This is a genomic window from Micrococcus endophyticus (assembly GCF_014205115.1).
Lineage (GTDB): Bacteria > Actinomycetota > Actinomycetes > Actinomycetales > Micrococcaceae > Micrococcus > Micrococcus endophyticus.
The window spans coordinates 1,876,578-1,990,384 of sequence record NZ_JACHMW010000001.1; the positions used below are offsets into that span (position 1 = coordinate 1,876,578).

The 113,807-nt window shown below is 73.2% G+C and carries 98 protein-coding genes and 3 pseudogenes (2 of these 101 cut by a window edge); 40 read left to right on the forward strand and 61 right to left on the reverse strand.

Annotation, left to right across the window (positions count from 1 at the left end; all coding sequences use genetic code 11):
• Positions 1–933, reverse strand: the 5' portion of a protein-coding gene (locus HDA33_RS08550) for an ABC transporter ATP-binding protein (RefSeq protein WP_184172520.1). The gene continues 75 nt to the left of window position 1, outside the view; only the first 933 of its 1,008 coding nucleotides appear in the window; the start codon lies at positions 931–933; its stop codon lies off the left edge, out of view.
• A gap of 222 nt (positions 934–1,155) precedes the next feature.
• Between HDA33_RS08550 and HDA33_RS08555 the strand changes: the two genes are divergently transcribed.
• Entirely contained in the window at positions 1,156–2,442 is a 1,287-nt protein-coding gene (locus tag HDA33_RS08555; protein WP_184172522.1) for an aspartate kinase, read from the forward strand.
• A 235-nt stretch (positions 2,443–2,677) separates the two neighbouring features.
• On the opposite strand, the gene HDA33_RS08560 is transcribed toward HDA33_RS08555, so the two are convergent.
• Positions 2,678–6,256, reverse strand: a complete 3,579-nt coding sequence (locus HDA33_RS08560; protein ID WP_338104309.1) for a S8 family serine peptidase — start codon at positions 6,254–6,256, stop codon at positions 2,678–2,680.
• Between the two features lie 245 nt (positions 6,257–6,501).
• Here HDA33_RS08560 and HDA33_RS08565 point away from each other — a divergent pair, with 245 nt between their 5' ends.
• Both HDA33_RS08565 and HDA33_RS08570 read left to right on the forward strand, forming a co-directional pair.
• Positions 6,502–7,560 (forward strand): 3-methyladenine DNA glycosylase, encoded by a 1,059-nt coding sequence (locus tag HDA33_RS08565; protein ID WP_221432985.1) that lies wholly within the window; start codon positions 6,502–6,504, stop codon positions 7,558–7,560.
• Between the two features lie 213 nt (positions 7,561–7,773).
• A complete protein-coding gene (locus tag HDA33_RS08570) occupies positions 7,774–9,654 on the forward strand; it encodes an alpha/beta fold hydrolase (protein ID WP_184172526.1) in 1,881 nt (626 codons plus the stop codon).
• An 83-nt stretch (positions 9,655–9,737) separates the two neighbouring features.
• Here HDA33_RS08570 and HDA33_RS08575 read toward each other — a convergent pair whose 3' ends face one another.
• From HDA33_RS08575 to HDA33_RS08585, 3 genes are read right to left on the reverse strand one after another with little or no spacing between them, the layout of a single operon-like run.
• Complete coding sequence (locus tag HDA33_RS08575; RefSeq protein ID WP_184172528.1) at positions 9,738–10,724, reverse strand: phosphatidate cytidylyltransferase; 987 nt, start codon at positions 10,722–10,724, stop codon at positions 9,738–9,740.
• 19 nt (positions 10,725–10,743) lie between these two features.
• Entirely contained in the window at positions 10,744–11,538 is a 795-nt protein-coding gene (locus HDA33_RS08580) for a 1-acyl-sn-glycerol-3-phosphate acyltransferase (RefSeq protein WP_184172530.1), read from the reverse strand.
• Positions 11,535–12,305 carry a CDP-alcohol phosphatidyltransferase family protein gene (locus HDA33_RS08585; RefSeq protein ID WP_184172532.1) on the reverse strand — a complete coding sequence of 257 codons (771 nt, stop codon included), beginning with the start codon at positions 12,303–12,305 and terminating at the stop codon, positions 11,535–11,537. Before HDA33_RS08585 ends, HDA33_RS08580 begins: the two co-directional genes overlap by 4 nt.
• 79 nt (positions 12,306–12,384) lie before the next feature.
• On the opposite strand from HDA33_RS08585, the gene HDA33_RS08590 reads away from it, so the two are divergent.
• Together HDA33_RS08590 and HDA33_RS08595 are read left to right on the forward strand one after the other, a co-directional pair.
• On the forward strand, positions 12,385–12,996 hold the full coding sequence (locus tag HDA33_RS08590; protein WP_184172534.1) for a hypothetical protein: 612 nt from the start codon (positions 12,385–12,387) through the stop codon (positions 12,994–12,996).
• Between the two features lie 84 nt (positions 12,997–13,080).
• Positions 13,081–13,239, forward strand: coding sequence for a hypothetical protein (locus tag HDA33_RS08595; protein ID WP_017489731.1), 159 nt, complete (start codon positions 13,081–13,083; stop codon positions 13,237–13,239).
• Positions 13,240–13,297: 58 nt separating this feature from the next.
• Here HDA33_RS08595 and HDA33_RS08600 read toward each other — a convergent pair whose 3' ends face one another.
• From HDA33_RS08600 to HDA33_RS08615, 4 genes are all read right to left on the reverse strand, one after another.
• Positions 13,298–13,498, reverse strand: a complete 201-nt coding sequence (locus HDA33_RS08600) for a helix-turn-helix transcriptional regulator (RefSeq protein ID WP_017489730.1) — start codon at positions 13,496–13,498, stop codon at positions 13,298–13,300.
• Positions 13,499–13,500: 2 nt separating this feature from the next.
• Positions 13,501–14,058 (reverse strand): hypothetical protein, encoded by a 558-nt coding sequence (locus tag HDA33_RS08605; protein WP_158493572.1) that lies wholly within the window; start codon positions 14,056–14,058, stop codon positions 13,501–13,503.
• Positions 14,059–14,183: 125 nt separating this feature from the next.
• Positions 14,184–14,696: a YchJ family protein gene (locus HDA33_RS08610; protein ID WP_184172536.1), complete on the reverse strand. Its 513-nt coding sequence runs from the start codon at positions 14,694–14,696 to the stop codon at positions 14,184–14,186.
• Positions 14,693–14,881, reverse strand: coding sequence for a hypothetical protein (locus tag HDA33_RS08615; RefSeq protein ID WP_158491831.1), 189 nt, complete (start codon positions 14,879–14,881; stop codon positions 14,693–14,695). Before HDA33_RS08615 ends, HDA33_RS08610 begins: the two co-directional genes overlap by 4 nt.
• A 150-nt stretch (positions 14,882–15,031) precedes the next feature.
• Between HDA33_RS08615 and HDA33_RS08620 the strand changes: the two genes are divergently transcribed.
• The 10 genes from HDA33_RS08620 (at position 15,032) to HDA33_RS08665 (ending at position 25,218) form a co-directional block, all read left to right on the forward strand.
• On the forward strand, positions 15,032–16,543 hold the full coding sequence (locus tag HDA33_RS08620) for an MFS transporter (RefSeq protein ID WP_338104310.1): 1,512 nt from the start codon (positions 15,032–15,034) through the stop codon (positions 16,541–16,543).
• Between the two features lie 197 nt (positions 16,544–16,740).
• Positions 16,741–17,889 carry a hypothetical protein gene (locus HDA33_RS08625; RefSeq protein WP_184172538.1) on the forward strand — a complete coding sequence of 383 codons (1,149 nt, stop codon included), beginning with the start codon at positions 16,741–16,743 and terminating at the stop codon, positions 17,887–17,889.
• Between the two features lie 259 nt (positions 17,890–18,148).
• Positions 18,149–18,415 carry a phosphoribosylformylglycinamidine synthase subunit PurS gene (purS, locus tag HDA33_RS08630; protein WP_158493575.1) on the forward strand — a complete coding sequence of 89 codons (267 nt, stop codon included), beginning with the start codon at positions 18,149–18,151 and terminating at the stop codon, positions 18,413–18,415.
• Positions 18,412–19,209 (forward strand): phosphoribosylformylglycinamidine synthase subunit PurQ, encoded by a 798-nt coding sequence (gene purQ / locus HDA33_RS08635; RefSeq protein ID WP_158493576.1) that lies wholly within the window; start codon positions 18,412–18,414, stop codon positions 19,207–19,209. The genes purS and purQ overlap by 4 nt, the downstream gene beginning before the upstream one ends.
• Positions 19,206–21,512 (forward strand): phosphoribosylformylglycinamidine synthase subunit PurL, encoded by a 2,307-nt coding sequence (gene purL / locus HDA33_RS08640; protein ID WP_158493577.1) that lies wholly within the window; start codon positions 19,206–19,208, stop codon positions 21,510–21,512. Before purQ ends, purL begins: the two co-directional genes overlap by 4 nt.
• 219 nt (positions 21,513–21,731) lie before the next feature.
• Positions 21,732–22,547, forward strand: coding sequence for a DUF4397 domain-containing protein (locus tag HDA33_RS08645; protein WP_184172540.1), 816 nt, complete (start codon positions 21,732–21,734; stop codon positions 22,545–22,547).
• Positions 22,540–23,256: a sortase domain-containing protein gene (locus HDA33_RS13025; RefSeq protein ID WP_184172542.1), complete on the forward strand. Its 717-nt coding sequence runs from the start codon at positions 22,540–22,542 to the stop codon at positions 23,254–23,256. Before HDA33_RS08645 ends, HDA33_RS13025 begins: the two co-directional genes overlap by 8 nt.
• A 40-nt stretch (positions 23,257–23,296) precedes the next feature.
• On the forward strand, positions 23,297–23,854 hold the full coding sequence (locus HDA33_RS08655; protein WP_184172544.1) for a sigma-70 family RNA polymerase sigma factor: 558 nt from the start codon (positions 23,297–23,299) through the stop codon (positions 23,852–23,854).
• A complete protein-coding gene (locus HDA33_RS08660) occupies positions 23,847–24,641 on the forward strand; it encodes an anti-sigma factor (RefSeq protein ID WP_158493580.1) in 795 nt (264 codons plus the stop codon). Before HDA33_RS08655 ends, HDA33_RS08660 begins: the two co-directional genes overlap by 8 nt.
• 196 nt (positions 24,642–24,837) lie before the next feature.
• Complete coding sequence (locus HDA33_RS08665) at positions 24,838–25,218, forward strand: YtxH domain-containing protein (RefSeq protein ID WP_158493581.1); 381 nt, start codon at positions 24,838–24,840, stop codon at positions 25,216–25,218.
• A gap of 71 nt (positions 25,219–25,289) precedes the next feature.
• Here HDA33_RS08665 and HDA33_RS08670 read toward each other — a convergent pair whose 3' ends face one another.
• The 8 genes from HDA33_RS08670 to HDA33_RS08705 form a co-directional block, all read right to left on the reverse strand.
• Complete coding sequence (locus tag HDA33_RS08670; RefSeq protein ID WP_246416922.1) at positions 25,290–26,138, reverse strand: hypothetical protein; 849 nt, start codon at positions 26,136–26,138, stop codon at positions 25,290–25,292.
• On the reverse strand, positions 26,138–26,848 hold the full coding sequence (locus HDA33_RS08675) for a Tat (twin-arginine translocation) pathway signal sequence (RefSeq protein WP_221432986.1): 711 nt from the start codon (positions 26,846–26,848) through the stop codon (positions 26,138–26,140). The genes HDA33_RS08670 and HDA33_RS08675 overlap by 1 nt, the downstream gene beginning before the upstream one ends.
• A 99-nt stretch (positions 26,849–26,947) precedes the next feature.
• Entirely contained in the window at positions 26,948–28,399 is a 1,452-nt protein-coding gene (locus HDA33_RS08680) for an LLM class flavin-dependent oxidoreductase (RefSeq protein ID WP_276510932.1), read from the reverse strand.
• 322 nt (positions 28,400–28,721) lie between these two features.
• Positions 28,722–29,627, reverse strand: a complete 906-nt coding sequence (locus tag HDA33_RS08685) for a MetQ/NlpA family ABC transporter substrate-binding protein (RefSeq protein ID WP_184172548.1) — start codon at positions 29,625–29,627, stop codon at positions 28,722–28,724.
• Between the two features lie 126 nt (positions 29,628–29,753).
• On the reverse strand, positions 29,754–30,476 hold the full coding sequence (locus HDA33_RS08690; RefSeq protein WP_184172550.1) for an ABC transporter permease subunit: 723 nt from the start codon (positions 30,474–30,476) through the stop codon (positions 29,754–29,756).
• Positions 30,469–31,341 carry a methionine ABC transporter ATP-binding protein gene (locus HDA33_RS08695; RefSeq protein ID WP_246416923.1) on the reverse strand — a complete coding sequence of 291 codons (873 nt, stop codon included), beginning with the start codon at positions 31,339–31,341 and terminating at the stop codon, positions 30,469–30,471. The genes HDA33_RS08690 and HDA33_RS08695 overlap by 8 nt, the downstream gene beginning before the upstream one ends.
• Positions 31,342–31,820: 479 nt before the next feature.
• Positions 31,821–33,065 carry an acyl-CoA dehydrogenase family protein gene (locus tag HDA33_RS08700; RefSeq protein ID WP_184172553.1) on the reverse strand — a complete coding sequence of 415 codons (1,245 nt, stop codon included), beginning with the start codon at positions 33,063–33,065 and terminating at the stop codon, positions 31,821–31,823.
• A 187-nt stretch (positions 33,066–33,252) separates the two neighbouring features.
• On the reverse strand, positions 33,253–34,035 hold the full coding sequence (locus tag HDA33_RS08705; protein ID WP_184172555.1) for a hypothetical protein: 783 nt from the start codon (positions 34,033–34,035) through the stop codon (positions 33,253–33,255).
• Positions 34,036–34,329: 294 nt separating this feature from the next.
• On the opposite strand from HDA33_RS08705, the gene acs reads away from it, so the two are divergent.
• Positions 34,330–36,507 (forward strand): acetate--CoA ligase, encoded by a 2,178-nt coding sequence (gene acs / locus HDA33_RS08710; protein WP_221432987.1) that lies wholly within the window; start codon positions 34,330–34,332, stop codon positions 36,505–36,507.
• 102 nt (positions 36,508–36,609) lie between these two features.
• Positions 36,610–38,094, forward strand: coding sequence for a DHA2 family efflux MFS transporter permease subunit (locus HDA33_RS08715; RefSeq protein ID WP_184172557.1), 1,485 nt, complete (start codon positions 36,610–36,612; stop codon positions 38,092–38,094).
• A 120-nt stretch (positions 38,095–38,214) separates the two neighbouring features.
• Here the strand turns inward: HDA33_RS08715 and HDA33_RS08720 are convergent, their stop codons facing one another.
• Positions 38,215–38,757, reverse strand: a complete 543-nt coding sequence (locus tag HDA33_RS08720) for a MarR family winged helix-turn-helix transcriptional regulator (protein WP_184172559.1) — start codon at positions 38,755–38,757, stop codon at positions 38,215–38,217.
• A gap of 250 nt (positions 38,758–39,007) precedes the next feature.
• On the opposite strand from HDA33_RS08720, the gene HDA33_RS08725 reads away from it, so the two are divergent.
• The gene (locus HDA33_RS08725; protein WP_246417195.1) at positions 39,008–40,831 is read left to right on the forward strand and encodes an ABC transporter ATP-binding protein; all 1,824 of its coding nucleotides are present in this window, start codon (positions 39,008–39,010) and stop codon (positions 40,829–40,831) included.
• 152 nt (positions 40,832–40,983) lie between these two features.
• Here HDA33_RS08725 and HDA33_RS08730 read toward each other — a convergent pair whose 3' ends face one another.
• The 3 genes from HDA33_RS08730 to HDA33_RS08740 all read right to left on the reverse strand — a co-directional run bounded on the left by HDA33_RS08730 (position 40,984) and on the right by HDA33_RS08740 (position 44,890).
• Positions 40,984–41,859: a siderophore-interacting protein gene (locus HDA33_RS08730; protein ID WP_184172563.1), complete on the reverse strand. Its 876-nt coding sequence runs from the start codon at positions 41,857–41,859 to the stop codon at positions 40,984–40,986.
• A gap of 236 nt (positions 41,860–42,095) precedes the next feature.
• Positions 42,096–43,517, reverse strand: coding sequence for an NtaA/DmoA family FMN-dependent monooxygenase (locus HDA33_RS08735; protein WP_221432988.1), 1,422 nt, complete (start codon positions 43,515–43,517; stop codon positions 42,096–42,098).
• Entirely contained in the window at positions 43,514–44,890 is a 1,377-nt protein-coding gene (locus HDA33_RS08740) for an acyl-CoA dehydrogenase family protein (RefSeq protein WP_184172566.1), read from the reverse strand. The genes HDA33_RS08735 and HDA33_RS08740 overlap by 4 nt, the downstream gene beginning before the upstream one ends.
• A gap of 447 nt (positions 44,891–45,337) precedes the next feature.
• On the opposite strand from HDA33_RS08740, the gene HDA33_RS08745 reads away from it, so the two are divergent.
• The 8 genes from HDA33_RS08745 (at position 45,338) to HDA33_RS08780 (ending at position 52,564) form a co-directional block, all read left to right on the forward strand.
• Positions 45,338–46,225 (forward strand): EamA family transporter, encoded by an 888-nt coding sequence (locus HDA33_RS08745; RefSeq protein WP_184172567.1) that lies wholly within the window; start codon positions 45,338–45,340, stop codon positions 46,223–46,225.
• Between the two features lie 166 nt (positions 46,226–46,391).
• Positions 46,392–47,387: a diacylglycerol/lipid kinase family protein gene (locus HDA33_RS08750; protein WP_184172568.1), complete on the forward strand. Its 996-nt coding sequence runs from the start codon at positions 46,392–46,394 to the stop codon at positions 47,385–47,387.
• A gap of 192 nt (positions 47,388–47,579) precedes the next feature.
• Positions 47,580–48,389 carry a DUF1648 domain-containing protein gene (locus HDA33_RS08755; protein WP_184172570.1) on the forward strand — a complete coding sequence of 270 codons (810 nt, stop codon included), beginning with the start codon at positions 47,580–47,582 and terminating at the stop codon, positions 48,387–48,389.
• The gene (locus tag HDA33_RS08760) at positions 48,386–48,916 is read left to right on the forward strand and encodes a metallophosphoesterase family protein (RefSeq protein ID WP_184172571.1); all 531 of its coding nucleotides are present in this window, start codon (positions 48,386–48,388) and stop codon (positions 48,914–48,916) included. Before HDA33_RS08755 ends, HDA33_RS08760 begins: the two co-directional genes overlap by 4 nt.
• A 258-nt stretch (positions 48,917–49,174) precedes the next feature.
• On the forward strand, positions 49,175–50,299 hold the full coding sequence (locus HDA33_RS08765; protein WP_184172574.1) for a hypothetical protein: 1,125 nt from the start codon (positions 49,175–49,177) through the stop codon (positions 50,297–50,299).
• On the forward strand, positions 50,296–50,565 hold the full coding sequence (locus tag HDA33_RS08770; RefSeq protein WP_184172576.1) for a hypothetical protein: 270 nt from the start codon (positions 50,296–50,298) through the stop codon (positions 50,563–50,565). Before HDA33_RS08765 ends, HDA33_RS08770 begins: the two co-directional genes overlap by 4 nt.
• A 169-nt stretch (positions 50,566–50,734) precedes the next feature.
• Positions 50,735–52,045 (forward strand): aminotransferase class I/II-fold pyridoxal phosphate-dependent enzyme, encoded by a 1,311-nt coding sequence (locus HDA33_RS08775; protein WP_184172579.1) that lies wholly within the window; start codon positions 50,735–50,737, stop codon positions 52,043–52,045.
• A gap of 3 nt (positions 52,046–52,048) precedes the next feature.
• Positions 52,049–52,564: a CoA-binding protein gene (locus HDA33_RS08780; RefSeq protein WP_184172581.1), complete on the forward strand. Its 516-nt coding sequence runs from the start codon at positions 52,049–52,051 to the stop codon at positions 52,562–52,564.
• 150 nt (positions 52,565–52,714) lie between these two features.
• On the opposite strand, the gene HDA33_RS08785 is transcribed toward HDA33_RS08780, so the two are convergent.
• From HDA33_RS08785 to HDA33_RS08870, 18 genes are all read right to left on the reverse strand, one after another.
• Positions 52,715–53,476, reverse strand: a complete 762-nt coding sequence (locus tag HDA33_RS08785) for an ABC transporter permease (RefSeq protein ID WP_184172582.1) — start codon at positions 53,474–53,476, stop codon at positions 52,715–52,717.
• Complete coding sequence (locus HDA33_RS08790; RefSeq protein WP_184172583.1) at positions 53,473–54,174, reverse strand: ABC transporter ATP-binding protein; 702 nt, start codon at positions 54,172–54,174, stop codon at positions 53,473–53,475. Before HDA33_RS08790 ends, HDA33_RS08785 begins: the two co-directional genes overlap by 4 nt.
• Positions 54,175–54,275: 101 nt before the next feature.
• Positions 54,276–54,869 (reverse strand): flavoprotein, encoded by a 594-nt coding sequence (locus HDA33_RS08795; RefSeq protein WP_184172584.1) that lies wholly within the window; start codon positions 54,867–54,869, stop codon positions 54,276–54,278.
• Positions 54,869–56,137 carry an ABC transporter permease gene (locus HDA33_RS08800; protein WP_184172586.1) on the reverse strand — a complete coding sequence of 423 codons (1,269 nt, stop codon included), beginning with the start codon at positions 56,135–56,137 and terminating at the stop codon, positions 54,869–54,871. Before HDA33_RS08800 ends, HDA33_RS08795 begins: the two co-directional genes overlap by 1 nt.
• Positions 56,137–56,835: an ABC transporter ATP-binding protein gene (locus HDA33_RS08805; protein WP_184172588.1), complete on the reverse strand. Its 699-nt coding sequence runs from the start codon at positions 56,833–56,835 to the stop codon at positions 56,137–56,139. The genes HDA33_RS08800 and HDA33_RS08805 overlap by 1 nt, the downstream gene beginning before the upstream one ends.
• Positions 56,832–59,279, reverse strand: a complete 2,448-nt coding sequence (locus tag HDA33_RS08810) for a S41 family peptidase (RefSeq protein ID WP_184172590.1) — start codon at positions 59,277–59,279, stop codon at positions 56,832–56,834. The genes HDA33_RS08805 and HDA33_RS08810 overlap by 4 nt, the downstream gene beginning before the upstream one ends.
• Before the next feature lie 354 nt (positions 59,280–59,633).
• On the reverse strand, positions 59,634–59,804 hold the full coding sequence (locus HDA33_RS08815; protein WP_184172592.1) for a hypothetical protein: 171 nt from the start codon (positions 59,802–59,804) through the stop codon (positions 59,634–59,636).
• Between the two features lie 71 nt (positions 59,805–59,875).
• On the reverse strand, positions 59,876–60,517 hold the full coding sequence (locus tag HDA33_RS08820; protein WP_184172594.1) for a GNAT family N-acetyltransferase: 642 nt from the start codon (positions 60,515–60,517) through the stop codon (positions 59,876–59,878).
• Positions 60,514–63,084: a class III lanthionine synthetase LanKC N-terminal domain-containing protein gene (locus HDA33_RS08825; RefSeq protein ID WP_184172595.1), complete on the reverse strand. Its 2,571-nt coding sequence runs from the start codon at positions 63,082–63,084 to the stop codon at positions 60,514–60,516. The genes HDA33_RS08820 and HDA33_RS08825 overlap by 4 nt, the downstream gene beginning before the upstream one ends.
• The gene (locus tag HDA33_RS08830) at positions 63,081–64,730 is read right to left on the reverse strand and encodes a thiamine pyrophosphate-binding protein (RefSeq protein ID WP_184172597.1); all 1,650 of its coding nucleotides are present in this window, start codon (positions 64,728–64,730) and stop codon (positions 63,081–63,083) included. Before HDA33_RS08830 ends, HDA33_RS08825 begins: the two co-directional genes overlap by 4 nt.
• Positions 64,727–65,986, reverse strand: a complete 1,260-nt coding sequence (locus HDA33_RS08835; protein WP_184172599.1) for a beta-ketoacyl-[acyl-carrier-protein] synthase family protein — start codon at positions 65,984–65,986, stop codon at positions 64,727–64,729. The genes HDA33_RS08830 and HDA33_RS08835 overlap by 4 nt, the downstream gene beginning before the upstream one ends.
• Complete coding sequence (locus HDA33_RS08840; protein WP_184172601.1) at positions 65,983–68,718, reverse strand: aldehyde dehydrogenase family protein; 2,736 nt, start codon at positions 68,716–68,718, stop codon at positions 65,983–65,985. The genes HDA33_RS08835 and HDA33_RS08840 overlap by 4 nt, the downstream gene beginning before the upstream one ends.
• A gap of 27 nt (positions 68,719–68,745) precedes the next feature.
• A complete protein-coding gene (locus HDA33_RS08845; protein WP_184172603.1) occupies positions 68,746–69,537 on the reverse strand; it encodes a GAP family protein in 792 nt (263 codons plus the stop codon).
• A gap of 99 nt (positions 69,538–69,636) precedes the next feature.
• Positions 69,637–70,314, reverse strand: coding sequence for a response regulator (locus HDA33_RS08850; RefSeq protein WP_184172605.1), 678 nt, complete (start codon positions 70,312–70,314; stop codon positions 69,637–69,639).
• 67 nt (positions 70,315–70,381) lie between these two features.
• Positions 70,382–71,494 carry a sensor histidine kinase gene (locus HDA33_RS08855; RefSeq protein WP_184172607.1) on the reverse strand — a complete coding sequence of 371 codons (1,113 nt, stop codon included), beginning with the start codon at positions 71,492–71,494 and terminating at the stop codon, positions 70,382–70,384.
• Between the two features lie 207 nt (positions 71,495–71,701).
• Complete coding sequence (locus tag HDA33_RS08860) at positions 71,702–71,890, reverse strand: hypothetical protein (RefSeq protein ID WP_151436973.1); 189 nt, start codon at positions 71,888–71,890, stop codon at positions 71,702–71,704.
• A gap of 147 nt (positions 71,891–72,037) precedes the next feature.
• Entirely contained in the window at positions 72,038–72,892 is an 855-nt protein-coding gene (locus tag HDA33_RS08865) for an ABC transporter permease (RefSeq protein ID WP_184172608.1), read from the reverse strand.
• Entirely contained in the window at positions 72,885–73,871 is a 987-nt protein-coding gene (locus HDA33_RS08870) for an ABC transporter ATP-binding protein (protein WP_184172610.1), read from the reverse strand. Before HDA33_RS08870 ends, HDA33_RS08865 begins: the two co-directional genes overlap by 8 nt.
• Before the next feature lie 177 nt (positions 73,872–74,048).
• Between HDA33_RS08870 and hutG the strand changes: the two genes are divergently transcribed.
• Entirely contained in the window at positions 74,049–75,134 is a 1,086-nt protein-coding gene (gene hutG, locus HDA33_RS08875; protein ID WP_184172612.1) for a formimidoylglutamase, read from the forward strand.
• Between the two features lie 39 nt (positions 75,135–75,173).
• On the opposite strand, the gene HDA33_RS08880 is transcribed toward hutG, so the two are convergent.
• Positions 75,174–75,851 carry a GntR family transcriptional regulator gene (locus HDA33_RS08880; RefSeq protein ID WP_184172614.1) on the reverse strand — a complete coding sequence of 226 codons (678 nt, stop codon included), beginning with the start codon at positions 75,849–75,851 and terminating at the stop codon, positions 75,174–75,176.
• Between the two features lie 102 nt (positions 75,852–75,953).
• On the opposite strand from HDA33_RS08880, the gene HDA33_RS08885 reads away from it, so the two are divergent.
• On the forward strand, positions 75,954–76,616 hold the full coding sequence (locus tag HDA33_RS08885; RefSeq protein WP_184172616.1) for a flavin reductase family protein: 663 nt from the start codon (positions 75,954–75,956) through the stop codon (positions 76,614–76,616).
• Positions 76,613–77,923: an MFS transporter gene (locus HDA33_RS08890; RefSeq protein WP_184172618.1), complete on the forward strand. Its 1,311-nt coding sequence runs from the start codon at positions 76,613–76,615 to the stop codon at positions 77,921–77,923. The genes HDA33_RS08885 and HDA33_RS08890 overlap by 4 nt, the downstream gene beginning before the upstream one ends.
• 102 nt (positions 77,924–78,025) lie before the next feature.
• Here HDA33_RS08890 and hutH read toward each other — a convergent pair whose 3' ends face one another.
• From hutH to hutU, 4 genes are all read right to left on the reverse strand, one after another.
• The gene (hutH, locus tag HDA33_RS08895; RefSeq protein WP_184172620.1) at positions 78,026–79,639 is read right to left on the reverse strand and encodes a histidine ammonia-lyase; all 1,614 of its coding nucleotides are present in this window, start codon (positions 79,637–79,639) and stop codon (positions 78,026–78,028) included.
• 29 nt (positions 79,640–79,668) lie between these two features.
• Positions 79,669–80,874 (reverse strand): imidazolonepropionase, encoded by a 1,206-nt coding sequence (gene hutI, locus HDA33_RS08900; RefSeq protein ID WP_184172622.1) that lies wholly within the window; start codon positions 80,872–80,874, stop codon positions 79,669–79,671.
• A 47-nt stretch (positions 80,875–80,921) separates the two neighbouring features.
• Complete coding sequence (locus tag HDA33_RS08905; RefSeq protein WP_184172624.1) at positions 80,922–82,298, reverse strand: YjiH family protein; 1,377 nt, start codon at positions 82,296–82,298, stop codon at positions 80,922–80,924.
• 114 nt (positions 82,299–82,412) lie between these two features.
• Positions 82,413–84,110 carry a urocanate hydratase gene (gene hutU, locus HDA33_RS08910; RefSeq protein ID WP_184172626.1) on the reverse strand — a complete coding sequence of 566 codons (1,698 nt, stop codon included), beginning with the start codon at positions 84,108–84,110 and terminating at the stop codon, positions 82,413–82,415.
• Positions 84,111–84,260: 150 nt separating this feature from the next.
• Here hutU and HDA33_RS08915 point away from each other — a divergent pair, with 150 nt between their 5' ends.
• Positions 84,261–84,974: an IclR family transcriptional regulator gene (locus tag HDA33_RS08915; protein ID WP_158493611.1), complete on the forward strand. Its 714-nt coding sequence runs from the start codon at positions 84,261–84,263 to the stop codon at positions 84,972–84,974.
• 114 nt (positions 84,975–85,088) lie between these two features.
• Here HDA33_RS08915 and HDA33_RS08920 read toward each other — a convergent pair whose 3' ends face one another.
• Together HDA33_RS08920 and HDA33_RS08925 are read right to left on the reverse strand one after the other, a co-directional pair.
• The gene (locus HDA33_RS08920) at positions 85,089–85,628 is read right to left on the reverse strand and encodes a hypothetical protein (RefSeq protein ID WP_184172628.1); all 540 of its coding nucleotides are present in this window, start codon (positions 85,626–85,628) and stop codon (positions 85,089–85,091) included.
• A gap of 148 nt (positions 85,629–85,776) precedes the next feature.
• The gene (locus HDA33_RS08925) at positions 85,777–86,562 is read right to left on the reverse strand and encodes a carbon-nitrogen hydrolase family protein (protein WP_184172630.1); all 786 of its coding nucleotides are present in this window, start codon (positions 86,560–86,562) and stop codon (positions 85,777–85,779) included.
• 191 nt (positions 86,563–86,753) lie between these two features.
• On the opposite strand from HDA33_RS08925, the gene HDA33_RS08930 reads away from it, so the two are divergent.
• Positions 86,754–88,973, forward strand: a complete 2,220-nt coding sequence (locus HDA33_RS08930) for a catalase (RefSeq protein ID WP_184172632.1) — start codon at positions 86,754–86,756, stop codon at positions 88,971–88,973.
• 193 nt (positions 88,974–89,166) lie between these two features.
• Here HDA33_RS08930 and HDA33_RS08935 read toward each other — a convergent pair whose 3' ends face one another.
• On the reverse strand, positions 89,167–90,456 hold the full coding sequence (locus HDA33_RS08935) for an adenylosuccinate synthase (RefSeq protein ID WP_184173893.1): 1,290 nt from the start codon (positions 90,454–90,456) through the stop codon (positions 89,167–89,169).
• A gap of 136 nt (positions 90,457–90,592) precedes the next feature.
• On the opposite strand from HDA33_RS08935, the gene HDA33_RS08940 reads away from it, so the two are divergent.
• Positions 90,593–91,144, forward strand: coding sequence for a hypothetical protein (locus HDA33_RS08940; protein ID WP_184172634.1), 552 nt, complete (start codon positions 90,593–90,595; stop codon positions 91,142–91,144).
• 14 nt (positions 91,145–91,158) lie between these two features.
• Positions 91,159–92,064: pseudogene (locus HDA33_RS08945) on the forward strand (FAD-dependent monooxygenase); the annotation flags it as partial.
• A 92-nt stretch (positions 92,065–92,156) separates the two neighbouring features.
• Here the strand turns inward: HDA33_RS08945 and HDA33_RS08950 are convergent.
• Both HDA33_RS08950 and bioB read right to left on the reverse strand, forming a co-directional pair.
• Complete coding sequence (locus tag HDA33_RS08950) at positions 92,157–92,396, reverse strand: hypothetical protein (RefSeq protein ID WP_184172636.1); 240 nt, start codon at positions 92,394–92,396, stop codon at positions 92,157–92,159.
• Between the two features lie 93 nt (positions 92,397–92,489).
• Entirely contained in the window at positions 92,490–93,671 is a 1,182-nt protein-coding gene (bioB, locus tag HDA33_RS08955) for a biotin synthase BioB (protein WP_184172638.1), read from the reverse strand.
• 573 nt (positions 93,672–94,244) lie between these two features.
• Here bioB and HDA33_RS08960 point away from each other — a divergent pair.
• The 3 genes from HDA33_RS08960 (at position 94,245) to HDA33_RS08970 (ending at position 97,739) form a co-directional block, all read left to right on the forward strand.
• On the forward strand, positions 94,245–94,646 hold the full coding sequence (locus HDA33_RS08960; RefSeq protein ID WP_420826916.1) for a VOC family protein: 402 nt from the start codon (positions 94,245–94,247) through the stop codon (positions 94,644–94,646).
• Between the two features lie 217 nt (positions 94,647–94,863).
• Positions 94,864–96,111 carry an ApeA N-terminal domain 1-containing protein gene (locus HDA33_RS08965; RefSeq protein WP_184172640.1) on the forward strand — a complete coding sequence of 416 codons (1,248 nt, stop codon included), beginning with the start codon at positions 94,864–94,866 and terminating at the stop codon, positions 96,109–96,111.
• 368 nt (positions 96,112–96,479) lie between these two features.
• Complete coding sequence (locus HDA33_RS08970) at positions 96,480–97,739, forward strand: NADH-quinone oxidoreductase subunit N (RefSeq protein WP_246416924.1); 1,260 nt, start codon at positions 96,480–96,482, stop codon at positions 97,737–97,739.
• Positions 97,740–97,794: 55 nt separating this feature from the next.
• On the opposite strand, the gene HDA33_RS08975 is transcribed toward HDA33_RS08970, so the two are convergent.
• The 8 genes and pseudogenes from HDA33_RS08975 to HDA33_RS09010 all read right to left on the reverse strand — a co-directional run bounded on the left by HDA33_RS08975 (position 97,795) and on the right by HDA33_RS09010 (position 104,998).
• Positions 97,795–98,670 carry a potassium channel family protein gene (locus HDA33_RS08975; RefSeq protein WP_184172642.1) on the reverse strand — a complete coding sequence of 292 codons (876 nt, stop codon included), beginning with the start codon at positions 98,668–98,670 and terminating at the stop codon, positions 97,795–97,797.
• A 64-nt stretch (positions 98,671–98,734) separates the two neighbouring features.
• Positions 98,735–100,066 (reverse strand): APC family permease, encoded by a 1,332-nt coding sequence (locus HDA33_RS08980; RefSeq protein WP_184172644.1) that lies wholly within the window; start codon positions 100,064–100,066, stop codon positions 98,735–98,737.
• 88 nt (positions 100,067–100,154) lie between these two features.
• Positions 100,155–101,642 carry a multicopper oxidase domain-containing protein gene (locus HDA33_RS08985; RefSeq protein ID WP_184172646.1) on the reverse strand — a complete coding sequence of 496 codons (1,488 nt, stop codon included), beginning with the start codon at positions 101,640–101,642 and terminating at the stop codon, positions 100,155–100,157.
• On the reverse strand, positions 101,639–101,914 hold the full coding sequence (locus HDA33_RS08990; RefSeq protein ID WP_184172648.1) for an SHOCT domain-containing protein: 276 nt from the start codon (positions 101,912–101,914) through the stop codon (positions 101,639–101,641). The genes HDA33_RS08985 and HDA33_RS08990 overlap by 4 nt, the downstream gene beginning before the upstream one ends.
• Positions 101,915–101,993: 79 nt before the next feature.
• Positions 101,994–102,659: pseudogene (locus HDA33_RS08995) on the reverse strand (DUF305 domain-containing protein).
• Between the two features lie 100 nt (positions 102,660–102,759).
• Entirely contained in the window at positions 102,760–103,098 is a 339-nt protein-coding gene (locus tag HDA33_RS09000) for a heavy-metal-associated domain-containing protein (protein ID WP_047691956.1), read from the reverse strand.
• Positions 103,099–103,198: 100 nt separating this feature from the next.
• Positions 103,199–104,333 (reverse strand): annotated as a pseudogene (locus HDA33_RS09005) (HAMP domain-containing sensor histidine kinase); the annotation flags it as partial.
• Positions 104,330–104,998 (reverse strand): response regulator transcription factor, encoded by a 669-nt coding sequence (locus HDA33_RS09010; protein ID WP_184173895.1) that lies wholly within the window; start codon positions 104,996–104,998, stop codon positions 104,330–104,332. The pseudogene HDA33_RS09005 and the gene HDA33_RS09010, both read right to left, overlap by 4 nt.
• A 3-nt stretch (positions 104,999–105,001) precedes the next feature.
• Here HDA33_RS09010 and HDA33_RS09015 point away from each other — a divergent pair.
• Positions 105,002–106,250, forward strand: a protein-coding gene (locus HDA33_RS09015; protein WP_420826917.1) for an IS3 family transposase whose coding sequence is annotated in 2 segments (ribosomal slippage) — positions 105,002–105,303 and positions 105,302–106,250 — 1,251 coding nt in all. Because the reading frame shifts where the segments join, the coding sequence is not laid out codon by codon here.
• Positions 106,251–106,538: 288 nt separating this feature from the next.
• On the forward strand, positions 106,539–107,036 hold the full coding sequence (locus tag HDA33_RS13030; protein WP_338104313.1) for a TIGR00366 family protein: 498 nt from the start codon (positions 106,539–106,541) through the stop codon (positions 107,034–107,036).
• Positions 107,037–107,243: 207 nt separating this feature from the next.
• On the opposite strand, the gene HDA33_RS09030 is transcribed toward HDA33_RS13030, so the two are convergent.
• Positions 107,244–107,885 carry a thymidine kinase gene (locus tag HDA33_RS09030; protein WP_184172652.1) on the reverse strand — a complete coding sequence of 214 codons (642 nt, stop codon included), beginning with the start codon at positions 107,883–107,885 and terminating at the stop codon, positions 107,244–107,246.
• An 8-nt stretch (positions 107,886–107,893) separates the two neighbouring features.
• Positions 107,894–108,337: a DUF3151 domain-containing protein gene (locus HDA33_RS09035; RefSeq protein WP_184172654.1), complete on the reverse strand. Its 444-nt coding sequence runs from the start codon at positions 108,335–108,337 to the stop codon at positions 107,894–107,896.
• 210 nt (positions 108,338–108,547) lie between these two features.
• Between HDA33_RS09035 and HDA33_RS09040 the strand changes: the two genes are divergently transcribed.
• A complete protein-coding gene (locus HDA33_RS09040; protein ID WP_184172655.1) occupies positions 108,548–109,798 on the forward strand; it encodes a hypothetical protein in 1,251 nt (416 codons plus the stop codon).
• 88 nt (positions 109,799–109,886) lie between these two features.
• On the opposite strand, the gene aceB is transcribed toward HDA33_RS09040, so the two are convergent.
• Entirely contained in the window at positions 109,887–111,659 is a 1,773-nt protein-coding gene (gene aceB, locus HDA33_RS09045; RefSeq protein WP_246416927.1) for a malate synthase A, read from the reverse strand.
• A gap of 63 nt (positions 111,660–111,722) precedes the next feature.
• The gene (gene aceA, locus HDA33_RS09050) at positions 111,723–113,030 is read right to left on the reverse strand and encodes an isocitrate lyase (RefSeq protein WP_184172657.1); all 1,308 of its coding nucleotides are present in this window, start codon (positions 113,028–113,030) and stop codon (positions 111,723–111,725) included.
• Positions 113,031–113,299: 269 nt separating this feature from the next.
• Here aceA and HDA33_RS09055 point away from each other — a divergent pair, with 269 nt between their 5' ends.
• Positions 113,300–113,807: the 5' portion of a helix-turn-helix domain-containing protein gene (locus tag HDA33_RS09055; protein ID WP_184172659.1), read on the forward strand. The gene runs 1,007 nt beyond the window's last position; only the first 508 of its 1,515 coding nucleotides appear in the window; it begins with the start codon at positions 113,300–113,302; the stop codon falls past the right edge of the window.

Consider the following 113,807-nt stretch of genomic DNA (forward strand, 5'->3'; position numbering starts at 1 on the left):
GGGGGCGAAGTGGCTGACCGGCACGCCCTCGCGCACCAGGTCCGCCAGCAGCTCGGCGGCGGCGGTCTCCCCGCGCAGCCCCACCACGACGCCGGCGCGCGGCTGGCCGTGGGCGGCGGCGGGCTCGACGGCGAGGCCGCGGGCCTCGAGGGCCCGCACGAGCACGTCCGGGCGGGCCGAGGCGGGCCCGGCGATGCGGTAGGGGCGGGTCTGCGCCGCGTCCTCCCGGAACTCCTGCGTGGACAGCGTGGCGCCCTCGCGGACGAACACGGCGCGGTCGGACATCTCCTCGAGCTCGGCGAGCACGTGGGAGGAGACGAGGATGGCGGTGCCCTCGGCGGCCATGGCGCGCACGTCGTCCCGCAGGCGGATGCGCGCCGCGGGGTCCAGCCCGTTGGCGGGCTCGTCCAGCAGGAGCACGCCGGGGCGGTGCACCGTGGCGCGGGCCAGGGACAGGCGCTGCTGCTGGCCGCGGGAGAGGACGCGCGCGGGGCGGTCCGCGAACTCGGTGAGGGACACGCGCTCGAGCTGCTCCCCGGCGCGGGCCGCGGCCTCGGCGGCGCCCATGCCGTAGAGCCGGCCGAGGCTCGTGAGGATGTCCCGGCAGGTCAGGGACTCCCACACGCCGAGCGTGTCCGGCATCCAGCCCAGCCGACGGCGGGCCTCCTGGGGCTCGCGGACGGCGTCCACGCCGCCGATGGTCACGGCTCCGGCGTCCGGGCGCAGCAGGGTGGCCAGCAGGAGCATGAGGGTGGTCTTGCCCGAGCCGTTGGGGCCCACGAGGGCGGTCACGGACCCGGACGGGACGGTCAGGGACACGTCCCGCACGGCGTGGACGTCTCCGAACGAGCGGGCCAGGCCGTGGGCCACGACCCCGTCGTGGGGGGCCGCGCCCGTGGCGGGGGCGGCGGGAGGGGGAGCTGTCGCGGTCATGGCCCCATCGTGCGCGCCGGCCCGGGCCGGGCGGATCCACCCAGGGGATGATCCGGGCCCCGCCGGGGCCGGACCGCGGTCGCATGCCGGGCCGGATGCCGTCGTCGTGGCGCGGAGTGCGCGCCATCCCACCATGCGAACGCCGCGTTCACAGAGCGGACCGGCGGGCCGGGGCGGTCCTAGACTTACCCCGAACCGACCCCTGACCGTCCGGAGGGACCCATGAGTCTCATCGTCCAGAAGTTCGGCGGCTCCTCCGTGGCCGACGCCGCCGGCATCCAGCGGGTGGCGCGGCGCGTGGCGGACACCGTGCGCGCCGGCCACCGGGTGTGCGTCGTGGTCTCGGCCATGGGCGACACCACCGACGAGCTGCTCGACCTCGCCGCCGAGCTCACCCAGGACGCCCCCGCCCGCGAGATGGACATCCTCCTCTCCGCCGGCGAGCGCATCTCCATGTCCCTGCTGGCCATGGCCATCCACGCCGAGGGCGTCGAGGCCCGCTCCTACACGGGATCCCAGGCCGGCATGATGACGGACACCTCCTACGGCCGCGCCCGGATCGTGAAGGTCAACCCGCACCGCGTGCAGGAGGCCCTCGACGCCGGCGGCGTGGCGATCGTGGCCGGATTCCAGGGCGTCAGCCCCGAGTCCAAGGACATCACCACCATGGGCCGCGGCGGCTCGGACACCACCGCCGTCGCCCTGGCGGCCGCGCTCGGCGCGGACGTGTGCGAGATCTACACGGACGTGGACGGCGTGTACTCCGCGGACCCGCGCGTCGTGCCCTCCGCCCGCAAGCTCACCGAGCTCTCCTCCGAGGAGACCCTCGAGATGGCCGCGTCCGGCTCCAAGGTGCTGCACCTGCGCTCCGTGGAGTACGCGCGCCGCTTCGGCGTGCCGATCCACGTGCGCTCCTCCTTCTCCGACCACGAGGGCACCTGGATCATGCCCGACCCGAACGACACCATCACCCTGAAGGAAGGCGCTCCCATGGAACAGCCCATCGTCTCCGGCGTCGCCCACGACCGCTCCGAGGGCAAGGTCACGATCGTCGGCGTCCCGGACGTGCCCGGCAAGGCCGCCGAGATCTTCCGCGTGATCGCCGAGTCCAACGTGAACATCGACATGATCGTGCAGAACGTCTCCCGCGAGGGCTCCGGCACCACGGACATCTCCTTCACCCTGCCCATCGTGGAGGGCAAGGACGCGATGGACGCGCTGCGCGCCGCTCAGGAGCGGATCGGGTTCCAGGACATCGTCTCGGACAAGGAGATCGGCAAGCTCTCCCTGGTCGGCGCCGGCATGCGCTCGAACCCGGGCGTCTCCGCCACGTTCTTCAAGGCCCTCTCGGACGCCGGCGTGAACGTGGACCTGATCTCCACCTCGGAGATCCGCATCTCCGTGGTCACCGCGGAGGACAAGCTGGACGACGCCGTGCGCGCCGTGCACACCGCCTTCGGCCTGGACGCCGAGGAGGAGGCCACCGTCTACGGCGGCACCGGCCGCTGAGCGGGTCCCCCCGCCCACCACGACGCCGGCCCCGCACCTTCAGCGTGAAGGTGCGGGGCCGGCGTCGTTCGTCAGGAGACTTTCGTTCGGGATTCCGTCGCTTCCATCCCGGCATTCCGGGATGGAAGCGACGATTCCCCGAGCGAAAGCGGGGGGCCGGGCAGGGGGAAGGCCCCCGGACCTCGCGGTCCGGGGGCCCTCCTGGTGGGTCAGGATCGACTCACGCCTGGCGGCGTCAGCCCTCCTGCATCATGGCGTCGACGCGCTCCATGATGACGGCCACCTCACCTCGGGTGATGGGCTTGGCCACTCCGAAGCTGCCGTCCTGGTAGCCCTTGAGCAGGCCCTCGGACTCCATCCAGGTGATGGCCTGGTAGTGGGTCTGGCCCGGCATCAGGTCGGTGAACGGGGACTCGGCCGGAACCTGGAAGTCCTCGTCGCCCACGGCGCGGAACACGAACGCGGCGAACTCCGCACGGGTCACGTCCTGGTACTGCTTGAACGTGTTGTCCGAGTAGCCCTTGGTCACGCCGGTGGCGGCGGCCCAGGTGATCGCCTCGTAGAACGTGCTGCCGACCTCGACGTCACGGAAGGGCGACGTGGCGGGAGCCGTGAACTCGGGATCCAGGTAGCGGTGCATGAACGCGAGGGACTGGCCGCGCGAGATGTCCGCGTGCTTGCGGTAGGTGCCGTCCGCGAAGCCGGTGGTGATGCCCTCGCACTGCATCCAGCGCACGGCGCTGTAGTACTGCGAGCCCTCCGGGTTGTCGCGGAAGTCGACGACGTCACAGGTCTCCGGCGTCGGGTCCACCGGACCGCCGCCGGCGCCCACGGTGACGGTCACCGTGGTGGTCACGCCCGGGGCCCAGGTCACGACACCGCGCCAGACGCCCTCGGTCAGACCGGACCAGGCCAGCTCGGCCTCGGTCTCGAGGCCGCTGGTCACCGGCACGGGGTTCGGGGTCACCGTCAGGTTGCCGGCGTCGCCGGTGAGCTGCAGGGACTCGAAGGTGGCGGTGTCGGGGCCGCCGTCAGCGGTGCTGTAGAGGTAGCCGATGACGAGGTAGCGGCCCGGAGCCGGGTTGTTGATCGTCAGCGACTCGGACGCCGCCGCGGTGGCCGCCGAGATCTGGCGACCGGCGGGGGTGATCACGTACAGGTCCCAGTCCGCGGACGAGGCGCCCGCGGTGATGGACAGGTTGAGGGCCTCGACGCCCTCGCCCACGGTGACCTCACGGACCATGCTCGAGGCGTTCTCGACCGTGGAGGCGTTGGCGCCCGGGACCTTGGTGGTCTCGGAGGTCTCCGCCTTGGCCAGGCCGACGATCGACGGGGTCATCTCACCGGTGAAGCCGGGGGTGATCTCCACGGTGGTCGAGCCCGAGGGGCCCTGGCCCTCCACATGGGAGGTGACGTCGGCGGCCATGGCGCGCAGGGTCACGGGAGACGTGACGGACTGGGCGGCCGGACGCACCCACGACATGGAGCCGTGGACCCACTGGTTGAGCTCGGCGTCGGTGCGGGTGACGGTCAGGGTGACCTCGGCCGACTCGCCCTCGGCGAGCGAGACGGTGGACGGGGACGCCGTGATCTCGAAGCCCGGGACGTCCGCGTCGAACGCCCAGGTGCCCGCCTGGGTGGCGGTGACGGTGCGGGTCACGGTCGCGTCGTTGACGAGGTCCGGGATCACCACGGAGGGGACGTTGACGTCACGGCCGGCGATCTCGCCGAGCAGGAGCCCGTCCCACTGGCGGGCGTCCGACTCGTAGACCAGGCCCGGGCGGGCGGCGGCCTTCGGGTCGGCGGAGCCGGCGCCGGTGGCGAAGTTGTCCGCGTTGACGGAGCCGTCGGCGTTGTACACGTCGCCGGCGGTGGTCATCAGGGCGGACTTCACGGCCATCGGCGACCAGTCGGTCTCCTTGCCGACCAGGAGCGCGGCCATGCCGGCCAGGTTCGGCGACGCCATGGACGTGCCGGACATCAGGCCGAACTCGTTGCCGTTGTAGTCGGGATCCAGCGGCGAGACGCCGGCGATGACGTTCACGCCGGGGGCGGCGACGTCAGGCTTCAGGAACTCCTGGTTCACGGCGTTGGACGGGCCGCGGGAGGAGAAGCCGGCGATCTGCGGCAGCGGGTCCTGGGGCAGGCCCGTGGTGTCGCCGCGGACGATCGTGGCGGTGAGGTCGTTGGCCTTCACCTTCTCGATCACGCCGTCGGTGTCGTTGATGTGGACGGTGGGCACGGAGTGCACGTCCGCGTCGAGGGAGCCGGTCGGGGTGTTGACCAGGATCATGCCGATGCCGCCGGCCTCGGCCACGACCTCGGACTTCTCGACGCGCGCGTTCTGGCCGCGCTCGCAGAGCACGATCTTGTCCGCGGCCTCGGCGGTCAGCGAGCCGGGCAGGCAGAGGCGCGCGGCCTCGGCGTCGCCGGAGGCCACCTCGGAGGCGTGGATGACCTCGGCCGGGCCCACGCCCGTGCCGGCGGAGGAGGCGCCGCGGTACTTGGTGCCGTCCTCGAACTCCACGGTGGCGGTGAGCTCGTTGGAGAAGGTCTCCGCGGCCACGGTGGTGAGCCACGGCGAGGAGTGGTTGACCGTGTTGGCCGTGGGACCGGAGTTGCCGCCGGAGGCGGCCACGAAGATGCCGGCCTCGGCCGCGGCGCGGAACGCCAGGGCGACCGGGTCCACGATCGTGGTGTTGCTGCCCGAGATGGAGTAGTTCAGCACGTCCACGTTGTTCTCGATGGCCTGCTCGACGGCGGCCACGGAGGCGGAGCCGTAGCAGCCGCCGGTGTTCGGGTCGTTGTCCTCCCAGCAGACCTTGTAGGAGATCAGGTTCGCGGCCGGGGCGACGCCGTTGCCGACGCCGAACGAGGTGCCGTCGATGACCTGCTCCACGTCGGTGTTGCCCAGGATCGTGGTGGCTACGTGGGTGCCGTGCGAGAACACGCCCAGCGGGGAGATGCGCTCCTCCGGGTGCCGCTGGTTCACCGGCACGAACTGCTCGAAGTCGTCGGAGAACGCGTAGGCGCCGATGAGCTTGTCGGTGCAGGACTCGGCCGGGAAGCCCGGGCCGGTCTCGCAGTCCGCGAAGGCCGTGGAGCCGTCCGCCTTGAGCACGGCCGCGCGGCCGTCCTGCGTGAGGTACGGCTCGCCCACCACGGGGCTGCCGGAGAGGGGCTGGAGGGGCTGGCCCTCGATGAAGGGGTTGTCCGGGTGGATGCCGGTGTCGATGACGCCGACCACGACGCCCTTGCCCGCGTTCTCCGCACCCCCGTAGGTGGAGTTCCAGGTGCCGTCCGGGCCGGGCAGGCCGAGGAACTCGGAGGAGCTGTAGTCCGGAGCCTGCTGCTCGTCCTTGACGACGGCGAGCACGCGCTCGTCCTTCTCCAGGGAGCGCGCCTGGTCCGCGGTCAGCTCGGCGACGAAGGCGTTGAGGGCGCGGCTGAACTGCATGCCGACCTCGGCGCCGGCGACGGACGCCACGGCCTCCTGCTCGACGCGCAGGTGCTGCTCGTACTTGGCGACCTCGGGGCGGTCCACGACGAACTTCTCACCCTCGGCGGCGGTGGGCGCGAAGCCCTCCACGCCGCCGGAGTAGGTCACGGACGGCTGGCCCTTCAGGACCACGAAGTACCGGCCGTCCTCGAAGGACTCCGTCACCTTCGCCTCGCCCTGGGCGGAGCTGACCTGCAGCTCCTGGGCCGGGGCGGCGAAGGCCGGCGCCGCGAGCGGCGCCGCGATCAGGCCGACGCCGGAGACGGCGGCGGCCAGTGCCCGGAATCTGCGGGCACGATGGGGGTGCTGGATCACGACCACACCTTTCCTCCTGGGGGTCCGTTCACGCCGGACGGCGCGGAACGGGCGAGCGAACGGCACGCAGAGCCGCCTGGGACACAGGGGTGCGTGACAGTGCTCACAAGTGATGTCAGCACGCTACCTGGGCGGACCCTGGGAGTCCACCCGTTCACCTGAACATCTCCTGAACGCGTCGCGGAGTCCTCCCACGTCAGCCGGACGCGGCCCGGCCGGCCGCGGTGGGGGAGAATGGGGCGGACATGCCTGGACGCCCCTCCCCCTCCCCCGCCGTCCCCCGCACCGCCCCGACGGACGCGACGGACCCGACCGCCGTCGTCGTGCTCCGCCCCGAGGAGTGGCTCGCCCGCTCCGCCGCCCACCGCGAGCGCATCGAGGCCCGCACGGCGCCGCTTCTCGAGCTCCACGGGCGCGGCGAGCGCCATCCGGTGCAGGACTTCCTGTTCGGCTACTACACGCACTCCCCCGCCGCGCTGGCGCGCTGGCATCCGGGGGCCGGCGTCGTGCTGGCCGATCCCGACGGCGCCGCCGCGGCCGCCGAGGCCGAGCGGGACGGCGCCCCACACCGCGGCGGATGGCGGCACCTGCGGACCACGGAAGCCGGCGAGATCCCCGGCGCGGAGCCGGACGGGCGCCCGACGGTCGGCTGGACCGTGGACGCGGACGCCTTCACGGCGGACCGGGCCACGGGGATCGCCTTCACGGCCGAGCTGCTGGAGCGCACCGCCGCCCGGCCGGCCCGGCTGGGCTGCTTCGGCCTGCACGAGTGGGCGATGGCCTACCGCTCGGACCTGCACGGGGTGCGACACTCCCGCCTGCCGCTGCGCCTGGGCGCCGAGGGGACCGACGCGGTGGTGGAGTCCCAGCGGATCCGGTGCACCCACTTCGACGCGTTCCGGTTCTTCGCGCCCGAGGCGCGCGGTCTCAACGAGGGCGCGGACGGGGTCCTGCCCACCCGCGCCGGCATGCGGGACATGGAGCAGCCGGGCTGCCTGCACGCGGGGATGGACCTCTACAAGTGGGCGTACAAGCTGCTGCCGTGGGTGTCCTCGGACCTGGTGGCCGACTGCTTCGACCTGGCCTGGGACATCCGCGCCCTGGACATGCGCGCCTCCCCGTACGACCTGCGCGGCGTCACCGACCTGGCCGGCGGCGACTACCCGCCGGTGCGGATCGAGACGCCGGAGGGTCGGGCCGAGTACGTGCGCGCCCAGCGCGGGTTCGCCGACCGGGGGCAGGCGCTGCGGGCCCGGCTGCTCGCGGCGCTCGCGCCGCTGCTCGGGGACGACGCGCGGGACTGACGGGGCGGGGTCGCAGGGTCGCGGCCACGCGCGCAAGGGCCGCGCGCGAGGGCCGCGCAGGCGCCTCTCCGGGGCGCGCCCGGGCCCCGGCTGGACGTCCAGGCGGCGTGCATGGCTAGCATGGACGGCGTACAGGATGTGAGGTCGGTCACGCGCTGCGCGCGGGCGGCCCCGCCCGTGCTGACACCCGCACCGAGAGGCTCGAGGATCGACGTGACCAGAACCGCACCCACCCGCCGCCGCACCACCCTGGCCGCCGCCGTCGCGGCCGCCGCCGCCCTGACCATCAGCGCCGCCGCCCCCGCGCTCTCCGCGCCCGGCAACGGCAACGGCAACGGCAACGGCCAGTCCTCCGCATCGCAGGGCCAGGCCCGCTCGAACGACCTCTCCACCACCCGGGGTAACCAGGTCAACGACGCCGCCGCCCTCGCCCCGCACCTGCTGGACCAGGAGCTGGCCTGGGAGGCCTGCGACTTCGGCAGCCCCGCGCTGAACACCCGCTTCGGGGCGATCCCCGGCACCGCGTGCGCCGACGTCACCGTGCCGCGCGACTGGAAGGACCCGCAGGACGGGCACACCATCACCGTGCGCGTGGCCAAGACCGAGACCTCGAAGGGCAACCCGGACCGCCAGGGCATCGCCCTCGTGAACCCCGGCGGCCCCGGCGGCTCCGGCCTGCCGTGGGGCCCGGCCATGGCCGAGCGCGCCCCCGAGCTCGCCGAGCAGTACGACTTCATCGGCTTCGACCCCCGCGGCGTGGGCCAGTCCACCGCCCTGGAGTGCACCTACACGCCGAACCCCGAGCACGACATCTGGCAGGACACCAAGGCCCAGGTGGACGCGTGCCTCGAGAACGAGCTCACCCCGTACATCACCACCGAGCAGACCGTGTACGACATGGACTTCATCCGCGCCGTCCTGGGCGAGGAGAAGACCTCCTACATCGGCTACTCGTACGGCACCTGGCTGGGCAGCTGGTACCAGCGCGTCTTCCCGCAGCACGCGCACCGGTTCCTGCTGGACTCCGCCGTGGACGTCTCCCGTGACGGCCTCCAGACCACCTGGGACCTGCAGCCGCGCTCCCGCGACCGTCAGTTCCAGGACGCGATGCTCCCCTACGTGGCCCGGCATGATGAGCTCTACTTCCTCGGCGACGACCCGATGCAGATCCGGCAGCGCTGGGAGGACGGCGGCGGCACCCGCACGCAGCTCGGCATGATCGTCGCCGGCTCGTTCCTGCTGCCGGCCATGTACGACACCTCCCAGTACATGAGCGCCGGGGCGGTCATCGCCGCCTACATCCGCATCATGGAGTCCGAGACCGCGGCCACGGACCCCGCGGGGCAGCGCGCCCAGATCGAGCGCATCCTGGCCGAGGCCCGTGCGTCGCTGCCGGCCGAGGAGCGCGACTCCTTCGACCGCTTCGCCGCACGCGGCCTGGAGACCGTGGGCGAGCGCGAGCAGCTCGTCGCCGCCACCCAGGCCGGAGACGCCGTCACCTTCGAGGGCGCGTTCTCGGCGATCCGCTGCCAGGACGGCCAGTGGAACACCTCGCAGGGCTACTGGACCTCGTGGGTGAACGACCTCGGCCGCAAGGCCCCGTGGATCGCCGCCTTCATGGGCCCGTCCGAGTGCATGTACTGGCCGGCCCAGACCTCCATGCCCTCCCAGCCGGGCGGCAAGGACACCCCGAGCGCCGTGATCGTGCAGTCCGAGCTGGACGCCGCCACCCCGTACGAGGGCGGCCACCGTGCCGCCGGCGTGCTGCGCAACACCTCCCTGATCTCGGTGGACAACGAGGGCACGCACGGCCTGTTCCCGTACGGCACCGCGTGCGTGGACGCCCCGATCCGCGACTACTTCCTGACCGGTGAGATGCCGGCCGAGAAGTCCCTCTGCGAGGCGCACCCGCTGCCGGGCGAGACGCAGACCCACCAGGTCGCCGGCACTCCGACGCACAAGGGCGACATCAAGATCTCGATGCGCACGGACGCCGTCCGTGAGGCCAACCGGATCACCCTGGACGCCATCGAGCGCCAGCTGCTGGACTCCCGCGCCGTGACCCCGGACGTGGAGGCCTTCCTGGAGCGCTGATCCCCAGCGGTCCACGACGACGCCGCCCCGGTCCGCCGCCTCCCTGGAGGCGGGCCGGGGCGGCGTCGTCGTGCGGAAGAGGCTCAGGCGTAGAAGAAGCGGACCAGGTGGAAGAACACCGGCGCGGCGAACACCAGCGAGTCGATCCGGTCCATGATCCCGCCGTGGCCGGGGATGAGGGAGCCGAAGTCCTTGATGCCGCGGTCGCGCTTGATCGCGGACATCACCAGGCCGCCGCCGAAGCCGAGCAGGCAGGAGACAAACGCGAACAGGGCCGCCACCCACCAGGGGAACGGGGTGAGGAAGGACAGCGCCGCCCCCAGCGCGGTGGCCGTGAGGACCCCGCCCACGAAGCCCTCCCAGGTCTTGTTCGGGGACACGGACGGGGCGATCGGCCGGCGGCCCAGGGTCTTGCCCCACACGTACTGGAACACGTCCGAGCCCTGCACCACCAGCAGCAGGAACAGCAGCAGCAGGGCGCCGGCCTCGCCGCCGGACCCGGGGGCGCTGCCCTCGGCCACGTGCCGGCCGTGCTCCATGGCCACCGGCAGCTGCAGCACCGCCGGGATGTGCGAGACCGCGTACACGCACACCATGGCCGCCCACTGCACGGCCGCGGCCCGCCGCAGGAACCCCTCCGTGCGGCCGGCCAGCGCCGCGCGCACGGGCAGGAACAGGAACGCGTACACGGGGATGAACACGGAGAACATCCCGTACCAGTGCTCCCACACGAACCAGTAGTGCAACGGGGTGACCACGAAGAACAGCCACACCAGGGTGCGGTGGTCCGCCCGCCCGGTGGGGCTGATGGTGAGGAACTCGCGCAGGGACAGCCAGGTCAGCACGAGGAACAGCAGCAGCGTGGCCGTCTCCCCCAGCGCCAGCACGGCGGCCAGCACCGCCACCATCGCCCACCACGCGCCGATCCGCTGCACGAGGTTGCCGATCAGCTCCGGATTCCGCGCGCCCATCCGCGCCCTGAGCACCGCGGCGATCACGCTGGCGGCCGCCAGCACCCCCACCACGCCCAGCAGCAGCCCTCCGGCCGTCGCCCCGAGCAGTCCCACCATCGCGTCCTCCTTGGTCTTCTCAGCCCCGCAGCGAGGCGGACAGGTCCTGCTCCAGCACGGCCCGCGCCCGCTCGAGCCAGGCCGTGCGGGCCGCCTCGTCCTCCCCGCGGCCCGGCTCCGGCGCGTCGGTCGCGGCCGTTCCCGACGCCGGCGCGCCCGGTCCCGGCGGGCGGGCCGGCTCCGGCGGGTCCAGGGGCGGGTGAAACCTCACGGTGGACAGGTGCGGCACCGGGATCGGCTCGCCCTTGGGCAGGATCCGGCCGAGGTTCACGAGGGACACCGGCACCACCGGGACCTGCGGGAACGCCGCGGCGAGCGCGTGCAGGCCCCGCTGGAACCGCGCGACGTCCTCGCCGGAGCCGCGGGTGCCCTCGGGGAAGATGATCAGCGAGTCGCCGCCGGCCAGGATCTCCAGCATGCCCTCGAGCTGGCTCCCGCCGTCGGGGCTCACCCCGGAGCCCGAGGCGGCGCCCGGCCCCCGTCGGCGCGTCTTGCCGCGCTCCACCAGGTAGGCGTGGAACAGGCCCTCGGCCACCCGGCGCCGCAGCCCGGAGCCCCAGTAGTCCGCGGCGGCCACCGGCCGCACCCGCCGCTGCAGCGCGGGCGGCAGCACCGCCCAGAGGGTCACGAAGTCCAGGTGCGAGGTGTGGTTCGCGTAGAACACCGCCTGCCGGGGCAGCAGCGCGGCCAGGCGCTCCCGGGTGATCTCGGCCTCCTCGGCCCCGTCCGGGCCGGGCGCGTGGATCCGGGCGCCCGCGACGGCCAGCACCGCGTGCGCCAGCCCGGCGCGCGCCCGTGCGGCGAGGGCGCTCACGCCCGCTCGCCGCCGTCGGTCGGCAGGCCCGCGGTCCGCTCGCCGGCGGGACGGGCCGGGGCAGCGTCGGCCCGCTCGCGCAGCGCCGCGGCGATCAGCCGCAGCCGCCGGGCCACGGTGAGGACGGACCCCGCCGCGATCACCGCGAGCGCGAGCGCGAGGACCGTGCCGCGCGGCACGGGCAGCAGCGGCTCGAGCAGGCTCAGCAGGCACGCGGCGGCCAGCACCCACATGCGGTGCGGCTTGGGCAGCACGCCCTCGAAGAAGTTCCCCACGCCGTTGGCCGCGCCCAGCGAGCGCACGTAGGCGGTGAGCACCGCCGCGGCCGCCGCGGTCCACCCCAGGAGGACGCCGACGTCGAGCCCGGGGCCCCAGCCCGGCACCAGCCACGCCCCGGCGGCGGCGTAGCCCGCGCCCGCCAGCAGGAGCACGTCCGCCACCCGGTCCGGGACCTCGTTGAACAGGTCGCCCGTGGGGCTGTGCAGTCCCTTCTCCACCGCGAGCATGCCGTCCAGCATGTTCAGCAGCAGCCGCAGCGGGATGCAGGCGGCGGCCAGCACGAGCCAGCCGGCCCGCGCGCCGTCCCCCGTGGCGGCGTGCCCGGCGGCCACGAGGGCGGCCGCGCCGACGGCGGCGAACAGCACCGAGCCCACCGAGACCCGGTTGGGGGTCAGCCCGGCGGCGTGCATGAGGTCGGCCAGGCGGGCGGCCCACCGGGTGGATCGCTGCGGGATGGCTCGGCGGTCGGTGCCCTGGGGGCCGGGCATGGCGGGCTCCTCGGTCCCTCGACGACGGCGGACCTGCTCAGCGTAGACACAGAGGCGCGCGGCGGGGTACCTGTGGGGGATGCCCCGCCGCCAGCCCGCCGCCGACCGGTCGGCCCTCCTCGACCACGCCGTGGCCGCCGCCGCGGGCTTCGCCGAGGCCACGTTCTTCGTGGTCGTCCCGGACGTCTGGACCTCCCGCGTGGCGTTCGAGCGCCCCCAGCGGGGCCTGGCGACCGCCGCGTCCGCCCTGGCCGGGGCCCTGGCCGGCGGGGCCGTCACCCACGCGGTGTCCCGGCGGGCCGGGGCGGCGCGCACCCGCTCCTGGCTGACGGCGCTGCCCGGCATCACCGACGGGATGGTGGACACGGTGGAGGCCCGCGTGGGCGCCGGCGGCCACCTCGCGCTGATCACCGGGCCCAGCCGCGGGATCCCCTACAAGGTGTTCGCCCGGTGCTACGGGGTGGACGCCGCGCGCCCCGGCCGGGGCCTGGGCGCCCTGCTGCTGGCCTCCGTGCCCGCCCGGCTGCCGCGGTTCCTGCTGGTCACCGGCGGGGTGGGACTGCTCGGTGCCCGGCTGCGGCGCCGTGCGCCCGGCCTGGGGCGCCGGGGTCGCGGCGTGCTGTTCTGGACCGGGTGGGGCGCCTTCTACGCCTGGTACCTCCCCGCGGTGACCCGCGCCTACCGGCGCTGAGCCGCCGGGGCGGGCGCCGCCGTCGTCGTGGGCCGGAGCTGCGCGGGCGCGCGGCCGCGGAGACGCCCGTGAGAGGCTGGGGGGATGGACCGGTCGAACGAGATCCCCCCGGAGCTGCAGGGCGTGGACTGGGGCGAGGACGACGCCCCGCGCCGCCCCCGCCCCCTCATCACGCTCGTGGCGTGGCTGTGCATCATCGGCCTCGTGCTCGGCGTGGCCGCCGGGCTGTTCTCCATCCTCTGACGCCTCGCTCGACGCCGGCCGGGCGGGCCGGGTGGGCCGGCCGCGCCGGGTGGGCCGGTCAGGCCGGGGGATCGGGCGAGAAGAGGTCCTCGATCCGCGTGCCGAACGTCTCGGCGAGCCGGAAGGCGAGCGCGAGCGAGGGGTCGTGGCGGCCCTTCTCGAGGGAGATGACCGTCTGACGGGAGACGCCGAGCTCGTCGGCCAGCCGCTGCTGCGACCAGCCCAGGCGGGCGCGCTCGGCCGGGAGGCTGTTCTCCACGGTCAGCCCCGACGCTTCTGCACGCGGTAGCGGATCGCCACGTCCGCCATCATGAACAGCACCAGCCCGGCCCCGACCAGGGACAGCTCCGCCGTCCAGCCGGTCATCGAGACCACGAACGTGCCCAGGCCGAGCACCACGAGCAGGTCGTGGAAGGCCCCGCCGGCCGCGGCGTCGTACCAGCGGGACTCGATCGACTCCTCCGGGTCGCGGACGGCCCCCTTGATGGTCGCGCGGTCCACCAGCAGCATCCACACGGTGCCGGCCAGGACGGGGAGCGCGCCGGAGGCGACCACGAGGCCGAGGACCCACGGCCGGCGGGGGTCCGCCGGATCCGCGGTGCCGGCCAGGCCGTAGGCGATCACGCCCAGCATTGCCGCGAGCAGCACGCCGAACACCAGGCTCACGACGACGAGCCGTCCGGTGCCGCCGCCGAGCCGGGCCGAGCGGCCCCAGGCGGACGGAGCGGCGGAGCCCGCGGGCGTGGCGGCCGCAGAGGTGGAGGCGGCGCGCTCGGGTCCGGAGGCGGACCGGGAGCGCGGGTCGGCGGTGGTGTTCATGGGATCCCCCTGGGTGCGTCCGCGGGAGCGGAGTGGTCGGCGCGGCGGATGCCTGCGCTGGAACCAGGGTGGCAGTCAAGGATCCTTGACGTCAAGAGGTCTTGACGAAAAGTTCTCTTGACGTCTCAGTCGACGTTGCCGTCCACGTAGAGCCAGGCCCCGTCCTCGCGCCGGAAGCGGCTGCGCTCCCGCAGCCGGAAGCGGCCCTCCTCGCCGTGGCCGAGGGCCGTGAACTCCACGATCCCCCGGTCCTGGAACGGTCCGCCGTCCCGCACGTCCGTGACCGCCAGGCGCGTGAAGCGCGGGGCGCGCTCGCCCGCCTCCGGCAGCAGGTCCTCGACGGCGGGCCGGTGCTCCGGCGCCCACGTGGCGGCGAGGTACGCGGCCATCGCCCGGGCGCGGTCGGGGCCCGCGTGGCCGGCGCCCGTGCCGCCCGGACCGGACGCGCCGTCCGTGCCCTGCGTGCCGTCGTCGTCCGCCCCGGCCTCACCGAGGAGGGCGAACGCGGCGTACCGCGAGCACATGAGCGCCTCGGCGGTCGGGGCGGTGAGGGCGCCGTCCGCGGCGAAGCGCGCGTGGAGGCGCCCGCAGCACTCGGCCAGGGGCAGGCCGGCGCCGCAGGGGCAGGGGTCGGTCATCGTCCGGCGCGACGGTCGGCCGCGACGCGGGCGGCGGCCTCCTCGCGGCGGCGGGAACGGGCGCGCATGCGGCGCACGCCCGCCAGCACGACGCCGGCTGCGGCCGCCAGCAGGGCCGGGCCGAGGGGGCTGACGGGGCGGCGGCCGCCGCTGATCGGGGAGATGCGGGTCTGCTTCGTGCTCATGGCGTCAGGGTACGCGCCGGCCCAGCGACGGGCCCCGGAAGAGCCCCCGCCGCACCCCCGCACGGGCCCGCACCCGCCCCGGGTGGGCGAGGCGGCCGACGTCGTGCCAGGATCGACTCCTCCCCTGCCCGCCCCGTCCCGAGGTGCCCCGTGTCCGCCCTTCGCCGCTGGAGCGCACTGGCCGTGCTCGTCCTGCCCGTGCTGCTGATCTCCATCGACATGTCCGTGCTCGGCATCGCCGTGCCCGCCCTCTCCGCGGACCTGGACCCCACCTCGGGCCAGCTGCTGTGGATCATCGACCTCTACTCGTTCCTGCTCGCGGGCCTGCTGATCTTCATGGGCTCCCTCGGCGACCGGATCGGGCGCCGGCGGATCCTGCTGATCGGCGCGCCGCTCTTCGGGGCCGCGTCCCTCGCGGCGGCCTTCGCCTCCTCGGCGGAGATGCTCATCGCCGCCCGCGCGCTGCTCGGCGTGGGCGGGGCCACCCTGATGCCCTCCACGCTGGGGCTGATCCGCACGATCTTCCCGGACCGCGCAGAGCGCCGCACGGCCATCGCGGTGTGGGCCATGGCGTTCTCGGGCGGCGCGGCCCTGGGCCCCGTGGTGGGCGGGATCCTGCTCGAGCGGTTCTGGTGGGGCTCGGTGTTCCTGATGAACGTGCCCGTCATGGCGGTCTTCCTGCTGGTCGCCCCGTTCCTGCTCCCCGAGTCCCGGGACCCGTCGCCCGGCCCGTTCGACCCGCTCTCCTCCGTGCTGTCCATCGCGGGCATCGTGGGGCTGGTCTACGCGCTGAAGACCGCCGCGAAGTCCCCGGACTGGACGGCCCTGGCCGGGCTCGTGGTCGGCGCCGCGGCCGTGGCCTGGTTCATCGCCCGCCAGCGGCGGCTGGCCCACCCGATGATCGACGTCGCCCTGTTCCGCAACGTCGCCTTCACGTCCGCCGTGTCCGTCAACGTGATCTCCGTGTTCGCGTTCATGGGCCTGATGTTCTTCCTGCCGCAGTTCCTCATGCTGGTCCAGGGCATGGGCCCGGCCGAGGCGGGCCTCTGGATGCTGCCGCTGGCGGCCGCCGCCGTCGTCGGGACGCTGCTGGCCCCGCTGCTGGCGCGCGTGGTGGCGGTGCGCACGGTGATCCTGACGGGCCTGGCCCTGGTGATCGCCGGGTTCGCGGTGGGCACGCGGCTCGACGGCGCCGCCCCCCTCGTCGCGTTCGTGCTGCTCTCGTGCCTGTTCGGCGTGGGCGTGGGCCTGGCCGAGACCCTCACCAACGACGTGATCCTCACCGCCGCCCCGCCCGAGCGGGCCGGCGCGGCCGCCGCGATCTCGGAGACCGGCTACGAGTTCGGCGGGGCGATGGGCACCGCCGTCCTCGGCACCGCCGGCATGGCCGTCTACGCCGCCCGCGTGCAGGAGGCGGCCGGGCTGCCGGGCTTGGGTCCGGCCGACGCCGAGGCCGCCGCGCAGACGCTCGCCGCCGCCCACCGGATCGGGGAGGGCCTGCCCGACGGCGGCGCACGGCTGGTCGAGGTCGCGAACGGCGCGTTCACGGCCGGCATGGACCTCGTGGCCGGGATCGGCATCGGCGTGGCCGCCGTGACGCTCCTCCTCGCGTGGCGCGGGCTGCGCTCCGAGGCCCGGGTGGAGCGCCCGGTGGAGGACTGACGGGGGGCGCCGTCGTCGTCGCACCCCAGACCGCCGGATCGACGGTTTCGGTCCGGATCGACGGGCGTTCCGTCGGTCTGAGCCGAAACCGTCGATCCTGCCGGACGCGGCGGCAGGGCGGGGGCGCCGGCGGAGGGCCGTCGCACGGTTGTCCACAGCCTCCGCCTCGGCGCCGCCGCCCGGGCCACGCTGAGGACATGGACGACGCCCCGGACCCCCGCCTCGCACCCCTCCGCCACGACGGGCACCTGCTGCCCGGGCACGGCCCGCTCCTGCGCGCCGCGCCCGGAGCGCCGACCCGCGCGAGGAAGGCGCTGGCCCGGCTGTGGGCGCAGGGGGTCCTCGTCCGGCTGGGCGCGGGCCTGTACGTCCCGCTCGCGCACTGGTGCGCGCTGGCCCCGTGGGACCGGTACACCCTGGCCTGCGCCGGCTACGCGCTGCTCCACCCCACCGCTCGCTTCACGGGCACGGCGGCGGCCCACCTGCACGGTCTGCCGCTGGCGCAGACGCCCCCGGAGATCCGGCTCCGCTCCCCCGCCCCGGGGCACCGGGCCCGTCGACCGTTGGCGGCCTCCGCGTTCTCGGACCTCGCCGACACCCGGGGGCGCCGGCTCCCGGCCCCGCCCGCCGTGCGGTGGACCTGGAACGGCGTGCAGGCGCCGGCCGACGACGGCGGCGAGCTGCGACGTCGTCGCCTCGCCTCCGGCGGGCCCGAGGGTGAGGCGCCGCCGCCGGGACCGCTGCCGCCCGTCACGGTCGAGGCGGCGCTGAGCGACGGCACGCTCCTGGGCCCCGTCACCGTGGACGCGCTGCCCACGGTGCAGCTCGCCCTCGGATCCGGACCCGTGTTCCGGGAGGCCGTGGTCCCGCTGGACGGGCTGCGTCGGCGGCTCCCCGGGCCGTCCGCCGCGTGGGCCGAGCGGCACGCGGACCGGCTCCCCACGCGGGCCGCCCGGGAGCGGTTCGAGCGGGCGTGGGGCTTCTCGGACCCCCGGGCGGAGTCGGCCGGCGAGTCCCTCTCGCGCGCGCTCATCCACGAGCTCGGCTTCGCCGCGCCGCACCTGCAGCGCACGGTGTTCGGCCGGGACGGGCGGGCGATCGGCCGGACGGACTTCTGGTGGGAGGAGGTGGACGTGGTGGGCGAGTTCGACGGGATCGGCAAGTACGACGTGGACCTCCACGCCTCCGCGGCCGAGCGGCGGCAGGCGATCACTCGGGAGAAGGAGCGGGAGGTCGCCCTGCGGCGGGTCTGCCGCGACGTCGCCCGCTGGACATGGGCCGACCTGCGGGAGCCGGCCGGGCTCGAGGCCGAGCTGGTGCGCGCCGGGGTGCCGAGGCGGAGCTGAGCGGCCGACGTCGGCCCTCGCCTCCGGCGTCCGCGCCCGCCGCATCCTCACGGGATCGACGGTTTCGGCCCGGATCGACGGGCGTTCCGTCGATCCCAGCCGAAACCGTCGATCCTGCAGGAAGGGGACAGGCGGGAGGACACCAGCGCGCCCCGAGTAGACTGGACCGGCAAGCACGCGGAGCGCCCCGGACCGGGGCGTGAGACGGCACCGGCCCCGTCATGCTCCGCGGCATCGTCCCGCACTCAGGAGCGCGTTCATGCCCATCATCGTCGTCGACGTCATGCCCAAGCCCGAGATCCTGGACCCCCAGGGCAAGGCGATCAACGGGGCCCTGCCCCGCCTCGGCTTCACCGAGTTCAGCCAGGTCCGCCAGGGCAAGCGCTTCGAGCTCACCGTGGAGGGCGAGGTCACCGACGCCGTCCTCGACCAGGCCCGCCGGGCCGCCGAGGAGCTGCTGTCCAACCCCGTCATCGAGGACGTCGTGAACGTGGCCGTCCTGGACGAGGCCGAGGGCGCCCGATGACCACGGACCTCCCCCTGATCGGCGACTACTCGACGCCGACCACCCCGCTCAACGGCGCCCGCATCGGCGTCATCACCTTCCCGGGCACCCTGGACGACGTGGACGCGCTGCGCGCCGTCCGCCTCACCGGCGCCGAGCCCGTCTCCCTGTGGCACGCGGACGAGGACCCGCAGCGCACGCTCGCGGGCGTGGACGCCGTCGTGATCCCCGGCGGCTTCTCCTACGGCGACTACCTGCGCGCCGGCGCGATCTCCCGCTTCGCCCCCATGATGGACGCCGTGGCGACGGCGGCCGGCGGCCCCGAGGGCGCCGCGGACGGCCTGCCCGTGCTCGGCATCTGCAACGGCTTCCAGATCCTCACCGAGTCCCACCTGCTGCCGGGTTCGATGATCAAGAACGACCACCTGCACTTCATTTGCCGGGACCAGGAGCTGACCGTGGAGAACACGGACACCGCCTGGACCCGCGACTACGAGCGCGGCCAGACGATCACCGTGCCCCTGAAGAACCAGGACGGCCAGTACGTGGCCGACGACGCCACGCTCGACGCCCTCGAGGCCGAGGGCCGCGTGGTGTTCCGCTACCGCGGCTGGAACCCGAACGGCTCGCGCCGGGACATCGCCGGCATCGCCAACGCGGCGGGCAACGTCGTCGGCCTGATGCCGCACCCCGAGCACGCCGTGGAGCCGGGCTTCGGCCCGGACACCGCCGACGGCCCCCGCACGGGCACCGACGGCCTCGGCTTCTTCACCTCCGTCCTCACCACCCTCGCCAGCCGTGGAGGCCATGCATGAGCCAGCAGTTCAGCATCGAGACCGTGGCGGACGCCGCGGCGAACCCGGACATCGAGCAGCCGTGGGCCGAGCTCGGCCTCAAGGAGAACGAGTACGCGCAGATCCGCGAGATCCTCGGCCGCCGCCCCACCGCCGCCGAGCTGGCCATGTACTCCGTGATGTGGTCCGAGCACTGCTCCTACAAGTCCTCGAAGGTGCACCTGCGCCAGTTCGGCGAGAAGCTCACCGACGAGATGAAGCAGCACATGATGGTGGGCATCGGCGAGAACGCCGGCGTCACCGACCTGGGCGACGGCTGGGCCGTGACCTTCAAGGTGGAGTCCCACAACTCGCCGTCCTACGTGGAGCCCTACCAGGGCGCGGCCACGGGCATCGGCGGCATCGTGCGCGACATCATCTCCATGGGCGCCCGCCCCGTGGCCGTGATGGACCCGCTGCGCTTCGGCGCGATCGACCACCCGGACACCGCCCGCGTGTTCCACGGCGTGGTGGCCGGCATCGGCGGCTACGGCAACTCCCTGGGCCTGCCGAACATCGGCGGCGAGACCCGCTTCGACCCGATCTACCAGGGCAACCCCCTGGTCAACGCCCTCGCGGTGGGCGTCCTCAAGCACGAGGACCTGCGTCTGGCGAACGCCTCGGGCCTGGGCAACAAGGTGGTGCTCTTCGGCGCCCGCACCGGCGGCGACGGCATCGGCGGCGCCTCCGTGCTGGCCTCCGAGTCCTTCGACGGCGACGGCAAGCCCGCCAAGCGCCCCTCGGTGCAGGTGGGCGACCCGTTCTCCGAGAAGGTGCTCATCGAGTGCTGCCTCGAGCTGTTCGCCGGCTCCCTCGTGGAGGGCATCCAGGACCTGGGCGCCGCCGGCATCTCCTGCGCCACCTCCGAGCTCGCCTCCAACGGCGAGGGCGGCATGCGCGTGGAGCTCACCGACGTGCTGCTGCGCGACTCCACACTGACCCCGGGCGAGATCCTCATGTCCGAGTCGCAGGAGCGCATGATGGCCGTGGTGACCCCGGACAACGTGGCCGCGTTCGAGGCCGTCATGGCCAAGTGGGACGTCGAGTACTCCTGGCTGGGCGAGGTCACGGGCGACGGCCGCCTCGTCATCACCTGGGACGGCGAGGTCATCGTCGACGTCGACCCGCGCACCGTGGCCCACGACGGCCCGGTCTACGAGCGCCCGTACGCCCGCCCCGGGTGGCAGGACCGCGTCCAGGCGGACACGTTCCGCGCCTCCGAGGCCGGGGCCGACCTGCCGGCCACGGGCGAGGAGCTGCGCGCCGCCGTCGTGGAGCTGATGAGCTCCCCGAACCTCGCGGACACGTCCTGGATCACCCGCCAGTACGACCGCTACGTGCGCGGCAACACCGCCATGGCCGCCCCGGACGACGCCGGCGTGGTGCGCGTGGACGAGGAGACCGGCATGGGCGTGGCCCTGGCCACGGACTGCAACGACCGGTTCACCTACCTGGACCCATACACGGGCGCCCAGGCCTCCCTGGCCGAGGCGTACCGCAACGTGACCACCGCGGGTGCCGTGCCGCTGGCCGTCTCCGACTGCCTGAACTTCGGCTCCCCCGAGAACCCGGACGTGATGTGGCAGTTCGCCGAGGCCGTGCGCGGCCTGGCCGACGGCTGCCAGGTCCTGGGCATCCCGGTGACCGGCGGCAACGTGTCCCTGTACAACCAGACCGGCGCCACCCCGATCCACCCCACCCCCACGGTGGCGGTGCTGGGCCAGCTGGACGACGTGCTGCGCCGCACCCCCTCCGGCTTCGCCCCGGACGCGGACGGCCAGGCGATCTACCTGCTGGGCGAGACCGCGGACGAGCTGGACGGCTCCGAGTTCGCGCGTCTGCGCGGCCACCTCGGCGGCGTGCCCCCGAAGGTGGACCTGGCCAAGGAGCGCCTGCTCGGCGAGCTGCTGGTGAACATGTCCCGCGACGGCATGATCGACGCCGCGCACGACGTCTCGGGCGGCGGCCTCGCGGCCACCCTGTCCGAGATGGTGCTGCGCCACGGCGTGGGCGCCCGCGTGGTGCTGGACGAGGTGCTGCGCCGCGACGGCGTGGACCTGTTCACCGCCCTGTTCTCGGAGACGCAGGCCCGCGCCGTCGTGGCCGTGCCGCGCACCGAGGAGGTCCGCTTCACGGACATGACCACGGCCCGCGGCTACACCGTCACGCGGATCGGCGTGGTGGACGCGGACTCCGCGGCGCTCGAGGTCCAGGACGCCTTCACCCTGCCGATCGCGGAGCTGCGCGAGGGCTGGGAGGCCACCCTGCCGAAGCACTTCGGCTGAGCCGGGGGCGCGGGGCAGCAGTACGGCGGCCCGCGCCCCTGGATGCGCGACGTCGGCCCGTCCGGTCTTCCGGGCGGGCCGGCTTCGTGCTGGGACGAAGCGGCGAGAATTCCCTCGCATCGAGTGCAACCTTTCGAACGTGACGCCGGTAGTACAGGTGTGAGCACGAAGGATGCCCACGCCCCACGGCCCATCCGGGCACTCTGAAAGGACGACACCATGCGCAAGGCCCTCCCCACCGCCGTCACCGCCGCCATCGGCCTGGCCCTCGTGGCCCCGCTCGCCGCCGCCGCCCAGGAGGGCGACACGGCAGCGCTGTCCGTCCTCCACGGGGTCCCGGACCTGACCGTGGACGTGTATGTGGACGGCGAGCTCACCCTCGACGACTTCACCCCGGGCTCCCTGGCCGGCCCGCTCGAGCTGCCCGCGGGTGATTACGAGGTGGCCATCACCGCCGGTGATGCCGAGGACGACTCCGCGCCCGTGCTCGGCCCGGTGGACCTCACCCTGGCCGGCGGCGGCGACTACACGGCCGCCGCCCATCTCGACGCCCAGGGCAACCCCACCGTGACCGCGTTCGAGAACGACACCACTCCGGTCGCCGCGGGGGAGGGCCGTCTCACCGTGCGTCACATCGCCGCCGCCCCGGCCGTGGACGTGTGGGCCGACGGCGCCGTGGCCGTCCCCGGCCTGGCGAACCCGGACGAGGCGGCCCTGGAGCTGCCCGCCGCCACCCTCGAGGCCGCCGTCTCGGTGGCCGGGACGACCGACCCGGTCATCGGCCCCGCCGACGTCGAGGTAGCCGAGGGCGTCAACACGGTCGTGTACGCCTGGGGCTCCGCCACCGACGAGACGCTGGCCCTGGCCACGCAGACCGTGGAGGGCCTGCAGTCCGCTCCGGAGAACGTGAATGCGGGCATGGCTCCGGCCGCCCAGGACGACACCGCGCTGTACGCCGGGGCCGGCGTCGCCGCCCTGGCGCTCCTGGCGGGCGGGGCGATGGCCGTCCGTCGCAAGGCCGCCGTCCGTGCCTGATCGGCTCTCCGCCGCCACCCGGCGTACCACGGCCAGGGCAACGGCCGCCGTCGCCCTGGCCGTGGGCCTCGCCGCGGTGACGACGGGCTGCACCGCCCCCGGCGCCGCCATCTCGGCCGAGTCGGCCGGTCCGTCCGCCACCTCCCGCCCGTCCGACGGCGCCACCGCGGTCTCGGACGAGGGGGAGGTCGGGGCGCGCGACGTCTCAGGGCGGAGACCGGTGCCCGTCCGCCAGGCCACGCCGCGCCCCGTCCAGGCGCCGATTCCTCCCACGCGCCTGAACTACCCCGCTCTCGGCGTGGACATGGCCGTGGAGTCTGTGGGCATGGCCGACGGCGGAGAGATGCAGATCCCCGACGACGCCGACGTGGCCGGGTGGTACCGGTTCGGGTCCGTCCCGGACCGCGGCGTCGGCAGCACCCTGCTGGCCGCCCACGTCAACACGGTCCACCAGGACCGCGGCGCCCTGTACTACCTGGACGAGGCCCGCATCGGCGACGAGCTGCAGGTGGTAGACGCCGCCGGGACAGCGCACCCCTACCGCGTGGCGCGGGTGGAGCACCTGCAGAAGGCCACCCTCGACTGGCTGCCGTACGTGACCCGCCAGGGGCCCGAGCAGCTGGTGCTCGTCACCTGCGGCGGCGAGTGGATCGAGGAGCTCGGCGCCTACGACGAAAACGTCGTCGTGGTGGCCCTGCCCGCGGACTGACCGCTACTGTGGTCCGCACGGCACACCGGAGGAGGACGATGTGAGCACCGACCTCTCCGAACTGGCGCACCGGTTCGCCGCCGGCCACGCCGACGCGATGGCGGACGTCTACGCCGAGCACGCCCGCATGGTGTTCTCCCTGTGCATGGTGGGCCTGCGCCACCGTGAGGATGCGGAGGACGCGGCCCAGCAGGTGTTCACGCGGGCGTGGCGCTCCCGTGACACCTACGACCCGCGCCGACCCCTGGGCGCCTGGCTGACGGGGATCACCCGGCGCGTCCTCGCCGACGAGCACGCCGCCCGCGGGCGAGAACGGGACCGCGCGGCCGCCGAGGCGGTCCGTGGTGGCGGAGTCCGCGCGGCGTTGACCCCGGTGAGCGACGAGGTCGTGGACAGGATCGTCGTCCACGACGCCCTGGACCGGCTCGGTCCACCCCAGGACGAGATCCTCCGGCTGGCCTTCCACAAAGACCTGCCGCAGAAGGAGATCGCGGAGCGGCTGCAGATGCCGCTCGGCACGGTGAAGTCACACATCCATCGAGGCCTCGCTGCGCTGCGGGCCACGATGACCCGGACCGAGGAGGTGCACGATGCCTGACATGGACTCCACGCGCGGCGCGCTCTCCGACGACGCCTTCGACGCTCTGGTGTCCGCGCTCGCCGAGGGCGGTGTGCGCCCCGAGGATCTGGACGAGGCCCTGCACGCCCGCGGGGTCACCTCCCTCACACCGCGCGAGCGCGCCGACCTGCGGGACACGCTGCGGGTGATCGAGGCCCTGCGCGCCGACCCGCTGCTGGTGGAGCCTCCGCACGGACTGTGGGAGAAGGTGGCCGCCGCGATCGAGGCGGAGGGGGATCTTGCCGCCACGCCTGCGACCGTCGCCGACCTCGACGCCCACCGGAGCCGTCGCCGGGGCGGAGCCGGAGCCCGGTGGTGGGTGCCGGCCGCCGCGGCGGTCGCGGGCCTGCTGGTGGGCGGTGGCGCCGTCTGGCTGAACCTCCAGCCCTCCGAGGCGCCTGAGACGGGACCGGTCGCTGAACCCCAGGTAATCGGCGACGCCGAGATGGACCCCGTCGCCGCCACGGGCACCACGGCCAGCGCCAAGATGACCCGCGAGCCGGACGGCTCCCTCGAGCTCACGGTGGACGTGCCGGAGGTGCCGGACGCGGCGGCAGGCTACTACGAAGTGTGGCTGCGCGACGCCGACGCCAGCCGGCTCATCTCCCTGGGCACGATCTCATCCACCTCCACGACGCTGCGCGTCCCCGAGGGCATCGACTTCTCCCGCTACCCGGTGGTGGACGTCTCCCACGAGCACTTCGACGGTGACCCCACCCACTCCGGCACCACACTGTGGGCCGGTGCCATGACCGAGCGCTCCTGACGGGCCGGGGTCGCCGGAAGCGCCCCGGCCCGTGCCCGGTCAACGCCGACCGCCGCCCGGAACGACCCGGTCGCGCACCTCGCACGTTGACTCGGCGCCCGTCGGTGACGAAAGTGTCTCGAGAACAGCGCGAACGCGCGCCGCCCGGCCCGTCCAAAAGGGCCGGCGCGGTCCCGACACACGAAGGAGACCACCCATGCGCCTCATCACCCTGGGCCTCGGCGCCGCACTCGGCTACCTCCTCGGCTCCGCCGAGGGCCGCCGCAACCTCGAGAAGATGTCCCAGAACGCCCAGAAGTTCTGGAACGACCCGAAGACCCAGCAGAAGGTCGGCAACCTGCAGGAGACCGCGCAGCAGAAGTTCGCTGACGTGAAGAACTCCGAGCAGGTCCAGAAGGCCACGGCGAAGGTGGAGGACACCATGAACAAGAACGGCTCCAAGGACCAGGTCCGCGACGACCGCGTGACCGAGTCCAACAACGAGAACACCACCACCGCCTCCGCGCACGGCGCCGACCCGGACATCGTGTCGGACCCGTCCACCCCCCTGGGCGACGAGGGCCCGCAGACCCGCTGACCCTCCCCGCACGCACGGCGGCCCGCCTCCCCTTCACCGGGGAGGCGGGCCGCCGTCGTCGTGGGGGGGGCTCAGCCGTCGGTCGGCGGGACCGGCTCGGCCGGGGTGCCGCCCGGGGCGGTGCCGTCCTGCGGGGCGCCGCCCGGAGGCACGGCGCCCGGGGCGCCCTGGCCCTGCTGCTGCGGGAGCACCTCGTCGGACGGCGGGGCCTGCAGCGGCTCCACATCGCCCATCTCGGAGACCGTCACCACGGCCTTCGTGCCCGCGGACTCGGTCTCCACGGTGAGCAGCCGGCCGTCCTCCTCGGACACGGTGAACGCGGTCATCGCGACGCCGTCGTCCGCCACGGAGAGCGGCTCGTCCAGGACGTAGCGGACCGCGTCCTGGCCGCTGCGGCGGATGCCGTCCGCGTCCACGGCCACGTCCTCCAGGCCGCCCGACTCGGGCAGCGAGCCCAGCAGGGAGGACACCATGGCGCCCATGCCCGTGGCCCGCGGGTCGCCCGTGTGCGGGGCGGCGGTCCAGCGCTCCACGTAGGCGGGGCGGTCCTCGCCGCTCGCGCCGCGGCGCTCCACCGTGAACCGCGAGTACGCGGTGCCGTCCACCACGCGGGACTCGTCCCGGGTGATGAGATCCCCGTCCTCGTACGTGCTCACGTACCGCATGGACGAGCCGTCCACGGGGCCGGAGAGGTCCACGGACTCGGGCGTGCGGTTGCCGGCCTGCGGGGCGTCGGAGCGCAGCTCGGTGACCATGCGCACCGAGTCCGTCTCCTCGAGCTGGGTGCGGGCGCGGTCCCACGCGGCCGACGCGTCCTCGCCGGAGGCCCCGCAGCCGGTGAGCACCAGCGCGGCGGCGGCGCCGAGGGCGGCCAGGGGCAGGCCGCGGCGGGCGCGGCCGGTCGGGTTCTGGCGGGGCATCACTCGGCCACCTCCTCCGGCGCCTCGGCCGGGTCGATCTCGTTCCAGTTGCTCAGGGCGTACTGGCGCAGGGAGCGTCCGTCGTCCACGGTGAGGGCCAGCAGGCCGCCGTCGTCGTCCACCGTGAAGGAGTGCAGCAGCGTGGAGTCGCCCTGGCCCATCGCGGCCGCGGCCACCTCCTGGGGCACCGCGTAGCGGTGGGCGGTCTCGCCGGCCCAGCCGACCTCCTCGGCGCGGACCTCGGCGCCCTCGAGGGCGTCGGCGGACGGCAGGCCGATCTGCTCCAGCAGCTCCTTCAGGGGCCGCTCCTGCTCCTGCCCGGCGGGCGTGCGGCGCCACTGCGGATCCGCGTACGCCAGCTGGACGTCGTCCGCGAAGTCGGCGCCGTCGATGCTGACCCGCACGTAGGAGTCCTCCCCCACGGTGCGGGTCTCCATGGTCATGTGGGACTCGTGACCCGCCTGGATCACGCCCTTCGCGTCGCCGTTGGAGCCGTCGAGCCGGCCCGCGATGTCCCAGCGGACGGTGTTCGGGCCCTGACGGCCGGTGGTGTGGGCGGTCTCGAGGCGCACGGTCTGGGCCTCGTCCAGCTGGGTGCGGGCCTGCTGCCAGGCCTCGCCCGCGGACTGCGGCTCCGCGGCGCACCCGGCCAGGGCCAGGACGCCCGCGACGCCGAGCCCGACCGCGCGGACGGCACGTCTGCGCTGCATGTTCTCCTCCTGGGGCTGCCGGCCGCGGCAGGACGCCGCGGCCACTGCCGGTCACCTTACCGAGCCGAGCTGGGCATGCCCGACCGCGGGCCGCCGTCGTCAGCCCCGGCGGCGCAGGGCGAAGGACGCGCCGTGGTGGCCCTCCGGCAGGTGGTCGCCGCGGCCGAAGAGCTTGTGGCGCAGAGTGCCGTCCGTGTACGCGGTCTTGTAGCGACCGAGCTTCTGCAGCTCCGGGACCACGAACTCCACGACGTCCTCGAAGGTGCCCGGGGTGATGTGGTAGGCGAGGTTGTAGCCGTCCACGTCGGTCTCGTCGGCCCACTCGACGAGCTGGCGGGCCGCGGACTCGCCGCCGCCCACGATCACGGGGCCGAAGCCGCCGATGCCCACCCACTCGGCGAGCTTGCGCACGGTCCACTCCTCGTCCGTGCCGGAGGCCTTCTGGAAGGTCTCCACGGCGGACTGGATGGCGTTCGACTTCACGTCCCCGATCGGCTCGTCCAGGTCGTACTGGGACAGGTCGATGCCCATCCAGCCGGACATGAGCACGAGGCCGCCCAGCGGGTCCACGTACTGCGCCAGGTCGTCGTACTTGGCCCGCGCGTCCTCGTCGGTGGCCCCGGTGACGATCGTCTGCATCGCGAAGATCTTGACGTCGTACGGGTCACGGCCGGCGTCCACCAGGGCCTGGCGGATCTTCTTCACGGTGGCGGCCGTCAGCTCCTTCGTGGGGGAGTTGATGAACACGGCCTCGGCGTGCTTGCCGGCGAAGGCGCGGCCGCGCGTCGAGGCGCCGGCCTGGTAGATCACGGGGGTGCGCTGCGGGGACGGCTCGGTGACGGCGGCGCCGGGGACCTTGAAGTACCGGCCCTCGTGGCGGATGTCATGGACCTTCGCCGGGTCCGCGAAGACGCCGGTCTCCTTGTCGTAGCGGACGGCGTCGTCCTCCCACGAGCCCTCGAGCAGCTTGTAGACGACGTCGAGGTACTCGTCCGCGTGCTCGTAGCGCTCGTCGTGCTCCATCTGGTCGTCCTGGCCCATGTTCTGCGCGGCCGAGGGCAGGTAGCCGGTCACCACATTCCAGCCGACGCGGCCGCCCGTGAGGTGGTCGAGCGTGGCCAGGCGGCGGGCGAACGGGTACGGGTGCTCGTATGCGGTGCCGGCCGTGACGCCGAAGCCCAGGTGCCCGGTGACGGCGGCCATCGCGGAGACCAGGAGGAACGGGTCGTTGACCGGGGTCTGGGCGCCCGAGCGGATCGCCGCCTCCGCGGTGCCGCCGTAGACCGAGTAGGGGCCGAGGACGTCGGCGATGAACAGTCCGTCGAACAGGCCCTTCTCGAGCGTCTGCGCCAGGTGCGTCCAGTAGCCGAGGGTGTTGTAGTCCCGGGCGCGGTCCTCCGGGTGGCGCCACAGGCCCGGCGACTGGTGGGCCACGCAGTTCATGTCGAACGCGTTGAACAGCAGCTCGTGGCCCGCGCGGGAGGCGGGGGCGGCGGCGGACGTGGAGGTGGTGGCGTCCTGCTCGGGGCGGGCGGCGGGGTGCTCTGCCATGGGTGGCTCCTGACGTTCGAGGGGAAGGGTCCTGGCCCCCAGTCCATCCCCGCGGCCGGACGCGGGCCGAATCCCCGACCGGGTGCGTCCTCGGCGACGTCACACCCGGCCGAGCCGGCACCGCCGGGGGCGACCGGCCGCCGTCGTGTGACGCCGTGTTGACGGCCCGGCTGCGGGGACGCGTTTCGGGTGAGTTCTCGGGGGTCAGAGGGCTCAGGACCTCCGACAAGTCACCCGAAACGCAAGGGGGTGGGTGGGGTGGGTGGGGTGGGTGGGGTGGGTGGGCGGGGGGCGGGTGGGGCTGGACGGCGACGGCGGCCGGTCAGATCTCGAGGGCGGCGATCGCCTCCTGGGGGTCGTCCCCCCACGCCTCGGTGCCGAGGGCGCCGTCGAGGTAGTCCGCGTACCAGCGGCGCACCTCCTCCGACTGGAAGGCCTCGCGCAGGGCCCGGCCGGCTTCGGTGTCGCGGAAGCCCTCGCGGGTGGCCACCACCACGCGGAACGGCACGGCGTCCTCGGCCGTCTCGAACAGCAGCGACTCGGAGATCGGCAGCCCGATCTTGGCCGACTGCCGGGCGAACAGGAAACCGGCGTCCGCGTCCTCGATGGTCAGCGCGAGCGACTGCTGGTCCACCTCCACGAACTCGTAGCCGTGCGGGTTGGCGGTGATGTCGTGCTGGGACAGCCGGATCACGGACACCCCCTCCCGCACCGTGATCCGCCCGGCCTGGGCCAGCAGGCGCAGCGCGCGCCCGTTGTTGGACGGGTCCACGGGCACGCTGATGCGGGCGCCGTCCGGCAGCTCCTCGAGCGAGGAGTACCGGGTGGAGAACAGCCCCGCCGGCGAGGTGTACACGTTGAACGCGGGCACCACGGAGGTGCCGTTGTCCGCGTTGAACTGCTTGAGATGCGCGATGTGCTGGAAGAAGTTCGCGTCGAACTCGCCGCGGTCCACGGCGATGTTCGGCTGGATGATGTCCGTGACGAACGTGGTCTTCAGCTCCCAGCCGCGCTCGGCCAGCAGGCGCTCGGCGATCCGCACCGGCTCCTGGTAGGGGGCGTCCTCCGTGGCGCACAGGGTGATGGTCCGGGAGGCGCCGCCACCGCCGGCGGCCGTGCCGGTGCGCAGGCCGCAGCCGGTGAGCAGGGCCGCGGAGCCGACGCCGGCCAGGCCCGCGAGGAGGGCGCGGCGGGAGGGGCGGGAGGTCAGGGACGAACGGGGGGTCATGGGGGGCTCCTTCTCGGGGCTCGGGCAGGGGAGGTCAGAGATGCGGCGGGTGCGGACGCCCCGACCCGGGCGAGGCGGCCGCCGGGGGCGGGCCGCCGTCGTCGGGAACGGGCGGGGTGGGCGGGCTCAGCCCGCCGGGGCGAGCGCCCGCCGACGGGGACGACGCGCGGTGCGGGGCCGGCGGTGGTCCAGCCGCTGGGAGAGGCGGGTGCCGGCGAACTGCAGGAGCGCCACGAGCCCGATCATCAGGAGGATCGCGACCACCATGAGCGGGGTCTCGTACCGGTAGTAGCCGTAGCGGATGGCGAAGTCGCCGATGCCGCCGCCGCCCACCAGCCCGGCCATCGCCGAGTAGGAGATGAAGCTGACGCTCATGATGGTCAGCGAGCCCACGAGCGCCGGCCGGGCGTCCACGAGGAGCACGTCCCGCACGATCTGGCCGCGCGTGGCGCCCATCGCGCGGGCCGCCTCCACCGGTCCCGGGCCCAGCTGAGCCAGATTCTGCTCCACGAAGCGGGCGAAGTACGGGATGGCGTTGACCGTGAGGGGGACGATTACCGCGGCCGTGCCGATCGTGGTGCCCACGATCAGGCGGGTCACCGGGATGATCGCGATCAGCAGGATCAGGAACGGGAACGAGCGCAGCATGCTCACGGCCGCGTCCACCGCACGGTGCAGCCGCGGCGACGGCGAGAGCCCGCCCGGCGCGTGCGTGAACAGCCAGATGCCCAGCGGCGTGCCGAGCAGCACCGCGAGCGGGATGGTCACGGCCAGCATGGTGAGCGTCTGGCCCAGGGCCACGACGATCTCGGGCCAGACCTGGAGGATGCGGGAGAGGGCCTCAGACACCGGCGACCACCGCCTCACGCACGTCGCCGGGGGTGGATGTGGTGCCGGGGGCGTTGCCGGGCGTGGTCCCGGAGTCGGCGCGGTCGCCGTCGGGAGCGCCGGCCGCGCCGCGCAGGGGCGGGCGCTCCAGCGCGATCTCGTCCTCGAGGAGGTATCGGCCGATGCCCGTGCGCGGGGCGAAGTCCGCCCGCTCCAGGTCCGCGAGCGCGAACCGCTCCACCACGCTGCCGTCCTCCATGACGGCGACGTCGTCCGCGACGGCGCGGATCACGTTCATCTCGTGGGTGACGATCACCGTGGTGATCCCGAGGTCCCGGTTGATGTCCACGAGGTGCTGCAGGACGGTGGCGGTGGTGCGGGGGTCGACGGCGGAGGTCGGCTCGTCGCACAGCAGCACCGAGGGGCGGGTGGACAGGGCGCGGGCGATGGCCACCCGCTGGGCCTGGCCGCCGGAGAGCTCGGCGGGGTAGCGCCCGGCGTGGTCGGCCAGGCCGACGATCTCGAGGGCCTCGAGGGCCCGGGCCTGGCGCGCGCGACGGTCCACGCCGGCGAACTTCAGGGCCAGCGCCACGTTCTGCGCGGCCGTGAGGTTGTGGACGAGGTTGAAGTGCTGGAACACCATGCCGATGCCGCGGCGGGCCTCGCGCAGCCCGTTCGGGGAGAGGGCGGTGAGGTCCGTGCCGTCCACGACGACGCGGCCCGCGCTGGGGCGCAGGAGCAGGTTGACGTTGCGCAGGAGCGTGGACTTGCCGGCGCCTGAGAACCCGATGATGCCCTGGATGGATCCGGTGGGGATCTCCAGGCTGACGTCGTCCACCGCGCGGTGCTCGCCGAACGCGGTGGAGACGTTCTGGATGCTGATCATGACGTCTCCTCTCGTAGGGGGGTCGTGACCTCCGCACGGCCCGCCGCGACCGGGCCGCGCAGGGCGGGGTCCGGGGAGCGAAGACGCGTCCATCGGTCCTGGCGGGAGCACCCTGGCCCTCGTCCGGGTCCGCGGGGGCGGGCCGGGGAGGCGGGTTGCTGCGGCGTCGTCGAGCCAGATCTCTCGGCCGCTCTGGATGGGTGGGATCAGCACACCACGGGGGCGGCGCCGCGCCGAACGGCGACGACGTCGAGCGACACGGCAGGCCCGCCGGAGCCTGCGCGGGCTCCGGCGGGGGCTCGTGTGACCCGGTCTCGCGCGTTTCGGGCGAGTTGTCGGAGGTGAAAAGCCCCAGGACCCCCGACAGGTCACCCCAAACGCGAGAAGACGGGGGAGGCGGGGGCAGGGTTCGTTTCGGGCGAGTTGTCGGAGGTGAAAAGCCCCAGCACCCCCGACTAGTCACCCCAAACGCGAGGGGGTCAGTCGTCGTCGACGACGCCGGCCGACGTGTAGGCCGTCGGGGGCGTGCCGTTGACCAGGTGGTCGCCGGCCATGCGGACCTTGAACGCGGCGGGGTCGTGCGTGGCGAGGGTGCGGGCGTTGCGCCAGTGGCGGTCCAACTGGAGGGAGGCGGAGGTCGCGGACGCCCCGAGCGTGTCGAAGATGCCGGTGCACACGCCCAGCACGGCGTCGGGCACCACGGCCTGCGCCCGGTACGCGGCCACCATGGCCTCCTCCATGAGGCGGGCCGCGCCATCGTCGTCGCCGGCGGCGCCCTGCGCCTCGGCCTCGTCCATGAGTCCGCCGACCTGCCGCATGAGCGCCTCGGCGGCGGCGAGCTGCCCGGAGAGGCGGCCCATGATCTCGAGCAGCTGCGGGTCCTGCGCCGGCAGCGCCTCGGTGCCGGTGTTGAAGGTCCGCCGCCGCGCGCGCAACAGTTCCACGCCCTCGGCCAGCGCGGCCCGGCCCACGCCCACCTGCAGGGCCAGCAGCGAGGCCTCCTGCAGCACGGGCACGGGGCCCTCGCGTCGCGGCACCTCGAGCAGGGCCTCGGCGGCCGCCCCGTCGAGGACCACGGACCCGGTGGCGGTGAGGCGCTGGCCGAAGCCGTCCCAGTCGTCCTTCACGCGCACCCGCGGCTGGCGCACGCGGACCACGGCGACGGCGCGTCCCGGCTCGCGGACGACGCCGCCGGCCCGCTTGGAGTTGCGGCGGGAGACGAGCGCGTCCCCGTCCACGCCGACGGTGGCGATGGTCCACGTGGCGAACGCGGAGCCCGTGGCGTAGTACTTCTCCCCCGTGACCACCCAGGTCCCGCCCTCGTCGCGCTCGGCCATGGTGGCGGCGCGTCCGGGGGCCGCGGTGCCGCGCTCGGCGAGGGCGGAGCCGGCCCAGTCCCCGGCGACAACGCGCGCCAGCCACGTCTTCGCCGCGGCCGGGACCTGATCCAGGACGGTGGCCACGAACACGAGGTGGGAGCGCCACAGGTGGGCGGTGTTCACGTCCCGTGCGGCGAGGTCCATGAGCAGGCGCAGGGCGGTCTCGTGGGAGGCCCCGTCCCCGCCCGCGGCCTCGGGCACGCTGACCCGCCCGAACCCGGCCTCCTGCAGGCCCCGCTGCACGGCGAAGGGCAGGTGCCGGCCGGCCTCGCGGGCGCGTTCACCGTGGCCCACGGCGTCGAAGGCGTCGGCGAAGCGGGCGGCGAGGTCGGCGTAGCTGGTCATGGACCCACTCTGGCAGAGGCGTCCGGGGAGGGGATCCGGCCGGTCCCGTGTGACCGCGAGTTGCGCGGGCGCGGGCGGCGCGGGTGGAGTCGGCGCGGGCGGCACGGGTTGCCCGGCGAGTTGCCCGACGGCGCGGCGGCCGCGGGGCGTGCCCGGCAGCCGCGGCACGCCCCGCGCCCGCGTCCGCTCAGCCGGTGAGGCCCTGCAGCGCGGCCATGTCGAAGATCTGGTCCTCGGCCGGGCGCTCCGGGGCCTGCACGGCGTCCCACTCGGAGAAGGTGGCCGTGGTGTCCGCCTCGGCGTCCTCGCCGCCGGTGCCCTCGAGCCGGTGCAGGGTCTCGTCCTCCGGGTGCACGTACATGGTCCGGGCGAAGTCGTGGAACTCCTCGGGCAGCGCGTACTTCAGGTACTCCTGGCCGTCGAGCTCCACCTTCTCGGCCTTGAGGTCCTTGCCGTCGAACGCCTCAGCCGCGGGCATGTCCGCCTCGAGGTCGTCCATGATCTCCTTCAGGGAGATGCCGGCCATGCTCTCCGCATCGTCCGCGGGCATGAGCATCCAGCGATCTCCGACGAGCTGCTCGAACATGGCCATCTCGGCCGGCACGCCGTCCCCGTCCGCGGCCATCTTGAGGAACACCTCCTCCCCCAGGCGCAGGATCTCCATGTCCAGCGAGTCGGCGCCCATGTCCATGTCCATGGTGCCCTTGAGGTGGGAGTCGTCCGTGGCCCCGGACAGGTCGGCCGCCGCCGCGGTGATCTCGGAGTCCTGGCCCGACCCCTCGGCGTCCAGGGCGGCCTCGCCGTCCATCTGCAGGCGCAGGCTCTGCGCGTCCACGACCTTCTGGCGGATCTCGGGCCAGCTCTCGTCCAGGGTCGGGTCGGCGGCGCAGCCGGTGAGCAGCAGGCCCGCGGCGGCGAGTACCGCGGCGGCACGGGGCAGGCCGGTGGCGGTGAGCAGGGAGGACTTCATCGGGGGCTCCTTCGCAGGGCGGCAGCCCGAGGCGTGCCGCGGCGGCTGTGCTGACCCTGTGATCGTCGCACTGCGCCACGACACCGTCACGACCCGGCCGCCCCGTGTGACCGCGGGTTGCGTCCGGCGCCGGGCTCCCTGCCTAGGCTGGTGCCCGACCCCATCCAGAGCGGCCGAGAGACCCGGCTCGTCGACGCCGCAGCAACCGGGGCGCCGCCGTCGTCCGTCCGCGGGCGCACGGCCCGCGCCGCAGGTGCTCCCGCCGGGACCGATGGACAAGGCAGGTGCCCCCGCATGACCCCCTCCCCTCTCGACGCCGCCACGCGCGCCCGCAGCTCCGCCCCGGCCGCCCCCGACGCGCCCGTCCGCCGCCCCAACGACGGCGTGCCCGCCGAGGCCCTCGCCACGCTCCCCGGCCCGCTCCCGCAGGCCGTGGTGGACGCCGCCGACCCGGACGTCCACCCCGGCCGCGCCGAGGATCTCGCGCACGGGGGCCGCGGCGACGGCTGCCCCGTCGCCGAGGAGGACCGTCTCGCGTTCTGGGCCGCCGCCGGGCGCCGGCTCACGTGGGACCGCGAGTTCACGCGCGTTAGCACCGGCACGCCCGCGGACCCCGCCGCCGAGCGCGGCCCCGCGCTGCGCTGGTACGAGGACGGCCGGCTCAACGTGGCCGTGAACTGCGTGGACCGCCACGTGGCCGCCGGCCGCGGCGAGAAGGTGGCCCTGTACTTCGAGGGCGAGCCCGGGGACCGGGAGGCCGTCACCTACGCGGACCTGCAGCGGCGCGTGGCCCAGGCCGCCCACGGGCTCGAGGACCTGGGGATCGGCCCCGGGGACCGCGTCGTCGTCTACCTGCCGGTGCTCGTGGAGACGATCGTCATCGCCCTGGCCTGCGCGCGGATCGGCGCCGTGCACTCGCTCGTGTTCGGCGGCTTCTCCGCGGACGCCCTGCGATTCCGCGTGGAGGACACCGGCGCGAAGCTGCTCGTCACCACGGACGGCCAGCACCGCCGCGGCCAGGTGGTCCCGGTCAAGGAGAACGCGGACGCCGCCGTCGCCGGGGACAACGCGATCGAACACGTCCTGGTGATCGCCCGCTGCGGCCTCACCGGCGCCGGCGAGATCCCGTGGACCGAGGGCCGCGACCTGTGGTGGCACGACGTCGTCGAGACGAAGCCCACCGAGCACGCCCCGGCGTCCTTCGACGCCGAGCACCCCCTGTTCGTGATGTACACCTCCGGCACCACGGGCCGCCCCAAGGGCCTCGTGCACACGTCCGCCGGCTACCTCGCCGCCGCCTCGTGGACCCACGACTTCCTCTTCTCCCACCCGGACCCGGCGCGCCGGCACGAGGACGTGCACTGGTGCACCGCGGACCTCGCCTGGGTCACCGCGCACACCTACGAGATGTACGGCCCGCTCTCCAACGGCGTCACCCAGGTGATCTACGAGGGCGTGCCCAACGCCCCGCACCCGGGCCGGCACTTCGAGGTGATCGACCGCTACCGCGTCACCTCCTACTACACCGCCCCCACGCTGATCCGCTCGCTGATGGGCTGGCACCCGGACGGCATCCCCGCCGAGCACTCGCTCGAGTCGATCCGCCTGATCGGCACCGTGGGCGAGGCCGTGAACCCCGAGGCGTGGACGTGGGCGCGCACGCAGATCGGCCGCGCCGCGCTCGCGCGCACGGGCGAGCCGGTGCCCATGGTGGACACGTGGTGGCAGTCCGAGACCGGCTCCACCGTGCTCTCCCCGCGTCCGACGGACCGCACGTTCAAGCCCGGCTGCGGCTCGCGGCCGCTGCCGGGGGTGGAGGTGGCCGTGGTGGACGACGACGGCGCCCCGGTGCCCGCGCAGACGCAGGGCAAGATCGTGGTCACCCGGACCTCGCCCTCGATGGCGCGCACCGTGTGGGGCGATCCGGCCCGGTACTTCCACTCCTACTGGGAGGACTACGCGGAGCAGGGCTGGTTCCTCGCCGGGGACGGCGCCAAGACCGACGAGGACGGGGACGTGTGGATCCTCGGCCGGATCGACGACGTCATCAACATCTCGGGGCACCGCCTCTCCACGATCGAGATCGAGTCCGCCCTCGTGGCGCACCCGCACGTGGTGGAGGCCGGGGTCTGCCCCGTGCCCGACGCGCGGACCGGGCACGCCGCCGTCGCCTTCGTGGTGCCGGGCCGGGAGTGGGCGCCGGGCCCCGAGGGCGACGAGGCCGCCGCCGCGCTGACGGCCGAGCGCGCCGAGGAGCTGCGCCGGCACGTCGGCACCGTGATCGGCCCCGTGGCCAAGCCGGCCGAGGTGGTGTTCGTCCCGGACGTGCCCAAGACCCGCTCCGGCAAGATCATGCGACGCCTACTCACGCAGCTGCACACCGGCACCGCCCTGGGCGACACCACGAGCCTGCAGAACGAGGTGTGCGTGGGGCAGATCGCGCAGGTGCTGGCGGACCGCCCGGGCCGCTGACCCCGGCCCCGCTTTCGCGCGCGAGACGGAAGTCCGCCGGGCCGTAGACTGGACCGCCCTCCCCCGCGCCCCCGGCCCCCGGCCGGCCCCGAAAGGTCCTCCGTGCCCGCATCCCCCGACGACGCCGCCCGGCCTGACGTCGACGCGCAGCCCCGCGCCGACGTCGCCGTCCGTCCCGACGACGACGCCCTCGCCCCCGGCACCGGCCGGCTCATCGCCCTGCTGGTCTCCGCGGCGTTCGTGGTGATCCTGAACGAGACCATCATGTCCGTGGCGCTGCCGCGGCTCATGGCGGAGTTCACCGTCACCGCCGCCACCGCGCAGTGGCTGACCACCGGGTTCATGCTCACCATGGCCGTGGTCATCCCGTTCACGGGCTGGCTGCTGAACCGCATGTCCCTGCGCGCGGTGTTCATCCTGGCCATGGGGACGTTCACGGCCGGCACCGCGATCGCCGGCCTCGCCCCCACGTTCGGCCTGCTGCTGACCGGACGCGTGGTGCAGGCCGTGGGCACGGCGATCATGATGCCGCTGCTGATGACCACCGTGCTCAACGTGGTCCCGCTGTCCCGGCGCGGCCGCGTGATGGGGCTGATCTCCATCGTGATCTCCGTGGCGCCGGCGTCCGGCCCCGCGGTGGGCGGCGTGATCCTCGAGCACCTCTCCTGGCGCTGGCTGTTCTTCACCGTCCTGCCGATCGCCGCGATCGCCCTGGCCGCGGGCGCCGCCTGGGTCCGCAACGTCACCGAGCCGCGCCCCGTCCGCCTGGACGTGCTCTCGGGCGTGCTCTCCGCCGTCGGCTTCGCGAGCCTGATCTTCGGCCTGTCCAGCATCGGCGAGGCCGCCGCCGGCAACGCGGCGATGCCGCCGTGGATCCCCGTGGCCGTGGGCGTGCTCGCCCTGGCCCTGTTCGCGGTGCGGCAGCTGCGGCTCAAGGACGACGCCCTGCTGGACCTGCGCACGCTGTCCCGGCCGACCTTCACGGTGGCGCTGGCCGTAATGCTCACCTCGATGCTCGCCCTCTTCGGGACCATCGTGCTGCTGCCCATCTACCTGCAGGAGGTCCTGGGCTGGACCACCCAGCAGTCGGGCCTCGCCCTGCTGCCGGGCGGCATGGTGATGGCGCTGCTCGGGTACGTGGTGGGCCACCTCTACGACCGCGTGGGCGCCCGCCCGCTGATCGTGCCCGGCGCCGTCCTCGGCGCCGCGGGTCTCTGGGGCTACACGTTCCTCAGCGAGGACTCGAGCGCGTTCATGGTGGTGGGGCTGCACGTGCTGATCTCCACGGGCCTGTCCATGCTGTTCTCCCCCCTGATGACGACGGCGCTCAGCGCCCTGCCCCGCAGCCTGTACGCGCACGGCTCCGCCCTGGTGTCGACGCTGCAGCAGGTGGCCGGCGCGGCGGGCACCGCCCTGTTCATCACGCTGCTCACGGTGGGGACGGCGTCGTCCGTGGCCGGCGGCCTCGGCGAGGTGGCGTCCCTCATGGACGGCGTGCACCTGGCGTTCCTCTCCGGCGCGCTGGTCTTCACCGTGAACGTGGTGGCGGTGTGGTTCGTGAAGCGCCCCGCCCCGAACCCCCTCTGAGCCCACGCCCCCACGCTTTCGTGCGGGAAACGGGAGGCTCCCCCCACGCTTTCGTGCGGGAAACGGGAGGCTGAGCCTCCCGGCCGAGCACTGACCCCGGGCCCCGCCGGACACGACCCCCTACTCGATCCCCTCCGCGGGGTTCGCGGCCACGCGCGCGAGCAGGCGGGCCAGCTCGGCGCGGTCCGCCGGCGCCAGGACGGCGAAGAAGTCCGCGGCCTCGGTGCGGCGCGCCTCGTGCACGCGCCGCAGCAGGCCGCGGCCGGCGTCGGTCAGGCGGATGCGCACCGCCCGGCGGTCGGCCGGGTCCGCCGCCCGCTCCACCAGGCCTCGGGACTCGAGCTGGTCCACCACGTCCGTGGCCGAGCGCGGGGCGATCCGCAGCCGCTCGGCGAGGTCCCTCAGCCGCACCCCGCCGTCGTCGTCCGCGACCGGCCCCGACACCGGCCGCGACGCCGCGCGCGCCTCCGCGCCGGACCCGATCCCGCCCCCGGCCCCCTCGGCGACCCCGCGCAGCGCCCGCACCTGGTGCGGGGTCACGCCGAGGGGCTCGAGCTGCGCCGACCACCGCCGTCGCAGCCGGCGGAACACCACGTGCATCAGGTCGCCCAGGTCGGCGCCGTCGTCGTGGGGGCGGGCGGCGTCAGCGGAGGCGGAGTCCATGCCCCCAACTCTACCGACTTGAGAGCCAGGCACATTGTGAGGTAACCTCTGCATATCACCGGGCCGCCCGGTCGGCACCCCGCCCCTGCATCCCGCAGTCGAGCGAGCCGACCCGCCCGCGGCGGCCCCGGCGCCCGAACGGAAGGAGCGCCCCATGACCACTCCCCTCCCCGCCTCCGCCCCCCGCACCCGCACACCGCGCGGCCACGCCGACTCCCTCCCCGCCCCCGACGGCGGCGGCGGCCGCGGCATGGCCCCGGCTCGGCTGGACCCCGCCGACCGCACGCAGCTGCGCCGCCACCCGGTGTCCCTGCGGCGCATCGCGCGCCTGTTCGCCCCACACCGCGGCACCATCGCGCTCGTCGTCGTGCTGATCTCGGCGGCCTCCGTCATCAACCTCGCCCAGCCCTTCCTGGTCCGCGCGGTGATCGACGACGCCCTGCCGAACCAGGACGTGCCCCTGCTGATCCGGCTGACCGCCGCGATGGTGGGCGTCGCCGCGCTGACGGCCGTGATCGGCGTCGTGCAGACCTGGCGCGCCACGGCCATGGGCCAGCACGTCATGCACAGCCTGCGCGTGCGGCTGTTCACCCACCTGCAGGCGCAGCCGCTGGCCTTCTTCACCCGCACCCGCGGCGGCGAGGTCCAGTCCCGGCTGACCCACGACATCGCCGGCATGCAGTCCGTGGTCACCTCCACGGCCACCGGCGTGGCCTCGAACCTCACCGCCGTCGTCGCGACGGCGGCCGCCATGGTCGCGCTGTCCCCGCGGCTGAGCCTGATCTCGCTCGTGGTGCTGCCGCCGGCCGTGTGGCTCTCGCGCCGCGTGGCCCAGCTGCGCCGCACCGTCACGGACGAGCGCCAGGCGGCCCTCGCGCAGATGCACACCCAGGTGGAGGAGGGCCTGTCCGTCTCGGGCGCGCGCCTCGCCAAGACCCTGGGCACCACCGGCCACGACGCCGAGCGGTTCACCGGCCGCTCCCACGAGCTGATCGGCCTCGAGCTGCGCAGCCAGCTGGCCGGCCGCTGGCGCATGGCCACCATGTCGATCGTGTTCGCCGCCATCCCCGCGGTGATCTACCTGGCCGCGGGCCTGCCGGCCACGTCGGGAGGGATGACCATCGGCACCCTCGTGGCGTTCACCGCCCTGCAGGGCCAGGTGTTCCGCCCCCTCATGGGCCTGCTGAACATCGGCGTGCAGTGGGTCACCGCCCTGGCGTTCTTCTCGCGGATCTTCGAGTACCTCGACCTGGACCCGGCCATCAAGCCGCCGGCGGATCCCGTGCCGGTGAACCCGGCCCGCGTGCGCGGCACCGTCCGCTTCGAGGGGGTCGACTTCGCCTACGACGACGGCGCCCCGGCCCTGTCCGGCATCGAGCTTACCGTCCCGGCCGGCACCACGACGGCGGTGGTCGGCTCCACCGGCTCCGGCAAGTCCACGCTGGCCTCGCTCGTCCCCCGGCTCCACGACCCGACCGCGGGCCGGGTGAGCATCGACGGGATCGACGTCGCCCGCCTGGACCCGGCCGACCTCGCGGCGATCGTCGGCGTGGTCTCGCAGGAGACCTACCTGATCCACGCCTCGGTGCGGGACAACCTGCGCCTGGCCGACCCCGAGGCCACGGACGAGCGGCTGTGGGCGGCGCTGGAGACGGCGTCGCTGGCCGGGACCGTCGCGGCCCTGCCCGAGGGGCTGGACACCCTCGTGGGCGCCCGCGGCCACCGGTTCTCCGGCGGCGAGCAGCAGCGCCTGGCCATCGCCCGCACGGTGCTGCGCAACCCGCCCGTGCTCGTGCTGGACGAGGCGACCTCCGCCCTGGACAACACCACCGAGGCCCGCGTGCAGACGGCCCTCGACGAGCTCGCCGAGCACCGCACCACCCTGATGGTGGCCCACCGCCTGTCCACCGTGATGGGCGCGGACCAGGTGGCCGTGCTCGAGGGCGGGCGGATCGTGGAGCTCGGGGCGCCGGCCGAACTGCTGCGCGCCGGCGGCCCGTTCGCGGCCCTCGCCGCCCGGGGGGACGCCGTCGTGCCCGGCGCCGCGCCGGCGGAGCCGGCCCTCGCCCGCTGACCGCACCCCCGCCGCTGACCGCACCCCCCGCTTTCGTGTGGGAAACGGGAGGCTCAGGGACCGCTTTCGTGTGGGAAACGGGACCAGGCTCCCGTTTCCCGCACGAAAGCGCTGGGGGAGGCTCCCGTTTCCCGCACGAAAGTGCTGGGGGCTCAGCCGCCGGTGGTGCCGTCGGGGAAGATCTGGCCCAGCGGGGTCTGCTTCTCGGCCTGGAACGTCTCCTCGGCGCGGCCGAACGCCCAGTAGGCGCTGACGGAGAGGTCGCGACGGTCCACGCCGCGCTCGTCGGCGAGGTACGCCCGGGCCGCCTTCACCTGCTCGCGCTCGCCGTGCACGAACGCGTGGACCCGGCCCTCGCGCCACGGCTCGTCCCGCAGCGCCGCCGCCCAGCGCGTGCTCTGCGGGGTGAACTCGGCGCCGCGGTGCAGCCAGCGCACCTCGACCCCGGCCGGGGCCGTCACCGGCTGCTCGTCCTCGGGCCCCTCGACCTCGATCAGCGCGGTCCCGACGGCGTCCGGTGCCGTCGTCGCCAGGTCCTCCAGTCCGGCGGCGATCGCCGGCAGGGCCGCCTCGTCGCCGGCGAACAGGTGCCAGTCGGCGGCGGGGTCCGGGCGGTAGTTGCCGCCGGGACCGCCGAAGCACACCTGCTCCCCCACCTGGACGGACGCGGCCCACGGGCCGGCCAGGCCGTCGTCGCCGTGGACCACGAAGTCCACGTCCACCGTGCCGGCCGCCACGTCCACGGCGCGCACCGAGTAGGTGCGGCGCACGGGCATCTGCTCGGGGGCGAGACGCTTGCGCAGGGCGTCCATGTCATAGGGCGGGGTGAGGCCGAGCGCCGGGTCCGCGAAGAGCAGCTTGATGTACTGGTCCGTGGCGCCCTTCTCCGCCCAGCGGGCGTGGAACGCCGCGAACTCCTCCCCGCCCAGGCTCACCCGCACCATGTGCGGGGTGAGGCGCTCGGTGCGCACCACGGTGAGCACGGTCTGCGGCCGCGCGGGACGGCCGGGGGTCGCGGGGCGGGTCATGGGGTCTCCTCGGGTGAGGCGGGCGGGGATCGGCCCCCACTCTCCCACGCCCGGCCCGCACGGGTCAGGGGCGGGCGTCACAGGGGGTGCCCCGACGCCCTGCCCCGCCCCGCCCCGCCCCCTCTGCGCGTTTGGGGTGACTTGTCGGGGGTCAGGAGCCGGATCACCTCCGACAAGTCACCCGAAACGCGTGGTGGCGGGGGGGGGGGGGGATGCGTGGCGGCGGTCCGTGATGCTCAGCCGGCGGTCCGGAACGCGTGGCCGCGGTGGTCCGCGGGCAAGGCCGGACCGGCGCCGGAGAGGTTCTCGCGCAGGGTCCGCCCGGGCTCGGGCTCGCGCAGCACCCCGCGGCGGCGCAGCTCGGGGCTCACGAGCGCGGCGAACCGCTCGAGGTCGGCCGGGCGCACCGCGGCGGAGACGTTGAACCCGTCCACGCCGGTCTCGGCCTGCCAGCGCTGCAGCTCGTCGGCCACGGTCTCCGGCGAGCCCACGATCACGGGCCCGCGCCCGCCGATCGCCACGAACTCCGCCACGTCCCGCAGCGTCCACGTCCGCCCGCTCGGATCCTCGGTGAAGGCCGCGAGCGCGGAGCGGTTCGCGTCCGTCACCACGTGCTCCAGCGGCGCGTCCGGGTCCAGCCCGGCGACGTCCACGCCCGTCCAGCCGCCCCACAGCGCGAGCGCGCCGGCCACGTCCACGTGCTCGGCGTACCCGGCCAGCCGCTGCGCGGCGGCCTCGTCCGTCTCGGCGACGACGACGGTCACCATCGCCAGCACGCGGATCGCGTCCGCGGAGCGGCCGGCCTCCGTGAGCCCGGCGCGGGTCTGGTCCACGAACCGGCGCACGTGGGCCGGCGTCGGGCCGATGGCGAACACGGCCTCGGCGTGGTCGAGGGCGAACCTGCGCCCCCGCGCGGAGGCGCCCGCCTGGAACAGGTACGGGGTGCCCTGCGGGCCGGGATGGGTGAGCGCGGCGTCCGGGACGCGCACGTGCGCGCCGGCCACGGCGGCCGGGTGCACGCGGTCCGGGTCGGCCACGACGCCGGCCGCCCGGTCGAACCTCACGGCGCCGGGCTCCACGGAGCCCTCCCACAGCCGGTAGAGCGCGTGGAGGGCCTCGTCGGCGAGGTCGTACCGCGCGTCGTGCGGGATCTGCCGGTCCAGGCCGAGGTTGCGGGCCGCGGAGTCCTGGTAGCTCGTGACGATGTTCCAGGCCACGCGGCCGCCGGTGAAGTGGTCCAGCGTGGCGAGGGTGCGGGCCAGCAGGTACGGCCGCTCGTACGTGACGGACGCCGTCACCCCGAATCCGATCCGCTCGGTGGCGGCGGCCATGGCCGGCACCGCGACCGCCGGGTCCAGCACGGGCCACTGCACGCCGCCGCGCACGGTGGCCTCGATGCCGCCGCCGTACACGTCGTAGAGGCCGAGCACGTCGGCGAGGAACAGGGCGCTGAAGCCGCCGTCCTCCACGGTGCGGGCCAGCCGCGTCCAGTAGGCGAGCCGGTCGAACTCCGCGATCCGCGACTCGGGATGCCGCCACAGTCCCGGGGACTGGTGGACGGGCGTCATCATCTCGAAGGCGCTGAGCAGGAAGGGGGTCGAGGCGCCGTCGGGTGCAGGGGCGACGTCGGGGGCGGCAGCGCCGTCGGGGGCGGTCATCGGGCGCCCGCCTCGGCGGGCTCCGGGGCCGGCTGCGCGGCGTCCACGGCCGACGACGACGGCGCGGCGGGCGCGTCCCCGATCGCGTTCAGGCCCTCGGGGAGGGTGCCGTTGATCCAGTAGTCGCCGACGGCGCGGGCGCGGAACGCGATGGGGTTGTGCGTGGCGACGGTCTGGGCGTTGCGCCAGTGCCGGTCCAGGCCCTTGGCCACGCTCGTGTCGGAGGCGCCGCCGGTGAGGAACAGCTCCTGGGCGGCGCCGAGGGCCAGCTCGGGGACGGTGATCTGCGCGTGCTCCACGGCCAGCTCGGCCTCGGCGAACGCCGGCGGGACGGGTCCGGTGAAGCCCCAGCGGTCGGCCCCCGTGGCCGCTCCGGCGGCGAGCGAGGCGTCCAGGGCGTCGGCAGCCGCGAGGACCACCGCCTCGGCCGCGGAGGCCTTCGCCGCGATGCGGCCCACGGCCTCCTGGATCAGCGGGTCCTCGCGGAAGGGCACGCCCAGGCCGGTGTTGAAGGTGCGCACGCGCGCGGCCACCCGCGCGGCGGCGTCGTCCCGGGCGGCGCGGGCGATCCCGGCCAGCACGGCGAGCAGGATCAGCTGGAACCACGCCGCCTCGTGCACGGCCTCGGGCGAGCCGGGGATCCGCTCGAGCACGTCCTGCGGGTCCACGGCGACGTCCTCGAACACCGCGGTGCCGGTGCCGGTCAGGCGCTGGCCGAAGCCGTCCCAGTCGTCCTCGAGGCTCACGCCCGGGGCGTCCACCGGCACGACGGCGAAGCCCCGGCCCGGCGCGAGGGACCCGTCGGCGCGCACCACCGCGGCGGAGACCCGCGTGTGCGAGGAGAAGATCGAGCCGGTGGCGTAGTACTTCGTGCCGGTGAGGGTCCAGGCGGCGCCGGGCTCGCCGTCGTCGTCCCCGTCCGCGGGCGCCGTGAGGCGCGTGTTCAGCGTGCCCAGGGCGTTGCCGCCGCGCTCCGTGGAGGCGTTGCCCACGGTGGCGCCGGCCAGCACGAGGGCGTGCCAGCGGTCCCGCACGGGCTGCGGCTGGAAGCGCAGGGCGTCCAGGAAGCCCAGGTGCGAGCGGTACAGGTGGGCGACGTTGGAGTCCGCGGCCGCGAGGTCCACGAGCAGCGCCGTCACGGTGCGCACGTCGACGCCGGGGCCGCCGGCCTCCTGCGGCACGCGCAGCACCGAGAAGCCGGCGCGGCCGAGCGCGCGGACGGCCTCGAAGGGCAGCAGGCGGGCGCGGTCCCGCTCGAGGGCGCCGCGGGCGATCTCCTCGAAGACGGGGCGGAAGTGGGCGCGCAGGCCGGGCAGGTCGCGGGGCAGGGAGGCGGGGTCGACGGCGGGCGGGATCAGGCGGGAGGCGGTCATGCGGGGCTCCTGGGGTGGGGGCGGGCGGGGTGCCGGACCGGGCGGGGTGGAGAAGGGGCGGTGGTGACGGGGCGGTGGGACGGGGCGGTGGGATGTCCGTGCCGCCACGCTAGGAGCCCGGGCGGGGCGCGGCCGAGCCGGCGGTGCGCCGCCGGGCCGCACGGGGTCACGCGACGCGCGCCGCCGTCGTCGAGCCCCTCCGGCCCCACGGATGTGACCCGACGCCCCCGCCTCGCCCCCACCCGCAGATCGCCCACCCGCACACCACCCACCCGCACACCGCCCACCCGTAACCCACCGTTTCGGGTGACTTGTTGGAGGTCGCGGGTCGGTTCACCTCCGAGAAGTCACCCGAAAAGCAGGGGGTTGGCGGGTCGTTGCGTCCGTCCCGCCGGGCCCTCGACGACGGCGGCGCCGCACGCCAGCACCCGGCCGTAGTCTGACCCGGTGCGCCTGATCCCGCTGGTCCTCCTCTCCCTGCTGTGCCAGCAGCTGGGCGCCTCCGTGGCGGGGCTGATGTTCGGGACCACGGGCCCGGCCGGGATGGTCGCCCTGCGCCTGGCCTTCTCGGCGCTGGTGCTGCTGGTCCTCACCCGGCCCCGGATGCGCACGCTGGCCGGGCTGTCGCGGCGGGGGTGGGTCGCCGTCGTGATGCTGGGGGTGACCATGGCGGGGATGAACCTGCTGATCTACGCGGCGTTCGACCGGATCCCGCAAGGCGTGGCCGTGACCTTCGAGGTGCTGGGCCCGCTCGCGCTGTCCGTGCTGGCGAACCGGCGGTGGCTGTCCGTGGTGTGGGCCGCGCTGGCGTTCGCGGGCATCGCGCTGCTCGGCCGGGACGGGTTCTCCGCGGGGATGGACGGGGCGGGGCTGGACCCGCTGGGCGTGGCGTTCGCCCTCGCGGCGGCCGCCTGCTGGGCCGGGTTCATCCTGGCCAACCGGCACGCGGGCACGCACCTGCCCGGCATGCAGGGCCTCGCGCTGGCGATGGTGGTGGGCTCGGCGGTGGCGGTGCCCGTGGGAGCGGCCGACGCCGGCCCCGTGCTGCTCGAGCCCTGGGTGCTGGCGGTGGGCCTGGGGGTGGCGCTGCTGAGCTCCTCGATCCCCTACGGCATCGAGATGCAGGTGCTGCGGACGATGCCCACGGGCCTGTTCTCCCTCATCACGTGCCTGTCCCCCGTGGTCGCCGCCCTCACGGCGTGGGCGGTGCGGGGGCAGCGGCTGGCCGTCCTGGACCTCGTCGGCATGGGGCTCGTGGTCCTGGCGTGCGCGGCGGCCGTGTGGGCGGCGGAGCGGGCGGCGCGGCCGTCCCGGCGTGCGCCCCGCGCGTCGTAAGCGGGCTTGCGCCCCGCGCGTCGTGAGCACCCGCACGCCCCGCGCGTCGTGAGCGTTTGGGGTGACTTGTCGGGGGTGTGAAGGCCCCGCACCCCCGACAAGTCACCCGAATCTCCGGGAGGAGGGGTCCGCGCCGAGACCCGCGGCCCCGGCCTAGCCTGGGCGCATGACCCCCGGCTCCCCCGACGACGACGGCGCCCCGGCCGTCCGCCGCCGCGTCCTCGTGCTGCTCAACCCCCACGCCGGGCGGCGTCGCAGCCTCACCCGCGCCCAGGCCCGACTGCGCACCCACCCGGGGCTCGCCCTCGACCTCGTGGTCCCCGACCCCGCCGACCACACCGCCCAGCTCGCCGCCGCCCGCACGGCGCTCGCGGACGGCGTGGACGCGGTGGTGGTGCGCGGCGGGGACGGGATGGTCGCGGCCGGGGTCGGGCTCGTCTGCGACCACGCGGAGGCCACGGGTCGCCTGGTGCCGCTGGGGATCGTCCCGGCGGGCACCGGCAACGACCTCGCCCGGGCCGCGGGCCTGCATCGCAGCGATCCGGGCGCCGCCCTCGAGGCGGTGCTACGGGCCCTCGAAAACCCCGCCGCGCCCGTCCGCCGCATCGACGCGCTGCGGCTGACGGTGACCCGGGCCGGCGCCGTCGTGGAGCGCCGATGGGCCGCGAACTCGGTGAACATCGGCTTCGACGCGCGGGTGAACGCGCGCGCCAACGCCCTCGGCGTGGTGCCCGGACCGCTGCGCTACCTCGCCGCGCTCGGCCTGGAGGCGCGCGCCTTCGCGGCGGTGGAGATGGGCCTCGGGCTCGACGACGGCCCCGTGCGCCTCGAGCGCGTCGCCCTCGTGTCCGTCCAGAACGGCCCGACGATCGGCGGCGGCATCCCCCTGGCCCCCGGCGCCCGCCTCGACGACGGACGGGCGGAGGCGACCGTCGTCGGGCCCCTGCCGACCGCCGGCCTGGCCCTGCTCTTCCCCCTGGTCTACGTGCGCGCCCACCGGCTGCTGCGGCCGCTGCGCACCGAGCGGGCCCGGCGGGTGCGCGTGGCCGTGCCGGACGGGGTGCCCGTGTACGCGGACGGGGACGAGGTGCTGCCCGCCTCGCACGGCGGAGCCTCGGTGGAGGTCGAGGCGGTGCCGGGCGCCGTCGCGCTGCTGGGCTGATGGCGCGGACGTCGGCGTCGCCGTCCTCAAGCCACCCCCGGACCCGCACCCACCCCCGCGCCGGCCCCACCCCCACGCGTTTCGGGTGAGTTGTCGGAGGTGTGAGCCGCCTTCACCTCCGACAACTCGCCCGAATCGCCGGCCCGGCCCGACGGCGGCCGGCGCGCCCGTCCCTGTGGATACGCTGGGCGGATGGCCCGCTACGTCCCCGTCCCCGAGCCCGAGCCCGTCCCCGCCGCCGAGGAGGCCGCGCTGCGACGGGGCCGCGCCCGGCCGTGGTGGCCGTACCTGCTGACCGCCGCGGTGAGCGTCGCGCTGCTGGTGTGGACCGTCGTCGCGTACCCGGGGCTGCCGGAGCAGGTGCCGGTGCACTGGGGGATCGACGGCCGTCCCGACCGCTGGGAGGACACCACCTTCGGGACGGTCGCGTTCGCGCCGATCTTCGGGCTCGGGATGACGGCGTTCCTCGCCCTGATCGCCGCGATGATCCCGGCCATGACCGGCGTGCACGGGGCCACCAGCGCCTGGCGGCGGGTCCGCCAGGAGGGGGTGAACCGCGGGGTCCGCGAGGGGCTGGGCTGGATCGCCCTGCTCAGCCTGCTCATGACCGCCCCGACGACGGCCGAGGTCCTCTCCGCCGGCGCCTGGCGGATGCCCTGGTGGCTGATGCCGCTGCTCCTGACGGCGCTGATGGTCGGCGTGTTCGGGGCGCTGCGCGCGACCCTGGGCCGGTGGACCCGCTGGGCGGACGGCGTCGCCGCGGACCTGGGCCACCGGCCCACCCCGGAGGAGCTCGCCGAGGACGAGACGTGGACCCCGCTGGGCATGAAGGACGACCCCGAGGACCCCACCGTGTTCCCCGCCAAGCGCCCGGGCTACGGCGTGGGGACCACGATCAACATCGGCACGCGGGCCGGCCGCCTCCTCGTCTACGGCTTTGTGGCCGTGTTCATGGTGGCGCTGCCCGTGGCCACGTGGATCGGGGCGTACCTGGCGCGATGACCACCGAGACCCGCCTGCTCCTCCTCGCCGACACCCACATCCCGCCCCGGGCCCGCGCCATGCCCGCCCAGGTGTGGGACGAGGTGGCGCGCGCCGACGTCGTGCTCCACGCCGGCGACTGGGTCGAGGAGGCCGTCCTGGACGAGCTCGAGGCGCGCTCGCGGCGGCTCGTGGGCGTGTGGGGCAACAACGACGACGGCGCCCTGCGCGCCCGCCTGCCCGAGGTGGCGCGCGTCGAGATCGGCGGGGTGAGGATCGCCATGGTCCACGAGACCGGCGCCGCCCGCGGCCGCGAGCGCCGGATGGCCGAGGCGTTCCCGGACGCGGACGTGCTGGTGTTCGGGCACAGCCACATCCCGTGGGACACGGTCGCCGGGCCGGACACCGCGAACCCGGGCCTGCGGCTACTCAACCCCGGCTCCTGCACGGACCGGCGGCGGCAGCCGGTGTGCACGCTGATGCGGGCCGTGGTGCGGGACGGCGGGCTGGCCGACGTCGAGCTGGTCCCGGTGGACCGCACGCCGTGACCGACGGGCCGGCCTCTCGCCCGCACGGCGTGCCCCCACAGCCGTGCCACGCCATGGACCGGCCAGCGACGCGACGCGACGGTGTGGATGACGCATCGCATGACACGTCTATGATTTGCGTGGGTCGCATCACATCCGAGTGACAGCTCCGCACTCCGACGCCTGAGACCCCGGGCCCCATGGTCCGGGGTGGACGCGACGCCATCCCCGGCGTGCCGGACGGCGGCCCAGCACGAGCACTTCGACAAGGAGAGAAACATGAGACGTGCCCAACGATGGGTGGCCGGCGTCGCGACGGCCGCGCTCCTCACCACGATGTCAGCCTCCCCTGCCGCCGCTGGCACCGACGCCCCGCGCGCCGACTCCCCCCTCGCCCAATCGGCATCGGAGGGTGCGTACCGGACCGCAGCCCACGACCGCGTGGCGGCGGAGCTGGACGCGGCGGTCCCGGCCGCGGCACAGGAAAAGATCTTCGACTCCGCTGGTGTCGACATGGACGGGGAGGTCCTGGCCGCCTACGACACCCTGTGGTCCGACGCGGCCCATGACCGCGACCTGTCGTCGTCGGTCGTCCCGCTCACCGCCACGGACGGCGGGGGCATCGGCTTCGCGGACGTCGCCTCCGGCCGCGAGATGTCCCTCGCCCTCGCGGGCGCGGACGAGCAGGCCACGGACGCCGGGGTGACCGTTGCACGGGACGCGGACCGGGGCGTCTCGGCCGTGTCCCACGTGTCGGAGGCCGGCGCCGGCCAGGTCATCGCCGTCGCGGACGCCTCCGCTGGGTACGTGGACTACTCCTTCTCCCTGCCCGAGGGCAGCTCCCTCGAGGCCCGCGCGGACGGGTCGCTGGCCATCGTGGACGCCGCGGGCGCCACCGAGGGTCGGATCGCGGCACCGTGGGCGTTCGACCAGAACGGGGTCACACTCGAGACCCGCTACGACGTGCGGTCGGACGGCACGCTCCGGCAGCACTTCACCCCCGTGGCCGGCTCGTCCCGCGTGGTCCTCGACCCCTCGGCGTGGTGGTGGGCGGCCACGGGCGCCAAGTGCGCGGCGGAGCTCGCGATCACCTTCACACCCGTGAAGCTGGCCAAGGTCACCAAGAGCATCGTCTCGGTCGCCCAGCGGTCTGCGACCGTCCGGCGAGCCGTGGACCGGCTCGGCGGCGCCTACAATGCCGCCGTGAAGACTGTCCAGTACCAGGCCAATGAGCTGAAGCGGAAGGCCAACGGCGCGTCCTGGGCCAAGGTCATCCCTTCGTTCCGGATGACCGCCCAGCAGAAGCAGGACGCCGCCCGCATCTCCGGGTTCCTCGGGGGCAATGTCTGGACGCTGCTCGGCTTCGGCTCGTGCGCCGAGCTCGTGATGGAGCTCCGCCGATGAACGCGCTCCTTCTCGCCCTCCTGGCCCTCGTCGCGGTCAGCGCCTTCGTCCTCGCCTGGACCTTCACCTCCGCCCGCCGCCGCGGCGAGCAGTCCGTGCCCGTGAGCTCCGGCATCGCCGCCGTGGTGACGTTCGTGGCCGCCGTCGTCTACAGCATCCAGTCCGCCGACGGCGGCTGGGGCGTGCGCCTCGCGGGCGTCGGCGTGCTCGTCGTCGCCCTGGTCCTCGGGGCCTGGGCGGGCCGACGCGGCCCCGCACAGGCCTGACCCTCACGCACCCACGCCCCGCCCCCGGACCTCCGGGGGCGGGGCGTCCGTGCCTCCGGGGTGCGGCCGGCCCCGCGTGACGCTCTGCGACGTGCCCACCCTGCCCCCGGCGCACCTCGCCCGGGACAATGGGACGGACTGCCCCGAAGCCTCCACCGAAAGGACCCCCGTGGCTGACCACGAGTTCGGCTTCCGCACCAAGGCGCTGCACGCCGGCGCCGTCCCGGACGCCGTCCACGGCTCCCGCGCCGTGCCGATCCACCAGACCAGCTCTTTCGTGTTCGAGTCCGCGGACGACGCCGCCAACCTCTTCGCCCTGCAGAAGTACGGCAACATCTACTCGCGCATCGGCAACCCCACGGTCGCGGCGTTCGAGGAGCGGATCGCCACGCTCGAGGGCGGCATCGGCGCGGTGGCGACGGCGTCCGGCATGGCCGCCGAGTTCGTCACCTTCGCGGCGCTCGCCGGGGCCGGGGACCACATCGTGGCGTCTTCGAAGCTCTACGGCGGCACGATCACCCAGCTGGACGTCTCCCTGCGCCGGTTCGGCGTCGAGACCACGTTCGTGGACTCCGCCGAGGCCGCGGACTTCGAGGCCGCCCTCCAGCCCAACACCAAGGCCGTCTACACCGAGATCGTCGCCAACCCCTCCGGCGACATCGTGGACCTGCCGGGCCTGGCCGACGTCGCCCACCGGCACGGCGTGCCGCTCGTCGTGGACGCCACCCTCACCCCGCCGTACCTGATCCGCCCGATCGAGCACGGCGCGGACATCGTGATCCACTCGGCCACGAAGTTCCTCGGCGGCCACGGCACCACGCTGGGCGGCGTCGTCGTGGAGGCGGGCACGTTCCCGTGGGACAACGGGAAGTTCCCGCTGATGACCGAGCCGGTCCCCTCCTACGGGGACGTGTCCTGGTGGGGAAACTTCGGCGAGTACGGCTTCCTCACCAAGCTGCGTTCCGAGCAGCTGCGCGACTTCGGCCCCTCGCTGGCCCCGCAGTCGGCGTTCCAGCTGATGATCGGCGTCGAGACCCTGGCCCAGCGCATGGACGCCCACCTGGCCAACGCGCAGGCCGTGGCGCAGTGGCTCCACGAGGACCCTCGCATCGCCTGGGTGGCCTACGCGGGCCTGCCCGGCCACCCGCACCACGAGCGCGGCCGGCAGCTGCTGCCGAAGGGCGTCGGCTCGGTGTTCAGCTTCGGCGTGGCCGGCGGCCGCGAGACCGGGGCGACGTTCATCTCCGCCCTGCAGCTGGCCAGCCACCTGGCCAACATCGGCGACGCCAAGACCCTCGTGCTGCACCCGGCCTCCACCACGCACCAGCAGCTCACCGCCGAGCAGATGGTGGCCGGCGGCGTGCCGGAGGACCTCATCCGCATCTCGGTGGGCATCGAGGACGTCGAGGACATCCTGTGGGACCTGGACCAGGCCCTCACCGCGGCCACGGGCCGCACCCGCGACGACGAGGAGGCCTGAGCCATGAGCACCGCCAACCCCGAGCGCACCTGGACGGGCCCCACCGCGCCGGAGCGCCTGGCGATCCTGCGCCGCACCCGCTCCATCGCGATCGTGGGCGCCTCGGACAAGCCTGCCCGCGCGTCGTACTTCGTGGCGACGTACCTGCTCAGCTCCACCACGTTCGACGTGTACTTCGTGAACCCCGTGCTCGCCGACGCGGGCAAGCAGATCCTGGGCCACCGGGTGTACGCCTCGCTCGCCGACCTGCCCGTGGTCCCGGACATGGTGGAGGTCTTCCGCAAGTCCTCCGACGCCCCCGCGGTGGTGGCCGAGGCCCACACCGCGGGCGCGAAGACCGTGTGGCTGCAGCTGGGCGTGTGGAACGAGGACGCCGCCCGCCAGGCCGAGGAGCTGGGCCTGGAGATCGTCATGGACCGCTGCGTGAAGATCGAGCATGCCCGCTTCCACGGCGGCCTCAACCTGGCCGGCTTCAACACGGGCGTCATCAGCTCGCGCCGACAGGCGATCGACCGCTGAGGGCGGGGCGGGGATTCGCGTCACCCTTGCCCTCCCACGGAGCAGACAGTTGCGCTCACGACGTGCCGCGGGTGAAAAACTCACACGGCGAGTCGTGAGCACAACGCAAGCGTCCCCGCCCCGCAGCCGGTCCGGTCTCGCGCCCGCCCCTCAGGGGGTCCGCCGTCGCATCGTCGCGGCGGCCAGCAGCAGCGCGGCCACGGCGACGGCGGCCAGCAGCCCGATCCGCAGCCACGAGTCCCCGGAGACGTCCGGCGCGGTGAGGAGTTCGCGCACCACGTCCACGGCCCATGTCATGGGCAGCACGCCGGCGACGGCGTCGAGGATGCCCGGCATCTGGTCCCTCGGGACCAGCAGGCCGCACAGGAAGATCTGCGGACCCACGAACGCGGGCGTGAACTGCACCGCCTGGAACTCGGTGCGCGCGAACGCGGAGGCGAGCAGTCCGAAGGCCACGCCCACCACCGCGTCCAGCGCCGCCACGAGGAGGAGCATCCCCCACGGCCCCTGCAGCGCCACGCCGAACGGGCCGAGGGGCAGCGCGGCCAGGATCCCGGCCTGCAGGAGGGCGAACACGCCGAACACCGCCGCGTAGGACGTCACGAGGTTCGCCCGGCTCAGCGGCGTGGCGAGCACCCGCTCGAGCGTGCCGGACGTGCGCTCGCGCAGCATCACCACCGAGGTGACGATGAACATGAGCAGCAGCGGCAGCACGGCGAGCATGATCGGGCCGACCGTCGCGAACGGCCCCTCCCGGCCCGGGGGCACCGGGACCTCACGGAAAACGAAGTACAGCAAGGTGAGCAGCAGCGCGGGCACCACGAGGATCAGGGCGATCGTCCGCGGGTCGTTGCGTAGCTGCGCGGCGATCCGGCGGACCGTGGCCACGGGCGCGGACCGGCGGGCGCTCATGCGGACTCCTTGACGAGCGCGAGGAACGCGTCCTCGGGGGTGGCGGTGCCCGTGGCCGCCTGGAGGCGGGCGACGGGCTCGTGGGCGAGGATGCGGCCCTCGCGCATGAACAGGACGGTGTCGCAGCGGGTCGCCTCGTCCATCACGTGGGAGGAGATCAGCAGGGTGACGCCGCGCCCCGCGAGGTCGCGGAAGAGCTCCCACAGGCCCTCGCGGGTGACCGGGTCGAGGCCGACGGTGGGCTCGTCGAGGACGAGCACGGCGGGGTCGCCCACGAGGGCGCAGGCCAGCGACGCGCGGTGGGCCTGGCCGCCGGAGAGGCGGTCGACGCGGTGGTGGGCGTGCTCGGCGAGCCCGACGACGGCGACGAGGCGGTCGGCCTCTGCGGCGTCCACCCCGTGAAGGCCGGCGAAGTAGCGGACGTTGTCCCGCACCGAGATGTCCGGGTAGATGCTCAGCCCCTGGCTCGTGTACCCGATCTCGCGGCGCAGACGGGCGTCGCCGACGGGGGCGCCGTCCACCGTGAGGGTGCCCGCGGCGATGGCCTGGGCGCCGACGACGGCCCGCATCAGCGTCGTCTTTCCGCAGCCCGAGGGTCCCATCAGGCCGGTGATCGACCCGGCCGGGACGTCGAAGGTGAGGCCGTGCAGCACCGCCGTCCGGCCCCGCGTGACGACGAGGCCCTCGGCCCGGATCATCGGCGGGCCGGAGGGTTGGTCCGGCAGTGCATCCGACGGGGGGACGGGGTCCCTGCGATGTCGTGGAGGGGAGTCCCTGCGCGAAGTCGAGGACCGCGGCCTCAGACCGGGTCCGCGACCAGCACGGCCCCCGCGATCGCCATCAGCAGATCCTCTGGCGGCGGCGGAGTGAACGGCCCCACGGTGCCGTCGCTGGCGGCCCGCCCGGGGACGGGGTCGAGGACGAGGTAGCCCGATTCCCGCAGCCGGCGGACGTTGTCCTGGTGGATGCGCCGCCCGGCGAAGCCCGGGGACGGCCCCGGGGCGAGCACGACGGGGCACTCGGCGTCTTGCACCGTCGCCAGGGCCAGGCAGTCGCCGATGCCGGCCGCCAGCTTGGCGGTGGTGTTCCCGGAGGCCGGATACACCAGCACGACGTCGGCCCAGGCCGCCAGCTCCCGGTGCGGCACAGCGTGGTCGTGGCCGTCCGTCCACCCGGGGCCCACGACGGGCTGCCGCGAGGCCACGCGCAGGAGCGTGGGCGTCACGAACCGCTGAGCGGCCTCCGTCACGAGCACTCGCACCGTCACGTCCGGATACCAGGCGCGGACGGCCTCCACGAGGTCCGGGGCCGAGCGGGCGGCCAGCGCGCCGGTCACCACGAGCAACAGGTGTCCGCGCGCCAGGCCGAGCCGGCGCGGTCGCAGGCGGGCCATCAGGCCGTCTCCCGCAGCGCGTCGAGCGGCTCGAGGCGTGCGGCCCGAGCGGCCGGGATGAGCGCGGCGAGCACCGCCGCCAGGACGACGCCGGCGACCACCAGGGCCACGGCCAGCGGGTCGAACCGGAAGAGCGTGAACCCGGGGAGGTCGAGACCGATTGCCGTCGGCAGCCACGGGCCCACGACAACGCCGATCAGGAGGGCGAGGGCGACCGCCACCACGGCTCCGAGCAGGCCGAGCACCCCGGCCTCGAGGGCGACCGACGCGAACACCGTGCGCCGCGGCATGCCGAGCGCACGCATCATGCCGATCAGCCGAGTCCGTTCCTGCACCGACATGAGCAGGGTGTTCACGATCCCGAACATCGCCGCGAGGATGGCGACGCCGGCCAGCACGTTGAGGATGAGCAGCACGGCCGCCACGATGGACCGGAAGTCGCCCACTATGTCCTCCGGGGTGGAGACCGCGAAGCCACTCCCCCGCACGGAGTCGGCGACGGCCGCGACGTCGGGCCCGGTGACGAACAGGTGGGTGGCGACGGGCTGCGCGTCCTGAGGTGTGCCCACGGCGCTCAGCCTCTCGAGCTCGTCGCCGAAGGCCTGGTTGCCGAAGGGGAGGTTGCCGCCGATGAGGGAGCGCACCTGGACGCCGGCCACCTCGGCCTCGAGCTCGCGCACCTGCCCGTCCACACCGAGCACGCCCACCGCGACGGTGCGGCCCACGGCCTGCTCCGGCGATCCCAGGCCGAGGGGCCCGACCGCGTACTCCGGGATGATCAGCTGAGGAGTGCGCGACTGCGCCGCGAGCTGCTCGCCGGTCGCGAGGACGGCGGTCTTCCCCGGCCAGTTGCCGTTGTAGATGAAGCGGTAACGCTGGCCGCCGTCGTAGTGGAAGTACAGGGGCGTGGTGGGTGCGGACGCAACCACCTCGGCGTCCGCCCCGACGGCGTCCCGCACCCGCTGGACGTCGTCGGCGGTGAGGACGCCCTGCTGCTGGTCGACGCCCGCACCGGCCATGGACGGGTCGTACTCCTCCATGCCCTCGCTGAGGAACGCGGTGGGAGCCGTCTTGGTCACCTGCACGGTGTCCGTGGCGCCGACGGAGGCCGTCTGGGAGTCGATGTACTGGTTCACCCCGGCGCCCAATGCGCTGGTGATGGCGAACGTGAACGCGCCGATGCCGATCGCGATCAGCGTGAGCAGTGCCCGTGCCGGTCGGCGCAGCGCGGTCCGGGCGGAGCGGCGGAAGAGGTCGGAGACGCGCATCAGGCCACCGCCGTCCGGAGCGGCCGGGTGAGGGCGCCGTCGACGATCCGGAACTGCTGGGAGCAGCGCTCGGCGAGGTCGTTCGCGTGGGTGACGATCACGAGGGTGATCCCTTCTGTCAGGTTGAGGTCGAACATCAGGTCCGTGACCGTGTGACCGGTGGCCTGGTCCAGCGCGCCCGTCGGCTCGTCGGCGAACACCACGCGGGGCCGGTTGACGATCGCACGGGCCAACGCGACCCGCTGCTTCTGGCCGCCGGAGAGGACGCCGGCCCGCTCATCGATGCGTTCCTCGAGGCCGAGACGCGTGAGCGCGCAGGCGACGCGGGCCCGCCTCTCATCCGGGGCCATGCCGGCGATGGTCAGCGGCATGGCCACGTTCTCCAGCACGCTGGCCGCCTCGTCGAGGTGGAAGTGCTGGAACACGAAGCCGAACTCCGTGTTCCGGATGCGGTCGAGTTCGCTCGGGCTGGCGGCCGAGAGGGGACGGCCCCGGTACTCGACGGCTCCGGCGGTGGGGACGTCGAGTCCGGCGAGCAGGTGCATGAGCGTGGACTTGCCGGAGCCGCTCGGGCCGACGATCGCCGTCGTGTCACCCTCCTGGATGTCGAGGCTCACCCCCTGGAGCGCCTCGAACGCCGCCTGGCCCTTGCCGAATGTCTTGCGCAGGCCGCGGGCCTGCAGCAGTGGTCCCGTCATGGGTGTCCTCCTGTGGTGGTCGGTGCGGGCCGGTCATCCCCGGTCCGCCTGAGATGGTCGACGACGGCGCGCAGGAGCTCGTCGTCGTAGGCGTCGCCGGCCAGGGGATCGGCGGGGACGTGCACGTGGGGCGTGACGCCGTGGTTCTCGATCGCGTCCCTCTCCCACCCGCCCAGCCGGTATTGGGGAAGGCAGAGCCGCAGTCCTGGTCCCAGCGTGCGCACTCGATGAAAGCCAGTCCCGGCTCCCGCTGTACGCCGGCCGAGGAGGTTCACCCCCGGCAGTGACCGCAGGATCGCGGCGAGGTGCTCGCCGCCGGATCCCGTGGTCTCCGCGATGAGGACCAGGACCTGCGAGGGGCCGGGGAGCAGCCGCCGGGACCCCCCGGCCGCGCGCGCCGTGGCGGAGCGGAAGATGAAACCGGTGAGGACGGCGCCGAGGGCGTCCGCGAACTGACCTCCCTCGTTGAAACGCAGGTCCAGGACCAGCGGCCGGTGGCCGCGCCAGCCGCGCACGAGGTCACGCACGGTGCGCCACCCGGCGACGGAGACGTCGGTCAGCGCGACGTGACGGGCGTGATCCTCCAGCACCGAGGCTGCTCGTCGGAGCAGGACGTCGGACCGGCTGACGGCCGGTGGTTCCTCGCGGAGGAGGACGGCGTGGGAGGCGCCGAGCGTGCCGACAGCGTGGTCGAGGAGGTCCGCCAGGTCCGTGCGGGTGCGGGCCCTGGCGGCGGCATCGCGGAACGCGGCGAGCACGGTGTCCGACGCGTCGACGTCGGCAGAGTCGTCGTGGATCACGCCGACCTGTCCGGCCGCATGCCGAATGAGGCGGAGCGCTTCCTCGAGGACCTCCCCGGGGGCGGGGTCCACGTCGGTCGACGACGACGGTGGTGTGGTCGGCGCGGACTCGCCCGCCGCAGTCGTGGTCGGGCTCTCGCTCACCGACGCCCATCGGCCACCCGCACCGAGCGCGTGAACGACGCCGTTCCACAGCCGCAGCTCATGGACCTGCCCCGGTTCGCCGGGGAGGACGTCGAGGTCGGCCCCGCGGGCCGTTCCGGCTCGCACCGGCTGCGCCAGCCGCAGAACGCGGCCTGGCTGCATCGGGGCGGCGGTGCCGCCCAGTTCGGACACCGGCCGGGCGGTGAGGAACAGGCTGCCGTCCGGGGCGAAGACCGGGCTCGACACGTGGAATCCGGACACGGTGACTCGGCCGTCTTCCCCGGTGGCCAGATCATGCAGACGGAGCTCTCCGCCCTGCAGGTCGTCCTCCCGGGTCCAGGCCACCACGCGGCCGTCGGGGGACACGGCGGGGCGCGAGCGCCGGTGGGCGTCCTGACCGTCGAGGACGCGGACGTCGCCAGAGCCGACGACGGCGAACACGCCGGCGGCGTCTCCGGAGACCGCGCTCACACCGCCGCCGTGGACGATGCGGTCGAGCGCGACCGCGCCCGGACCGGTGGCCACGACGGTCTCCCTGCGCCCGTCGGAAGCGTGACGGACGACGACGGCGGCACGGTCACGGTGCTCCAGCACGAAGAGGTCACCCCCCTCGCCCGGGGCGGTGTCCACCGTCCAGCCACCGGTCGTCGCCACGTGTCCGTCGGCGGAGCGGTCCTGCTCCCCCGGAGCACGAGGAGCGGGCACCGGGACGTCGACGGGCTCCCACCGGGCCGCGTCCGCGTCGTCGGGACGAAGCGTGAAGACTCGACCGAGCGCACCGGCCACGAGTCGGTCACCGGCGCGCCGCAGGCTGGTGACGCCGACGGGGCCGAGGCTCGGCCAGGCATACGGCACGTCGCCGGGGCGGTCCGGGTCGGCGGAGTACACCTGAGGGGTGCCGTCGAGGTCGTCGATCCAGTGCACGCGACCGCCCAGCAGGACTGCGTCTGCCGCGTTGCCCGTGCCGTCGAGCATCCGGCGGTGCCCCTCCGGCTCCACGAGCAGCACCCGTCCGGCACCGCCGCCACGGTGGCCGTTCCACGTCAGCGGATGGGGGCCGGAGGTGGTCAGGACCCTGCGGCCGTCCGCTGCGTGGTCAACGGACGCGACCGCGACGAGGTTCGGCCCGTCCAAGCGGCGCCCGTCACAGGCGAGGGTCAGGACCTCCGCCGAGCCCGGCATGGCGCGTGGCTCGCGCGCCAGGGCGAGGACGTCTTCGTCCCACCAGCCGAGGAGCCGCAGCGGTCCGGCACAGCGATGCAGCACCGGCCCGGCCTGCGGGTCCTCGAGCGGCGCGAGTCGGACGCGGACGCCCGGCGCAGGCGCGTCGGGATCCTCCTCCACGACCGCCACGATCGGGCGGGTGGGGTGGCCGATCGCGTCGTCCACCCGGTGGGTGGCGGCGGGGCCGTCCATGTGCTCCAGCCACAGGGAGTCGGCCACGACGGCGACGAGTCCGTCCGCGGTGGCGGACGGCCGGTGTGCATAGGACGTGCTCATGGATGCCTTTTCCTCTCTGGTCTTCGTGGCGTTCGCTGGGGCCCGGATGGCAGGCCGGCGGTGCTGCGCGCGGCTCCAGGCCGTCGACTCGCCACGTCCACTCTGGTGCGGAATGCGCCGCATGGACATGGACTTCGGTACAAGACTGCGGTGGCCTACGGAACGGGCGACGGGCCGGACCCTTGGGGGTCCGGCCCGTCGGTGCGGTGTCCGCGGCTCAGCAATAGCTGGACGTGAAGGACGCGACGGTCTCGTCGCCTGCCACCTCGATGACCTCGATCTGGTCCATCTGCTCGATGTTCATGTCCCCTCCTCTCCTGTCTCGATGCGTGCGCTGACGCCGATGGTCGGCGTTCAGCAGTGATCCGAACGGAACGACGCGACGGTCTCGTCGCCGGCGACCTCGACGACCTCGATCTGGTCCATCTGCTCGATGTTCATGATTCCCTCCCTTCGGTGAATCTCTTGTCTATGGGAAGCTTTTATCCTCTCGGATTCCTTTTCTCCCCGGCTGGACATCTCCATCATTTCTCCGATCTCACCGATCTCAAATCAACTTTGGTACATCGTCGAGTTGGTCGATGGGACCGTCCGGCTCACGCCGTCGCCGCCTCCACGGCCTGCCCCCACGACGTGGTCACGCGGGAGGAGCCGAGGACCTGGTTCAGCGCACGATGAGCCCTCTTTAGGTCCACGTCGTCCACGCAGCGCTCTCCGGGCAGCATGCGGCCGTCGGCGAGCAGCTGGCGGTACTCGTGCTCGAGCATGCTGGCCACAACCGTGGACTCGTACCTGCCGTCCACGAAGATCGTGTCCCGATGCACGCCCTCCAGCGTCATGAACCCGGCCTTGAGCATCCCCATGACATGGCGGTTGTAGGCCGCGGCGCGCAGCTCCACGCGATGCGCCCGCATCTGGTCGAACAGCAGGCCGATGCCGAGCTCCACCACCATGGCCCCGTATCCCGAGCCGACGCGCCCCGGGGGCACCACGATGCCGATGAAGAAGCTTCCGGTGCCGGGGGTCTCGATCCAGTTGAACACTCCCACGACGCCCTCGCCCGGGACGACGCCGACGCGCACGCCGCGGTGGCGCGCCGGATCCGGGCGGAGCTGGTCTGCCGTGATCCCCTCCTGCATCCCGTGGGCCAGCCTGCCCACCTCGCCGTCGAACCATCCGAGGATCTCCGGGATGTCGGTCTCTTCCAGCTCACGCAGGTACAGGGTCGCCTGGCTCATGATGTGGTCTCCTTCTGTGTGTGGTGCTCGGTGTCAGGGGTGGTCTCGGAGTCGCCGGCGGCGCTCCGGGGTCGAGTGGTCCGGGCGTCGAGCCCGGGCAGCAGCGGCAGGGTCGGGTCGGACAGCGACTCCAGGACCCTTACGGCGCCGGCGAGGCCGTCTCCGAACGAGTGGGAGAACCGCAGCTGCAACCGGCCGGGCATCAGGAGCTCACCCTCACGCCGCACGAGGTAGTGACGCAGTCGGCCCAGGCCGCCTCGCAGCAGCCCCTCCTCCTCCGCTGTCCTGTCCTGTCCGCGCTCCGCAAGGAACGCGATCGCTCCGAGCCGTCCGCGGAACAGGCCCTGGGTGGCCCACGAGCCGTCCAGACAGGTGCGGCCGGCCGCCGCCAGCACCTGCTCGAGCGCCGGGTCGGGTCGAACGGTGCTGAGGCGACCGGCCGCGAGGGCCACGCCGAGCGATCCTCCGGCCAGGTCCGGCTGGTGCTTCAGGTTCCCGCGGTCCAGCAGCACCGTCCCGTCTCGGCGGTGGACCAGGTGGACCAGGTCACGTTCGAGGGCCTCCCGCGCCGCGTCCAGCCAGTGCTCAGCACCGGTGACCTCAGCGAGGCGGACCGCGAGAAGGGCGAAGCCGCTGGGTCCGTCGAAGAGGCCGCGGCCGGACGCCCCCTCCTTCAATGCGCGTCGGGCCCGGCCGGCGATCTCCACCGCCTGGTCTACTCGTCCCGCGGACAACGCGGCCCACGCCACACCGGACAGACCGGACTCGAGCCCGGGCGCCGTCACATGTCGCGCCTCGCCGAGGGCACGGTCAAGGACGGCCCCGGCCGCTTCGTGGCGTCCGTGGGCGCCGAGGACCTGGGCGACACCGGCGCGTCCCGAGAAGAGCCCCGGGAGAACCCTCGGGGACCTCGCGACCTCGTCCTCGAGCCGGTCGAGGGCGACCTCGACGTGGGAGTCCCGGACGCGCTCCAAGGACCACAGGATCCCGGCCATGCCACCGCCCAGCGCCCATGCGGCACCTGCACCGCCGTCCACCGGAGCGTGTCCCGTACCGCGCCCCCAGGCGCCCACGGCCGCCACCAGGGTCCGGCGGGCCTCCGTCAGCAGACCGGGCAGGTCGTCCTCGTCATCGACTGGTCGGACGGCACCCCAGCGGGCGTCGGCGAAGCCCTCGCGCGCCGCTTGCCGCAGCCGGTCACGCGCGGCTGCCGGGAGCAGATGCCTCACCCCCTCCACGCGATGAGCCAGCACTTGGTCGGAGAACTCCCAGAAGGCGCTGTCCGGGTCGAGGAGCCACAAGTGGATCAGGTCGATCCGCCGCAGGTCCCCCGCACGGGCGTCCATCGGGGGCAGCCGGAAACCCGGTGCCACGGTGAAGCGGTCACCCGCCGCGGACGGATCGTCCGAGGCCGTCTCGAAGTCGATGAGCGCGACCGAGTCGTCGTCCCGGATCAGCACGTTCCCCGGGTGCAGGTCGCCGAAGCTCCAGCCCCGGCGGTGCATCGCCGCCACGGCGGCGCGCAGGTTCGCCACGATCCGTCCCGCCCGCTCGGCGTAGGAACGCCACCGTTCCGCGTCGGCCCCGGCGACCATGTCCGGGTGGTGCCGAGCGACGAACTCGATGCCGCGTGCGCCGTCCAGGTGCTCCATGACGAGGTAGGTCCGGTCGCCGAGGTCGTGCTCGGCCACGTGCTCCGGGATGCCCGGGATCCCCGCGAGCGCACGCAGGGCCCTTGCCTCGTCCGCCAGGGAGTCCGCCGCATCACGGCCGTCGAGGCCGAGACCCGTGTGCCGCCGGCCCTCCTTCACGACGACGCGGCGATCCTCAGGGGTGAGGGCGTCGTAGACCCCTCCCCCGTTGGACCGGTGGAGCGCCCGCGTGATCCGGTACGGCAGCACCTGCTCGGCGCGTGCCCGGCGATGCGCCTCGAGCGCCTCGACGGCCCGGACGGGCGCGGCGACGCCGTCCGGGAGCTCGGCCCCCGCGGTCCGCCGATCCCGGTGCAACGTGCCGTCGGCCGCTTCGTAGGCGAGCGCGTCCAGCCCGTTCGCAAGGCCCGTCCAGTGCTCCACGAAGGACCCGTGCCGGACGCCGTATGGCCGCCCCGCCACGGGCACGTCCGTCAGGGCCACGGCGGCCTCGCGACCCGCCAGGAGCGGGTCCAGCCGCTCCAGAAGCCGATCCGCCGCATCGGCGGCACCGGCGTAGACGGTGATGAACTTGCCGGAGCTGGTCCGCGGGGCGTACTTGCGCTCCATCAGGTGGAGGATGTCCGCGGAGGGCATGTACTTGAAGGAGAGCCCCAGTTCCAGGCAAAGCTCCCCCACGGTGTCGAGGGTCTCGTCCGCGTCCTCCAGGCGGGCGGCCACGTGGACCTTCCACCCCGCGGCGGGCAGCGGGTCCGGTGAGCTCACCGCGGACCACGGGGTGCGGCCGGCGGGACGCCTCATCCACCCGGCAGGCAGGGGCGCGAGGTCGAACCGGAACCGCCGCGCCGGGTCGGGGACGAAGTCCGCGGGCTCGTGGAACAGCGACCCGGGCCGGAGGAACACCTCGGTGCTCATGCCTCCTCCTCGCCACGCAACTGGGGTGCGATGTCCGAGGGCTCCACGGGAACCCACAGCAGGGTCGGGCGGCCTCCCAGTGCGCGCTCGACCGCCAAGGCCACGGCGCGTCCGGAGAGGCGAGGGTCGTCTGCGCTGACCACGTGTGCCCCGCCAAGGCGGCGGAGCAGGTGCGGCTCGCCGAGGAAGTCGCTGGTGAGGCCCGCGGCGCGCGCCTCACGGTCGAGCCAGCCCATGCCGCCGTCGTCGAACACGACGTACAGCAGCGGCAGCGGCTGGTCCAGGACGTCATGCAGGTCGGGGAGGAACGTGCTCAGAGCCGTGTCACCGGCGAGGCAGACCGTCAGGGGCGCACCGGCGCGCGCCGCACCGGCGGCAGCGGCGACGGAGCCGCCCAGGGTGGTCTGCTCGGACAGGGCCAGGGTCCGTCCAGCCGGAGGGAGCTGCAGATGGGGGAAGGAGTAGGACCAGATGTCATGCAGCCCGTTCTCGTGCACGGTGACCGTGCCTGCGGGGAGGGCGTCGCTCAGGTGTGCGAGCACCTGGGCGGTGCGTGACCCGACGTCGCCGTGCGCCGCGGAGAAGGCCGCGGACCGCGCCGCCGCGAGGTCACGGGCCCACGCGGTGTCCGCCCGGGAGACGGGTCGACGCGCTGCCACCGCGGCCGCGTCGGCCACGACCGTCACACCGCCGAGCCGCGTCACCAGGTGCTCCGGGGCGAGGTTCGCCTGAACCCAGCGCGTGTCCGGCCCCGTGGGCATGCCCTCGAGTGCGGTCTCCTCCAGGCGGCTGCCCAGAACAAGTACGACGTCGGCGCGTCGGGCGACCTCGGCGGCCTGGGGCATCAAGTAGAGCCCGGCGACGCCGAGGAAGGACGGGTGGTCTTCCGGGAAGCAACCCCGCCCCGAGGCCGTCACCACCACGCCGGCACCGAGGTCGTCGGCCAGCCTGATGAGCTGGCCTCCATCGCAGGCTCGGGCCCCAGACCCCAGCATCAGGAGCGGTCGATGGGACTCGGCGAGGACGTCCGCCAGCCCGTCCAGGTCCGTGCGCACCGCCGGCGGCACCGCCTGGGCATGCGGGAGGGACTCCGCCGCAGCGGGCTCGGGGTCGGGGAGCTCCAGGTAGACCGGGCCGGCCGGAGCGCTCGCGGCGAGCTCCACGGCGGCGGCCACCGCGCGCGCCGCGTCGGCGGGGTCGGCCAGGCGGGACGCGTGCTTGGTCACGGCCGAGACCATCTCCAGGGTCGGCGCATCCTGGAAGGCCCCCGTGCCCCGACGGGACGCGGCGGTTCCGGAGGCGAGCACCACGACCGGCCGCCCCGCCTCGAACGCCTCGAACAGCCCCGGTACGGCGGCCGCGACGGCCGGACCGCGCCCGATGACGCACGCCCCCACGATCCCGGTGAGCGCGGCATGGCCGGCCGCCATGTGCACGGCGGACGACTGGCGCACCGCCCGGTGCAGGCGGAGCCCGACGCAGTCCAGGGCGGACTGGGCGCGCATGTCGTCGTCGGGCAGACCGAAGACCTCCGTCACCCCCGCGTCGACGAGCGCGCCCACGGCGGCGGACCAGCCGGCGTCGGCGACGGCGTCGGCCGGGGCGGACAGATCCGGTGCCGCGGGCATGAGCACGGCCGCGCTCATGCCGCACGCTCCAGGACGACGCTCGCGTTGTGCCCGCCGAAGCCGAAGGAGTTGGACAGCGCCGTCGAGACGTCCACGGCACGGGCGTGGTGCGGCACCAGGTCGAACCCCGGGAACTCGGGGTCGTCCAGGTTGATGGTGGGCGGAACGGTTCCGTCCCGCATCGCCTGGACGCAGAACATGGCCTCCACCACCCCCGCTGCGCCGATCATGTGCCCCGTCATGGACTTGGTGGAACTGATGGGGACTCGTCGCGCGTGCTCGCCGAGCACATGGTCGATCGCGGCGAGCTCGGACTCGTCGTTGTAGCGCGTGCTCGTGCCGTGGGCGTTGATGTAGTCCACCGCGTCCGCCTCGACGCCGGCGTCGGCGAGTGCCTGCGCCATGGCGCGCCGGGCGCCGAGGCCCTCCGGGTGGGGAGCGGTGGCGTGATGGGCGTCCGAGGTCACGCCGTAGCCCGTCAGAACGGCGGAGTAATCGGCCCCCCGTGTCCGCGCCGACTCCTCGGACTCGAGGAGGATCGCCGCGGCCCCGGCGGACATCACGAAGCCCGAGCGTCCCCGGTCGAACGGCCGCGAGGCTCGATGGGGCTGATCGTTGAAGGTGCTGGCCAGGGCCCGCATGTTGGCGGTCGACGCCATGTCCTGGGGGGTCACGGCGTCCTCGGAGCCGATCACCAGCACGGCGTCGGCGTAGCCATGCCGGATCAGGCGCATCCCCTCGCCCAGCCCGACCGTGCCGCTGGCGCAGGCCGCAGACACGCCCTGGTTGGCACCCCGGGTGCCCCACTCGACGCTCAGGTACGAACTCACGGCGTCCGTGGCGCCGAAGATGGACAGATAGGGAGAGACGGCCCGCGGACCCCGGGTGTCCAGGGCACGCGTGCCCTCATGGAGGATCTCCGTGGGGCCGTAGCCAGAGGCGGAGAGGATCACGAAGCGGTCCAGGTCGATCGGCCACGGCTCACCCGGCTTCAGCCCCGCCGCCGACACTGCCTCCCGTCCCGCCAGCACGCCGTACTGGGAGGACCGGCTCAGCCGCCTGCGCTCGGTGTGTCCGAGCAACGCGTCCACACGGGCGTCGTCGATGAGTCCGCCGATCCGCACCGTGTGATCGGCGTACTCGTCCGGCAGGGCACGGATGCCGCTGCGACCGGCCGTGACGGCCTCCCAGGTCTCCTCCGCGCCGACCCCCAACGGGGTCACGGCGCCCAGCCCGGTCACCACGACCCGGTGCTCGTTGCGATGTGTGTTCATGCCTGGTCTCCTGCCTTGAGCGAGGCGCCGAAACGGACGGCGGCCTGCGTGATGTTGATGGGTCCGAGGGTCCGGCGCCCTCGGTGATGGATGAACCCGGACTCCACCCCGTTGCCGCCGAACGGCTCGAACGGGGGGATCGCCGCCACGAGGGACTGACCCCAGGCCACGAGCCCGATGTCCGTCATGGCGCGGGCGAAGGACTCTGTCCCGCCGTACACGGCGGTGCCGAAGCCGTTTTCGCGGTAGTGCTCGCTGTGCAGCAGGCCGAGGACCTCGTCCGTGTCGGCGAAGGTCGCGGTGGACAGGATCGGAGCGAAGTGCTCGTGGGGGCGGCTCCGGGCCTGCCCCGTCACTCGCACGACGGCGGGGTCGAAGGTCCGGTGCTCGAAGCGCAGCCCTCCCCCGCTCACCAGTCCGCCGGCGTGCGCGGTGAGGTAGGCCACTGCGCCGAGCAGGTCGGAGTCCTTGGCGAGGGGGGCGAGCCGTCCGCCGTTGGCGGTGACGTATTCGGCGGCGTCGCGGGTGAGCAGGGCTTCCAGCTCCTCGGCGACGTCCTCGTGCACCAGGACGATGTCCGGCGCCAGGCAGTCCTGACCGCCGTTGTAGAGGCGGGAGTACACGATCTCCTTGCTGGCCCGCTCCAGCCCGGCGTCCGGGAAGACGACCACGGGGTTGACCCCCCGGCCGAAGTACAGGAACACGTGGCGGCCGGTGAGCTGGGCGAGCACGTCCTCGGCGTTGGACCGATGTCCCGTGAACAAGACGACGGACGGCTCGGCTGCGACGCGGCGGACGAAGTCCTGCTGGGGCTCGCGATGGAACGCCAGCGGCGCCGGGCACCCATCCTGCAGCAGCTCGACGAGTCGCTCCACGACCTTCTCCGTGCCGGTGGCCGGCCGCACCCGGATGCGTCGCGCCCAGAGGGACGGGACGAGGCAGTAGATCGCGAAGGACTCGAGGATCGCGTTGCGGGCCATGAACACGTCCACGGGGATGCTCTCCGGCGTGGTGTGGAGGCTGAGCTCGCCCTCGGCCATGTCGAGGACGTTGAGCATGGCGCGGAAGTCGTGCTGCGCCGTGGGCAGGTCGCTGAGCTCCTGGATCAGGTGCATCAACTCCTGCCGGTGCGCCAGGACGGTGGAGCGCAGCCGTCCGAGCGCGCTCATCCGGTCCCGGCGCTGGCGGCCTCGGCCGCTCTGGAGGCCGGCGGCCAGCGCCTGCAGGCGCCGGCGGCTCACCTTCCCGCTCTCGTCCACCGGGACCTGGCCCACCACCTGCACGACGTCGGGTTGCAGCTCCGGATCGATCAGCGGCAGGATCCTGGCCTGCCAGTGGTCTCGGCTCCGGTGGAGGGGATCGTGGACCATCAGCCAGATGCGGGTGCTGGTCGCTCCTGCGGCCGCGACCGCGTACGCCTCGATGCCGGCCCTCGCCAGGGTCGCCTCGATCCACGCGAAGGGGATCACGGTGCCGTTGCGCATGGCCATGCCGGTGCGGCCGGCCACCACGAGGCCGCCGCTGTCGCCGTGGCCCACGTCCCCGGTGTCGAACCACAGGTCGTCACCGACGACCGGCGTCCGGTCGGTGCGGCCCACCAGGATGCGTCCCGGGACGCCGTCCAGCACGGGGACGCCCTCGTCGTCGACCACGGAGACCTGGAAGGTGTCCACTGGGCGCAGGACCCGTTGCACAGGCAGGGGGTCCGTCGGGGCGCCGGGCACGGCCGGCTCCGCGAACGCGACGTTGCCGAGTTGGGTCAGCCCGTAGCCGTCGACGAGGCCGCGACCGGTCTCCGCGTGGAAGTCGCGCAGCAGCAGCTCCGACACCCCTTCGCCGCCGACGCCGAAGAGGCGCACTCCACTCAGCGCTTCAGCCGTTCCGGGCCGGCGGCGCAGCTCATCGATCATCGCGCGATAGACCAGCGGTGGGGCGTCCACGGCGGTGACGGCACAGCGCTGGATCATGCGCAGGGCCTCGCCCGGACGGTGACGGCGACTGGTGACGAGGCCGGCTCCGAGGACCCAGGCGATCAGCACGCAGCTGGATCCGTACTGTCCGGAGAGGGGCAGCAGGGGCAACAGGACGTCGTCACCCGAGTAGTCCAAGGACCGGGCGGTGGCCAGGGCGTTCTCGGCCAGGTCCGCCCCGCTCTTCCAGACGAGGGTCGGCTGCCCGGTGGTGGTGCCGGAACTGAAGACGCCCAAGGCGCGCGGGGACCTGAACCAGGTCTCCCACTGGGGCACGGCGACCGGGGACTGCGGGTGGCGTCCACGCTCGACGGCGGTGAGCACGGCCCGCAGGTCCAGAGGGGCTGGGGAGCCGGTCTCCTGGCCGGCTTCCTGGGCGTCGACGGCGCGCAGGACGATGGCCGAGGCAGCGGCGAACCGGGCGGTGGATCCGTCGAAGGCCCGGTCGAGCCGGTCCACCAGCACCACCGAGCAGCGTAGGCCGGCGAGGGCGAGCAGTGCGAGGACCGTCCTGCCGGAGTCGTCCGACTCCAGGACCACGGTGGAGTCCGGCGTGACGCCCCGACCGACAAGGTCGTCCATCACGTGGGCGGCGGCGGTCTCGACCGCGTCGCCCTCGAGTCGGGTGCCCTGCCATGCGAGGGATCCGAGGCGAAAGCGTGCCGTGGGGGCCGCCGTGCCGAACCGGGCCGGGGTGCCGGAGGGAGCGGGCGTCCGGCCTCTGAAGGCGACGGAGGCGGGGGGTGGAGTGGTGAGGGTCATGGGGGTTCTCCCAACTCGATCGGGCGGTCAGAGGAGGCCGGGGGCGAGGGATGTCACGGGTGCGGCGGCGAGCACCTCGTGGACGAAGCGGACGTTGTGGACCATCAGCACGACGCCGACGATCCCGAGCAGCCACGCCGTGGTGGAGGTGCCGTGGTCCACGAACCACCGGTCCAGGCGGCGCAGCAGCGGTGTGAGGGCGTCACGGAACAGCACACGGAACACCGCCAACAGGAGGGCGGGGGCGATCATGACGAGGCAGTAGCCGGCGAGGGCCGCGATCTGGCCCGCCAGCGGAAGGGGCGATGCGCTCAGGACGCCTACGGCTCCGAGGTAGGGGACCATGGTGACGACTTCGAGGACGCCTGCCGCGAGCGCCAGGCCGATCACGGGGCCGAGGGACCCCACGCGGCCGTCATCGTCCGGAGCGCCCAGGGCGCGGTCCCGCCAGCGGGACAGGCGGCCGGCCCCGCTGCGCGAACGCCCGCGTCGACGGCCGCCTCCCGGGTCGATCACGAAGCTGGCCACGAGCAGGGCGGCTCCTGCTGCGAACAGGCCGGCGCGGAAGACCGGGGACTCGGTGTCCACCAGGTCCATGGCCGCCACGGCGGAGACGCCGAGCAGCAGGGCGATCCCCACCAGGACGTAGAACCCCGCGAGGGTGCCGAGGTAGAGGAGCACGCGTCCCGTCCGCAGCCGGCCGGGGGCGGCCAGCAGCCATACCGGCACGGCGAGGGCTCCGAGGCTGAGCGCGTCCACGAGGGCGAGCGCCGTGAGCACGGGCGCCAGAGCGAGGAGGGCGTCGAGGTCCGCTGTCATGCCGCCCAGTCTTCCGAGCGGCCGCGGGCCGGTCAGCGGACGAAAGTACAGGCGGCGGGTGTCCTATCGTCGACGGCCGGCGGCCCGCCGGGACGGGGGTCAGGCGCGGCGCGATCCCGGGAGACGAACGAGTCCCAGGTCCAGGGCGGTGATCAGGATCTGTACGCGGTCCCGCACGCCGAGCTTGGCCATGACCTTCACGAACCGGGCCTTGACCGTGGACTCGGTGATGAACAGGGCGGCCGCGATCTCCTTGTTGCTCTTGCCCTGGGCGAGCAGGTCGATCACTTCGAGCTCGCGTTCGGTGAGGGAGTTGAGGAGGTCCTCGTCCACGTCGGGGACGGCCGGCACGGACTCGGCCACGCCGTGGACGACGTGGCGGGTGACCTGCGGAGAGAGCACCGACTCACCCGTCGCGACGGCGCGGACGGCGGCGACCATCTCCTCCGGCAGGGCGTCCTTGACGAGGTAGCCCGACGCGCCCGCGCGCAGCAGGGGCACCACGTAGCGGTCCGTGGAGAAGGTGCTCAGCCCGAGGATCCCGATCTCAGGATGCTCCTCGTGGATGAGCCGGGTGGCCTCCACCCCGTCCATCTTCGGCATCTGCATGTCCATGAGGATCACGTCCGGCGCCAGACCGCGGGCCTGCACGACGGCGGCGCGCCCGTCCGAGGCCTCCCCCACGATCTCGATGTCGGGGTCGGCGGACATGTAGTCGCGCAGGGTCTCCCGCGTGAGTCCCTCGTCGTCGACGAGCAGCAGACGGATCGTGGTCATGTCGGCCCTCCCTCGGGAGCCGGCCCACCCGTCCCCCTCGATTCCACCCTAACCCGCAGCAGCGAGATCAGGATGGGAAGGGGATCCAGATGCGCGTGGCCCACTCGTCTGCGGCCGTGACGCCCATGGAGATGCGCCCGTCGTAGACCTCGACACGCGTCTTCAGCGCCTCAACGCCCGTGCCGGACGACATCACCGGAGCCGTGGCGCCGATCCGATTGCGCGTGCGCACCGTCACCTCGCCGTCGCCGACCTCGAGGCTCATCGTCACCGGAGAATCCGGGTCGCCGTGCTTGAGGATGTTGGTGCCGAGTTCGCGGAGGACTCGACGCAGGGACTGGCGGATCACGGTGGGGACCTCCGTCATGTCGCCGGTGACCTGCAGGGAGATCTCCATGCCGGCACGGCGCAGCGCCTCTCCGACCCCCTCGAGCGTGTCGGCGAGACCCACGGCGCTCAGGGTGGCGGACTCCTCCGTGGAGCCCATCACGTCCAGGACCGCGTCTCGATCCTGGGCGTGGGTCGGTGCCTCCACGTCCTCGGTGCGGCGCAGGACCAGCAGCATGCGCCGCAGGTCCTCGAGGGTCGACTGGCCGGCGTCGCCGATCGTCTCGAGGATCTCCTGCCGTTTCGCATCGTCGACGAACCGGGCCCGGCGCGCCTGCATGACGATCGCCGTGATGTCGTGGGCGACGATGTCGTGCAGCTCGTGGGCGATCGCCGTGCGCTCCTCCGCCCGCACCTCCTTCTGGACCCGATTCAGGGCCTCCACCCGTTCGGCGGCGTGCACCCAACGCGCCCGATAGCGAGAGAGGAACACGCCCGTCACCGTGGTGAGAGCCAGCAGAGTGAGGAGCACGAGCATGGCCGAGGCGCCGCCGCCCGAGGTGACAGCATGCACCACGACGTAGAGGCCGGAAAGAGCCGTGAAGACCCTCCACTCACGGGTCTCCAGGGTGAAGGTGATGACGACATTGAGAACGACCGCCACCAAGCCCACGGCCACCAGCTGGGCGACCTCGCCAGGAAGAACGAGGATGCCGGCCACGGCCTCGAGCATCCACAACAAGGCCGCGGCGCGGACGGAGACGGCGAGGGCGAGGACCGGCAGGTAGACGGCGGCCGCGACCCATGCGGCCGCCTGCCCCTCGACGCCCCCGAGATAGGTGAGGTCACCCATGGTGAACGCCACCGCGAGAGCGGCAACCACGATCCGGACCGGGGCCCCCCCGGGGACGGGAGGGGCGCCGATCCACCGGAGCGCGCGGCGCACCCGTCCCCCGGCCACCGGCTCGGACGTCGGACGGCCGGGACGGCCGACTCCACCGCGCGATGCAATGCCCACCCGTGCAGTGTAGAGCGGGTCATCACGGGGTGCGGCCAAGGGTCAGCAGGGCATGAACGTGCACCACAGCCCCCGGAAGCCGGTCCCCTGCTCGACGTGGTCGACCGCCTCATGCACCACAGCGCCGGCAGCCTGTGAGACCGACACGTGGGACGAGGCGGGGCCGGAGGCCGGGAGGGCCAGGCTCGCGGCGATCAGGGCGGACGCTGCGAGGGTGGAGAGCTTCTTCATGACGGAGGTGTCCTCTCGATGTGCGGTGGACCCGATGACCTCCGCGTGACATCTCCATCTTGCAAACCCTGCGCCCCTGCTTCGTTAGACGGAAGTACCGAATCGGCGGGAACATTCGGACACCACGGGTCCGCGTCGGCCAGCTCGTCACGCCCGCCGGGAGATCGCCGAGAGCGTGACCACCAGGCCGGCCACGCACCAGACCGCGAGCACCACGAGCGAGCCTCCGGAGACGCTGTAGGAGTCCGCGAGCAGTCCCGCCCGGATCGCGTCCGCGGAGGCCTGGACGGGCAGGAGGGCGTGGAGGGCCTGGAACCACTCCGGCAGTCGCTCCGGTGGGAAGGTCACCGGCGAGAACAGCATGATGAAGAAGAGCACCACCTGCGTGGTCACCTGGGCCAACAGGGGCGGGAGCAGCACGGCGATCGCATAGCCGGTGGCGGAGGCCGTCAGCACGGTCAGCGCGGCGGTGCCCAGGAGCAGCGGCCAGTCCACTCTGAGCTCGAAGCCGTACCAGAGCGCCCCGATGCCCACGGCCACCACGATCGACGGCAGCGCCACCAGCCCCCACATGGTCAGGTCGGCCGCCAGGAGTAGGAGCCGGGGCACGGGCAGGGAGCGCTGGAAGGTGTAGGACCCCCGGAGACGGGCCGTGGACACCGCCTGCGGCACCATCACGAGACCCACCGTCAGAATGAGGACGGTCGGGGCGCCCGTCGCGAGGTAGGCGGCGGTGGGCAGGTCCAGGTCAGGGATCAGCAGACCGAACCCCACGACCACCCCGAAGGCGAGCACCGCTTGGACCACCACGACGACGGGGAGCAGCGCGCCGGTCTGCGCGAGGGACCAGCGGAGCAGCTCAAGGTAGACCACATCGAGGCGGGCCGGGGCGGGCACCGGTCGTGGTGTCGGTGCGGCCGGGGGCTGAGCGGCGGTGACCGCCGGAGTGACGGAGGGCCGGGGCGCCGGGCGAAGGCCGGCGAAGGCGGTGACGTCAGACATGAGCGGGCTCCTTCTCGGCGGAGGCGGTCGCGGAGCGGGTGGTTGCCGGACCAGCCGGAGAGGGCCCGGTCAGGGCGAGATAGACGTCCTCGAGGCTCATCGGCGTGAGGGAGAACTGCTCCACGGCGCCCCGCTGGTGCAGGGACGATGCCCAGGCCACCGCATGTTCGGCGGACTCGCGGGGGATGGAGAGCAGCGTGCGGCGCCCGGTCCTGACGCTCCGGCTCACTGGGAACGGCGGCGCGACGTCGTCGGGAGCCGACCACAGCTCGAGGCGCAGCCCCGTTCCGATCGGGCCGCGCAGGTCCTGGGGAGTGCCGGCGGCCACCACCGCGCCGCCGTCGAGCACGGCGAGTCGGTCCACCACGGACTCCGCCTCCGCGACGTTGTGCGTGACCAGGAGGACTCCGGCGCCGTCATCGGCGAGGCGGCGTACGTGGGCCCACAGCAGACGACGGCGAGCCGCGTCGACGTCGTTGGTCGGTTCGTCCAGCACCACCAGCGGCACGGGGGCGGCAGCGGCCATGGCGAAGGCGGTGAGCCGCCGGACGCCGCCGGACAGGCCCGCCCCCTCGGCCCCGGCACGCTGACGTGCCCACCGGCCGATGTCGAGGCGATCCACGAGGTCGGCGGCGGCCGCAGCGGCGTCACGGCGGCTCAGCCCGCGCAGCCGGGCGGCCAGGCGGATGGCCGACGTCGGACTGAGCCCGTCCAGAGGCACCTGGGACTGAGGCTGGAGCGCCAGCGCACGGCGGGCGACGGCCGGCTGGGCGAGTACGTCGACGCCGGCCACGTGGAGCGTGCCGACGTCCGGGCGCACGAGGCCGGCGGCCTGCGAGACGAGGGTGGTCTTGCCGGCGCCGTTGTGCCCGAGCAGCCCCACCACCTCACCGGGGCGCACTGTCAGGTCCACCTCGTCGTTGGCCCGGGTGGTGCCGTAGGTCTTGGTGAGCCGCCGGGCGGCCAGCACGTGTTGCATCTCGTCCTCTCGGAGGGGTCCGCGCCGGTGGGTGCGGCGCTGGTCCCTGCCACCCTGGCGGCCCGGTCCAGGTGGCGGGAGTCTCGAAAGTGCACTCTTGCGGACGACACGCCGTCGGCCGGGCCTGCACGACCCGCCCGGCTTGCCTCACGGCACGGCCTGGCGTGGGATGGTGCCATGACCGCCGACCGCGCCCCTCAGCCCGCCTCCTCGCAGCCCGCAGCCCTCTCCCCCGCTTGGACGGGCCGCACGGACGGCGACGGCCCCGCGCACCGTCGCTGGCACGAGTCGGTGCGCCCCACCGTGCGTCCCGCGGACGGGAACCCCGCGGCCGGGAGCGCCGCGGACGGGCGCAGCTCCGGCGCCGGCGCGCCATCGTCGGGAACGCACTCCACAGCGCTGATCGGGTTCGCCTCGGACGAGGGCGTGCGCCGGAACCACGGCCGCGTGGGCGCCGAGGACGGCCCGGAGGCGCTGCGCGGCGCGCTCGCCTCGCTCGCGTACCTCGAGGGCACGGGCGCGCTCGTGGACGCGGGCGACGTGTCCGTGGACCGCGGCGACGACGACGCCCCCGGCGAGCTCGAGGCGGGCCAGGCCGAGCTGGGCACGGTGGTGAGCGGGCTGCTGAACGCCCACGACCTGGCCGTGGTGCTCGGCGGCGGGCACGAGACCGCCTACGCCTCGATCACGGGCCTGACCGGCTCCACGCGCGTGGATGCGGGCACACGCGTGGGCATCCTCAACCTGGACGCGCACTTCGACCTGCGCGAGGCGCCGCGGCCCAGCTCCGGCACCCCGTTCCTGCAGGCGCTGCGCGACGCCGAGGGGGCGGAGCATCAGCTCTCCTACGCGGTGGTGGGCATCAGCGAGGCCAACAACACCCGAGCCCTGTTCGACACCGCGCGCGAACGCGGGGTCACGTGGGTGACCGACGAGCAGGCCCAGACCGCCGACGTCACTGGCGTGCGCCGCTGGGTGCGCTCGTTCATCACCGCCGTGGACGTGCTCTACCTGACGATCGACCTGGACGTGCTGCCGGCCGCCGTCGCCCCGGGGGTGAGCGCACCGGCCGGCTTCGGCGTGCCGTACGAGGTGATCCACGCGTGCACGCTGGAGGCCACCCAGTCCGGGAAGCTCGCCCTGGCCGACGTCGTGGAACTCAACCCGTCCCTGGACGTGGACGGCCGCACGGCGAAGGCCGCGGCGCGGCTCATCCACACGATCGTCAGCCGCCACCGGACGACGACGGCGCTGCTCGCCTGAGGCGGGCCGGGGGTCCATTCAGGCGCGGGGCCGCGCGCGTCAGCGTCCCGCCGCCCACGGGGCCGGGGGCTCGGCGCTGCCGTGGGCCGCGCGTCGGGCGGCGTAGTCCAGCGCTGAGCGTGCCAGGAAGTCGTGCAGGGCCAGCACCCCGGCCCGGGCTCCTGCCGAGTCCCTCCGGGTCACCGCCTCCAGCGCCGGGACGTAGGACGCCCGGCCGCGTTCGACCTCGTCGGGCAGGCCCTTCGTGGTGGCGAGCCAGAACCGCCGGGAGAGACCCTGGAGCGGGACCAGGGAATCGGCGAGATAGCGGTTGTTCGCGATGGTGCGCAGGAGTTCGTGCGAGCGCCCGACGGCGGCGACGTACGCCGGCAGGTCCTCCACCGTGCGCAGGTGTCGCACGTGGGCCGCGACGGCGGCCAGCTGCTCCTCGTCCGCCCGCGCGCAGGCCAGTCCCACGGCCAGCGCCTCGAGTGACCGCCGCACCTCCAGCCTCTCCAGCTGGTCGTCCACGGAGATCGCGGGGACCTGCAGGCCACGTCCGCCCCCGACCAGGAGCCAGTGGTCTCGGATGAGGCGCTGCACGGCCTCGCGCAGGGGTGTGCGCCCCGTCTCGGCGGCGTCGATGAGGGCCGCCTCGCTGAGGACGGCGCCCGGTGGCAGTTCCCCGGTCTCGATCTTCTGCGTCAGGCGGGCGTAGGCCTCCTCCGACTTGTTCATGGGCCCAGCCTAGGCAGTCATCTTCCCGCACCCCCTTGATATATCCAGAATATGCGGCGTAGCGTGGCCCGCATCCTGTTACCGGCATCACGTGGAGGACCCATGAAGTACCGCCCGCAGCACGAGGCCAACCCCCTGCCCTTCTCCCCCTTCAAGAGCTCCACCGTGCCGCGGCCCATCGGCTGGCTGTCCTCCGTGAGCACGGACGGAAAGGAGAACATCGCCCCCTACAGCCAGTGGCAGAACCTCACCTTCGACCCGCCCATGGTGATGTTCTCCGCGAACCAGTACCCGGACGGACGCCGCAAGGACACCGTCCTCAACGCGGAGCAGACCGGCTGGTTCGTGTGGAACATGGCCACCTACGACCTGCGCGAGGCCGTCAACGTCTCCGCCATGGCCCTGGAGCCGGGCGAGAGCGAGTGGGACCGCATCGCCGAGCACGGCGTCACCAAGGTCTACGCGGACAACCACCCCATCCCGATGGTCGCCGAGTCCCCCGTGCGCTTCGAGTGCCGCTACCACTCGACGCACCGCATCAAGGGCCACTCGAACGTCGGCACCATCGACGTGGTCTTCGCCCACGTGGACACCATCCACATCGACGACGACGTCATCACCGCCGACGGCCGCATCGACATCCCGCGCATCCAGCCGATCGCCCGCCTGGGCTACTTCGACTACACCGTGGTCCGGGAGACCTTCGAGATGCGGGTGCCCGGCGCCGACGGCGATGCCCAGGCCGGCCTCGAGGGGCGAGCATGAGCACCGCGGCCACCGGTGCGGCCCGGCCCGCTCCCGTGCCCGGGGCCCGCCCCCGGAGCCTGAAGGACATGCTGGCCGTGAACTTCGGCAACGCGCTGGAGTGGTACGACTGGAACGTCTACACGATCTTCGCCCCGGTCTTCGCGGCGCAGATCTTCCACGCGGACAACCCCACCTCCGAGCTGCTCGCCACCCTGGCCGTCTTCGCGGTGGGCTTCGTCGCCCGCCCCATCGGCGGCTACGTGTTCGGCGCCTACGCGGACCGGGTGGGCCGCAAGCGCAGCCTCTTCGCGGCGATGATGATCACCGCGCTCGGCAGCCTGATCATCGCCTTCACCCCCACCTACGGCACGGTGGGCGTCCTCGCCTCGGTGATCCTCGTCATTGCCCGCCTGCTGCAGGGCCTGGCGCACGGAGGCGAGATGGGCACCTCCGTGACCTACCTCGTGGAGCGGGCGCCGCAGGGCCGGCGCGGGCTGTTCGGGGCGACGTCGTGGGTGTCCGTGGTGGTGGGCACGATGCTGGCCACGCTCGTGGGCCTGGCCGTCAACACGCTGCTCTCCCACGAGCAGGTGGCGTCCTGGGGCTGGCGCGTGGCGTTCGGCATCGGCGGCGTGTTGGGCCTGTATGCGCTGTACCTGCGACGGAGCCTGACGGAGTCGGAGCACTTCACGGCGGCGCAGCAGGTGGTGCCCACCGCCGACGACGCTCCCCGCCGGGAGCCGGGTGCGGTGTGGCGCGGCCTGCTGACGATCTTCCTGGTCTCCGCGGGCGGCTCCCTGATGTTCTACACGTGGCTGATCTACCTGCCCACTCACGCGCAGGTGGCCCATCAGATGGACAAGTCCACCACCCTCTCGGCCTCGCTCGTGGCCCAGGTGATCTTCCTGGTCGCCATCCTCGGGGCGGGCCTGCTGGGCGACCGGGTCGGCCGCCGCCCGCTGGTCATCGCCTTCGGCCTGCTCTTCGTGGTGCTGCCGTTCCCGCTGTTCGGCATGCTGGACGGCACCTTCGCCTCGTTCCTGCTCGTGCAGACCATCGCCCTGCTGGCCGTGGCGCTGCTGTTCGGCGTCAACGGCGCCGTCTGGTCCGAGGCGCTGCCCACGGCGGTGCGCGCCAAGGGCGTGGCCACCATGCTCTCGCTGGCCACCGCGATCTTCGGCGGCACAGCGCCGTACCTGATCACGTGGCTGACGGCACAGGGCTGGACCAGCGCGTTCCCGATCTACCTCATGGTGATCGGCGGCCTCACCGGGTTGACCGGCCTGGTCATGAAGGAGACGAAGGACGTGGACCTGGCGGCCTGAGCCGGGACCGACCACACACAGAAGTGCTCACGACTCGCCGCGCGCCCGAATGGCAGACGGCGAGTCGTGAGCACAAAGCGAGAGACGGGGCTTTCTGCCCCCTCAGTGCCCCTCGGCCTCGGCGCCCTCGGACTCCTCGGCCAGGTCCTGCGGCTCGGCGTCGGCGGACACGCCCGCGAGCGCCTCCGCCACGGCGGCCAGCACGGACCCGTCGCGCAGGGCCTGCTCGGCGGCGGCCAGCTGCGGGGCCATGTACTGGTCCGGGCCGGGGCCGGGGACGCCGGCCTCGCGGATCACGCGGACGGCGGCACCGGTCGCGGCGGAGGGCTGCAGCGGGGCGCGCAGCTCGATCGCCCGGGCGGCGGCCACGAGCTCGACGGCGAGCACGCGGCGGAAGTTCTCCACGGCCGAGCGCAGCTTGCGGGCGGCGTGCCAGCCCATGGAGACGTGGTCCTCCTGCATCGCGGAGGACGGGATGGAGTCCACGGACGCGGGCACGGCCAGACGCTTCATGTCCGAGACGAGCCCGGCCTGCGTGTACTGGGCGATCATCATGCCGGAGTCCACGCCCGGGTCGTCCACGAGGAACGCGGGCAGCCCGTGCGAGCGGGCCGGGTCCAGCATGCGGTCGGTGCGGCGCTCGGACATGCTGGCGACGTCGGCCACCGGGATGGCCAGGAAGTCCAGCACGTACGCCACGGGCGCCCCGTGGAAGTTGCCGTTCGAGCTCACCCGGCCGTCGTCGAGCACCACCGGGTTGTCCACGGTGGCGGCGAGCTCGCGCTCGGCCACGGTGCGCACATACGCGAGGGTGTCGCGCAGGCCGCCGGCCACCTGCGGGGCGCAGCGCAGCGAGTAGGCGTCCTGCACGCGGGAGTCGCCCTCCTTGTGGCTGGCCACGATCGGCGAGCCCACCAGGATCTTCAGCATCCGGTCGGCGGAGGTCGCCTGGCCCGGGTGGGGGCGCAGCGGCAGGTGCAGCTCCGGCACGAACACGCGGTCGGTGCCGAGCAGTGCCTCCACGGACATGGCGGCGGTGAGGTCCACGGTGTCGGCGAGCTCCTCGAGGTCGGCCAGCGCCATGATCAGCATGCCGAGCATGCCCTCGGTGCCGTTGACGAGGGCCAGGCCCTCCTTCTCACGCAGCTCGACCGGGTCGATCCCGGCCTCGGCGAGCGCCTCGCCGGCCGGACGCAGCGCGCCGTCCGTCCCGACGACGTCGCCCTCGCCCATCAGCGCCAGGGCCACGTGGGAGAGCGGGGCGAGGTCGCCGGAGCAGCCCAGGGAGCCGAACTCGCGCACAGCGGGGGTGATGCCCGCGTTGAGCATGGCCACGAAGGTCTCGACCACCACGGGGCGCACGCCCGTGCGGCCGGAGGCCAGCGTGGTGGCGCGCAGGAACATGAGGGCGCGGACGACCTCGCGCTCCACCACGGGGCCCATGCCGGCGGCGTGGGAGCGGATCAGCGACTTCTGCAGCTGCGCGCGGGACTCGAGCGGGATGTGCTTGTCCGCGAGCGCGCCGAAGCCGGTGGACACACCGTAGGTGGGCGTCTCGGCCTCGGCCAGCGCCTCGACGTGGCGGCGCACCGCGCCGACGGTCTCGAGCACGTCGTCGGCGAGCACCACGCGGGCGTCGTGGCGGGCCACGGCGACGACGTCGTCCAGGGTGGCCCCGGACGTGCCGAGCGTGACGGTGGCGGGAGGGGTGGTCATGGTGATGCGTTCTCCTTGCTGTCGGTCGATCAGACGGCCCGGCGGCCGGCACGCCAGACCGCGTGGGTCAGCGGCATGCCGGGGCGGTAGGCCAGGTGGATGGCGGCGGGGGCGTCGAGCACGTGCAGGTCGGCGCGCTTGCCGACCTCGAGGCTGCCGACGCGGTCCTGCGCCCGCAGGCCGAGGGCCCCACCGAGGGTGGCGGCGCGCACGGCCTCGGCGAGGGTCAGGTGCATCTGCAGCACGGCGGTGCCCACGTTGAAGTTCATGGACGTGGTGTAGCTGGTGCCCGGGTTGCAGTTCGAGGCCAGGGAGACCTCGATGCCGGCGTCGAGCAGGCGACGCGCGGGCGCCAGCGGGGCGCGGGTGGACAGGTCGCACGCGGGCAGGCAGCCGGCCACGGTGCCGGGCGTGCCGGTGGCCGAGGCGCGGTCCCAGCCGGTCCAGGTGCCGGCCAGGGCCTCGACGTCCGCGTCGGAGAGGTGGTTAACGTGGTCCACGGAGGCGGCGTCGAACTCCACGGCCACGCCCACGCCCGGGCCCTGCTCGATCTGGTTGCCGTGCAGGCGCACACCCAGGCCCGCCGCCACGCCGGCGGCGAGCACGCGGCGGGTCTGCTCGGCGTCGAAGGCGCCGGTGTCGCAGAACACGTCCACCCAGCCCGCGTGCTCCCGCACGGCCTCGAGCATCGGTCCGACGACGTCGTCGAGGTAGCCCTCCGCGTCCCGGCCCGGGGGCACGAGGTGGGCGCCGAGGAAGGTCACCTCGTCCACGAGGCCCTCCTCGCGCAGCCCGGCCAGCAGGCGCGCGTGGCGCGCCTCCTCCTCCACGGTGAGCCCGTAGCCGGTCTTGGTCTCGAGGTAGGTGGTGCCGCCGGCCACCGCGTCGGCCACCCGGCCGCGGACCAGCTCGGCCAGGCGGTCGTCCGAGGCGGCGCGGGTGGCGGAGGTGGTCACGCCGATGCCGCCGGCCGCGTAGGACTCGCCGGCCATGCGGGCCTCGAACTCGGCGGAGCGGTCCCCGTCGAACACGAGGTGCGTGTGGGAGTCCACCCAGCCGGGCAGCACGGCGCGGCCCTCGACGGACACCCGGTCGTCCGCGTCCGGGGCGTCCGCGGCGGGGCCGATCCAGGCGATGCGCTCGTCCTCGACGACGACGGCCGCGTCCGTGAGCACCCGCCCTTCGGGGTCGACGGTGGTCAGCTCGGCGATGTCGGTGATGAGCGTGGAGCGCATGGGGGCCTCTCTGCGGGACGGACGGGGGTGGGGCGGTGGGGCGGGCCTCAGGTGAGCGCGGCCACCAGGTGGGCCAGCGGCGTGGCCAGCACGATGGTGAGCGCCACGCGCTCGACCCAGATCACCAGGAGGTGCCACATCTTCACGGGGATGTCCGTGGCCAGGATGGCAGGAACCACCGCGGAGAAGAAGATGATCGCGGAGACGCAGACGACGCCGATCACGAACCGGGCGACGAGGTCCTCGTGACCGGCCACCATCGTGGCCGGGATGAACATCTCGGCGATCGAGGTGGCGGAGGCCGAGGCCAGCAGGCCGGGGTCGGAGTAGCCGAGCGCCCAGAACAGCGGGTAGAAGATCACGCCGATCCACTCGAACACGGGCGTGTAGGTGGCCAGGACCAGGGCGATCAGGCCCACGGACATGATGGAGGGCAGGATCTGGAGCACCATCACGAGGCCGTCCCGGAAGTTGACCCAGATGTTCTTCGGCAGGGACGGGGCCTCGGCGAGGGTCTGCTCGGCGGCGCGCAGGGCCACGCGGAAGCGGTCTCGGGTGACGGCCTGCTCGGGCGAGTGCACCGCGCCGGGGTACACCTCGTCCGGGATGCGGCTCAGCGGCGGGATGCGCACGGTGATGGCCGTGACCACGAACGTCACCACGAGGGTGCCGAAGAAGTACCAGAGCCAGATGTCCATCAGGCCCAGCGTCTTGGCGACGATCACCATGAAGGTCGCGGACACCGTGGAGAAGCCGACGGCGATGATCGCCGCCTCGCGGGCCGTGTAGCGGCCGCCGGTGTACATGCGGTTCGTCAGCAGCAGGCCCAGGGCGTAGGAGCCCACGAAGGAGGCGACGGCGTCGACGGCGGCGCGACCGGGCACGTGCCAGATCGGCCGCATGGCCGGGCGCAGGTAGACGCCCACGAACTCCATGAGGCCGTAGCCGATCACGAGGGCCAGGAAGACGCCGCCGATGGGGACGATCAGGCCCACGGGCACCACGAGCTTGTCCATCAGGAACGGGCCGATGCTCTCGTCCAGGATCCAGCTCGGGCCCACGCCGAACACGACCATCGCCGAGGCGACCAGGCCGAGCACGGCGAGGAGGGCGAAGACCGTCCGCGTGGTGCTGGTCCGCCAGCGGCCCGAGGCGAACGGGTACACGGCGCCGGCGGCGATGATGGCCAGGCCCACCCAGCGGTCGGCCGGGCCGAGCAGCCCGCGCACCCAGGTCACCAGGTGGTCCAGGGGGATGGAGCTCGCCCCGTTGATCGTGACGGGCACGAAGAACATGACGATGCCGATCGCCGAGTAGACGATCATGCGCCAGCGCGCCGGCGGGCGGGGCGCGTCGGCCTCGATCGCGGCCATCGCGGTGGTGTCGGCGTGCAGCTCGTGGTCTGCGGGGCGGGACGAGTCCATCGTGGTGTCCTTTCGATCGCGAGCCGGACGGGCGGGCGCCCGTCCGGCTCGCGGCGGTGAAGTCGTCGGACGGCGACGGCGCGGCGGCACCGTCGTCCGACGACGTGACCGGGGTCAGTCCCGGATCGTGGCCTCCATGGGCACACGGACGCCGCGCTCGGCGGCGACCTCGGCGGCGCGGGAGTAGCCGGCGTCGACGTGGCGGATGACGCCCATGCCCGGGTCGTTGGTGAGCAGCGCCTCGAGCTTGGCCGCGGCCAGCTCGGTGCCGTCGGCCAGGCCGACCTGGCCGGCGTGGATGGAGCGGCCGATGCCGACGCCGCCACCGTGGTGGATCGACACCCAGGTGGCGCCGGAGGAGGTGGCGGTCAGCGCGTTGAGCAGCGGCCAGTCGGCGATCGCGTCGGAGCCGTCCAGCATGGACTCGGTCTCGCGGTACGGGGAGGCCACGGAGCCGGAGTCGAGGTGGTCGCGGCCGATCACGATCGGCGCCTTGACCTTGCCCTCGGCCACGAGCTGGTTGAAGAGCAGGCCGGCCTTGTGGCGCTCGCCGTAGCCCAGCCAGCAGATGCGGGCCGGCAGCCCCTCGAACTCCACGAACTCGGCGGCGCCGTCGAGCCAGCGGTGCAGGTGCTCGTTCTCGGGGAACAGCTCCTTCAGGGCCTCGTCGGTCACGCGGATGTCCTCCGGGTCGCCGGAGAGCGCGGCCCAGCGGAACGGGCCGAGGCCCTCGCAGAACAGCGGGCGGATGTAGGCCGGGACGAAGCCCGGGAACTCGAACGCGCGGGAGTAGCCGGCCTTGCGGGCCTCATCGCGGATGGAGTTGCCGTAGTCGAACACCTCGGCGCCGATGTCCTGGAAGCCGACCATGGCCTCGACCTGACGGGCCATGGACTCCTGGGCCTTCTTGGTAAAGGTCTCCGGGTCGCCCTCGGCCTCGGCCTGCCAGTCGGCCTCGGCGATCTCTATCGGCAGGTAGGACAGCGGGTCGTGCGCGGAGGTCTGGTCCGTGACGATGTCGATCTCGATCTCGCCGCGCTTCTGGCGCTCGAGCAGCTCGGGGAAGACCTCGGCGGCGTTGCCCACGAGACCCACGGAGACGGCCTCGCCGTCGCGCTTGGCCTGCATGACGCGCTCGACGGCCTTGTCGATGTCCGTCTCCACCTCGTCCAGGTAGCGCTTGCCCATGCGGCGGCGCAGGCGGCCCTCCGAGACGTCCACGATCAGGCAGACGCCGCCGTTGAGGGTGACGGCCAGGGGCTGGGCGCCGCCCATGCCGCCGCAGCCGCCGGTGAGGGTGAGGGTGCCCTTGAGGGAGCCGTCGTAGCGCTTGCGGCCGATCGCGGCGAAGGTCTCGTAGGTGCCCTGCAGGATGCCCTGGGTGGCGATGTAGATCCAGGAGCCGGCGGTCATCTGGCCGTACATCATGAGGCCCTCGGCCTCGAGCTTGCGGAACTCCGGCCACGTGGCCCAGTCGCCCACGAGGTTGGAGTTGGCGATCAGCACGCGCGGGGCCCACTTGTTGGTGCGGAACACGCCCACCGGCTTGCCGGACTGCACCAGGAGGGTCTCGTCCTCCTCGAGGTCCTTGAGGGTGGCGACGATGGCGTCGTAGGCCTCCCAGGAGCGGGCCGCGCGGCCGGTGCCGCCGTAGACGACGAGGTCCTCGGGACGCTCGGCGACCTCGGGGTCCAGGTTGTTCATGAGCATCCGCAGCGGGGCCTCGGTCTGCCAGGACTTGGCGGAGAGCTCGGTGCCGCGCGGGGCGCGGATGGTGCGGGACGGGTCGTGCTGGGTGAAGCCCACGGCCATGGCAGTTCCTCTCGACGGGGTGCGTGCGCCGCCGGGACGGGTGGCCCCGGTGATTTCACGGATCGGCATGCACTTTCCGAACATTGAAACAGTGACTCGGCTCACGCGCAAGCCTGATCCGCGTGTCCCGCACCCGCTACGCTCCCTGTCATGACCACCACCCCCACCGCCTCGACGCGCACCGTGGATCGGGCCCTGGACCTGCTCGCCGCCGTCACCGAGCAGCCCCGGCTGAGCCTGACCGAGGCCGCCCGCGCCACGGAGCTGCCGGCGTCCACGGCGCTGCGCCTGCTGCGCAGCCTCGAGGGATCCGGCTTCGTGGCCCGCGACGACGACGGCGCCTACCGCCCCGGCGTGCGCCTCATCCAGCTCGGGGCGCGGGCCTTCTCCCGGGACTCGCTCGTGCAGCTGGCCCGCGGGCCGATGGACCACGTCGTGGCCGCCACGGGAGAATCCGTCTACCTCTCGGTGACGACCCCTCCGGCCTCCGCCGTCTACCTGGCGATCGTGGAGGGCACGCACTCGGTCCGCCACACGAACTGGGTCGGACGCACCGTCCCCCTGGCGGGCACGGCCGTGGGCGACGCCCTGCGCGGCAGCGTGGCCGCGGGGGACTACACGCTGCGCACCCGTTCCGTGGAGAAGGACGTCACCTCGCTGTCCGCCCCCATCAGCGTGGCGGGCACGGTGGTCGGTGCGCTCAGTACGCTCGTGCCGGCCTACCGCTGCACGGACGAGCTGGCGGACCGGTGCGGGGCAGCCCTCGTCGCCGCCACCGACGAACTGGCACACCTGCTCGGGGCGGCCGACACTCCCAGGGAACGCCCAGCCGACTCCCCTGGAAAGCCCAAGGCGAGTTCGTAGGCTGAAGCCACCTCATCGAAGGTGCGAGTGATGACGGAGAAGGCCCCGGGCCCGGCGAGAGCCGGAACCGGGGCCTTTCTCTGTGCCCGGCGCCCGAGACGCCGGTTGCGGGGATCAGCGGCGGGAGGAGACGACGCCCGCCCAGAGGCCGCCGAGCAGGCCGGCCACCGGCAGCATCCAGTACAGGTGCAGGCCCGAGCCGTAGAGGGCGGTGTTGGAGAACACCGCGAACACGCCCACGGCGCCGAGGAAGCCGCCGACCACGCCACCGACCACGTAGCGCACGACGGAGCGGGCGGCCCCGCCCATCAGCAGCACGATCAGGTAGCCGGCCGCGCCCGCCAGGGCGCCGCCCACCAGGCCGAACATGAACGACTGCACCAGCACGACCCAGCCGCGGCCGGTCTCGCCCAGCGCCACGGAGCCGTTGGGATCACCCAGGCCGCCGGTGAGCACACGCACGACGTCGCCGATGATCACGACGAGCACCGAGACGAGCATGACGCGGTTGGTGAAGCCCCAGCCGTCCACCGGGCGCAGCGGCTCGAGCACCTCCTCCTCCACCACGGCGTGGCGCACGGGGCGGGCCGGGGCGGTGTGGGCGTTCGCGCTGTGGGGCTGGACGGCGTGGCTGCCGTCGGCGTTGATGGTCATCTCTGATCTCCCGTCCCGCCCCGGGCGGGGCGCGTTCCGGGCGCCAGGGCGCCCGTCTGGTTGCACGTCTGGTTGCACGTCTGACGTGATTTTAGGCTTTTCCCAGCCCGAGGGGGTAATGGTGACCCGTCCGCCGGGCGGGGGCGGCTCAGAGGACGTCGGTGCGGCGGTTGGCGAGCGAGGGGAGGAACTCCCGGACCTCGTCGATCCGCTCGCGGGTGACCTCCGCGGTCACCACGGCCTCCCGCTCGTCGGCGAGCTCGGCGACGGGCAGCGCCAGCGGGTCCACGATCATCGAGTGGCCCACGGTGCCGTCCGAGCACGTGTCCGCCGCGGCCACCCACACCGTGTTCTCCACCGCGCGGGCCTTGAGCAGGGTGCGCCAGTGCTCCACCTTGTGCTCGCCGGAGAACCACGCCGCGGGGATCACGAGCACGTCCGCGCCCTCCACCGCGAGACGCCGGGACAGCTCGGGGAAGCGCAGGTCGTAGCAGGTGAGCAGGCCCAGGCGGAGCCCGCCGAGCTCGATCGCCGCGACGCCGCCGTCGCCGGGGCTGATCCGGTCCGATTCGCGATGCGCGAACGCGTCGTAGAGGTGGAGCTTGCGGTACGCGCCCAGCCGGGCGCCATCCGCGCCCACCGCCAGCAGCGTGTTGTAGGGACGCCGGTCCGGTCCGGGCTCGTAGCCGCCCGCGACGACGGCGATCCCGTGCTCACGCGCCAGCGCGGCCAGGCCCGCGGCGAACGGCTCCCAGGCCGCGGCGACGGCGTCGGGGAACTCCTCCCCCACCTCGCGGGCCCCGAGCATGGCCTCCTCGGGCAGCACCAGGAGTTCCGCCCCCTCGCCCGCGGCGCGGGCGGCGAGGCGGGCCATCACGGCCAGGTTCGCCTCGACGTCGCCCACGGGCCCGAACTGTCCGACGCTGATCCTCATGCCCCCAGCCTAGCCACGCCCCCACCCCGGGCACTTTCGTGCCGCCCGGACGGCCATCACCCCTGGTCAGAGCCTGGTCGAGGCCCCACGCTGAGGGGACAGCACCGTCCCGGCCGCGGCCGGCCCGATGCTGCGTCCCCAGCACGTCGCGCGCGAACGCGCGCGGCGCCGTCGAGCACAAGGAGCACGACATGACCACCCAGCAGCCCGACATCCCCGGCACCCCGGGCCCCCGCACCCCCGACCTTGAGGAGCGGACCGCGCCGACGTCGTCGGACGACGCCGCCATGCCGGCCCCGGACCAGCGCGGCCCGGCCTCGGTCTCGCCCACCGGCCAGGACACCGGGGCCGACCCCGCCACGGCGGCCCAGGGCTGCCCGTACCTGACCACCGCCCACGGCACGCGCCTGCAGGACTCGGACCACTCCCTCAAGGCCGGCCGCCGCGGCCCCACCCTGTTGCAGGACCACCACCTGCGCGAGAAGATCAGCCACTTCGACCACGAGCGCATCCCCGAGCGCGTCGTCCACGCGCGCGGCGCCGGCGCCCACGGCGTGTTCCGCGGCTACGGCACCGCCGCGAAGATCACCCGGGCCGGCGTGTTCGCCAAGGACAAGGAGACGCCCGTCTTCGTGCGCTTCTCCACCGTGGCCGGCTCGCGCGGCTCGTTCGACCTGGCCCGCGACACCCGCGGCTTCGCCACGAAGTTCTACACGGACGAGGGCACGTGGGACCTGGTGGGCAACAACATGCCCGTGTTCTTCGTCCAGGACGCCATGAAGTTCCCGGACGTGGTGCACTCCGTGAAGCCGCACCCGGACCGCGAGATCCCGCAGGCCCAGTCGGCGCACGACACGTTCTGGGACTTCGTCTCCCTGCACACCGAGGCGCAGCACCACACCATCTGGAACATGTCCGACCGCGGCATCCCGCGCTCGTACCGCATGATGGAGGGCTTCGGCGTCCACACGTACCGGTTCATCGCGGCGGACGGCACGACGTCGCTGGTCAAGTTCCACTGGAAGCCGAAGCTGGGCGCCCACTCGGTGACGTGGGAGGAGGCGCTCGTGACGAATGGCGCCGACCCCGACTTCCACCGCCGCGACCTCGCCGACGCGATCGAGGCCGGCGCCTTCCCGGAGTGGGAGCTCGGCGTGCAGGTGTTCGAGGACACCGAGGACCAGACGGTCGAGGGCATCGACCTGCTGGACCCCACCAAGCTGGTGCCGGAGGAGCTGGTTCCGGTGCAGCCGATCGGTCTGATGACCCTGAACGCGAACCCCACGAACTACTTCGCGGAGACCGAGCAGGTGGCGTTCAACCCGGCCAACCTGGTGCCCGGCATCGACGTCACGAACGACCCGCTCCTGCAGGGCCGTCTCTTCTCCTACCTGGACACCCAGATCACGCGCCTCGGCGGGCCCAACTGGACCCAGCTGCCCATCAACCGCCCGCACGCCCAGGTCAACGACATGCTGCGCGACGGCATGCACCAGTCCGCCGTGCACCGCGGCGTGGCCCCCTACCGGCCGAACTCCCTCGATGGCGGCATGCCGTTCGAGGCCCCCGCCGACGAGCGCGCGTTCATCGACCATCCGGAGCCGCTGCCGGCGTCGGTCAAGGAGCGCGCCCACGCGGCCTCCTTCGACGACCACTTCTCCCAGGCCCGCCTCTTCTTCCTCTCCCTGAGCGAAGTGGAGCGCGAGCACGTGGCGCAGGCGTACACGTTCGAGCTCGGCAAGTGCTTCGAGGAGACGGTGCGGGTGCGGCAGCTGCGCGCCCTGGCCGCGATCGACGCGCGCCTGGCTGAGACCGTGGCCGCCGGCCTCGGCCGGGAGGTGCCGGAGCCGGCCGAGTCGCCGGCGGACGTCACGCCCTCGCCGGCCCTCTCCCAGGTGGGCGGCCAGTGGCCGCTCGACGGCCGGCAGGTGGGCCTCGTGGTGGGACCGGAGGCGGACGCCGGGGAGCTCGGCACCGCCGTGCAGGGCATCCACGACGCGGGCATGGTCCCGCTCGTGATCGCTCCGCGAGGCGGGCCGGTGGCTGACGGGATCGTGGCGCAGCGGACCTACCTGACCGCGGCGTCGGTCGAGCTCGACGCCGTCGTCGTGATGGGGGCGACCCCGCCCGCGGCCGACGCGCAGCACGGGCTGGACGCGAAGTCCGCTGCGGACGCGCCCGAGGGCGTGGACCCGCGCGTCGCCAAGCTGGTGCAGGAGGCGTGGCGGCAGGCCAAGGCCGTCCTCGGCGTGGGCGAGGGCGCGGCCGTGCTGGACGCGCTGAAGATCACCGGGACGCTGGGCGTGGAGTCGGTGGAGGGCGGCGCGGCCGCCGTGGCGAAGCTCCGGGAGCTCATGCCCGCGCACCGCGTGTGGGAGCGCTTCGGCACCACGGGCCGCTTCGCCGACTGACCCGGCCCACCCCGGCACGGGCGGCACCTTCGTGTGGGAAACGGGAGCCCCGTTTCCCACACGAAGGTGCCGGCGGCTCCCGTCTCCCGCACGAAAGCGACGAACGGACGACGACGGCGGCGCCTCAACCTCCCGTCTCCCGCACGAAAGCGGGGGCGGGCGCTGAGGCGCGCGCCGTCGTCGCCCGCGCGGGTCAGCCGTCGATGAGGTCGCGGACCTGGACCACCTGGTCGCGGCCCGGACCCACGCCGATCGCGGAGATCCGGCAGCCCGAGAGCTTCTCGAGGGCCTCCACGTAGCGCTGGGCGTTCAGCGGCAGGTCGGTGAACTCGCGCGCGCCGGAGATGTCCTCGGTCCAGCCGTCGAAGTGCTCGAAGATCGGCTTGGCGTGGTGGAACTCGGTCTGCGTCATGGGCATGCGGTCGTGCCGGACGCCGTCGACGTCGTACGCCACGCACACCGGGATGGACGCGATGCCGGTCAGCACGTCCAGCTTCGTGAGGAAGTAGTCCGTGAAGCCGTTGATGCGGGCCGCGTAGTGGGCCATCACGGCGTCGTACCAGCCGGTGCGGCGGGGGCGGCCGGTGTTCACGCCGAACTCGCCGCCGGTGGCGCGCAGCTGCTCGCCCATCTCGTCGAAGAGCTCGGTGGGGAACGGGCCGGCGCCCACGCGGGTGGTGTAGGCCTTCACGATGCCGATGGTGCGGGAGAACCGGGTGGGGCCGATGCCCGCGCCCACGGACGCGCCGCCGGCGGTCGGGTTGGAGGAGGTGACGAACGGGTAGGTGCCGTGGTCCACGTCCAGGTAGGTGGCCTGGCCGCCCTCCATGAGCACCACCTTGCCCTCGTCCAGGGCGTCGTTGAGCAGGTTGACGGAGTCCACGACCATGGGGCGCAGGCGCTCGGCGTAGCCGAGGAAGTACTCGGCGACCTCGTCCACGGTGACGGCCCGGCGGTTGTAGAGCTTGACCAGCAGCTCGTTCTTCTGCCGCAGGGCGCCCTCGATCTTCTGGCGCAGGATGGACTCGTCGAAGATGTCCTGCACGCGGATGCCGAGGCGGGCCACCTTGTCCATGTAGGTGGGGCCGATGCCGCGGCCGGTGGTGCCGATGGCGCGCTTGCCGAGGAACCGCTCGGTGACCTTGTCCATGGTTTGGTGGTACGGCGCCACCAGGTGGGCGTTGGCGGAGATCTTCAGGTGGGCGCAGGAGTGGCCGCGGGACTCGAGCCCGTCGATCTCCTCGAACAGCGCCTCCAGGTTCACCACCACGCCGTTGCCGATCACGGGGGTCGCGTTGGGCGAGAGGATGCCGGCGGGCAGGAGCTTGAGCTCGAACTTCTCGCCGTTGACGACGACGGTGTGGCCGGCGTTGTTGCCGCCGTTCGGCTTGACGACGTAGTCCACCCGCCCGCCCAGCAGGTCGGTGGCCTTGCCCTTGCCCTCGTCGCCCCACTGGGCTCCGACGATCGCGATCGCTGGCATCTGCATCTCTCCTCAGGGCCGCGGGTCGCCCCGTTCGGGCCCATACATGGAAGACGCCTCCTTGCAGTGCGCACGGAGGCCGTACCCCCGAATCCTACCAGCGTGACGGATGCCACCCTCTGGCTACGCTGGCTCCATGAGCACCGCAGCGCCCCACACACAGCACTCGGGCGTCACCGCCCCGGCCCCCACCCGCAAGGGCCCGAGCGTGGGCACGTGGCGCCCCTGGGCCGTGCTGCCGTGGGCGCTGGCCCTCCTCGCCTTGCCCTTGATCGCGCTCGCCCTACGCTCCAACTTCGGCGCGAACGGCTGGATGACGGTCGTCTACATGCTCTTCGGCGCCCTGCCCCACGAGCTCTTCCTCATGCTCATGGTGGGGAGCCTGTTCCTCCTGCCCCGCGTGAACCCGCTGGACGAGCAGCGGGGCGGCATCCGGCTGGGCCGCCTGCTGCACACGCTGCTGGGCGTCTGCTGGGGGTCCTTCGCGCTGGCCGCGATCCTCTTCCCCGACGCCGGCGACCACCCGGACTCCGCCGCCACGACCCCGGTGCTCATGGACCTGCTCGGCAAGAGCACCGCGATGGACGTCGGCTCCGTGGCAGGCCTCGCCCTCGCGGCCGTCAGCGCGCTCACCGGTCTCGCGGTGATCGTGGTGTGCGTGGTGCGGCGGATCCGCGTCGTTCGCTGAGCATGCTCCCGACGACGGCGGTCAGCGAGTTCCCGTTCCTCACCGTGAACCAGGCCCGCGTGATCGACTACTTCGCCGAGTACGCCGAGCGCGGCCCGGCCCGGATCACCCCGGACTTCGGCTACGAGTTCCTCGAGCTGGAGGTCCAGGAGGGCGAGGAGCACCCCGTGCAGGTCCGCCTCCGCGACCCGCAGGGGCAGGAGCGCACGGTGCGCGCCACGTACGTGGTGGGCTGCGACGGCTCGCGCAGCCGGGTCCGCGACTGCACGGGCATCGAGGTCGTGCGCGACCCCTCGGCCCATGCCTGGTCCGTCATGGACGTCCTGCTCGAGACCGACTTCCCGGACATCCGCCAGAAGTGCGGCATCCAGTCGGACAAGGACGGCACGATCCTGCTGATCCCCCGCGAGGGCGGCTTCCTCGCGCGCTTCTCCGTGTCCCTGGGCAGCATCGACGACGCCCCCCGGCCGAGGTCGGGCGGCGGAATCCGCGCGTGTTCATCGCCGGCGACGCCTGCCACACCCACTCCGCCCAGGCCGGCCAGGGCATGAACGTGTCCATGCAGGACGGCTGGAACCTGACCTGGAAGCTCGGCCAGGTCCTCGAGGGCCGCGGTGCGCCGCGTGGCGGACACGTCCCCGCGCCAGCTGGGGCACCTGTTCGAGGCGGACGGCCGGTGGCGGCTCTACGCCTTCGCGGACGAGGACCGGACCGCGGTGCGGGAGCTGGCGGACTGGCTCGCGGACTCCCCCGACTCCCCGGTGCGCCGCTTCACCCCCGAGGGCGCGGACCTCAACTCCGTGTTCGACGCGAAGGTGGTCTACCAGCAGCCCTACCAGGAGGTGGAGCTGGCCGACGTGCCGGCGCTGTTCCTGCCCAAGATGGGCCCGTACCAGCTCACGGACAAGGAGGAGGTGTTCGCGGCGGACCCGGCCGACGACATCTTCGAGGCGCGCGGCATCGACCGCGGCGGCGCGGTTCCGTCTGTCCTCCTGTCCGTCCGTCCGGGGGTTCAGGCGCGGGTGCGGCGGGCCCGGCGGGCGGCGGCCTGCTCGACGGCGTCCAGGTAGGCGATGCCCTTCGCGCAGCAGCCGCCGAGGCAGCAGTCCTCGTCGAGGTCGAAGTCGGCGGGGTCCACCTCGTCGATCGGCCCGCCGTCCGCGGCGCGGTGCTCGGCGCTGATGCGGTCGGCGATGACGCGCCAGGACGGGACGCCGGCGCGTCCGTCCACGGCGTCCTGCTCGTCGGTCATGACGGTCCTCCTGCGCGGGGCGCGGCTGGGGCGGGGCGGTGTCGGGCGCCCCCACGCTAGCCGATCCTGCGGCCGGCTCCGGAGTCGGCCGGCTCAGGCGTTGGCCGGCTCGGCCGTGCCCGCGCCGCGGCGGCGCGGCGCCGGTGACGGCGAGGGCGACGTGCCGCCCCGCGTCGAGGCGTCCTCGACGCCGCCCTCCCCGCACCCACCCCCGCCGCAACAGCCGCCGTCCGGGGCGCCGTCGTCGTCCGCGGGCGCGGCCGCGGCCCCCAGCACGGTGAAGCCGGCGTCGGCGATCATGCGCAGGTCCGCCTCGGCGTCCTGGCCCTCGGAGGTGAGGTAGTCGCCGAGGAAGATCGAGTTGGCCACCTGCAGGCCCACGGCCTGCAGCGAGCGCAGGTGCATCTCGCGCCCTCCGGCGATTCGCAGCTCCTTGTCCGGGCAGGCCAGGCGGACCACGGCGAGGATGCGCAGGCACTCGAGCGGGGTCAGCTGGACGTGCCCGGCGAGCGGGGTGCCGTCGAAGGGCATGAGGAAGTTGACGGGGATGGAGTCGGAGTCGAGCTCGCGCAGGGCGAGGACGGCCTCCGCCAGCTGCGCGTGGGTCTCCCCCATGCCCGCGATGAGGCCGGAGCAGGAGGACAGGCCGGCGGCGGTGGCGCGCTCCACCGTGTCCACGCGGTCGGCGTAGGTGTGGGAGGTGCAGATGGACTCGTAGTGGGACTCGGCGGTGTTGAGGTTGTGGTTGTAGGCGTCCACGCCGGCGGCCTTGAGGCGCTCGGCCTGGCCGTCCTTGAGCTTGCCCAGGCAGGCGCAGACCTCGACCTGGGGGTGCTCGTCCTTGAGCCGGCCGATCATCTCGGTCACGCGGTCCACGTCCCGGTCCGTGGGGCCGGTGCCGGAGGCCACCATGCACACGCGGGAGGCGCCGCCGGCGATGCCCAGGCCCGCCTGGCGCACGGCCTCGTCCGGCTTGAGCCACGTGTACTTGAGGATCTGGGCCTCGGTGCCGAGCCGCTGGGAGCAGTAGGTGCAGTCCTCGGGGCACAGGCCGGTCTTGAGGCTGACGAGGTAGTTGACCTTCACGGTGCGGCCGAAGTGACGCTCGCGCAGGCGGGACGCCGCGGCGACGAGCCGGAAGGTCTCGGCGTCCGGGGCGTCGAGCACGGCGACGGCCTCGGCGGCGGTGAGCCGGTGTCCGGCCTCGATGCGGTCCACGAGCTCCTCGGGGTCGAGGGCGGGAGCGACGACGGCGGCGTCCTGGGCTGCGGTCATGGGAGGGCCTCTCCGGTGGGCGGGGCTCGGCCCCGGGTGGGTCTGACCCGAGGGACTCTAACAGTGTTCATTGAACAGCGTTCAGGGGCGCGGGACCATGACCCCGACGTCAGCGAGTGCGCCGGTCCAGAGGGGCCGGTGTCGAGTCGCAGCGAAGATTTCACAAACGCACGAATATGTTTCATACCGCGACACGCCTCTAGTGTCGAGATGCAGCGAAGATTTCACAAACGCGCAAATATGTTTCATACCCGATTGGGCACCTGATCCGTTGACGCCAAGGCGGATCCCCACATCAGTGACATCGGGGCAAGGCACCCCCAGAGGGGAACCACGGTCAGCCCCTCCGCGCCAAGGCACCCGCACCGGCACCGACCGCGGTGCACATCGGCCGGCCGGCGGCCGAGGCGCTGGACGAGCGGCTGATGTCGGGGGCGCATGCTGAGGATGACCTCACCGTGATGCTGGCTGGCTTCGGGAGGCGGTGGGGGTCCACGGGGCCCGCTTCCCCGCCCGCATGAGGCGCGGCCCGGTCCCACCGGGACCCCTTGCTAGGGTTCAGCCATAGTGTGCGTGCCCAGGCTGCTGCAACCAATTCTCGACGCCGTTGACGCTCGAGGACTGGCCGAGTTCGACCGCCAGCTCTTGAGGTTGCGTTACCGCGAGGGTGACGAGCCCACCAGCGGCGAGGCGGACAAAGCCGATTGGCTCGTGCTCCTGGACGAGCATGGCCGGCGGGTGATCGCGTTCCAGCAGACGGAGCAGCTCAGGTCCACGACGTGGGCCTCCCCCAAGGTGCCCATGCAGGCGCATGTGGACTTCACGGTGCCGGACCGGGAGTCCCTCACTGCCGCCCATGTCCGGGCGTTGGACCTTGGCGCCCGGCTCATCAACGACGAGTCCGACGACCCCGATGAGCCCCTCTATGGCTACGCGGACCCGACTGGTCACCCGTTCTGCATCTTCTTTGGCTAGGTGTTCCGCCCGGGGGCATGGACAGCTTTTAAACCGGGTCAATTAGCCAAATATGCGGCGCTCGGCCGCTTCTCCTCCTCCCCCCATAGAGCGAGAATGAAAACGAACGAACGATCTGCATGCCGAAAATAGGAGAACAATGGCCCAATCGAACATGCTCCAACCGGGGGCTCCTCGGCTCGGCTGGCTCCACTCGGCAAATACGTCGACGCCTCCCGTGATCGTGCTACTCCAGGACACCGGAAGCGCGATCGAGCTCACCTTGCCCCTGGGGCAATTTGGCCGCCCCGGCCCGTACGGCCCATGGTTCGAGAGCCTCGGACCGGCACGCGTCAGCAACCCGGCTGGGAGAGTCCCATCCGTTCTATTGTTCGAGGACGTCGACGGCCCGATAGCACTGGTGGGCTGCACTGCCAAGTCTCACCGGTACTCGTTATCGACTGGCCAAGGGCGTCTTCGAGCCGATTTCGCCGTCTTGGGAGCACGAAATGAGAAGTACGCGAAGATCAATGGCGTCCGCGCATCCATGCCGATACTGTCTGCCTGGACGCAACTCAAGAGTGTGCAGTTCGATGTTTCCTACGACTCACGCGGTCGTGCTGAGAACGCCTTGATCCACTTGGACTCCCTAGAGCAGATACGGCTTGACCGCGGCGTCAATCTGGGGTTGCGTCCAACGTGGGCTACCTCAACGGACGAGAAGGCTGGCTCCTTCACTGCCCATGATGTGGTCCAGTTAATGACGGCCTCCAAACGCCCGCGCGCTTGGCAAGACCACCTGGATCCGATCATGGCGATCCGCGAGCTCACAATGCTCTCAGCCTGGCACCCTTTCGGTTTCACTGAGGTGCGAGTCAATAGGGGCGATGACCCCGAGAAGGTGCTCAGCGGAGACGCCATCGGAGACAAGTGGGCAAGCGTCGCCTCTTACCGACTCCCCGAGCACAATTCTTGGGGTAAGGATCCCCGCTTCTTGTTCTCCTTCCCAGACATCGGGGTAGCCGGGGTGCGCCGATGGCTACGCATTCGCAAGACGTTCACCCGAACATTCGGGCCCCTGGTCTCTCTCCTCGACCAAGGCAACTCGTACGCCGAGACCAAGTTGCTGCAATCAGGGCTCGCCATTGAAGCGCTCGGCCATCAATTGCTGCTTGAGAAGGGCAAGGTCAAGGAGGGCAAGAGGAACAGCGCCTCCTACTGGGACGCGACCGAGGCGATTCTCGAGGACACGCCATTCAAACCCGTACAGGACCCCTCTGAGTGGAAGACGCGCAGCGCAGTTACGTACCGTGGGGTGAAACACGCGGACAATGAGAAGCCTGAGCAGCTCGACATTCTCAACGCCCACAGGGAGAACGTACTGATGATGCGGTTCTGGTTGGCAAGCCGTCTCGGTACGTCTCGCGCAGTACTGGAGGCTCGTCTGCAGCTGGACCCGCTATACCCACCGTACGAATTGGCTTGACCGTCCCGTTGGGGCCAACACATCACACGATCACGTCGACATCAGCATCAACGGGGCCGCGCCGTGCGTCTGTCATGTGCCCCGGCGAGCGAACCACGTGATCCAGTCCCGATCGATTACGGAGGAGCTTCGCCAATAAGATATTGGTGGCGACGCCAACTTTTGGCACAGGCCGCGTGAAACCTGGTTCTGAAAATAATTTGCCGCATGTCGTGCGAAATCTCCGCTGCATCTCGACACCCACCTCGTGCGAGCGGGCGCCCTAGATGCTGCTGGGCGGATCGTTCCTGCCCCGGTGACGCCAGTGGATCGCCCGCGCAGCCGCAGCCCTGGCCCTGCTGGGTGCCGCGACCGCCGCGGCCCTCGCCATGGCCGGACCCGCGCAGAGCGCCTTCAGCGGCACCTTCACCGTGGACACCGCCACCGGTGCCGCCCGGGTGATCGCCGCCTTGACCACCCTGCTGGTGCTGGGGGTGGCCTCCGGGGAGATCGCCGGGTCCCCGCGGGAGTCGGACACGTACGCGCTGCTGCTCCTGGCCACCACCGGGGTAATGGTCCTGGCCGGGTCCACCGACCTGCTCGTGCTGATCGTGGGGTTCCTGCTGGCCAGCATCCCCCTGTACGGGATCGTCGGCCTCACCGGCGGCCGCGCCGGGGCCGAGGCCGCCATGAAGACCTATCTCATGGGGGCGCTGTCCGGGATCCTGCTCATGCTCGGGGTCACCGTGCTCTACGCCCTGGCCGGCGGCACCGACTACGCCCTGCTCCAGGAGGAGCTGCCCGCCGCCCCGGCCGCGGCCGTGGGCGCGGGCGTGCTGGGCGTGCTCGCCGGGCTGCTCTTCACGGCCGGTGGGGTGCCCTTCCACTTCTGGGTTCCCGACGCCGCCCAGGGCACCGGGGCCACCGCCGCCACGTTCCTCACCACCGTGCCCAAGGTGGGGGCGCTGGTGGCCGTGTACCGGCTCGTGGCCACGGTCTCCGCCGGGGACGGCTCCTGGCTGCTCGTCGCGGCGCTGCTGGCCACCGCCTCGATGGTCCTGGGCAACCTCGCGGCCTACTGGCAGACCGACCCCCGCCGGCTGCTGGGGTGGTCGACGGTGGCCCAGGTCGGGTTCCTGCTCGTGCCCGTGGCCGCGGCCGGGCGCAGCGACCTGACCCTGCCCTCGCTGCTGTTCTACCTCGCCGCCTACGCCGTCACCAACGTCGCCGCCTTCGCCGTCACCGCCGCACTGCCCGAGCACCGGGAGCTGGCCGACTACCGGGGCCTTGCACGGGCCCGTGCCGGGCTGGGGCTGGCCCTGCTGGTGGCGCTGCTGGGGCTGGTGGGCACCCCGCCGCTGGCCGTGTTCGTCGGCAAGCTCACCACCGCCACCGCCGCCTGGGACGGTGGGCACGGTTGGCTGGTGCTGGTGGTGATGCTCAGCAGCGTGCTCAGCCTCTTCTACTGCCTGCGCTGGTTCGCCCCCGTCTTCGCCCGCCCGGACCAGCACACGGCGGGGTTCCCCGGTCGCGGCGGGGCGGCCGCCTGGCCGGCCGTCACCGCCGGGGTCGCCGCGGTCGCGAGCCTGGTGCTGGGTGTCCTGGCCGGTGTCCTGTGGGCTGCCCTCGAGGGCCCCGTGGTCATGTAGGTGCGGCGACCTCCGCGCCCCGGACCGCCCGTGTGCAACGCCGAGGGGGGCGAACTCAGGCCCGGGTGGTCTGGCCGTGCTCGGCCGCATAGGCGGCGAAGACCTCACCGGGGTGCTCCCCGGTGCCCACGAAGTCGTCCTTGATCTCGGACCCGAGCTGGTTCAGGGCCGAGGACAGCCGCTGGGCGCTCAGCCGCACCGCCGGTTCGGACCGGGCCATGGCCGCATCACGGAGCCGCAGCGCATACGGCAGCTGGCGGGCCAGGGACAGGTCGGGGTTGCTCTCCTGGAAGTAGAAGCCCTCGGTGTGCTGGGTGAAGTCCACGGAGATCTTCGTGAGATCCGCCTGCAGGGAATCCAGGACCCGGGAGGCGATGGCCGGCTCGACCTCCCCGATCGTCTCGGCATAGTCGGCGTCGGCCAGGCCCTTGATTTCCAGGGCCAGCGCCCGGCGCCGCATCAGGGGAGGATAGATCTGCGTGAACCACGTCAGCGCCGCGGTCAACAGAGCGAACCCGGTCAAGGCCTCGAACGGGGAAGCGACCCGGATCCACGGGTCGGTGGCCACCACGTCCCCGTAGCCCAGCGTCGACAGCGTCACCATGGAGACGTAGACGGCCTCGACCGCGTCCGGGTAGGCGGCCGCGTCGATGCCGGAGGAGTACATGAACCCGCCCGGGACGTGCGGGTAGTAGATCAGCGCCCACCCCGCTGCTTGCAGCACCACCCAGAGGAGCACCACGGCCACCATCGCCGCCGGCCCCACCGCGGAGCCGGCCCGGTGACCGGTGACCTTCGAGACCCTCCACACCGTGGAGAGCACCAGCCGGCTCAGACGTCCCTGACCGCTGGGGTGCAACAGGGTGTGGAACATGTCCATCAGCCCGGCCACGATGACCACGATCCCCAGAACTGTCAGCAGTACGTCCATGATCGACCTCCGTCGTTGGTTCTTGTTCTTCCGGTCCCCGGGTTCCGGGGCGGCTCACCGGTCCTCAGTGCTGTTCGTGCTCGCCCTGCCGCGCGTCCTCGTCGGAGCGGTGCCGCACGGTGAACCACTGCGCCACGACGATGACCAGGGCCACCACGGCGGTGATCACCAGGGTGAACGGGTCCGACTGGGATTTCAGCAGCACGAACGGCACGAGCACCGCGACGTCGAGGGCGATCGCGACCCAGGGGATCCACGGTTTGGCCCCGACGTCGTCCTTGAGGTGGCGGAGGATGCCGAGGTGGATGGCGATGTCCATGGCCAGGTACAGGATGGCGCCGAGGGAGGCGATCTGGGACAGGTCGAAGAAGGCCGCCATGACGATGGCCAGTCCCGCCGTGATGTAGAGGGACTGGTGGCCCTCCTTCCGCGGCAGCCCGGGGGCCTGGCCCATGTCGCGGAGCATGTCGTAGAGCTTCGAGACCGAGAACAGGCTCGCGATGAGCCCCGACAGGGTCGCGACCACGGCGATCACCACGGTCAGCGTCACGCCCCAGGCGCCGAACATCGGCTCGGCCGCCTCGGCCAGGGCGTAGTCCCGGGCCTCGACGATCTGCGGCACGGTCAGGCTGCCGGTCACCGCGACGGTGATCAGCAGGTAGAGCACGGTGCACAGGGCGAGGGAGATCATGATGGAGCGGCCGATGTTGCGCTCCGGCTGCTCCAGGTCGGCGCCCTGGTTGGTGATCGTGGTGAAGCCCTTGTACGCCAGGATGCACAGGGTGGTCCCGGCCAGGAAGCCCAGCCATCCCGTCTCCGGCGGGGTGCGGTCGGCGGCGGTGAACAGCCGGCCCAGGGAGGACACCCCGGCGGCGAGGATGCCGGCGATCGCCAGCACGGCGATCCCGACGATCTTGAGCGCCGCGGTCACCGTGGCGGAGCGCTCCACCCATCGGTTGCCCGCCAGGTTGACCAGGGCGGCGGCCACGATCGCCACCACCGCCAGTACCGTCACCCACACCTCGGAGCCCTGCAGGCCGAAGGGGCGCAGCAGGTAGGAGGCGAAGGTGCGGCCCAGCAGGGACTCGGCCAGGATCATCGACACGTACATGAACAGGGAGAAGGACCCGGCGAGAACCCCCGGGCCGTAGGCGGCCTTGAGCAGCATCGCGATCCCGCCGGAGGACGGGTTGGTGGCCGAGTAGCGGATGTAGGAGTAGGAGCTGAACGCCACGACCACGGCGCCGGCGAGGAACGCCCAGGGCACCCAGCCGCCGGCCAGTTCGGCGACCTGCCCCACGAGGGCGAAGATGCCCGCGCCGATCATCACCCCTGTCCCGACGGCGACGGAACCGGTCAGGGAGAGTTTCTGCTGCGTCTGCGTGTCGTGGTCCATGAGGAGGTGCACGTCCTTCCTGCCGGGCAGCGAACGCCCCCAGCGGTGGGGTGGTTCGGACAGGGTCGGTGGGCCGAGCCCACGGTGCTCAGCGGGCCGCCACGGTGCCCATCATGCCGAGGTCCTCGTGGTCGAGGATGTGGCAATGGTAGACGGTGCGGCCGCCGAAGTCCTCGAAGGCCACCCGGACCGTGACCTCCCCGAAGGCGGGGATGTTGACCACGTCCTGCCACCGCGGTCCGGGGACGTCGCGGCCTGCCTCGGACACGACCTGCATCGGCCACACGTGCAGGTGCATCGGGTGGTCCATGGGGCTGGAGTTGACCAGGGTCCACTCCTCCACGGTGCCCACCCGGACCCGCTGGTCGGTGCGCTCGGCGTCGAACTGCTGCCCGTCGATCGTGAAGGACATCATCTGCCCGGGCCCGCGCATGCTGCCCATCATCCCGCCCATCCCTCCCATGCCCATGGCGAAGTCCAGGGTGCGCCGGGCCTCGACCGGCTCCTCGCGCAGATCCCGCAGGGACGGGCCGGCGGGCACGGGCCCGGCGTCCCCGGCCCGGTCCCCGGCGACCTCGAGGGTGAGCAGCTCGATCGGCTCGTCGTTGCCGGGGCCGTCCCCGGGCATGGCCCCGCCCATCATCCCGTCCATGCTGCCGCGGTCCACCGGGGCGGCCCCCAGGGTGGAGGTGCCCTCACGGGTGTCCACCAGCAGCTCCACCCGGTTGCCCGGCGCCAGGGTCACCTCGGTGAGCTCGACCGGCTCGGGCAGCCGGCCGAGGTCGCGGCCGGACAGCCGCAGGGTCTGGCCGTCGAGGGTCAGGCGCAGGTACCGGGATGGGCAGGCGTTGACGACCCGCCACAGCTCCCGCTCCCCGGGTGCGGCGGTGGCCTCGGGACGGACCTGACCATTGACCAGCACGGTCTCGCCCTCCCGGCCCATCATCTGCTGCGGCGGGGAGACCTCGGCGAGGTTCCCGGAGGCGTCCAGGGTGATGTCGGAGACGACCAGGACCCGCTCCCGGGCCACCGGGACGGGGTCGGGGTCCTCGACGACGATGGCCCCGTAGAGCCCGGCGGCGAGCTGGTCGGCCACGTGGCCGTGGTGGTGCGGGTGGTACCAGTAGGTGCCCGGCGGGTGGTCGCCCGGCAGGACGTACTCGTAGTCGAAGGTCTCCCCGGGGGCGATGCTCACGAAGGGGTTGTCCCCGTTGTCCTGCGGGGAGACGTGCAGGCCGTGCACGTGCAGGTTCGTCGGGTCGTCCAGGCCGTTGGTCATCGCCACCCGGAGCGTGTCGCCGGGGCGGACCCGCAGGGTGGGCCCGGGCAGGGAGCCGTTGAACGCCTGCACGTGCGCGGTGCGCGCCCCGATCCGCACCCGGGCGGGGGCTGCCTCCAGGGCCAGGTCCAGGGCCCCGTCGCGGCTGGACAGCACCTCGGGCTGCACCAGCTCCCGGCCGCCGCCGAGGGCCTGGCCGCCGCCGCCGGTCCACCACAGCCCGGCCCCGCCCGCGGCCGCGGCGCCGGCCCCGGCCGCGCCCAGGGCCAGCAGCTGCCGGCGCGTCAGCGGGCTCACCGGTCGCCCTCGTCCAGGGTCCGCAGCCGCTCGCGGTACTCCTCGGCGCTGATCTCCCCGCGCGCGTAGCGCTCCTCGAGGATCTCCCGGGACCGGCGCGGGCCGGCACCCGTCGGTGGCGGGGCGCTCCCGCCCTGCCGGGTCCCGCCGCCCGAGTTCCCGGTGAACGCCTTCACGAGCACGAAGATCAGCACCACCGTGCCCAGGATCAGCAGGAGCCAGAAGATCCACATCCAGCCCATGCCTCCTCCCATGCCGTCGCCCCACATCATCGCGGTCCTCCTTCATCGATCGGTTCGTTGCTTCCTACAGAGCGCCGCCCGTGGGCGGCGACGCCGGTCACCGGGGCGGTCAGGAACCGTCCGGCAGCTCCTGGAGCATCTGCTCCATCTCGGTGATCTCCGCCTCCTGGTCCTCGACCACCTGGCGGGCGAGCTCGACGGCCTGGGGGTTCTGCCCCTGCTCGACCTGGTCCCGGGCCATCTCGACCGCGCCCTCGTGGTGGACGGTCATCTGCTCCAGGTACAGCCGGGCCGCGTCCGTCCCCTGCGCATCGTTGAGCATGCCCATGTCCTCCTCGCTCATCATCCCGCCGGCCCCGTGGCCCATGGACGTGGAGTCCTCGCCGGGCATCGGCGCTTCCCAGGTCCGCAGCATCTGGTTCATGCGCTCGATCTCCGGTCCCTGGGCATCGACGACCTTCTGGGCGAAGGCCCGGACATCGGCGGGGACGTCGTCCTTGGCCAGCAGGATCTCGCTCATGTCCACGGCCTACTCGTGGTGCGGGATCATCATCTGCGCGAACATCACGTCGTCGTCGTTGTGCTCTTCAGCGATCGGTTCCCCTGAGGTAGCGCCCGACGGGGTGCTCGAGGCGCTGCCGGCCCCGGTGGCGGCAGCTGTGGAGCTGGGGGTCTCGGAGGCCGCGTCAGTGTTCTCTCCGCCTCCGGTGCCTCAGCCGGCCAGGGCCAGGGCAGACGCGAGGGCCACGGCGGTGAGGGAAGAGGCTCGGTTCATGGGGATGTCCTTACGTGGGGTAGTCGGGTGGTGGTGGCCCCAGGCAGGGCCTGGAGACCGGGAGCCGGGTCGGGCCGTGGGGGATCCGGTCCCGGCACGCTCAGGAAGAGGTGACCGCATATCCTGCACGCGCCACTGCGGCGCGCACGGATTCCTCTGCGACAGGGGTGGTGCTGGTCACGGTAACGGCCGAAGCTTCGCCGGCTACGAGGTCGATCTGCACGTCAAGGACCCCCTCCAACGCCGTGAGGGCCTCGGTGACCCGGCCGGCGCAGTGGCCGCAGGTCATGCCCTCCACCTGGTAGGTCGTGGCGGTGCCGTCCGAGGACGGCGACTGCGCCTCGACGGCAGTCCCCGCTTCCTCGGGGACAGAGGTGGGAGCGCAGCAGGCGCAACCGGTGGCGGCCATCGGCAGGGGGTGGCGGGGCGAGCTGGTCATGGTGGGCTCCTTCGGATCGTGAGGGAACGGGGAACGCCCCTCGCCTCTCAGGTATATACCCTGGGGGGGTATAGTGCAAGGATGTCAGTGAGCCTCCCGAGCGGGAGGCAGATCGGCCAGTTGGGGGGGGCGGCAACTGGATGGTGAACACCGCGCCGTGTCTGGGGCCGGGGGAGGCGGCGGTCAGGGTGCCGCCGTGGGCTTCGACCAGTAGCTTTGGAGATGGCCAGCCCGATCCCCGAGCCGCCGTGGTCTCGGTCCCGGGCGGTGTCCCCGCGCCAGAAGCGCTCGAACACCTGAGGCAGTTGCTCGGCACTGATGCCCTCACCGGTGTCGCTGATGCAGAGGACCACTTGGCCGGACATCTGATGGGTGGCACTGACGGTGACCGTCCCACCCGCTGGGGTGTGGCGCAGGGCGTTGGTGAGCAGATTGCCCAGCACCTGCCCCATCCGCTGCCGGTCCACCTCCAGGACCCCGGTCTCATCGTCGACGTCCACGTCGAGGGCCACGCCCTTGGCCGCGTAGGACTCCCTGTGGGCCTCGGCGGCGGTGTGCAGCAGTTCGAGCACGGGCTGTTCTGGGCGGTCCAGGTCGATGCGCCCCTCCTCGGCGCGGGAGACATCGGTGATGTCCTCGACCAGCCGGGTGAGGCGTCCCAGCTGGTCGGTCATGATCTCGCTGGTGGTTTCGTCCCAGTGGATGACCCCGTCCTGGAGGCCTTCGCAGTGCACGGTGAGCACCGAGATCGGGGTGCGCATCTCATGGGCCAGGTCCGAGAGCATCCGCCGGCGGGTGCCTTCGGTACTTTGCAGACGAGCCGCCATGGTGTTGAACGCGGTGGCCACCCCGTCCACCTCCGCTCCGGCACCCAGGGCCGGTACCCGGGTGTCGTAGCGGCCGCGGGACATGCCTTTGGCGGCTTCGGCCAGCTTCCCGAGAGAACCCTGGATGCGACGGGATAACCAGAGGCTGGCGACCAGGGCGCAGATCAGGGCCGTGGCCAAGGCCACGGCCACGGCCACGGTGATGAGGTTGGTGTCGCGGTAGGCCTGCTCCACGTGCAGCAACTCCGGGGAGTTCTCCGCATGCCCGGCCATGATCAAGTGATTGTGGAAGATCGCCGGGCCCATCAGGGAGGCCACCACGACTGCCGCCGCCAGGGAGGCTGCGACCACCAGCACCTGGACGGTGAAGAACCGGGTAGCCAGGCTCCGCTCGCGCCGGGGACTCACGGTGTCACCATCCGGTAGTCGACCCCACGGACCGTGTCGATGAAGCCGATCGGGTCTTCCCCGAGCTTCCGGCGCAGGTGCCCGATGTGCACGTCCACGATCCGCTCGTCCCCGACCCAGGATGGATCCCAGACGGTGTCGATGAGCTTGCGGCGGGTGAGCGCCTGGTGCGGGCGGGCCGAAAGGGCCCCCAGTAGGTCGAACTCGGTGCGGGTCAGGCCCACCGGCCGCCCGCCCACCCGTGCCTCGTGGGCCGCGAGGTCGACGGTCAGCTCCCCGAACTCCCGGGCGGGCTCGACCGGGGCCACGGTGGTCCGGGGCCGGCGCAGCACCGCGGCCACCCGGGCGACGAGCTCGCGAACACTGAAGGGCTTCGTGATGTAGTCGTCGGCCCCGGCCGCCAGCCCGGCCAGCTTGTCCTCCTCGTCCCCGCGGGCCGTGAGCATCAGCACGTAGCACTCGGAGAAGCCCCGGATCCTGCGGCACACCTCGATGCCGTCCAGCCCCGGCAGACCCAGGTCCAGCACCACCACGTCCAGGCTCCGGTCGCGGGCGGCCTCCAGGGCGTCGGGGCCGGTGTGCGCCAGGTCCACCGCGTAGCCGGCGCGGGCCAGGTTGAATCGCTCCGGGTCTGGTGGAGGCTCTGATCCAACGGAAGGATGCAGAGCATGCCCGCACCACGGAAGTACCCCGACGAGCTCCGCGAACGCGCCACGCGGATGACGCTGGAAGCCCGTCAAGACCCCGCCACGAGGACCGGAGCATTCCGCCGCGTAGGAGAACAGCTCGGGATCAATCCCGAGACGCTGCGCAACTGGGTCCGCCAAGCCGAGATCGACCACGGCCACCGCCCCGCAATTACGACCAGCGAAGCCGCCCGGGTGGCCGAGCTGGAGAAGGAGAACCGTGAACTACGGCGGGCGAACGCGATCCTGCGCTCGGCGTCGGCTTTCTTCGCGGCGGATGCTCGAGACGCCCACAGCGCTGATCGTGGACTACATCGACGAACACAAGCACGAGTTCGGTGTCGAGCCGATCTGCGCCACGCTGTCCGCGGCAGGCACACAGATCGCACCGAGCACGTACTACGCGGCCAAGACGCGCCCTCCTTCAGTGCGTAGCCTGCGCGATGAGCAGGTGCTCGTGGAAATCCGGCGGGTGCATGAGGCCAACTACGGGGTCTACGGGGCCCGGAAGGTCCACGCGCAACTGCGGAGGGAGGGCCTGCAGGTGGCCAGGTGCACGGTGGAGCGGCTCATGCGAGCCGCAGGCCTGCGCGGGATCAGCCGCGCGAAGGGACCGAGGACCACGGTCCCAGGCCCCGGCCCGGATGAGCGTCAAGACCTGGTCCAGCGAGACTTCACCGCGGCGGCTCCGAACCAGCTGTGGGTCGCTGACATCACCTACTGCCGCACTTTCAGCGGATGGGTGTACGCCGCGTTCATCATCGATGTGTTCTCCCGACGGGTGCTGGGCTGGCAGCTGTCGAAGTCGCTGCGCACGGACCTGGCCCTGGACGCGTTGGAGATGGCGTTCTGGACGCGTCAGCGCGCAGGCCAAGACGTGGCCGGGCTACGGCATCACAGCGATAAAGGAGTCCAGTACGTCGCCGTGCGATACACCCAGCGGCTCGCCCAGGCCGGCGCAGTCGCCTCAGTCGGTTCGACGGGGGACTCGTATGACAATGCCCTCGCGGAGGCGTTCAACTCGCTGTTCAAGGCGGAGCTGATCCGGAACAAGGGGCCATTCAAGTCCATCGAGGACCTGGAGATCGCGGTCGCGGAGTACATCGACTGGTTCAACCATCGTCGTGTGCACGGCGAGATCAGGCTGGTCCCTCCGGTCGAGTTCGAGGACGTCTACCATCATGAGAACCCCGTGCCGGCGCCCGCCGGGACGGCACTTACGAGCCTCTAACAAACCCGGGGCGATTCACGTGTTGTCACCTGGTGAGAATGCCTTCACGGAGGACCGACGCCGCCACCCTCCACCCCATGCCGAGGACGGCCCCCTTTCAGCTCACCCGCCGCGGCCCACGTCCTGCCCACGTCCTGCCCACGTCCTGCCCACGACGATCGACCGCCTAGGGCGATCCACATCACTCTCGCCCTGGACAGGAGCCTCGTGTCCGCCACGTCCACACGTCCGCCCACACCCGGGCCCTCGAGCCGCGCCGTCCGTGAGGGCACGTTCTTCAGTCGCGCCATGCGCCCGCTGAACACGACGATGGAGCGGTTCATCCCGTCCTCACTCGTGTTCACCATCGTGCTCACGTTCGCGGTGGCGGCCCTGTGCCTGCTGCTCACTCCGGCCGGGCCGGCCGACGTCGTCGTGGGCTGGGGTGACGGCCTGTCCGGACTGCTGGCGTTCATTACACAGACGGCGCTCGTGCTCATGCTCGGCCACATCCTGGCGAACACCGGTCCGGTGCGCCGCGACGGCTACCCTGGCAGGAGGACGCTTCCGCCACCCTCCGAGAGGACCCCCGTGAAGGACACCACCGGCCTCAGCATCGGCTACCGCCTCATCTGGCGCCTGCAGTACATCGCCCTGTTCTTCCTCGGCCCGGCCCAGCGCCCTGCCCACCAGGACCCCCGCCGACAGCTGCGCAAGGAGCGCGCCCAGAAGGTGCTCGACGCGCACGCCGCCCGCGGCACGGAGGCCGACCAGACCGTGCACGACGAGGCGGCCGGCCGCTTCTGAGCGATCGCCTGACCGGCACCGGGCACCACCCGAAGACAGACGAAGGGCCCCGGGTTCACCGGGGCCCTTCGCCCGTCATCACTCGCACCTTGATGAGGTGCTTTCAGCGTAGGAGCCGGACATGAACGACGGCGGAACGCGGCCTGCCAGTTCCCTGGGAGCAGGCGGCGGGGCGTCGTCGGCCGGCTGCGGCGTCGTCGTCGGGGATCAGCCCAGCCGGCCGCCGGACTCGGCGAGGTAGCAGGAGCCGCAGAGGCTCTCGTAGGTGACTTCGACGCCGTCGATGGCCACCTGGTCCCCCTCGAACACGAAGTGCTCGGCACCGGACGCGGCGTCCACCACCTTGCGGGTGTTGAACACCGCCTTGCGCCCGCACCGGCAGATGGTCTTGAGCTCCTCGAGGGAGTGGGCCAGCTCGAGCAGGCGGGCGGAGCCCGGGAAGCAGCGGGTGCGGAAGTCGGTGCGTAGGCCGTAGGCGATCACGGGGACGCCGTCGAGCACGGCGATGCGCAGCAGGTCGTCCACCTGCGCCGGCTCGAGGAACTGCGCCTCGTCCACGAGCAGGCAGGCCACCGGCGGGGCGTCCACGTGGTCCACGAGGGCGTCCGGGTCGTCCCCGGAGGCGTGGCGGCGGAACAGCCCCCGCACGTCCGCCCCGGCGGGCACCAGGAAGTCCACGGTCCGGGTGACGCCGAGGCGGGAGACCACCTCGTCCTCGCCCTTGACGTCCACCTCCGGCTTGGCCAGCAGGACCCGCTGCCCGCGCTCCTCGTAGTTGAACGCGGCCTGCAGCAGCCCGGTGGACTTGCCGGAGTTCATGGCCCCGTACCGGAAGTAGAGCTTGGCCACGGCCCCGCTCAGATCCCGGAGCGGCCCTGGGCGGCCTCGATCTTCTCCGCGGCCGTGGGGTCCGAGTCCTTCAGGAAGGTGCGGATGCGCTCGACCTCCTCGGACTCCCCGATCCCGGCGGCGGCACGGCCCAGGCTGTAGAGGGCGCGCAGGAAGCCGCGGTTGGGCTCGTGGTCGTACGGCACCGGCCCGGCGCCGCGCCAGCCGGCCTTGCGCAGGGCGTCGAGGCCGCGGTGGTAGCCGACGCGCGCGTACGCGTAGGAGTCCACGGTGCGGCCCTCGGACCAGGCGTCCTCCGCCATGAGCGCCCACACCAGCGAGGACTCGGGCGCCACGGGCACCACGTCCTCCGGCAGGTCGCCGGCCTCGAGGCGCGCGAGCACCTCCGGCTCCTCCGGCAGGCGCGTGGCCGGCGGCTCCATCAGGTTCTTGCCGATCAGGGACTCGGACATGCGATGCCTCTTCTCCTCGTCAGGGCGGGTGGGTCGCGGCCGAGTCTATCGACGCCCCCGGACGCCGCACCGGCCGCCGTCGTCGTCCGCCCCCGCCCCCGCCCGACGACGGCGCCGCGTCCAGGCCCGTCCGGTACCGTAGCCCCAGCGTCTGTCCGGCGCGCCCCGTGGGCGCGCCCGGCCGTCGATGCCGTCGAAGGAGCACTCCGCATGTCCCATCCCACGCCCGCACGCCGCCGCCTCCCCCTGGTCGCCGGCGTCGCCGCCCTCGCCCTGGTCCTGGCCGGCTGCGCCGACGGCGGCCAGCCCGGCGAGCCCGCCTCGACGGCGGTCCCCGCCCCCAGCGCATCCGCCGGCTCCCCCGCCGCGGGCTCCGCCCCCGCGACCCCCACGGACCCGGCCTCGATCGCCGCCTCCCGCGTGCGCGAGGCACGCGAGTCGGCCTCCGCCGAGGGCACGCCCCGCGCCCAGCCGCGCCAGGCCCTGGAGACGCTCGGCCCCGGCATCCGGGACGGCGCCGCCACCACCGCCTGGGAGAACACCGCCGCCGTGCGCAACGACACGGTCTCCGTGATGGACTGCACCCGCGACGTCCTGGACCAGCGCACCCTGGACGCCGTGGCCACCCACATCCCGGACGGCTCCAACATCGAGATCGTCCAGCTCTTCGCCTCCCAGGACGAGACGCACGAGTTCCTCACCTGCGTGTACAACGGCTACTTCGAGTACAGCCCCGGCATGCCGCTGGCCCAGGTGCAATACCAGCACAACCTCGACAGCACCCGCCTGGACTGGTGCGAGGACGAGCCGGCCACCGTGGCGGACGAGTACACCTTCGACCCGGAGACCGGGAAGGGCCTGCTCGCCCTCCTGCGCCCCGGCATGATCGGCGGCCAGGACGGCGCCCCCCTCATGCCGCAGCGCACCGCCTGGGCCTGCAGCGAGGACGGCACCGAGCTGGTCTCCGTGACCATGGGCTCCATGGAGGGCTACGGCGACGCCAACGGCGGCCTCACCCAGGTGGAGAACTCGCCCGTGGCGGGGAGCACCACGCTCGTCACCCAGGCGCGCGACCACCTCGCGGACACCGTGCTCAAGGACGCCTCCCGCTTCCACGAGGTCATCAAGCTCAGCTCCCCGTTCTTCCTGGACGCCTCGATGGACGAGGAGTCCCTCGCCAAGGCCCGCGAGATCCCCACGGGCCGCGTGCCGGACGAGCTGCTGAACAACCAGTCCACGATCGACCGCCCCGAGGGCGCCCCCGGCCCCGTGGCCCCGGGCCAGCCCCCGCGCCCCTTCCAGGGCGCCGCCCGCGAGGCCGCCGAGTCCCAGCGCGCCGCCGAGGCCTCGGCCTCCGCCGCGGAGGCCTCCGCCTCCCGCGCCGCCTCCGGCTCGGGCACGCCGTCGCCGAGCTCCACGCCGGCCTCGCGCACCCCCTCGCCCTCGGGCACCGGCGGCTGACGGACACGGCCCCGGACACGACGACGCCCGGTCACCTCGCGGAGGTGACCGGGCGTCGTCGTCGGGACCGGGCCGTCGTCGTGCGGCCTCAGGCGCGCTCGGCCGAGAAGTGCCGGCGGTAGGCCCCGAGCGTGAGGAACGCGGGGTACTCCGGCGGCAGCGCGGACTCGCAGAACACGCGGCGCGCGTCCTCGAACCGGTGGCCCTCCGGCAGCGGGCCGGCGAGGATGCGGGCGTGCTCCTCGCGGACGAGCTGCTCCATCCACTCGCGCGAGGCGGTGCGGGTGCCGCCGTCCTCCAGGGCGACCGCGGTGCGGTTGTGCGCCCACTGCCAGACCTGCGAGCGGGAGATCTCGGCCGTGGCGGCGTCCTCCATGAGCCCGTGGATGGCCGCGGCCCCCTGGCCGCGCAGCCAGGACTCGATGTACCGCATGCCCACCTCGATGTTGCGGCGCACCCCGGCCTCGGTGACCGAGCCCGTGGTGGCGGCGACGTCGAGCAGGCCCGCCTCGTCCGGCTCCACGTCCTCGCGGCGGCGCGTGCGGATCTGGTTCGGGGCCTCGCCGAGGACCTCGTCGAACACCTCGCGGGCCACGGGCACGAGGTCCGGGTGGGCCACCCAGGAGCCGTCGAAGCCATCGCGGGCCTCGCGGGTCTTGTCCTCGCGGACCTTCGCGAACGCGACCTCGTTGGCCGCCTGGTCCCGGCGGTCCGGGATCACGGCGGACATCCCGCCGATCGCGGAGGCGCCGCGGCGGTGGCAGGCCCGCACGAGCTGCTCGGTGTAGGAGCGCATCATCGGCTGGGTCATAGTGACCTCCGCGCGGTCCGGCAGCACGTAGGCCGGGCCGCGGTCCCGGTAGTTCTTGATGAGGGAGAAGATGTAGTCCCACCGGCCCGCGTTGAGCCCGGCGGCGTGGTTGCGCAGCTGGTAGAGGATCTCCTCCATCTGGAACGCGGCCGTGATGGTCTCGATCAGCACCGTGGCGCGGATCGTACCCTGGGGGATGCCGAGGGCGTCCTGAGCCGCCACGAACACGCAGTTCCACAGGCGGGCCTCGAGGTGGGACTCGAGCTTGGGCAGGTAGAAGTACGGGCCGTGGCCGCGGCGGACCAGCTCCGCGGCGTTGTGGAAGAAGTACAGGCCGAAGTCCACGAGGCCGCCGGCCATGGGCTCGCCGTCCACACGGAGGTGGTCGTCCGTGAGGTGCCAGCCGCGGGGGCGGACGATGATCGTCGGCCGGTCCGTGAGCTCGGCCCCGCGCAGTCGGTACTCCTTGCCCTCCGGGCTCGTGAAGTCGATCTGGCCGCGGATCGCGTCGTACAGGTTCACCTGCCCGTCCAGCATCCTCTCCCACGAGGGCGTGGAGGAGTCCTCGAAGTCCGCGAGCCAGCCGGAGGCGCCCGAGTTCAGGGCGTTGACGGTCATCTTGCGGTCCACGGGGCCGGTGATCTCCACGCGGCGGTCCTTCAGGCCCGGGGCGAGCGGGGCCACGCGCCACGAGTCGTCCTCGCGGACCCGCTTCGTGGCCCGCAGGAAGTGCGGGTCCCAGCCCTCGGTGATGCGCTGCCGGGTGAACTCGCGCTCCTCCAGCAGCCGCCGGCGGCGGTCCTCCGCCACCCGGTGCAGGCGACCGAGGAAGGCGAGCGCGTCCTCGGTGAGGATCTCCGCCTGGCGGTCGGTCACGGGGCCGTGGACGGTGACCACGGGGGCGGCGCCGGCGGGGGCGACGACGGGCAGCGCCTGGGTGCTGACGTCGTGCGGCAGCGGCGTGTGGGCGGCGGTGTCGACGGGCTCGTCGGTGTGGTGCAGGGCGGGGGCGGCGTGGTGCCGCCCGGAGGTGAGGGTCGTGGTGGTCATGGTGACTGCCTCCTGGGCATGGGGAGCGGGCGGGTCGGCCGACGGCGGGATGGCGGACCGGGCTCAGTGGAACTGGCCGGACTCCGTGGAGCCCGCCAGGGCCACCGTGGAGCTGTCCGGGTTGATGGCGGTGGACACAGCGTCGAAGTAGCCGGTGCCGACCTCGCGCTGGTGCTTGGTCGCGGTGTAGCCGCGGGCCTCGTCGGCGAACTCGCGCTCCTGCAGCTCGACGTACGCGGACATCTGGCGCTCGTGGTAGCCCTTGGCCAGGTCGAACATGGAGTGGTTCAGGGCGTGGAAGCCGGCCAGCGTGATGAACTGGAAGGTGTAGCCCATGGCACCCAGCTCGCGCTGGAACTTGGCGATGGTGTCGTCGTCGAGGTTCTTCTTCCAGTTGAAGGACGGCGAGCAGTTGTAGGAAAGCATCTGGTCCGGGAACTCGGCCTTGACAGCCTCGGCGAACTTCCGGGCCAGCTCGAGGTCCGGGGTGCCGGTCTCCATCCAGATCAGGTCCGCGTGCGGGGCGTAGGCCTTGGCGCGGGCGATGCAGGGCTCGACGCCGTTGCGGACCTTGTAGAAGCCCTCCGCGGTGCGCTCACCGGTGATGAACTCGGCGTCGCGCTCGTCCACGTCCGAGGTGATCAGCGTGGCCGCCTCGGCGTCGGTGCGGGCGATGATCACGCTGGGCACGTCGGCGACGTCGGCGGCCAGGCGGGCGGCGTTGAGCGTGCGGATGTGCTGGCCGGTGGGGATGAGCACCTTGCCGCCGAGGTGGCCGCACTTCTTCTCCGAGGCCAGCTGGTCCTCCCAGTGCACGCCGGAGGCGCCGGCGGTGATCATCGACTTCATGAGCTCGTAGGCGTTGAGCGGGCCGCCGAAGCCGGCCTCGGCATCGGCCACGATCGGCACGAGCCAGTCCTCGACGCTGCTGACGCCCTCGGCGTGCTCGATCTGGTCCGCGCGCAGCAGGGCGTTGTTGATGCGGCGCACCACCTGCGGCACGGAGTTGGCCGGGTACAGGGACTGGTCCGGGTACGTGTGGCCGGAGAGGTTGGCGTCCGCGGCCACCTGCCAGCCGGAGAGGTAGATGGCGCGCAGCCCGGCCTTGACCTGCTGGACCGCCTGGTTGCCGGTGAGGGCGCCGAGGGCGTTGGTGAAATCACCGCGGGCGTTCTCGTCCTTCAGCTGGGTCCACAGCTTCTCGGCGCCGCGGCGGGCCAGCGTGTGCTCCTCCTGGATCCGGCCGCGGAGACGGACGACGTCGTCCGGGGAGTAGGTGCGCTCGATGCCGGCCCAGCGGGGGTTGTGGTCCCAGTCGTGCTGGAGCTGCTCGGCGGAGGCGGGAGTGGAGTGGTGGGGCTGGGTGGTCATGACGTCCTCCTGAGGATCGGTCCGGTTCGGTGAGGGGTTCGGTGCGACGTGTCCGTCGCTGCCGTTGACATCCACATTGGCCCCGGGCAAGGCCCTCTGGAGCACAAAATCGGTGGAAACTCCGGTCGTTCCTGCCACTGGGTCAGAACGTGACGGTTCTTGCACCCCGGTATGGCCTGGATCACTCCAGCGGCCCTCCGCTTGTCAAAAATGTGACTTTCTTTCGGTCACACGTGATCTCCTCCCCGGTTCCGTCTACAGTTCCGCGCATGATGACCCGCCCGCTTCTCGAGGACAGCGCGACCGTGGACGCCGTCGCACTGGGCCGCCGCGTCCGGCACCTGCGCAAGCAGGCCGGACTCACCCTGGACCAGCTCGCGGACCGCACGGGCGTGAGCGGCTCGCACCTGTCCCTCGTGGAGAACGCCCGCCGCGAGCCGCGGCTCTCGCTGGTCCAGCGGATCGCGGAGGTCCTGGGCGTGCCGGTCGAGGACCTGCTCACCGGCCGGGCCCCCACCCGTCGGGCCGAACTGGAGATCGAGGTCGAACGGTTCGCGCGCTCGGAGCACTACGCCTCCCTCGGCCTGCCTCCGCTGCGCATCGGGCCCCGCACCCCCACCGAGGTCCTCGAGGTGATCGCGGGGCTGGAGGCCGAGCTGCGCCGTCGCCTGGAGGAGCAGGCCGCCACCCCCGAGGAGGCGCGCCGCGCCAACGCCCAGCTGCGCGCCCGGATGCGCGCGGTGGACAACCACTACCCCGACCTCGAGGCCGAGGCGC

Bases quoted from the DNA above. Each gene is read 5' to 3' on its own strand.
- HDA33_RS08805 (WP_184172588.1), bottom strand. From the start codon at position 56,835: ATGACGGGACCACTGCTGCAGGCCCGCGGCCTGCGCAAGACATTCGGC.
- purQ (WP_158493576.1), top strand. From the start codon at position 18,412: ATGACCACGGACCTCCCCCTGATCGGCGACTACTCGACGCCGACCACC.
- HDA33_RS08935 (WP_184173893.1), bottom strand. From the start codon at position 90,456: ATGCCAGCGATCGCGATCGTCGGAGCCCAGTGGGGCGACGAGGGCAAG.
- HDA33_RS09035 (WP_184172654.1), bottom strand. From the start codon at position 108,337: ATGTCCGAGTCCCTGATCGGCAAGAACCTGATGGAGCCGCCGGCCACG.
- HDA33_RS08730 (WP_184172563.1), bottom strand. From the start codon at position 41,859: ATGACCCGCCCCGCGACCCCCGGCCGTCCCGCGCGGCCGCAGACCGTG.
- HDA33_RS08725 (WP_246417195.1), top strand. From the start codon at position 39,008: ATGGCCCCGGCTCGGCTGGACCCCGCCGACCGCACGCAGCTGCGCCGC.
- HDA33_RS08785 (WP_184172582.1), bottom strand. From the start codon at position 53,476: ATGAGCGCCCGCCGGTCCGCGCCCGTGGCCACGGTCCGCCGGATCGCC.
- HDA33_RS08870 (WP_184172610.1), bottom strand. From the start codon at position 73,871: ATGCAACACGTGCTGGCCGCCCGGCGGCTCACCAAGACCTACGGCACC.
- HDA33_RS08595 (WP_017489731.1), top strand. From the start codon at position 13,081: ATGGACCGGTCGAACGAGATCCCCCCGGAGCTGCAGGGCGTGGACTGG.
- HDA33_RS08770 (WP_184172576.1), top strand. From the start codon at position 50,296: ATGAACGCGCTCCTTCTCGCCCTCCTGGCCCTCGTCGCGGTCAGCGCC.
- HDA33_RS08695 (WP_246416923.1), bottom strand. From the start codon at position 31,341: ATGATCAGCATCCAGAACGTCTCCACCGCGTTCGGCGAGCACCGCGCG.
- HDA33_RS09000 (WP_047691956.1), bottom strand. From the start codon at position 103,098: ATGACCAGCTCGCCCCGCCACCCCCTGCCGATGGCCGCCACCGGTTGC.
- HDA33_RS08990 (WP_184172648.1), bottom strand. From the start codon at position 101,914: ATGATGTGGGGCGACGGCATGGGAGGAGGCATGGGCTGGATGTGGATC.
- HDA33_RS08975 (WP_184172642.1), bottom strand. From the start codon at position 98,670: ATGGACGTACTGCTGACAGTTCTGGGGATCGTGGTCATCGTGGCCGGG.
- HDA33_RS08885 (WP_184172616.1), top strand. From the start codon at position 75,954: ATGAAGTACCGCCCGCAGCACGAGGCCAACCCCCTGCCCTTCTCCCCC.
- HDA33_RS08720 (WP_184172559.1), bottom strand. From the start codon at position 38,757: ATGGACTCCGCCTCCGCTGACGCCGCCCGCCCCCACGACGACGGCGCC.
- HDA33_RS08890 (WP_184172618.1), top strand. From the start codon at position 76,613: ATGAGCACCGCGGCCACCGGTGCGGCCCGGCCCGCTCCCGTGCCCGGG.
- HDA33_RS08835 (WP_184172599.1), bottom strand. From the start codon at position 65,986: ATGAACACACATCGCAACGAGCACCGGGTCGTGGTGACCGGGCTGGGC.
- HDA33_RS08790 (WP_184172583.1), bottom strand. From the start codon at position 54,174: ATGATCCGGGCCGAGGGCCTCGTCGTCACGCGGGGCCGGACGGCGGTG.
- HDA33_RS08565 (WP_221432985.1), top strand. From the start codon at position 6,502: ATGCCTGGACGCCCCTCCCCCTCCCCCGCCGTCCCCCGCACCGCCCCG.
- aceA (WP_184172657.1), bottom strand. From the start codon at position 113,030: ATGACCACCCAGCCCCACCACTCCACTCCCGCCTCCGCCGAGCAGCTC.
- HDA33_RS08855 (WP_184172607.1), bottom strand. From the start codon at position 71,494: ATGGGTGACCTCACCTATCTCGGGGGCGTCGAGGGGCAGGCGGCCGCA.
- HDA33_RS09040 (WP_184172655.1), top strand. From the start codon at position 108,548: ATGTCCCATCCCACGCCCGCACGCCGCCGCCTCCCCCTGGTCGCCGGC.
- hutG (WP_184172612.1), top strand. From the start codon at position 74,049: ATGACCGCCGACCGCGCCCCTCAGCCCGCCTCCTCGCAGCCCGCAGCC.
- HDA33_RS08585 (WP_184172532.1), bottom strand. From the start codon at position 12,305: ATGCCCGGCCCCCAGGGCACCGACCGCCGAGCCATCCCGCAGCGATCC.
- HDA33_RS08665 (WP_158493581.1), top strand. From the start codon at position 24,838: ATGCGCCTCATCACCCTGGGCCTCGGCGCCGCACTCGGCTACCTCCTC.
- HDA33_RS08645 (WP_184172540.1), top strand. From the start codon at position 21,732: ATGCGCAAGGCCCTCCCCACCGCCGTCACCGCCGCCATCGGCCTGGCC.
- HDA33_RS08610 (WP_184172536.1), bottom strand. From the start codon at position 14,696: ATGACCGACCCCTGCCCCTGCGGCGCCGGCCTGCCCCTGGCCGAGTGC.
- HDA33_RS08675 (WP_221432986.1), bottom strand. From the start codon at position 26,848: ATGCAGCGCAGACGTGCCGTCCGCGCGGTCGGGCTCGGCGTCGCGGGC.
- HDA33_RS08685 (WP_184172548.1), bottom strand. From the start codon at position 29,627: ATGACCCCCCGTTCGTCCCTGACCTCCCGCCCCTCCCGCCGCGCCCTC.
- HDA33_RS08750 (WP_184172568.1), top strand. From the start codon at position 46,392: ATGACCCCCGGCTCCCCCGACGACGACGGCGCCCCGGCCGTCCGCCGC.
- HDA33_RS08820 (WP_184172594.1), bottom strand. From the start codon at position 60,517: ATGAGCCAGGCGACCCTGTACCTGCGTGAGCTGGAAGAGACCGACATC.
- HDA33_RS08830 (WP_184172597.1), bottom strand. From the start codon at position 64,730: ATGAGCGCGGCCGTGCTCATGCCCGCGGCACCGGATCTGTCCGCCCCG.
- HDA33_RS08590 (WP_184172534.1), top strand. From the start codon at position 12,385: ATGCCCCGCCGCCAGCCCGCCGCCGACCGGTCGGCCCTCCTCGACCAC.
- HDA33_RS08615 (WP_158491831.1), bottom strand. From the start codon at position 14,881: ATGAGCACGAAGCAGACCCGCATCTCCCCGATCAGCGGCGGCCGCCGC.
- HDA33_RS08660 (WP_158493580.1), top strand. From the start codon at position 23,847: ATGCCTGACATGGACTCCACGCGCGGCGCGCTCTCCGACGACGCCTTC.
- purS (WP_158493575.1), top strand. From the start codon at position 18,149: ATGCCCATCATCGTCGTCGACGTCATGCCCAAGCCCGAGATCCTGGAC.
- HDA33_RS08780 (WP_184172581.1), top strand. From the start codon at position 52,049: ATGAGCACCGCCAACCCCGAGCGCACCTGGACGGGCCCCACCGCGCCG.
- HDA33_RS13030 (WP_338104313.1), top strand. From the start codon at position 106,539: ATGCGCCCGCTGAACACGACGATGGAGCGGTTCATCCCGTCCTCACTC.
- hutU (WP_184172626.1), bottom strand. From the start codon at position 84,110: ATGGCCGTGGGCTTCACCCAGCACGACCCGTCCCGCACCATCCGCGCC.
- HDA33_RS08920 (WP_184172628.1), bottom strand. From the start codon at position 85,628: ATGACCATCAACGCCGACGGCAGCCACGCCGTCCAGCCCCACAGCGCG.
- HDA33_RS08845 (WP_184172603.1), bottom strand. From the start codon at position 69,537: ATGACAGCGGACCTCGACGCCCTCCTCGCTCTGGCGCCCGTGCTCACG.
- HDA33_RS08740 (WP_184172566.1), bottom strand. From the start codon at position 44,890: ATGACCGCCTCCCGCCTGATCCCGCCCGCCGTCGACCCCGCCTCCCTG.
- HDA33_RS08930 (WP_184172632.1), top strand. From the start codon at position 86,754: ATGACCACCCAGCAGCCCGACATCCCCGGCACCCCGGGCCCCCGCACC.
- hutI (WP_184172622.1), bottom strand. From the start codon at position 80,874: ATGCGCTCCACGCTCATCACCGACATCGCCGAGCTGACCACCGTCGAC.
- HDA33_RS08950 (WP_184172636.1), bottom strand. From the start codon at position 92,396: ATGACCGACGAGCAGGACGCCGTGGACGGACGCGCCGGCGTCCCGTCC.
- HDA33_RS08880 (WP_184172614.1), bottom strand. From the start codon at position 75,851: ATGAACAAGTCGGAGGAGGCCTACGCCCGCCTGACGCAGAAGATCGAG.
- HDA33_RS08840 (WP_184172601.1), bottom strand. From the start codon at position 68,718: ATGACCCTCACCACTCCACCCCCCGCCTCCGTCGCCTTCAGAGGCCGG.
- HDA33_RS08605 (WP_158493572.1), bottom strand. From the start codon at position 14,058: ATGAACACCACCGCCGACCCGCGCTCCCGGTCCGCCTCCGGACCCGAG.
- HDA33_RS08735 (WP_221432988.1), bottom strand. From the start codon at position 43,517: ATGACCGCCCCCGACGGCGCTGCCGCCCCCGACGTCGCCCCTGCACCC.
- HDA33_RS08670 (WP_246416922.1), bottom strand. From the start codon at position 26,138: ATGCCCCGCCAGAACCCGACCGGCCGCGCCCGCCGCGGCCTGCCCCTG.
- HDA33_RS08795 (WP_184172584.1), bottom strand. From the start codon at position 54,869: ATGGCCCGCCTGCGACCGCGCCGGCTCGGCCTGGCGCGCGGACACCTG.
- HDA33_RS08980 (WP_184172644.1), bottom strand. From the start codon at position 100,066: ATGGACCACGACACGCAGACGCAGCAGAAACTCTCCCTGACCGGTTCC.
- acs (WP_221432987.1), top strand. From the start codon at position 34,330: ATGACCCCCTCCCCTCTCGACGCCGCCACGCGCGCCCGCAGCTCCGCC.
- HDA33_RS08575 (WP_184172528.1), bottom strand. From the start codon at position 10,724: ATGGTGGGACTGCTCGGGGCGACGGCCGGAGGGCTGCTGCTGGGCGTG.
- HDA33_RS08825 (WP_184172595.1), bottom strand. From the start codon at position 63,084: ATGAGCACCGAGGTGTTCCTCCGGCCCGGGTCGCTGTTCCACGAGCCC.
- HDA33_RS08905 (WP_184172624.1), bottom strand. From the start codon at position 82,298: ATGGACTCGTCCCGCCCCGCAGACCACGAGCTGCACGCCGACACCACC.
- aceB (WP_246416927.1), bottom strand. From the start codon at position 111,659: ATGACCACCACGACCCTCACCTCCGGGCGGCACCACGCCGCCCCCGCC.
- HDA33_RS08625 (WP_184172538.1), top strand. From the start codon at position 16,741: ATGGACGACGCCCCGGACCCCCGCCTCGCACCCCTCCGCCACGACGGG.
- HDA33_RS08700 (WP_184172553.1), bottom strand. From the start codon at position 33,065: ATGACCAGCTACGCCGACCTCGCCGCCCGCTTCGCCGACGCCTTCGAC.
- hutH (WP_184172620.1), bottom strand. From the start codon at position 79,639: ATGACCACCCCTCCCGCCACCGTCACGCTCGGCACGTCCGGGGCCACC.
- HDA33_RS08850 (WP_184172605.1), bottom strand. From the start codon at position 70,314: ATGACCACGATCCGTCTGCTGCTCGTCGACGACGAGGGACTCACGCGG.
- HDA33_RS08860 (WP_151436973.1), bottom strand. From the start codon at position 71,890: ATGAAGAAGCTCTCCACCCTCGCAGCGTCCGCCCTGATCGCCGCGAGC.
- HDA33_RS08940 (WP_184172634.1), top strand. From the start codon at position 90,593: ATGAGCACCGCAGCGCCCCACACACAGCACTCGGGCGTCACCGCCCCG.
- HDA33_RS08925 (WP_184172630.1), bottom strand. From the start codon at position 86,562: ATGAGGATCAGCGTCGGACAGTTCGGGCCCGTGGGCGACGTCGAGGCG.
- HDA33_RS08765 (WP_184172574.1), top strand. From the start codon at position 49,175: ATGAGACGTGCCCAACGATGGGTGGCCGGCGTCGCGACGGCCGCGCTC.
- HDA33_RS08800 (WP_184172586.1), bottom strand. From the start codon at position 56,137: ATGCGCGTCTCCGACCTCTTCCGCCGCTCCGCCCGGACCGCGCTGCGC.
- HDA33_RS08555 (WP_184172522.1), top strand. From the start codon at position 1,156: ATGAGTCTCATCGTCCAGAAGTTCGGCGGCTCCTCCGTGGCCGACGCC.
- HDA33_RS08705 (WP_184172555.1), bottom strand. From the start codon at position 34,035: ATGAAGTCCTCCCTGCTCACCGCCACCGGCCTGCCCCGTGCCGCCGCG.
- HDA33_RS08970 (WP_246416924.1), top strand. From the start codon at position 96,480: ATGGCCGGACCCGCGCAGAGCGCCTTCAGCGGCACCTTCACCGTGGAC.
- HDA33_RS08915 (WP_158493611.1), top strand. From the start codon at position 84,261: ATGACCACCACCCCCACCGCCTCGACGCGCACCGTGGATCGGGCCCTG.
- HDA33_RS08865 (WP_184172608.1), bottom strand. From the start codon at position 72,892: ATGTCTGACGTCACCGCCTTCGCCGGCCTTCGCCCGGCGCCCCGGCCC.
- HDA33_RS08755 (WP_184172570.1), top strand. From the start codon at position 47,580: ATGGCCCGCTACGTCCCCGTCCCCGAGCCCGAGCCCGTCCCCGCCGCC.
- HDA33_RS08680 (WP_276510932.1), bottom strand. From the start codon at position 28,399: ATGGCAGAGCACCCCGCCGCCCGCCCCGAGCAGGACGCCACCACCTCC.
- HDA33_RS08760 (WP_184172571.1), top strand. From the start codon at position 48,386: ATGACCACCGAGACCCGCCTGCTCCTCCTCGCCGACACCCACATCCCG.
- purL (WP_158493577.1), top strand. From the start codon at position 19,206: ATGAGCCAGCAGTTCAGCATCGAGACCGTGGCGGACGCCGCGGCGAAC.
- HDA33_RS08815 (WP_184172592.1), bottom strand. From the start codon at position 59,804: ATGGAGATGTCCAGCCGGGGAGAAAAGGAATCCGAGAGGATAAAAGCT.
- HDA33_RS08810 (WP_184172590.1), bottom strand. From the start codon at position 59,279: ATGAGCACGTCCTATGCACACCGGCCGTCCGCCACCGCGGACGGACTC.
- bioB (WP_184172638.1), bottom strand. From the start codon at position 93,671: ATGACCGCAGCCCAGGACGCCGCCGTCGTCGCTCCCGCCCTCGACCCC.